We start from the raw sequence: 115,343 nt of genomic DNA, 5'->3' as shown, positions 1-115,343 counted from the left end.
AGCGGTAGAGGCATGTGGAGATGTAGATACATTAATCCTAGATAAAACAGGAACGATCACGTATGGAAATCGCATGGCAGCTGAGTTTTTACCAGTAAAAGGGGTGGAAACTAAGGATTTAATTCGAGCTGCATGGCTAAGTTCTCTAACAGACGATACACCAGAGGGGAAATCTATTTTATCATTGGCCACCCAATTAGGGGTAAATACGGACAGTGAAGAAAACATGATTAAGTCAAGTGAGCATATTCCATTTACCGCACAGACACGAATGAGTGGTTTAGATACACTAGATGGCACTAAAGTTCGAAAGGGAGCCACTGATACGATAAAAAAAGAATGTATGAAAGCAGGTCATAGCATTCCTAGCAATTTGGATCAATTGGTTCAACAAGTGTCTTCTGTTGGTGGGACACCACTGTTAGTAGCGTTAAACGATAAAATTTTAGGGGTCATTTATTTAAAGGATGTCGTCAAGGCTGGACTGAAGGAACGCTTTGAACAACTTCGTGCAATGGGCATTAAAACGATTATGTGTACGGGTGATAATCCACTTACTGCAGCAGCAATCGCAAAGGAAGCGGGCGTAGATAGCTTTATTGCAGAAAGTAAGCCAGAAGATAAAATCCAAGTGATTAAAGACGAGCAGGCACAAGGTAAAGTTGTAGCGATGACGGGTGATGGTACGAATGATGCGCCAGCACTGGCACAGGCGAATGTAGGGCTTGCCATGAATTCAGGAACCAATGCAGCAAAGGAAGCTGCGAATATGGTTGATTTAGATTCAAATCCAACTAAAATTATTGAAGTTGTCGAAATTGGCAAGCAGTTGCTAATGACTCGCGGTGCTTTAACTACATTTAGTATTGCAAACGATATCGCAAAATATTTTGCTATTATTCCAGCTATGCTAATGGTTGCTGTACCTGAGATGAAAGCATTAAATATTATGAATCTCAATTCACCTACTAGTGCCATTATTTCTGCCTTAATTTTTAATGCGGTCATTATTCCATTGCTTATTCCAATCGCCATGAGAGGCGTTAAGTATAAGCCAATGAGTGCCGCGAAATTATTGAATAAAAATTTGCTTGTGTACGGTGTTGGCGGAATAATAGCACCGTTTATTGGCATTAAAATCATTGATCTACTAGTAGGACCATTATTTCGTATAGTTGGATTATAGGGAGGAAGCTATATGCGAAAAATTTTTGATAGTTCTAAGCAGGCATTACTTATAACAATCGCCATGTTCATTATATGTGGTTTAATATACCCGTTTGCCGTGACAGCTTTAGCCCAAGGGGTGTTTCATCAACAAGCAAATGGCAGTTTAATCGAAATGGACGGTCAAGCGGTTGGTTCTGAATTAATCGGTCAAAATTTTACTGCTCCAGAATATTTCTGGGGGCGTGTTTCATCTGTTAACTATAATATTTATACGAAAGAGGATATGCTACCAGATGACAATGGCGAAGTGAGCTACAGTGGTGTTAGCTCAGGTACATTTAACTATGCATCAACGAATCCAGAATTGAAGAAACGGATAGAGGCAGATATCGAGAAGTTTTTACTTGCAAATCCATCCGTACAACGACAAGATATACCTTCTGATTTAATGACTGCCTCAGGTTCAGGATTAGACCCACATATTAGTGTGAAGGCGGCACAAATACAAGTGGACCGAATTGCCCAAGCAAGTGGGCTTTCAAAGGAAGAAATTAATAAAATTATAGAGGCAAATATACAAAAACGTACATTAGGAGTATTTGGAGAAAATAAGGTGAACTTCCTTATGGCGAATCTGGAAATTAAGGGGAAAATGGATAAAGTTAAAGATTAAAAAACAGGTAGAGGAAGCCTCTCTACCTGTCTCTCTATATTAAGCTTGTGAATTTACAAGGATTTTAATATGATTTCGCTCTTTCATTAATGCCTCGAAACCCTCTGTCACCACTTCATCAAGTGCAATGCGTTTTGTGACAAGCTTGTCCGCAGGGAAGTAACCTTGTGTCATGAGCTCCATTACTGCTGGGAAAATATCACGGTACGCGATAATTCCTTTGACTGAACGCTCTGATAGAACAAGATTGTTTGGTTGAATAGATGCAGTAGACTCCCAAATAGATACGATGATTGTTTCGCCTTCAAAAGTTGTGGAATCAATGGCTTGTTGTAATACCACTGGAACACCTGTTACTTCAAAGGCAACGTCTACGCCGCCGTTTGTTAATTCATGTAGACGAGCTACTGCATCTTCGTCTTTAGGGTTAATTACGGCTGTTGCACCAAGTTCTAAAGCTTTTGCGGCACGCTCTGCTGAAAGCTCTACAGCATATATTTCTGCTGCGCCTGCTGCACGTAATGCTTCGATCACAAGAAGCCCGATTGGACCTGTTCCAAATACAGCCGCTTTGTCGCCAGCTTTCAATTTACTTTGACGTACTGCATGTAAGGCAACTGCTGCTGGCTCTACAAGTGCCCCTTGTTCATAAGAAAGACCTTCTGGCATTTTGTGAACCATTTTTTCATCTACCATTGTATATTCAGAGAATCCTCCGCCACCGCCTGATAAACCGTGGAAACCTAGGTGTTTACAAATATTGTATTTCCCTTTTTTACACGCTGCACATTCACCACATGCAAGGATCGGTTCAACAACGACAGGATCTCCCACTTTAACGGATGTTACACCATCGCCAGTTTCTACGACTTCTCCTGAGAATTCATGTCCCATAACAATTGGTGCGATATCTTTACTTACATAGTGAGGTTGCTCCACTGGAATAAAGATTGGCCCAGCTGCGTATTCATGTAAATCACTACCACAAATGCCTGTCCAATGTACTTTAATCTTTACTTTTCCAGGTGTGATGACTGGTTCTTCAATGTTTTCTACACGGATGTCTTTTGCTTTATACCATCTTGCTGCTTTCATAATCTCAACCTCCTATAATATCTTACAGCACCATCATAACATGTGGGAAATATGCTAATCATTAGTTCACTATAAATTGACATAAAAATTACATATTACTAGCGTTTTCGAACATTGTTACAGCGCTTTTTTGATTGCATATTCTGCGTATTTCAAGTACCTTTGATAAGGGCTTTGTTACGGTGATTATAAAACACTAAAATTATGTTTATGCTTGTAAGAAATAGGACGTAAATATACCTTAAAGTTCGAATCATGGTACAATGAGAAAGATGTTAGGAGGAACGAATGATGTCAAAATATACTGATTATAATTTTCAGCCATTTTTGCAGGACGCCATTGCAAAACTTGGCTTTACAGAACCGACACCAATTCAAAAAGAAATTATTCCACTTTTATTAAAAGGGAAGAGTGCCATTGGACAGGCACATACAGGAACAGGGAAAACACATAGTTTTTTAATTCCAATTGTTCAACGTATTGATGCAGAAAAACAGGAAGTACAGGCCGTTATTACTTCCCCTACACGAGAGCTGGCACAGCAAATTTTTGATGCTTTAAATCAATTAATAGAAGGAACTGCTATTCAAGCGAAACTATTTATTGGGGGTACGGACAAACAACGCTCCATTGATAAATTAAAAACACAACCTCAAATTGTTGTTGGAACACCTGGACGTATTCGTGATCTTGTTTCAGCACAAGCGTTATTTGTGCATACGGCACCAATGTTAGTTGTCGATGAAGCAGATTTAGCTTTCGATATGGGCTTCATAGAAGAGATTGATGGATTTGCTTCACAGATGCCAGAAAAGCTTGAAATGTATGTTTTTTCTGCAACGATTCCAGAAAAACTTCAGCCATTTTTAAAGAAATATATGGAAGCTCCAGTGCACATCCATATGAATGATAAACGACCAGTGGCAGAAGGTATCGATTTTGTACTTGTGCCAGTGCGCTCAAAATCTCGTAACAAACGTTTATTAGAAGTCATTGAAGGTATCAATCCGTTTTTAGCCGTTATTTTTACTAACACACGTAAAACGGCAGAGCATGTTGCTGGTTATTTAAATGAGCATGGCATCCGTTGTGGCCAAATTCATGGTGATTTAAGTCCACGTGATCGTAAAAAGATGATGAAGCAAATTCGTGAACTCGACTATCAATACATTGTTGCTACTGATTTAGCGGCACGTGGTATTGATATTCAAGGAATTTCTCATGTTATTAACTATGAAATTCCAGAGGACTTGGAATTCTTCATTCACCGAGTTGGACGTACAGCACGTGCAGGCAATAAAGGAACAGCCATTACTTTATTTGAACCGTCTGATGAGGATGCAGTAGTTCGTGTCGAAAAAATGGGCATTCCATTTGTGCAAAAAGACGTAAAAGATGGCGAATGGTCTGAGTTAAAAGAACGTCACGCACGTAAAAATCGCGTGAAGCAAGAGAATGAAATCGATGTGAAAGCGAAAGCGTTAGTGCGTAAGCCTAAAAAAGTTAAACCTGGCTATAAACGTAATATGAAATGGGAAATGGAAAAAATTAAAAAACGTGAACGTCGCTTAAAAGCACGAGGTAAAAAATAAGGGGGCTTTTACATGTTACTTGGCTCACATGTTTCGATGAGTGGGAAAGAAATGCTGCTTGGCTCTAGTAAAGAGGCACTATCTTACGGTGCTAATACATTTATGATTTATACAGGAGCTCCGCAAAATACGCGTCGTAAAGCCATTGCGGATTTAAACATTATGAATGGTCTCCTGCATATGAAAGAGCACGGCATGACGAATATTGTTGTGCATGCACCTTATATTATTAATATCGGCAACACAGAAAAACCAGAAACATTCCGCCTTGGGGTTGATTTTCTACAATCTGAAATTGAACGTACAGCAGCACTGGAAGCAACGCAAATTGTTTTGCATCCTGGTGCTCACGTCGGTGCTGGTGCTGACGCTGGGATTGCGAAAATTATTGAAGGCTTAAATGAGGTATTAACACAAGACTATCCCGTTCAAATTGCTTTAGAAACAATGGCAGGGAAAGGGACAGAATGTGGACGCTCCTTTGAAGAGCTCGCGAAAATTATAGATGGCGTCACTCATAACGAACGTCTTTCTGTCTGCTTTGATACTTGTCATACACATGATGCTGGCTATAATATTGTGGAAGATTTTGATGGTGTATTAAACGAATTTGATAAAATTATCGGTGTGGATCGCATTAAAGTCTTGCATATTAATGATTCAAAAAATGTGCGAGGTGCTGGTAAAGACCGTCACGAAAATATTGGCTTTGGTCATATTGGCTTTGATGCCCTAAACTATGTGGTGCACCATCCGCAATTGATGAATGTTCCTAAAATTTTAGAAACACCATTTGTGCCGCTAAATAGTGATGCAAAATCTAAGGTAGCTCCGTATAAAGTTGAAATTGAAATGCTACGAAGTGGTACATTTAAGCCTGAGCATATTGAAGCGTTAAAAGGCTAATACCCGATATGGAGCAAGATAAAGAAGCCCGAAATCAGTATAGTACACTGATTTCGGGCTTCTTTTTACTTTGTAAACAATGCGATGAGTTGACGAGAGCGCTTTCTTCCTAAAACCGCCTCAACTTCTACTAGAATGTCCTTTGGAATGCCTAAAAAAAGCCAAGAAAATGAGAATTGCTCCAAATAAGGTCGAAGTTTTTTGACTTCCGAAGTCGTAATGTTAAAGCCTTCTTCACGAGCAATCGCGACAATTTCCTTATCTGTGCTTTGTGACAATTGCTGTAAAAATTGAATACTCAAAGTCAATCCTCCTTTATCGCGTTTTATTTTCATGACATCATGTACACACGCGCAATCAGCCCATTCGAAAAAGCATCTGTCTTCTTTTCTTTACAAAAACTGCACTTTCCTTTATACTTACAATTTGTAAATCGTAATGATTTTGAATTAGAAAGAAGCGATCATGCATGAAAACAACACTTATTGATATTGAAAATGTGTCATTTCAATATGACTATACACACGTTTTAAAAAACATCTCTTTTCGTGTAGAAGAGGGTGATTTTTTAGCACTTCTCGGTCCGAATGGTTCTGGGAAATCAACGCTATTAAAAATCATTTTAGGTTTATTAAAGCCTTTGTCTGGAGAAATAAAATTATTTGGTGAACCAAGTGCAACCTTCAAGCATCGTGAATGGATTGGCTATGTTTCTCAAAAATCTAATGCCTTTAATTCTGGATTCCCAGCAACTGTGCAAGAGGTCGTGAAAAGTGGATTAACGAAAAAAATAGGGCTCTTTAAAAGACCAGGGCGAGATGCTAAAGGGAAAGTTCAAGCAGCTTTAAAAGCAGTTGGCATGGATGCTTTTATGCATCGTAACATTGGCGAGCTATCTGGTGGACAACAACAACGCGTCTTTATTGCAAGAGCTTTAGTTAGTGATCCAAAACTACTCATTTTAGATGAGCCAACTGTCGGCATTGATCATGAGAATGTGCAGTCATTTTATGATATGCTGGCGAAATTGAATCGGGAACAAGGAATTACCATGATTCTTGTCACACACGATGTCGATACGGTATCGAATCGCATTAGCCATGTGGCATGTTTAAATCAAACCATTCACTTCCACGGCTATAAAAATGACTTTGATAATATCTCCCAGGATGCGCTAGACGCTTGGTATGGTCATTCCGTGAGAAAGATTCATTAGAAGGAGTAGGCACCATGATTGAAGCAATTTTAAACTATGAATTTTTACAAAATGCCTTTTTCTCTGGATTATTAATTGGCATTCTTGCTCCATTATTAGGTGTGTTTATTGTTGTACGAAGGTTATCCTTAATTGCGGACGCTTTGTCACATGTAACACTTGCAGGAATTGCGGGGAGCTTATATATCAGTCAGTCTGTAACAGCCTTAGCCATGCTCAATCCTATTTATCTAGGAATACTAGCCTCTGTTAGTGGCTCTATTTTAATTGAGCGTCTAAGACGTTTGTATAAACACTATGAGGAGCTTGCCATTCCTATCATTATGTCAGGTGGTATCGGTATAAGTGCCATCTTTATCTCACTGGCTAGTGGCTTTAGCACAGATTTAATGAGCTATTTATTTGGCTCGGTATCTGCAGTGTCACGCCAAGACTTATGGGTTGTAATCGGAATTGCAGCTGTTGTCATTGTCTTTTTGTTTTTATTTTTTAAAGAATTATTTGTTTTATCTTTCGATGAGGAATATGCAAAAGCTAGTGGACTGCCGGCACGTTGGGTTCATCTTTTATTTATGATTGTGACAGCACTTGTCATTGCAGCAAGTATGCGCATAGTAGGGATTTTACTTGTGTCATCATTAATGACGTTACCTGTTGCAGCTGCAATGCGCTTGGCAAAAGGCTTTAAGCAAACGATCATCTATGCTATCCTCTTTGGAGAAACGGCTGTCTTAATTGGCCTAATTAGTGCCTTTTATATGGATTTAGCGCCGGGTGGTACGATTGTTGTCACTTCGATTTTGATTTTGTTACTAGTAATCCTAGGAAAGAAAGTAGCATTTAAAATGGCTGCAAAGCAGGGGGAGGTAGCACAATGAATGTTTCAAGAGCGTGGGAAATATTAAAAGAAAATGGCTATAAAAAAACAGATAAACGGGAGTTACTATTAGATATGTTTGCTGCAACAGATAAATATCTGACGGCCCGCGATTTATTGGACGTTTTAAAAAAGGATTTTCCAGGAATGAGTTTTGATACTATTTATCGCAACCTTGCTACTTTTGTGAAGCTGGGGATTTTAGAAGAAACGGAGCTATCAGGAGAACGTAACTTCCGTATGCACTGTGAATCTGCCCATCATCACCATCATTTCATCTGTATGGACTGTGGCAACGTCAAAGAGCTGAATCTTTGCCCAATGGAAATGCTAGGAGAAAAATTGCCTGACTATGAAATTGAAAATCATAAGTTCGAAATATATGGCAAATGTCCAGATTGTAAGCATGAAACGCTGTCAAATTAAAAGACGACAGCGTTTTTTCTATGTAGAAAGAGGGTAGCACCTATATAGGGCTACCCTCTTAACTTATTAAGCTACTGCTACTCTACGGATCGCAACAATTTTATTACAATCTACAATTAAAGGAGAAGCAGGTGCTGCACCTGGCTCAAGGAAGTATGCACAGCAAGTTCGTGGATCGAAGGAAATGAAAGTCACACCTAAGAAGCTAATACCTCCAGATAAGAAGATATCTAGTGTAGTAGCAAGCTCTAATTTTCTTAATTGTTGACAAATACAACTTCTACAGTTGCTGCTCATTCTTGGTGTACATTTTTCCTCTTTTTGACAAGGACATTTCTCAACTTTACGTTGACAGCATTTTTCCACCTTTTTAGGACATTTACAGCCTTGCCAGTTCATCTGTGTCGTATATCGTTTATCTTCCATCGTCTAGACCTCCCTTCCTCTAGTTTCGTAAGGGTAACCCTTACACTAATAATCTATGTTTGGTGCATAACTAGAGGTTGGCGATATGTCCGATAGGCAGCTTAAAAATCTATATTTCTCTCAAAATCTTTTGCATTGTGTAAAGCCCTAAGCTGAAAAATTGCTATAAATATCTAATTCAAATGATTTGTATGAGGATAGATTTGCATGATTTTTTTAAACAAAAAACGACGAGTCATTACAGAAACGTAATTCGTCGTCGTTTAGTATAAGTCTATTGATGTTTTTGTTGGAACGCTACCATGAAATCTCGTAAAGCCTCACAAGCCTCAAGAGGCACTGCATTGTAAGTGGAAGCACGACAGCCACCTACAGATCGATGCCCGTTTAGCCCTACAAAGCCTGCTGCCTTCGCCTCTGCAAGGAATTGCTTTTCAAGCTCCTCATCTGCAACACGGAATGTAATGTTCATTAAAGAACGGCTATCTGAAGCCGCATGACCTTTGTAGAAGCCATTACTATTGTCAATGGCATCATAAATCACTTTGGCCTTTAATTCATTGTGTTTTTCAATTGCAGCTACGCCACCTTTAGCTTCTACCCACTTTAACACCTCTCCTAGCATATAGATACCAAATGTCGGTGGTGTATTATACAGTGAATTACTATCAGCGTGTGTTGTGTATTTCAGCATTGTTGGGATATTTTTATTGGCTTTCTCAAGCAGATCTTTGCGAATAATGACGACCGTTACCCCTGATGGACCAAGGTTTTTTTGAGCGCCTGCATAGATGATTCCGAATTTTTCAATATCCACTGGTTTTGACAGAATATCACTAGACATATCGGCAATTAATGGAACATTTCCTGTGTCAGGATAATTTCTCCATTGTGTACCGTAGATCGTATTATTTGATGTGATGTGTACATAGGCATCATCTTCATTGAATTGAATGTCTGCTAAAGCAGGAATATTGCGGTATTGGTTTTCTTTTGTGCTTGCAGCTTCAACAGGTGTACCAAACAATTTCGCTTCCTTAAAAGCTTTTTCAGACCATGAGCCTGATAATACATAGCTAGCTTTTTGCTCAGTTGTTAAGAAGTTCATAGGAATCATTGTAAATTGAAGACTTGCGCCACCTTGTAAAAATAGCACCTCATAGTTTTCTGGAATGGCATAAAGTTTTTTTAATAAAGCAATGGCTTCGTTATGTACTTCGTCGAAAATAGCACTACGGTGACTCATTTCCATAATGGACATACCTGAATCACGGAAGTTTACTAATTGCTCTTGAGCTTTTTCTAATACTTCTTGTGGTAGTGCAGATGGACCTGCGTTGAAATTGTATGCACGTTGTGTCAAAGTGGTACACTCCTTGTTTGGTTAATAACAGAACTTTACTGGATTATACCCCAATTTTCAAGAGAAAAAATAAAATTCTTAATATTTGAGCAGAATAGCGACAGACTCGCAACAAAATGGTCACATTTAAGTCTGTTTTGAAGGTTAAATACGAATGAAAAGAAGTTTTGGTCAAATAAATAAGTTGTATATTTCGTGATTTATACATATTGCTGTGATTTAATTCGTGCAATGTTCGTTTTTGAAGATATGGGAATTATTCTACCATTATAGATAAAATGTATAAGAAGCACCAAAACAAGCAAAATCGATTGCAGTACTCTCTATTTTTGAAGAAAGGGACTTCTTACTTTACGACAGGTAAAGCAAGATTTTGTATAATCATAAGAGAGAATAGGAAAAAGAGGTGTTCAAAATGTTTACAGTAGAGAAAGCTTGTTTAGTGGTTGTGGACGTACAAGGAAAGTTAGCGACAATTGTGGATGACAGTGAAGCGATGATTGACAATGTAGCAAAGTTGGTACAAGCCATGCAAGCACTTGAAGTACCTATTTTATGGCTCGAACAAAATCCAAGTCGTTTAGGTGGAACAGCACTGGATATAGCCCAGCATTTACAAGGGCAACCCATTGCTAAAATGGCTTTTAGTGCTTGCCAGGAAGAGGCATTTGTGGAGGCGATGAAGGAAAGCGGACGTTCACAATTTATTGTCACGGGTATCGAAACACATATATGTGTGTACCAAACGGCGAGACAATTGAAGGAACAAGGATTTGAAGTGGAAGTTGTGGTAGATGCTGTGTCTTCTCGAACAAAGGCAAATAAAGAAATCGGGCTAACTAAGATGAATGCACTTGGTATTTATCCAACGAGCACAGAGATGATTTTATACGAGCTGTTACAACGTGCAGACCATGAACATTTTAAAACAATTTTACAGTTAGTGAAGTAAAAGGAAGTTAAAATTGAAACAATTGGTCTGGAACATGCAATCTTTGTAATAATAATTTTTGCTTTTAATAATAATGTACAAAAATATAATGATTTTATATAAATATGGTAGGTGTTCGATGGGTCTATAGACCTTTTTCGGACATCTTTTTTTATGGAAACAGATACGCGTAGGACACTACTCTTATAAAAGCTTCGCCATTCTAATTATTGTATACTATAATAAAAAGGCGGGATTTCATTATAGGGAAATAACGATTAATGAGGATGATGACAATGCGTAAAAATAATAAATGGTTGCTGTTTATAGGTAGTGTTGTTCTTTTTTTGATTAGTTGTACGGTGAAAGAAGTGACTGTTCAAAAAGAACCTCTTTCACCAACGGAACAGTTTGTTATTCAAGATTTACTGAATGATAAAGGGTTGTTAAGCACAGATTTAACAAACCAAAAGGATTTATTTTTATCAGAATCAGTAGGGTTATGGCTTGCGTACCTATTAGAAAAAGACGATCAAGCTCGTTTCAATGACCAGGTGAATGTCATGAAATCCTATTTTTTAACAAATGATATGATTGTCTGGAGAATAGAGGGCTCAAAAAAAGCTACGGTAAACGCCCTGATTGATGATTTACGAATCATTCGTGTTTTACTGGAAGCAGGTGAAAAATGGCATGATTCGTCTTACATACAATTGGGTAAAAACATGGGAGATCAGTTAGTTCAATATGGGATGAATCAAAATCTATTTGTCGATTATGTGGATGTTTATACTCATGATAAAGCCCAGACACTAACAATTAGCTATATTATGCCTTCTGCTTTCAAAGAAATGGAAAAATATGATGTGTTATCACAACAACAAGTTCAGCATCAGTTAGCAATTTTGCAAAATGCGCCACTCACTGAGGCAGGGTTTTTTCCAAAATATTATGATATTCCTTCTAAGAGCTATGTGTTTGATGAGGAACTACACATGATTGATCAATTGTATACGGCTTATCATCTGGCTTCAATGAATGGAGATACAGCCGCATTTAAAAACTGGCTGTTAAACCTTCTAAAAAGAGACGATAAATTGTATGGTCGATACAATGCACAAACAAACGAATCAACAGTTAGCTATGAATCACCAGCCGTTTATGCAATGGCAGCTCGTTATATGATTGCCTTAAATGAGCAGCAATTAGCACAACAGTTCATCGAAAAAATGTCAGCTTTGAAAGACCCTACAACAGGCTATGTTGATAAAAAAACGCAGTCAACGCATAGTTTTGATAATTTACTACCACTATTAGCAGAAAGGGAGGTAGAAAATGCGTACAACAATGACTAAAAATAGAGCGATTTTGGTATATGGGACCATTCTTATTTTACTCTTGCAAATACCTGCTTATTTTTTATTGCGACAGGATGTTGAAGGCTTATTACTATACATGTTTTTAATGCTCTTACTTGTTCTCACCCTTTGGAGAGGGACGGTATTTGGGCTTATCAGTAGCCTTGTCTTTATTTTTATTACAGGATCAACACTTCTCTATACAGGAATATCTGGATCCATGACATTTTTAAATTCTACCTTCTCTATGCAGATATTTTTCATATATGGCATCATATTGCTGCTACTCATTCTTTGTGCTGGTAAGATGCATGAATTAATGAAAGAACAGGAAAACTATTTAAAAAAGTTGCAAGAAGATGTTAGAAAATATGTAGCGATTGATGTTGAAACTGGATTTGATAATGAGGCACGTATGTATATTAGTGTCAATGAGGAAATGCGACGAGCGGATCGACATAAGCATACCTTTGTTTTTATGGTGTTGAAGATTGAAAATTATCGCAAGTTCCAACAACTTTATGGAGCGAAAGAAGTCCAACATTTATGGCAACAGCTCTCTCAAAGGATTCAACAAACTGTTAGGCAGACAGATAAAAAATTTCGATTTCGTGAAGACCATATCGGCTTACTGCTAATTGATACGACGGATGAGCATATGGAAGTTATTTATGACAAATTGGACCAGGCTTTAAAAAATCACCAATTGTTAAATGAAAAATGGGTGACGCTCCGTTATAAAACAAGCTTTTTTACCTATCATCCACTGAAGGAATCAACATTTGATGAATTATTAGAAGAACTGGAAAGAGAGATGAAAACAAGTGCGCTCTAACTATCGTTTATGGTTCGCCATTGGAATGCTTTGTTTTTATACTTTCATCAACCAAGAGTTGGTCTTTGCAGCCGATTCTGATAAGGACGTAGCTTTGATCTATGTCACAAGTAACCAACAGCCAAATGAGGATGTAATCGCATTGCAAGCCATATTGCAGAGTTACACATCAGTAAATGTTGTTTCGATAGAAGATATCAACAAACAAAAGCTGCAACCATACAAACGCGTCGTTGTAATGAACGCCTACCCAACAAAACTTCCTCCTCAAGCACTGTCTGCACTGAATCAATTCAAAGGGTTCGTACTGTTGATAGGTGACAATGCGCTTCAATTTTCACCCTTTTCCAAATGGCAGGAAGGTCCAGTAGTGGAACTTAGAGCGATAGGAGAAGAAAGTTTACATAGCCCTGTGCGGTGGAACAGTTTACTACCAACCGATGATTCAAAAATAATCCAGAGGGCTTTATCAGTAAACCAATCCTATCCTTTTATCATCAGCAAGGACAAATGGTCATTTATTGGAGAATTCATCAATAAAGATACATGGTCCTATCAATGGCCTGCTATTATAGGCGAGCTTTTACAATTACCCAAGCCACAGATACATCCTGGCTATATTGTGTTAACAGATATTAATATGAAAACAGATGTGCAAAAGTTAAAAGAGGTAGTGATGGGATTTTCTGAAAAAAAAATACCCATTGCTCTTGAAGTCACACCCATTTTCATGGATGAGCATGAAAAAAAATCCTATCACTTGCACGACAATAAAAAATTATTAAGTTATTTGCAACAATTGCAAAAGGAAAATTATCCATTTATTCTTTCATCATCCACTACTATTCCAACTGAAAGAAGTCTTGATTATTTAGTACTTCGTAAAATTTATCCTACAGTCATCAATGGTGATAGCCCCTTATTTAAAGGGAGTATACAACAAGGAAATCAACAATTATATCTATCGAAAATTGACAATCGCATCATTTACCCGATGACGGTTGGGTCTATTGACAGTACGGACAATCTTCCTCTATATCCTGTCCAACAGGAAATAGAGCGATTATTAAAAGTGCCTAGCTCCATCATTGGTATTCAATATCCAGCCTATTTAAATGCTTCCTATGTAGAGGATCTTGTAGCTTATTTAAGGGAACATCCACAAATCGAATTTTTCGATTTCCGTCATACGAAACAGCAAGTAACATCAGAGAACGTTTCGATTGTGCAGGATGAAAAGGGTAAACAAACTATTCACTTATCGTTTTCGAACTTAGAACGATTAAAAATTTCATTTGATGAACGACCATTTGAGTTAATATTATGGGCGCTCGTTTTCATTGTTTCCCTATTTGTTACATTATTTTTTATAAGTACCTTACGTTTACGTATCACATTACGTAAGAGATTATTTGAGGAGAGGAAAACAAATGGCTAATACATTATTTTTTATTTCACTTTTCCTCATTTGGATCATGTTACTTTATCATATGTTTTTAATGGAGGGTGGTTATTTACACTTTCGTACATTTGAAAAACCGATTGATGAATGGGCTAAAAAAATGGACAAAGTTCCTTCTGTTAGTATCTTTATCCCTGCTCACAATGAAGCGCTCGTGATCGACCAGACACTAAGGGCCATGTCTCGTTTATATTATCCTAAAGATCAACTAGAGGTGATTGTCATTAATGATAATTCCTCTGATGAAACAGGTGCGATTGCAGAGCAATACGCTAAGAAATTTCCATTTATTCGTGTGATTGAAACAGTAGAGCCGAACAAGGGGAAAGGGAAATCCTCTGCGTTAAATTCGGCACTTGCTGATTCAACAGGCGATATCGTAGTGGTCTATGATGCTGATAATACTCCTGAACGGATGGCAGTTTGGTATTTAGTGATGGGATTAATAAATGATCCGAAAGCAGCTGCTACGGTAGGGAAGTTTCGTGTTATCAACGCAGCGGAAACGTGGTTGACACGCTTTATTAATATTGAAACGATATGTTTCCAATGGATGGCTCAGGGAGGGCGTTGGAAATGGTTTAAGGTGGCTACCATACCTGGCACTAATTTTGCTATCCGGCGCACTGTTTTAGAGCAATTAGGTGGTTGGGATGTAAAAGCATTAGCAGAAGATACAGAGCTGACCATTCGTGTTTATAATTTAGGCTACCACATCCGCTTTTTCCCAAAGGCAATTACATGGGAGCAAGAGCCAGAAACATTAAAAGTATGGTGGAAGCAACGCACAAGGTGGGCAAGGGGCAATCAATATGTAGTGCTAAAGTTCTTGAGTCAATTTTTTACCTTAAAAAGAAAAAGTATTATGTTTGATTTATTTTACTTCTTCTTTACGTATTTCTTATTTTTCTTTGGCGTTATACTATCCAATACTTTGTTTATCATTAATTTATTTTATGATATTGGTTTGACCGTTGGCGATATTGCCCTTGTTTTATGGGTATTAGCCTTTTTACTTTTCCTAGGCGAAGTTATGATTACTTTAAGTATTGAAAAAACAGAAATGAATCGAAAAAATTTCTTCTATGTCATACTTATGTATTTTACCTATTCGCAAATGTGGATCGTGCTAGTCGTTTGGTCATTACTATTAGAAATAAAACGCATGTTTACAGGGCAGGAAGTTCAATGGTATAAAACAGAGCGTTTTTCCAAGCAATCAGATAAAGGAGCAGAATAATGAGAACCAAATTCTTCTATTCATTGTTATTTTGTATTGGTTTTTTATGTTTTGCTAACGATGCAGTTGCGGCAACCATTACCGTGGATGACAACATAATTGCAATAGAAGGCAATCAACAGCAGAAAAAGCCGTTATTAGCACAGCCAATCGAATTACAGGGGCCTTCTTCGTCCAGAGATTTTTACTACAATTTAACTGAGGATGTTCCCTCAAATAATCAACAAGTGACATTTCAAATTCAGCATTCAGAACTACTGATAGCACCGTCCTCCTTCACGGTGAAAGTGGATGATGTAGCACTTAAAACAGTGCCATTGAGAGCCGATTTATTAAAACAAACTGTTACGGTCAATCTTCCAAAAGAAGCACTGTTACAAGGCTCACATAAAATAACAGCTAGTTTTTATGGCATTCTGAAAGAAGGAATTTGCGTCGCTCCAGGCAATGCAGGGAATTGGTTACGCATCGAAATATTATCATCTATTTCAGCATTCAGCGAGGAAAGTCAGGCAGGGTCCTTAACAAGTTATCCTGCTGCATTTTTAGGTTATGAGGGCTATGTCACGACGGTTGTTTTACCGAAGCAGGCCTCTGAAGCCACATTAAACAGTGGCTATCAGCTTGCTGCTTTTTTATCCGAACATGGTGATATAGATGTACAGATTAAACGAGAAGATGCTGTTAGTAAAGCGTCAGGTCCAATCATTATCGTCGGGGCGAAAACCGAATTTAGTACAAGCCTATTGAAAAAAATAGTAAACAACATAAGTGTTACGGATGATGCAATGACACTGACAATGCAGGAACTTTTGAATACAGACTCTAATCGAAAAGTTCAACTTTTAGTGGTAACCTCTTCGAATGCTCAAGCGATACAGGATCGACTATCATTTTTAACCGAAGCAAGACTATTCGAGCAATTAATCGGTAATACAGTAGCGATTAAAGATGTACCGACAGTGGAACAGACATCCGACACAACGATTCCATTCCAGCAATTTGGCTTTGAGGACCGACTTTTATCTAGTCAAGTCACAATGACACCTCATTATTATGTTTCCTTGCCGCAACTAGAGGCAAATAAAGAAGCGACGATGCGATTGATCTTAAAAAAATCTGCTACTATACCGAGCAGTAAAGAGGACGAGGATCGAAAATTAGAATTGATTGCTTATATTAATAATGTGCCACATGCTGTAGATTTACGAAAATTAGAACAAACAACATCAGATATGTACGAGGCGATCATACCGATCCAAACTAACGTGCTTAACAAGCAATCAATGACAGATCTTCAATTTGAGGTAACGGGCTTCCAACTTGAAGATCCGTGTGAAACAACTAATGAACGATATTGGCTGTATATTGATAGTGACAGCACATTATCCATAGTAAAAGATACAGCAGAGCCAACCTTTACATTACGTGATTTCCCCAATGCCTTTCATGAAAATACGTTAATGGTCATCCCTAGTAACGAAAATATGGATGATACAAAAATGGTGTCGCTTTATAAAGCATTAATGATGAATGGAAAAATGGCGCAAATCACACTGATGAAGGACAAAAATGTCACAAAGGAAAAGTTACAAAAGCATGCAGTTATTTTTACGGGAGATATGGAGCATCTGACATGGCTGTCACAACATGCTACCACGATTCCGCATACAACTGAGCAGTTCATCAAACAAGGGTTTTTACCTGAGGCTATTGGTCAATATGCATTTATAACAAAAAATTTCTGGCAGGTTAATGAGCCTTTACTATGGATTCATTCATTTGGAGATACTCCCATAACGGGAGACTTTTATAGCCATTTAAAAGAGACGGATTCACAGATAGCTGCTGCGATTGAAACAAAAGAAGGACAATTTGTAGTGGCAGTGAATCAGCATGCTAATAACGGCGTTATAAACGTAGATAAAAAAGGTGAGATCTCCTATGTCTTAATTGCGGAATTTGTGGGGCTGATTATTGTCATCGCAGTAATTCTATATATCATTCTTCGCAAAAGGAAGAAAAATCAATTGAAAAAATAAAAGCAAAGTCGCGTGCGACTTTGCTTTTTTATGCAGGCATATCAGTTGGTGTTGGCTTTGCATAGCCTTCTTTATAAGTATCATCAATGACCTGACGAATTTCTTTTAGGCTTTTTCCTTCTTTATGCATTTGTGCGGACTGTACAGCAATCTCTAAGCATACTAAACAACGTGTTCCATGATCATCCCAGACGATGGATCCGTCTTCTCGTTTGTCCTGAATAAAGCAGTTTAAATTACTTTTATGGCCTACTGATTCGCCACAACCGCAATAGCATGGCATCCATTCTAGAACCTCTGTCGATTGTCCTGCAAGCTGATAGACTAAACGAATATTTTCCTGTTTATCGTCTAAAAAGGATGGCAGGACATCAGCCGAAGCGGTTTCTTCCTGTATATCACCTGAAGCTTGTGTATGTCCTTCATGTGAAGCGTCATTAGCTTCATGGTTCGATTCAACACTGTTTTTATCTTTACCACATGCACTTAATAATAATAACGCCAATACAACAAAAATAGAAATCGTTTTCTTCAAAAATAGCGCCTCCTACATGTTTACAATACTTCCATTATAACATCGTTTCCGTAAACATTTACAGGCAGTCTATTTGAAAATCAATGAAATATATCTAATCCACGTGTTTTGTTCATGAAATGTTCCATTTTCTCGCTCAATAATTTCTTTAAGAAAAAGCCGAACAGGATAAAAATGAACCAGAAACCTGCTAAGAAGAGGAGATCCACCCAAACTGTGGACCAAATTATCCCTCCTACAGCTTCACGCATTAATTCTATAGCATACGTAAAAGGTAAAAATGGATTGATTATTTGGAAAAACCTTGGTAATAATTCGACAGGATATGTCCCACCAGACCCTGCAATTTGTAGCACAAGCATCACGATAGCTAATGCTTTCCCTACATTTCCAAAGACGGATACGAGTGTATACACAACGGTTATAAATACGAGACTAATGAAAAGACCAAATAAGATAAAGTAAACGGGTGCTTGAATAGAGCCGTCTACTAAAAATGTATCGCCGATGGTAATAATCAATGTTTGGATAAAAGAAAAAGTTCCAAATGTTAAAAGTCGACCAAAGTATATATCACGAATACTGTAAGATGAATTGCCATGAAGATTCACAGATAATAATGAAATTAACAGTAAACAACCTACCCAAATAGATAGCACAGTGTAAAACGGTGTCATAGCTGTTCCATAATTTGCAATAGGGAATAAGCGATGCTCCTGCAGTTTAATAGGTTCCTCAAAGAAATCGCGTTCAGCATTGACGTCATTTTTCAGTAATTGCACAATCTCTGCAATATCGGCTTCCTCTTCTAGTGTCCGCAGTTTAGTCGCTAATTCCTTAATTTTTGAGCTTAAAGTCGGAAATTCCGTTTGTATTTTTTGAATAGCATTATTAGCCGTTCCTAGTGTATTTTTAGCCTGTGACAATTTAGCTGTTGCTTGTGGAATGAATTGCTTTACATCCGTCAGCATAGCCGAAGCATTTGTTAATGTTTGTTTAGCACTAGCTAAGGTGGATCGAATTTGTGGCTCTAGACTATCATTATAATAGGATAAAAATTTCTGCAAATTAGTCGTTGCGTTTTGTGCCATGTTTTGAATAGCGACAATATCCTGCTTGATGACTTCCTTATCAATTGACTTTACTTGTGCCAGTTTATTTAGTACATCGTCATGTAAAGCATGTAACTGTTGTAATGCGCTAAGAGCGTTTGTCGTGGAATCAATGAAGCTTGGTTGATGCTGTAAGGCTTCACGGATCGTTGTAAGCTGTTCAATGAGTGACTGATTCTCTTCGGCATTATTTTCCTGTAAAGAATTGATAATAGTTGTCAAAGACTTCTCTAATTGCTGTCGTGTTAAGGCATCAGCTTGAATTAATTTTTGCAAAGCTTCAAGCGTTTGAATACTATTAGTGATGTTATCTTTGGCGGTTGTCAATTGCTGTTGCAATGCTTCCTTCGTTTGAGCAAAGGAGGATGGATCTAAGTCGATATTATTGAGCTTATTTATGATATCTGAAAAGTGTTGTGCGATAGTTTGGACAGTGGCTACATCTTGTTTGATAACAGGTGACAGCTCATTAAACAGAACATCCGCTTCATTCACTAAATGTAAACCCTTCTGAATGGTCGTTAAACCATCTGTTGTAAGTTGTTCTACTTGAGGTATTTGTGTAAGTGCTTGATTCAGTAATTGATTTGCATCCTGCCCTTGCGTAGAGGCTTGAGTCAAAAATGAATTGATATCAGGTAAATGCTGTTCGATTGTAAAGACATAGTTTTCAAATTTGCGAAAATCAGGAATGTCACGCTCCATTTCAACGCCAATTGTATTAAAAATGGAAAAAAGAGTGCCATTGACAGTCGACACAAATTCATTCGAAACTTGCTGTGTAAGGACACTTGCACCTTTACTTGTAATTTTAGGGGCAATAGGATTCTTTTTTTCATTTACATAATAATCGATATGAGCTTTCGTTGGTTGATCGGTTAGAATGGAAGTTAGCTTTTCGGAAAAATCATGGGGGATGACAATGGCAGCGAAGTATTCGCCATTTTTTAATTGTGCCAGCGCTTGTTTCTCCGTCTCTAGCTCCCATGTAAAGCTATTATTAGTACGTAAATTCTCTATGACCTCTTTTCCAACATTGATGGCATCATCTCTAACAGTAGTTCCCTTATCTTCATTGACTATTGCGATCTTCATATTAGCTGTGTGGGCGTACGGGTCCATGGAAGCATAAATATTCAACCATGCGTAAAGAGAAGGCAGGAAAATAAGTCCACCTATAATGACAGCTACGACCCAATTGGTAACAATATTTCGGATATCCTTTGTATAAATTTGAAAAACATGCTGGAACGAGTTTTTCATCTAAATCACCCCACATTTCAAAATTTGCATGATCTCTCATTATGTATGTTCCCAAATATACTTAAAATTATGTTATAAATGTGAAATATCTTCATTTAAAGGCAAATTAGTTTACTAGGTTTTCAAAACACTTTATAATCAAACGCGAATACACTAAAATTAGGCTTTTAGTGTAAAAAAGGAGGTCACTATTTTAGTGAAAAAATTATTAATTATTGGCTCAGTGATTGTTGTATTATTTGCAGCAATTATTGTGCTTACCAATGTCTCAAACAAGAGTAAATTAGAAAGCGCAAACAACCCTTACGGCGATAAAAAGCTAAAACAAGAAACAATCGATCAATTAGACGATAAAAACTATCAAAACATTATGTTACCAGATGAACTAGAAGCTAAAATTGAAGCTGGTGAAGCAGTTAATGCTTACTTCTTCAGTCCAATTTGTGTTCACTGCCAAGCATTTACACCAGTATTAATGCCAGTTGCCGATGAGCTAGGTGTTGATGTTGCACAATTGAATGTCTATGAATATGAAGATTTATGGAATAAGTATAATATTGAAGCAACACCGACATTTATTCATTTCGAAGGTGGTAAAGAAGTAAATCGCTTTGTAGGAGCTCTTAAAGAAGAGGATTTACGTACTTTTTTAAATACCGTCGTGTTAAAGAAATAGAGAAGTAGAGACTGTATCAAAATAACTTTTGATACAGTCTCTTTTGATTTTTGTAGTGTATACTAAAAATACTGAAAAGTTGTACACTGGAGGAATCGACAATGTCAATGGATGATTATTTTTATAACGGTGAACTGATGAAATGCTATGAATTGGCGAAGCAGGTGACAAGCGAAGAAGAAAAAGCACGGGCACAAAAATACATGGCTTTATTCGAACAATATGATCTTGATCGCTACCCAAAGCCTACAGCACATGGGGAAGTACAGCATGCAGAAAGAGCTGATGAAAGCTACCCTGAATCGGATTTGGTGGTGGAAATACGTGCAATAGAAGAGGAAGGGGCATTTGCCAAGCGTATTCAGCAATTAGAGGAAGCTGCGAAAACAGGCACACCATCCGATAGGGCTCAATCCTTTTTTACACAAGGGGAGCTGTTTTTATTTGCTCATCACTACAATGAGAGTGTTCACTGCTTTCAACAAGCAGTAAAGGAAAACCCAAATAAGGCTGTCTACTGGGGGATCACGGGGCAGACAATGCATCGCTTTGGTTGGATGCCTTTTGATGCACTTGGTTATTTAGAGCAAGCGATTCAACTAGATCCTATAAATCCTCGTTGGAAATGGAATAAAGCACTAGTCCTTATTCAATTGGCGAAGGATTTACAAATGGCTCCATTTATGGCGAATGCCGCACTCGCTTTGGAGGATGCACTAGCCTCTTGCGGAGAACAGCAGCGATCATTGAAAGATGCCATTCAAAATACAATGGATACTATGGATAGCTATGTGTTCTCTTAATTTATGTAGGATGTCTCCAACTGTAAATGGAGGCATCTTTTTTCGGCTGAGAGGGGTTCGTTGCCATATTCCACAATCATGGTATGATAAGAAAGAAAATGATTTGTAGATATAAAGGACGGATTTTTCTATGGCACAAGAAGTGGCAAATAAATTTATTGAAAACGTATGTAATCATTTAGTTCGCAATATGAATATAACGAAGGTGGAAGAGCATTTTAAAGAAACTATTGCCGTGCAGCGACAATCAGCCGCATCCACTAAGGACTTTTGGGATATGCTGATGGTCAATATGCTCTTTTTTACTGAGAATGAACAGGCTTGGGAGCAACAATTTTTAAAAATGCTTCATGCAAAAAATTGGCTAAAGCCTGCAGCGCTGGAGGAAGAGTTATTAATGCACCAGATGCGAATTCGTCAGCAAGTAGCAGAGCAAATGGAGGCAGCGAAGGAATTATTCCATAAGCAGTATGAGACGGAAAACATGACAGAGGAAGCCATCATTTATGACTATGCATATAGCTCAGCCGGTCATTCAATGCGGATGGATTTATTAACTGTTTTTGTATCAACGCCAGAGCAATCAAAAGTACTTTTTGATGCAGACCCAGAAGAAACAATTCGTATTGTAAATGGGTATATTGCTTATTATACAGATGGTTTGATTAATAAAACAAAATTATGCTAACTTTGTTACGAAGTTTTACGTGAAAGGAATTTAATTGAATGAATACACCATTTACTTTTAAACATACACAACCAACTGAAATGGATTCTACGAAAAAATATCCTGCTATTTTTTTATTGCATGGTATGGGTAGTCATGAAGAGGACTTACCACAATTAGTGCAAGATTTTCAAGAGCAATGTCATATATTTAGCTTACGAGGGCCGATTACACAGAATCCTGGCTATGCTTTTTTCACGATTCAAGAGGTGGGACAACCAGATCGCGCCATTTTTGATAAAGTATTAATGGCGCTTCAACGTTTTATATTAGAAGCGATCGATGAATATCAAATCGATCCTCATAAAGTATTCGTCTTAGGCTTTAGCCAAGGCGCCGTATTAGCACAATCACTTGCCTTTGTCATGGGGAATTTAGTGACAGGAATCGTTGCTTTAAGTGGCTATACCCCTAAATTTGTAACGGAGGAATATGCCATTCGCTCAGTAGAGCATTTACATGCTTTTATTTCTCATGGTGATTATGATTATGTCATTCCTTCTCAATGGGGCATGGAGAGTAAGGAGATTTTTGAACAATTTGGTGCAAAGGTAACCTTTAAGCAATATCCAGATGGACATGGTGTCACACCTGATAATCTTCGTGACCTTGTAGCATTTTTAGCACAGCAATTACAAGAAGATCTTCAATAAAATGACAACCGAGGCAAATAAATGTCTCGGTTTTTTTGGCTATGGAAAAAAGATCACTTATCAAATTATTTTTCTCCAATAGTGATTAGAAGAATCGAGGCAAGAAGGTTCAAATTCATGTCAGTCGGTGGTATCATAGAAGATGTTGTGAATGAGCGTGGTTGGTTAGATGAAAACATGTACTTTATGTGAACATAGAGACAGAACCAATCTAAAAGGGGTAAAATAATAATTTGATGTGCTAGATGCAAATTTTGTCGCTTTCTATCGATGGAAGCGGGTAGAAATTATGGAGAAAAGGAATTAAGATGAATGGAACAAAATCTGAAAACGGAGCATAAACCGCAATCCTCCGAAAAATCACGAGGGAAGTCATCACGCTCTGCTATTTTAGCGCAAACGGTCAAAACTGGCATTATCAAATCCAATTTAATACCGATGTGGGCTGGTTTAACGCTAGGCATGTACAAAAATAAAATGACGTTAATGGACAATATACCAGAAATTATTTTTTCAACAATCGGTTCTGCCCTTGTAATTGGAGCAGCAGGGGCATTTAATAATGTCTATGATCGTGATATTGATGCGATTATGCCTCGTACACAAAGCCGACCAACTGTAACAGGGGAAATGTCAGCAAAAACGACGCTATCTTTAGCCGTTGCGATGTTGATCATCGGGGTAGCTGTGTTGGCACTGGCTTCACCATTAGCAGCTGCGTTTGGTCTATTAGGTGTGTTTTTATATGTAGTCCCTTATACAATGTGGACAAAACGTCGTACGATTTATAATACGGAAATTGGTAGTATTAGTGGGGCAGTGCCGCCATTAATTGGTTGGTCTGCGGTATCAACAGATATTACACATCCTGCGATACTTGGTTTATTTTTTGTCATGGTGATTTGGCAAATGCCTCATTTTTATGCCATTGCGATCCGCAAACGTGTAGACTATGAAGCAGCCAGTGTACCTATGCTGCCCGTTGTCAAAGGAATGCGCCGTACGTATTATCAAACCAATTTTTATTTAGTTTTATTGATTCTATCAAGCTTTTTATTTGGCTCGTTAAGTGTTGGAATTATGCTTGTGGCATTGATTTTAAGTGTTGCTTGGTTAGTGATGAGTATTTACGGCTATCATAGTAATACGGATCAAGTGAAATGGGCTACTAAAATGTTTGTCTTTTCACTTTTCCATATGACAATACTATTTTCAACTGTCATTGTATACTCATTAGTAGGGGTTATCTTTAAGTTATATTGATTCAATCAATGATGACTAGACGTCATGGCGTCCAGATTTATAGAGCTCGCTTGAAAAAACAATCTTCAAAATAAAAACCAACAAGTTATTCGTTACTTGTTGGTTTTTTATTAGCCACTGAAATAATTTGGCGACTTGGCCACTCTAATGCATGTAGCTGTCCGCCAAAAACTGCGCCACCATCAATGCCTATGATGTTATTTTCTCCGAAATAGACACGATAGTCCGTTGGATTTTGGTGAAGATTATACGTAGGGGTATGTCCAAAGATCACCGTTTTATCCCCATTATAACCTGCATGAAATTCCTCACGAATCCACAGTAAACGCATGGGGTCAGTGTCTGCGATAGCGACACCAGGAACAACGCCCCCGTGGACAAAAATAGCATCCTCTAACTCAATATATATTTCAAATGTTTCAATTAGTTGTAAATGTTCTTCAAGCTTCGGTAATGTTTGAATAAAGCTAGGCAATGTATTGTTTTCAATAGCTTCCTCAAAATCTTCCAACTGGTAGCCATAGCTTGCCAGTGTGGCCTCTCCACCACATAGTCCGACCCAATGGTTCCATGGCTTAGCAAGGCCAGAACGACAGGCATTGAGCATGATTGCCTCGTGGTTACCTAGCAAAACACGTGCACCCTTTGCTTGTAATTCATTAACCAAATTTAATACACCACTAGAAGCGGGACCTCTGTCTACGTAATCACCAAGTAAAAAAAGTTGGTCATTCGGTGGATCGTAGTTTGCTTTTAAAAGTAATTCTTCTAACAGCCCTAATTCTCCATGTATATCACTAATTGCTAGTATTCGATTCATTTCCGAGCATCCTTTCTAATAGTAAAGCATTACTATTCAGTATAGAGAATTCTTCTACAAATTTCGACTTTTCCAGCTTTTACTGGCTTTTTACATAGAATGGTCGAAGAAATAATTCACTTCCTACTATTTTTCTTTATCATATGAAAGGAGATTTTATTTCCTTATTCATTTGTCAGGGGTGGGGGTTTTGCGAGAGGGGAGGGGCTGAAGGTTAACAGCAGAAGCAGGTTAGAATACTTATACTGTTAACCTATTAGATTAAATCATTAATTCGTCCCAAGCTTGTTTAACGATTTGTTCATCAAATGTTGAAATAAGGCGAAAGTTATTATTGTCTAAAATGCGGAAATGCTGACTGATAACGTTTTGCTGTAGTTTATAACCATCGTGCTCATGAATATTTTTCCACCATATGTATCCACCCATTGTTTTTTCCTTTGGCTGCAATGTTCCATTATTCGCGATTAAATCTACTACCTCCAATGGATCACCGCCAAGCTCATGCTGTAAAATCGAGCTGTCACGACACAAAGTGCAAATGGCAACAGTAGTTGTCCAACCAGCTAGGATACGGCCTTTTTCAATTTGTACAAGTGTTTTCTTAGATAGTCCTAATAAATCACTCATTTGATCCTGTGTAAAAGCTTTTTCTGTACGGATTAATTTCAGTTTTTCTGAAATGAGTGTGATTAATTGTTCACGATTCATCCTAACACCCCTTTTTTCAGATTGTTATGTTCCATTATACATGAAAGTAAAGATACGTGTTTTTCTTTCAATAGTGGAATTAAAAATGAAACAGACTGCCCATAATGGAACAGTCTGTTGGATGATTAAATCTCATATTTTTTCGTATCAGAGATTACACGGAAATGGATGCCTTTAATCTGTGCACTTACTTTATGGCGGAGCGTATCAATATCCACCAGTTCTTCTTTATTTTTGACACATAAGGCAATCTCATGTAATAGGTTTGTAAAGGCCTCCTTAAATAAGGCACGCATATTATCGAAATCTAAACTGCGGAAACTACCATCAATATCGAAGGCTTCCACAGAATTTAATTGCTTAGAAGCTCCTGCAAAACGATCGTCATAGACTGTGTAATTTTCGTCTGTTACAACGATAATATATAAAATTTCTCCTGTAACCGTTTTTAATTCAATATTTGTTTTGTGTTTTTTTACGTCGGTAATAATGTGAATACCATCTGAATGATATAGCTTAAACAATGTCATGTGTATTGCCCCCTGAAACTAGAATCTTATTACGTTATCCATTATATAGTGGAATGGCTAATAATGGAATAATAAATACCAGTTTCATTCCCTTATGTTGATTGTACTTCTGTGATAACTGGTGCACTTTTTCGTAGAGGTCGAACCTCAATATAATGAATTTGATGCCCTTGTTGCTCATAGATGCTAAAGAGATAGGTGTCTAATTCAATATTTCTTGAAGCTTTAATGCCATTATTCACTGTTAAGAACCAACCACCTAATGTTTCTACTTCCTCTGCATCCAGCGTAATGTTTAATAGATTTTCAACATCTTCCACAAGCATTTTGGCATTTAAAATATAGTGATGATCTGTGATTTTTCGAATATCAGCAATTTCATCACCGTCAAATTCATCCCGAATTTCACCAACAATTTCCTCTAAAATGTCTTCAACCGTTACTAGTCCAGATGTACCACCATATTCGTCCATTAAAATGGCCATATGGATTCGTTCTTTTTGCATGCGTACAAGTAATTCCTGAATAGGAATTGTTTCAATAACACGAATGACAGGATTAATGAAATCCTCTAAAACTAATGTGTCGTCTGTAAGTTGTTCAAGTAACCCATGCGTAAATAGCTCCTTGGCATTGATAAAGCCTAGAATATTATCGCGGTCACCATCGTATACAGGGTAGCGCGTATATTTTTCCTCGGCAATGGTATGAATGATATGGGTAAACGATTCATTTTGTTCAATACCGACTATTTCTGTTCGGGGAACCATGATTTCACGAGCAATACGTTCATCAAATTCAAAGACATTGTTCACATATTTAAGCTCAGATTTATTGATTTCACCACTTTTAAAGCTTTCAGACATTAATAATCGCAATTCTTCCTCTGTATGAGAAAGCTCATGTTCACTAGCGGGCTTCATGCCGAATAGTCCAATTAAAACACGTGCGGAACCGTTCAAAAACCAAATAAATGGGTACATGATTTTGTAGAAAAACATAATTGGCTTTGCGAAAAGAAGTGTAATAGCTTCAGCCTTTTGAATAGCTGCCGTTTTTGGAGCTAGTTCGCCAACTACTACATGTAAAAACGTTGCGATAGCGAAGGCTGTACCAATTGTAAAGATCGTCATATATTTATCAGAAATGCCGACCATTTCAAAAAGTGGGTGAAGCATAAATTCAAAGGTTTTTTCACCAACCATCCCGATACCAAGTGCGGTTACTGTAATACCTAATTGGCAGGCAGATAAGTATTCATCTAAATGATGGACAACATGCTTAGCAGCAATTGCTTTTTTATTGCCCTCTGCAACCAGCTGATCGAGTCTTGAGGAGCGCACCTTGACAATGGCAAATTCTGTTGCTACGAAAAAGCCTGTTAAAGCTAATAAAATGGTAAAAATCGATAGGTTTATAATGGTCTCCAAATAGTCGTTCTGTAAAAACAGAACGTCACCTCCTAATTATGAATAAGTAATAGTAAGGATTGCATTAATGCAATACTTTCGGGTGAAACGTTTTTCTTAATGGTTTCAATTTTTTTATCATCTTGTTTGTTCATTTGCTCTAGCAATGAAGCTACATCATGCTCTAAATCTTGCATTTTTAAACGAAGCATTTGTACATCGATTTCTTCATAGGGTGTGATGTTCAATTCATGTTGGATTGCTACGAGTGAGAGCCCCTGTTGTTTGCGTTGTTCAATAAATTGAAGTCGTTCAATCATGATTGGATCATAGAAGCGATAATTTGTTGCAGAACGTTCTGCATCCAACAAACCAATATTGGTATAATAATCGATTGTTCGTTTAGTAATGCCTGTTTTTTCTGCAAGTTCGCCAATTTTTAATTTCTCTGTCCCAATGCAAACACCTCCAAACCATCACGTGATACTTTGATTATAACGTGATGGTCTAAATATATTCAAATGATAGGCGTCAATATTTCAAAATTGTAAGATTTTTTTAATAAAAAAATAACGTTTCTGCCATTGTTAACTGGTAGAAACGTTACTAAGATTAGGGAAGTAAATAGGTATCGTATAGGTGATGGAGTGCTTCTTCACCATTTTCTTGTAAGAGAATTTCCTCATTATATGTAAGTATGACGTTTGTGTGCTTACTATCGATTTTATCATCAATGAATTTACACGTTACCGTGACAAAGCCCGCTTCCGCTAGCTTTTCTTTCATATCTCCATCCCAGGGCTGGTCAGAAAATAGTGGGGGCTGCCAAGTGCCTCTCACATGTAGCTCATTTTTTTCAAGGTCATAATCCCAGCGGATGTCACGTAAAATAGTTTTAAATAGGTCATTAACTGTAAAAGATGTATCTTGATAGTTAATGTCTATAGCGCGCATGGCATGGACATCTCGACTAACTGCACTAGCTGCGGAATTGGCCGCTGAATTGATGCCTGAAGCAGCATCTCTAATTTCTGCTAATCGATCACCACAGCCTGTTAGTAAAGCACAGATGCATGTTATACAAGCTACCTTCGTCATCCATTTCACAAGTAGTCCCTCCAGTCTAGTAAGTTGTTATTACTATCTTAACGAAAAGAAAAATACGAAGAAAGGGCATGAAGGCGGCAGTTTGTGACGGTTTTGCAACGATGCGATCTCCACTTGATTGTTCGGCATTTGGAAAGTATATAAGTCTGAAGATTTAGTAAAATGATGAGAGAAAGGGAGCGGTTTGGATGAAAATTAATGATGAAATGCTTGATCGATTAGGAACTTATTTTGTCTATCATGCTGTTTATGATAATTATGGTATTACCTTTGAAAACTTTGTGGATCGTTGGCTACGAGGAATTCTTGAGGTATAGCAATCATCAATGCCGCCTTGATAATGATGTCCGAATTTTTTGAGCATGCTCTGAAAAATTGAAAAAACGGTAACACTCGATTTAGTAGACAAGTTAAACAAAAGAGTCGTGTCCAAGTTTGAACACGACTCTGCTTTATTTGAAATAATCTGTAATAAACTGATTGGCTTCCTGCCAATTATATACTCGTATAACATTATCAGGAACAGTGAGGCGGTTATATGGTGTGTCAAATAACACAACAGGGATTTTTAGTTCCTCCGCCAGCATTACCGCATTATCGTGCTTATCCTCAAAGAAAGCTTCTACATGATGCTTTTTCGCGGCAGCTAGTTTATCGTGGCTACCTAGAAGTTCGATATGATCGTATGGTATAGCTTGCGTTTTAAACCAATTGACAGTGATGTTTGCTACATTTTCACCTCGTGCAGAAATATAATACAGCTCGAAATTATTTTTCCAAGCGGTTAGAATATTTTTTGCATCTTTTGCCACTTCAGAGACTTCATACATATAAGGCTCATTTTCCTTAAACCATGTATTAAATGCACTGCGGTCAACAGGGTGTGGAAAGGCGGATAAAAAATCATATTCACAAACATCATCAAGTGTAATATTTACATTGTATTGCTTATTAATATGTGGAATGAGTGTACTTGGACATGTCACAGTCCCATCGATATCAATACCAAAACGAGGCTTTTTCATGCTAGCACCTCCTTAAGCATTCGCTTTTTGTGCCGCTTCTGCTGCTTGCTTTTCTTCCATTTCTGCTGCTAATTTATCAATTTCTTTTTTCAGTTCTTCCACCATCGTTTCTTCAGGTACTTTACGAACTGTTTTTCCCTTCATGAAAAGTAAGCCTTCACCACGAGCACCAGCAATTCCGATATCCGCTTCTCGTGCTTCACCTGGACCGTTTACGGCACAGCCCAACACAGCTACTTTTAAAGGAACCTTTAATTTTGAAATATATTCTTCCACTTCATTTGCGATCGAAATTAAATCAATTTCAATGCGCCCACATGTAGGACAAGAAATAAGTGTGGCCATATTAGAGGCTAGACCAAATGATTTTAATAATTCTCTTGCTACTTTTATTTCTTCTACAGGGTCAGCTGAAAGGGAGATACGCAATGTGTTCCCAATGCCTTTTGAAAGGATGGCTCCAAGACCAGCTGCTGATTTTACTGTACCAGCAAACAGTGTCCCTGATTCTGTAATCCCTAAATGAAGCGGGTAATTAAAGGCTTTCGCCGCCTTTTCATAAGCTTCAATAGCAAGATTAACATCAGATGCCTTCATTGACACGATAATATCGTGGAAGTCCAAGTCTTCCAAAATTTTAATATGGTGTAGAGCTGATTCAACCATACCATCAGCTGTAGGATAGCCGTATTTTTCTAAAATATGACGCTCTAATGAGCCGGCATTAACACCAATACGAATGGGGATACCTTTCGCTTTGGCAGCATTAACAACAGCTTCCACTTTTTCTTTACGGCCAATATTACCTGGGTTAATACGTACTTTATCAATACCATTTTCAATGGCTTTTAATGCTAATCTATAGTCAAAATGAATATCAGCTACTAATGGAATATGAATACGTTTTTTAATTTCGGCAATCGCATCCGCTGCACGCTCATCTGGTACAGCAACACGAACAACCTGACAGCCCGCTTCCTCAAGACGAAGAATTTCCGCAACTGTTGCTTCTACATCATGTGTTTTGGTTGTACACATGCTTTGAATGAATAATTCATTACTACCACCAATTGTTAAGTTACCGACACGTACGGGACGCGTATTTGAACGGTGACAAATTTCACTCATTAACTTTCTCTCCTTTTCGGGCCACTATTTTCAGCCGTCACTGTCATTTATTTTAGCAGTGTAGGAAAATAAGGACAAGGAAGAAACGCTAACTTTTCATTTTCCACATTTGTTTTCAAGCTCAAACGACAGTGGAAGCTTGATATTTTCACCTGGAATGAGAGCTTGTAATTGTAAGTGTGGGTTTAAGTTGTAAAAAAGTTGTAAGCGCTCTGGAAAGGTCATAGGAACTTTTGCAGGATGTAGGGCAAATAAACTATGGATAGTGTCACCTTCAATCGTTTGTACTGTAATATAATTTGGCTCACGCTGTTTTTCACAAAGACTATTTTCTGTATTTTTGGTAGATAAAGCTGCCAGTGGGATAGATCCTTCGGTTAAATCTACTTTGACGACAAAGGCGATCACAATGATGATGGCTGTTAAGATGAATGCGCGCAAAAAATCCCCTCCTTTTCTACACTATATTGAGAAGAGAGGGGATTCATGCACATTATTTTGTAATTGGTTGTTTTGGATATTTTGTAAAGGCCACAATTAATAGAGTAATGGTTAACAATAAAGAGAATACAGTGATAATGGTACTGTTAATTGGTAAATAGTCTGCTAGCATTGACAGCAAAGTTGCCCAAGTGATGGCAAAGGTAGCTGTTCGCCAGATGTGACGATATTCACCTCGACGCTTCATTGCCTTTAAGATAAATAAACCAGCTAAAGCATAGAGAGCAATTTGTGCAAATATGAGCATGGTTGTCACAACAAAAAGCATGAGGAAGGTGAATGGGTATAAGAGCCATTTAATGCCTTCTATATATTCCGTTAAACCAGTTAAACTATCCATATCAAATGTATCAACAGACATACCTGCTGCAAAGCGACCTAAAGAAAATACGGACACAATGGTAATGAGTAGAAAAGTATATTGAATAACCTTTCCAATAGGTAATAAACGATAGGCTGCTAGTTTTTTAGGATGAATGAGACTATCGATAAAAAGCTGTGAGTGTTTCATACTATATCTCCTCCAATCGATATTTTAACATGTTCAAAGAGGACAGGATATGAAAGAAGTATAAATGAAGAGGAACTAGATGATAAAATGTTAACATTATGTAAAGAAGTTAAAGGATTTCTTTACTTTTTGTTGGTAATCATTTAATGATTACAAATAGAGTAGTAGAGATGTAGGAATTGGAGCGAAAACAATTGACAATAGATTGGCAAAGCATACTCTTTCAATTTTTAGGTGGGTTAGGGGTATTTTTATTTTCCATTAAATTTATGGGTGATGGACTTCAGAAATCAGCGGATGATCGATTACGTGAATGGTTAAATCGCTTTACTACAAACCCGATTATGGGTGTCTTAGTGGGTATATTTGTAACGATTTGTATTCAGTCAAGTTCTGCAACAACAGTCATAACTGTAGGTTTAGTGAGTGCTGGTTTTTTAACATTGCGTCAAGCCATTGGCGTCATCATGGGGGCAAATATCGGTACAACCATTACAGCATTTATTATTGGCATTAATATTGGTATCTATTTTTACCCTTTGTTGGCAATCGGTGCAGGTTGTTTGTTTTTCTTGAAAAAAGCAACGTATCAACATATTGGCCAGATTCTTTTTGGCTTTGGTGGTTTATTTTTAGGGCTAGAGCTAATGAGTGCAAGTATGCAGGCACTACATCAATTGGCAGACTTTGCATCATTAACGCTTCATTTAAGTAATCAACCGATTTTAGGCATATTTTTAGGAACCGTATTCACATTATTGGTGCAAAGTTCTACTGCGACGGTTGGTGTGCTGCAAGGGTTATATGCTGAACATTTAATTGGTTTAAATAGTGCATTACCTATTTTGTTTGGTGAAAATATTGGCACGACCATTACAGCGGTATTAGCTTCCCTTGGTGCTTCTATTTATGCAAAGCGTGCAGCTGCCGCACATGTCCTTTTTAATGTCATCGGCACGATCATTTTCATGCTATTCTTTACACCATTTATACAGTTTGTCCAGTGGGTAAGTGAGTTATTTCATTTAGAGCCTCGCATGCAAATTGCTCTTGCACATGGTTCATTCAACGTATTTAATATGATGATTCAACTTCCATTTATCGCTGGACTTGCAACATTAGTTACGAAGTTGCTGCCAGGAAATGACGGTCATATCAATGTGACAACTAAGCATCTGGACCCATCCTTTATTGATTCCTCTCCAGCCATTGCCCTTGGTCAAGCGAAAGAGGAAGTGTTACGAATGGGTGAACATGCATTGCGAGGGCTGGAAGAAACGTTTTTATATATGAAAACGGGGGAAGCAGAACATATTCCAACGGTTTTGCAATTAGAGGTCGGCCTCAATCATCTCGACAATGAAATTACGGATTATTTAGTCATGGTGTCTAAGCAGCCGCTATCTCGAGCAGACTCAGTAAGACACCATACCTTATTAACAAATGTGCGAGATTTTGAACGGATTGGAGACCATTTTGAAAATATATTAGAGCTTCTACAATACAAAGATCATCATGAAGTGAGTTTAAGTAAATCAGCACGACAAGATTTAATTGGTATGTTTAGTTTAGCCATTGAAGCAGTACGGAAAAGCATTGAAGCTTTAGATACGGCGAGCTTAAGTTTAGCTCAGGAGGTAACAGAGCTAGAAAGCTTAATAGATGATATGGAAGATAAACTCCGTCAAAAACATATCGCTCGCTTGAACACTAATGAATGCAGTGGAGCAGCGGGAATTGTTTATATGGATATTGTAAGCAATCTAGAACGTATAGGAGACCATGCAGTAAACATTGCTGACTCGATTTTAGGCATTCGTCATTAGCGAGATGAAACTTTTCACTTTGTTATTCCGTATGAAAGGCAATGCACGGTAAAAGGAGAGAAACTTTATGGAAGTTATTGGCTGGATCTTAGTGATTGCCTGCTTTATTATTTCGTTTATTGGTTTAGTGTATCCGATTATTCCGGGTGTACTATTTTTAGTTGGCGGATTTTTGCTTTATGGTGTATTTTTCTCATTCGCAGAGCTGAGCTGGTGGTTCTGGGTGATTGAAATCCTATTTGTAGTGCTATTATTTGGTGCTGATACAGTGGCAAATGCGTTCGGCATTAAAAAGTTTGGTGGTTCTAACGCAGGAATGTGGGGAAGTACTATCGGTTTATTAATTGGTCCATTTGTTATTCCCGTTGCAGGGATATTAATTGGTCCATTTTTAGGCGCGGTGATTGCAGAACTTATTGTTGAGAAACGTACCTTTAATGAGGCTGTGAAAAGTGGTGTGGGCTCTCTAATAGGCTTTTTAACATCTACCATTGCAAAGGCTGTCATTCAAATCGTGATGATTATTGTATTTTTTATCGCGATTTAATGCTTCACTTTTAAGGTTTAGTGTTTATGATGAAAGGGTAAGATAGTAAACGTATTGGTATTTCAGTCAAAAGGCTGAAATCTTCAATTTGAAGTATTTTTCATTGAATGGTTTGACCAATTTTGATAATCTAAGGATGTACTATTTATTTCTTATTTTAGGGAGGAACTTAACAATGGCTTACGAATTACCACAATTAACTTACGCTTATGACGCATTAGAACCACATATCGATGCAAAAACAATGGAAATTCACCATTCTAAACACCACAATACTTATGTAACAAACTTAAACGCAGCAGTAGAAGGTACTGAATTTGCAGAAAAGAACATTAACGACTTAATCGCAAACCTTGACGCTCTTCCAGCTGACAAACAAACTGCTGTACGCAACAACGGTGGCGGACATGCTAACCATACATTATTCTGGGAAGTTATTGCTCCAGGCGGTTCAAATACACCAGTTGGCGAAGTAGCAAAAGCAATCGATGCTAAATTCGGTTCTTTCGATGCTTTCAAAGAAGAATTTGCTAAAGCTGCTACAACTCGCTTCGGTTCTGGTTGGGCTTGGTTAATCGTTGATGGTGACTCAGTGGCTGTTACGTCTACTCCTAACCAAGACTCTCCAGTAATGGAAGGTAAAACTCCAATTCTAGGCTTAGATGTTTGGGAACATGCATATTACTTAAACTACCAAAACCGTCGTCCAGATTACATCGGTTCTTTCTGGAATGTAGTAAACTGGGACGTAGTAGAAGCTAAATTCCAAGCTGCAAAATAATGATGAATCTTCGGCTATGCCAAAGGTGAGTAATCACCAAGGCATAGCCTTTTTTATTGGATAGAAAAGTAAGCGTGAGGGAAAGTATAAAAAAAAGCAACCTTTCCTCAGAAAGTGCCGTCAAATAAATGATGTTTTACATAAGATTTCGTAAGTGCGTGCTTTTCTGTCATACCTTCGAATGGTATACTAAGTATCGTGTATTGAAATGATCAGAAGATGAGGAGGGGAATACATATGCGCAAAGCACCCGGAAAAAATCGCGCGGCGAGTGTTAAAGCAAAACATCATTCTAATTTAACATTTCGTATGAATATCCTTTTCTTTGCAATATTTATCGTATTTTCAATGTTAATTTTTAGACTGGGTTATATGCAAATCGTCAAAGGGGAAGAGTATGTACGACTTTTAGAGAGTAAAGAGGAAGTTCCTGTTAATACAAGTGTGCCAAGGGGCCGCATGTATGATCGTTACGGGCGTATTTTAGTCGATAATCACCCTGAAAATGCCATTACCTATACGAAAATGCAAACGACTACAACAGATGAAATGCTAAATATAGCTGAAAAGCTGGCGCAATTAATTGAACAACCAACAAAACGCGTCACATTGCGTGATAAACAAGATTTTTGGATTATCAAAAATCATGATGCGGCTTATGAAAAAGTGACAAAGGCAGAAGAAGCTGAAATTCGAGCGAAAGAAAATATTACGACAAGTCAAATCAATGCAGAGATTGATAAACTAGTACGTGAACGCATTACGAATGAAGAACTTTTGCAATTGTCAGAGAAAGATTTAGAAGTATTAGCAATCTTTAGAGAGATGACATCTGGTTATAATTTATCACCTCAAATTATAAAAAGTGAAAATGTCTCGGCAGAAGAATTTGCACGTGTCTCCGAGCGTTTAACGGAACTGCCAGGAGTTAACACAACGACAGATTGGAAACGCGTAAAATTATCTTCTCTATCGATTCTTGGTCGTACAACGGTCCCAACAAAAGGGATACCAAAAGAGAAGCTGAATTATTATTTAGCCCGTGATTATTCACGAAATGATCGAGTAGGGGAAAGTTATATCGAAGCTCAATATGAAGAGTTACTACAAGGTCAAAAAACAGTTGTCAAAAATATTACCAATAAAAAAGGGCAGGTCGTCGATACGGTGACAACCTATGAAGGTGAACCAGGTAAAGACTTAATCCTGTCAATGGATAGTGAGCTACAGGCGGAAACAGAGAAAATTTTGGAAGAAGAGCTGCTTAACCTAAAAGCACTCCCAGGCTCGTATTTATTAGATCGCGCCTTCTTAATCATGATGGACCCGAATACAGGGGATGTCCTATCCATGACTGGTAAGAAAATAGAAAAAAATCCTGAGACAGGGAAAAATGAAGTCATTGACTATGCATATGGATCATTTACAACAGCTTATGAGGCAGGTTCATCTGTAAAGGCAGCAACTGTTCTTACTGGATACAATCAAGGTGTTATATCGATGGGTACTTCTATGGGAGATGAGCCTATTGTATTAGCTGGTACAGACCCTAAAACGTCTATTTTTAACCGTAGTGGATATATTCCAATGGATGATTTAATGGCTTTAGAACGTTCTTCCAACTCCTATATGTTTAAGATTGCGTTGCTGCTTAATGGAACACCTTATAGCTATGGTATGCCATTACGCTTAAAGGACGATACGTTCCCCAGAATGCGTAATAATTATGCACAATTTGGTTTAGGTGTGAAAACAGGCATTGATTTACCAAATGAATTTAGTGGGGTGCGTGGTCCATCAGGTGCAACGATGGGAGGGAAAACGCTTGACTTGGCCATTGGTCAGTATGACACTTATACACCTCTGCAATTAGCACAATATATTTCAACAGTTGCCAATGGTGGCTATCGTATTCAGCCACATGTCGTGAAAGAGGTTCGTGATCCATCTCAAGATGGTAAACAATTAGGCCAGTTAGTAACAGAAGTAGGACCAACTATTTTGAATCAAATTGATAATTCCAAAGAAGAGATCGATTATGTAAAGCAAGGATTGCGTCGTGTATACACTGGTAAACACGGTACAGCACGAGCTCAATTTGCGGATATTCCATATACAGCTGCTGGGAAAACAGGGACAGCAGAGGTAGTTTATTATGGTCCATTACGAGAGTACTATGGTACAAACACGATTAACTTAACACATGTCGGTTTTGCACCATATGAAAACCCTGAAATTGCCTATGCAGTTGTTATCCCATGGGTTAATACAAACTTAGCTCCACACTACTATCAAAATAATGTCATTGCTAGACGTGCTTTAGACAAGTATTTTGAATTAAAAGCAAAATATCAAGCTGAAAAAGTGACAGATAGCAATGTAAAACAACCAATTTTACCTGCCGTTACACAAGAGAAAATTGGTGAGGATGAGCAACAATAAGAAAACCGCTAGGCATGAGAATGCCTAGCGGTTTCATGTTGTTGAAAAAAGGTAATGTCAACGGCATAATAAGCAATTTTGTAAGGCGAGGGGTTGATTTCCGTTCCGCCAGCGTCCTTTCCAGGGGGCGTCTGATGAGCCGCTTCACTCACTGCGTTCGCTCCAGGGTCTCCTCTGTGACGCTAAATCCCCTAGGAGTGACGCTGGCTCCACTCCAATCAACCATTCTGCAAAAGTGTCTTTTCCTGAACAAAATAGCCCATTATTTATAGTATAAGAGAGGATAGCCTCTTACTTTCAATGTGGAGAAGTGATGTGTGCCAACACCCCACCATAAAAGAGTAGTGAATACCTTCACTTTTTTGCTAAAAAGTGAACATTTTTATTTTATGGATTGGAGTGGAAGGCTACTTGACTCCCGTGGGAATAGCGAGACAGGCGAGCCCCTGCACGGAGGAAGCGGCTCGGCGCTCGCCCACAGGAAAGCAAGTAGCCTGCAACGGAAATCCTTTTTCACCTTTCACATAAATTCTATGGATGGTTTTGTTTTTCAACACTATGAAACCGCTAGGCATGAGAATGCCTAGCGGTTTTTTCTATTAAAGTAAGCAAGCTTTACACAGATAATTGCTGAATAGCCAATTCAAACTGCTCTCTTGGCTTTACCCCATAAAGCTCTATATTGTGATAGAAATAAGAAGCTATCATAAAATCGATCGCCTCCTGAAGTGAATATTCCCGATGTTCCATTACTAGTAATAGATAGGTTTTAAAATAATCGGCATTTTGTACTTTTGCATGTTTCATGACAAAGGTCAAACTCTCCTCATCCATTAGCCTCAACGTGATTGTCGCTGATTCTTCGTTTTTGCTCAGAAAACAATACGTCTAGATTTTTTCGTGCCTGCCATTTGTAACAATCGCCGGAAACTTTATTTCGATGCAGTGGACGTTTGAACACCTGCTAAAAAGCAAAACAAGTATTGATCTCCCGCGATTAAGGAGGGGGCCTTCAACACTGCATCAACATAAAATATTTCCTGACACAAGTGCTTATTATAGCATCTTTCCTATAGGAAGCAAGTAGAAGAAGACCCTCGCGCCTTAAGATAGTGAAATGAATGAGGGGGTGGTCTCTTTTCGTTAGGTGTCGAATCATCTACTCTCAGGACGCCATTTTACCGTGACGATTGTAAATGCGTCTTTACAATCGTTTACAAAGCATTACATTCATTTACATCTCTTTTACGAACCGTTTATACGATTTCAACAATCAGTCATTATAGTAAAGATTGTAAGACAAATAACTATAAAACAGTTCACGACGGAGGCAAATGAGATGAAAAAGTGGAAGTACTTAACGATGACAGCAGTAATGGGTTCTGCATTAATGCTAGGTGCATGTGGTAGCGATTCTGCACAAAATGGAAACAATGCAGAAACGAACGCACCAGCTAGTTCAGGACAAGAAGCTGCTGATGAAAAGCTACAAGGATCTGTAGCTGGAGATGGCTCATCAACAGTAGCACCAATCATTGAGGCAGTTGTTGAAGAGTATGCAGGCGCACAACCAGATGTCAAAGTATCAGTGGGGGTTTCTGGTACTGGTGGTGGTTTTGAAAAATTCATCGCAGGTGAAACAGACTTTTCAAATGCATCTCGTAATATAAAAGATGAAGAGAAATCGAAATTAGAAGAAGCGGGTATTGATTTTACAGAGCTAGCTTTAGCATATGACGGTTTATCTGTAGTGGTGAACCCAGAAAATGATTGGGCAAAGGATTTAACAGTAGAACAATTACAAAAAATTTGGGTTGAAGATGGAAAAGAGAAAAAATGGTCTGATATTGATCCATCATGGCCAGATGAAAAAATCGTTTACTATTCACCAGGTACTGATTCAGGCACATACGATTACTTCGATGAAGTCATTTTAGATGGTGCGGATCTAGTAAGCTCAGCAACATTATCAGAGGATGATAATATGCTAGTGCAAGGTGTAGCTGGTGACAAAAACGCAATCGGTTTCTTCGGCTATGCTTACTATCTTGAAAATAAAGATAAATTAAACATTGTCAAAGTAAATGGTGTTGAACCAACAAATGAAACAATAGAGGGTGGCGAATATACACCACTTTCACGCCCACTATTCACTTACGTGAAAAATAGTGCTATGAAAGATAATGAAGCAGCATATGACTTCATTCAATTTACACTTGAAAATGCAGGCGATATGGCTGAGGCAGTTGGCTATGTTCGTTTACCAGAAGAAAAATATACTGAAGGCTTAAAAACTTTAGAAGGCTTAAAATAAGTAGACATGCATAGAGGGAAAGAGATGTATGCTCTTTCCCTCACTTATTTGAAAGGAGCTCCCAATGGTTTCTCAAAAGGAAAATAAGACATCATCTGTGCAGCAATTAATTGCAAATTCTCGCAATCAAAAAACAAAGAAAATAGTGGAAAAAGCAATGCCAGCTCTATTATTTTCTGCCGCTATTATTTCGATTTTAACAACGTTTGGCATTGTTTTCACCCTTATTTTTGAAACGTTTGAGTTCTTTAAACGTGTGTCGATTACGGATTTCCTATTTGGGACAAAGTGGTTACCGTTTTCAGGGAATGAACCGTTATTTGGAATTTTGCCATTAATCGCAGGTACATTAAAAGTGACACTTATTGCAGTTGTAGTAGCCGTACCATTTGGAATTGCTTCAGCTATCTATTTAAGTGAATATGCAAGTGAGAAAACAAGACGTACAGTGAAACCGATTTTAGAGGTATTAGCCGGTGTACCAACAATCGTCTATGGTTTCTTTGCATTAACGTTTGTCACACCTGTTTTACAAGAAATTGTACCTGGACTCAAATTATTTAATGCATTAAGTCCTGGGATTGTTGTAGGTATCATGATTTTACCTATGATTACATCTCTATCAGAGGATGCGATGTCATCCGTACCAAATAGTATGCGTGAAGGAGCTTTAGCTCTAGGTGCGACGAAATTTGAGGTAGCTATTAAAGTAGTATTACCAGCTGCACTATCAGGAATTATTGCTTCAATCGTGTTAGCTATTTCCCGGGCAATTGGAGAAACAATGATTGTTTCACTTGCTGGAGGATCTACACCGAAATTTGATTTAAATGTAACGGATTCCATTCAAACAATGACGGCGTACATTGTACAAGTTTCAACAGGTGATGCAGGTTATGGTACAACAATCTACTACTCTATCTATTCAGTAGGATTTACATTATTTATCTTTACACTAATCATGAATTTACTTGCTCACTATATTTCGAAACGCTTCAGGGAGGTTTATTAGCATGCGCTATATGGATGACACGGTCGTCATGAAACGATTGACCAAGCGTATTACATTTAATAAAGTTTGGAAAACCTTATTTTTCTTAGCAACTATGTTTGCGCTTGTGACTTTAGCTATTTTGTTATATCGCATAGTGTCACAGGGAATTGGTTATTTAAATATCGATTTCTTAACTAATTTTGCATCACGATTTGCAGATAAGGCAGGGATTAAAGCTGCCTTAATTGGGTCACTGTGGTTAATGGCAGTTGTTGCGCCAGTATCTATTATTTTAGGTGTAGGTACTGCGATTTATTTAGAGGAGTATGCTAAGAAAAATAGAATTAACGACTTTATTCGAATGAACATATCGAATCTAGCAGGTGTACCTTCCATCGTTTTTGGATTACTTGGATTAACAATTTTTGTCCGTATGATGGGGCTAGGCAAAAGTATTTTAGCCGCAGGGTTTACGATGAGTTTATTAATATTGCCTGTTATCATTGTAGCTGCACAGGAGGCTATTCGTGCCGTACCAAATGAACAAAGAGAAGCATCATATGGTATGGGTGCAACGAAATGGCAAACCATTTTACGCGTGGTGCTACCAGCTGCCATTCCGGGTATTTTAACAGGAAGTATTTTAGCCATGTCTCGTGCCATTGGAGAAACAGCTCCACTTGTTGTCATCGGGATTCCAGTTATTCTACAGTTTTTACCGAATAGTTTATTGAGTCAATTCACTGCATTACCGATGCAAATTTATGATTGGGCAAAGCGACCACAAGAAGCCTTTCAGTATGTGGCGGCCGCAGGTATTTTAGTGCTTATGACGGTTCTGCTATTAATGAACTCTATTGCTATCTTTATACGAAATAAATTCCAAAAACGTTATTAATGAGGTGACCTTATGGTGCTAGATTTAAAAGAGGAAAAAACGATTGTCAAGTTGAATCAAATGGCAACTAAGTCTTCAGATGATAGAGCGAAGAATATTGTCTACGATACACGAAACTTAAATTTATGGTATGGTGATCACCATGGTTTAAAAGATATTAATTTAAGTATTTATGAAAATGAAGTAACGGCTATTATTGGGCCATCTGGCTGTGGTAAATCTACGTATCTAAAAACATTAAATAGAATGGTAGAACTTGTACCAAGCGTTCGAACATCAGGTGAAATCGTCTATCGTGAGCGAAATATTTTAGATAAAAGCTATACAGTAGAGGAATTAAGGACACGTGTAGGGATGGTGTTCCAAAAGCCGAACCCATTCCCAAAATCTATTTATGATAATATTGCCTATGGACCAAGAATCCATGGGATTAAAAATAAAAAGATTTTGGATGAGATTGTGGAGAAGTCACTAAGAGGGGCAGCGATTTGGGATGAGGTAAAAGATCGTTTAAATCAAAATGCCTATGGGTTATCGGGTGGTCAGCAACAGCGTATTTGTATTGCACGTTGCTTAGCGATTGAACCAGATGTCATCTTAATGGATGAGCCAACATCTGCTTTGGACCCAATTTCTACGTTGAAGGTGGAAGAGCTTGTGCAAGAGCTGAAAAAAGATTATTCCATCATCATCGTGACACATAATATGCAGCAAGCGGCTCGTATTTCTGATCGCACAGCATTCTTCCTAAGTGGAGAGGTTGTTGAATACGATAAAACAGATATTATTTTCCAAACACCAGCGGATCAACGCACAGAAGATTATATTTCAGGACGTTTCGGCTAAGGAGGAGCAATAGATGGTAGTTCGTGAGCGTTTTGAACAAGAGTTACAAGAGGTACAGGGTCAATTTATTGCCCTTGCCAACAGCAGTATTCTAGCGCTACAAACGGCTTTTGAAGCATTAGTAGAGCAGGACTTAGAAAAAGCCTTGAAAATTTTAGAAGATGATTTAGTCATTAATCGTCTTGAAGAGGAAATTAATGACCATGTGATTTTAATGATTGCTAAGCAACAACCAGTGGCAACAGATTTGCGTCGACTTATGGTCCTTGTAAAAGCAGCAGCAGATATGGAAAGAGTGGGCGACTATGCGGTTAATATTGCTAAGGAAGCGATTCGAATTGGCAAAGAACCAATAGTGTTTCCGATAACCAATCTACAAACGATGTGTAATAAAACAGTCGAAATGCTAGAGAGTATCATGAAGGCCTTTACAGAGGAAGATACGGTACGTGCCAAAGAAATCGCAGAATTAGATGATTATGTAGACGATTTATACGGGGCAACAATTACACTTTTACTTCGCGCGGGTGTAGAAAATCCTGCACATATTTCGCAGATAACCCATCTCACATTTATTTGCCGATATCTAGAACGCTCTGCCGATCATGCGACAAATATTGCAGAACATCTATTTTACTTAGTCAAAGGCAAGCATTATGAATTAAATAATTAATGAGGAAGAGCTACTTTTAGCTCTTCTTTTCTTTTGGATAAAAAAATTTTATGTAGCAGCAACATTGTCTTTTTCCCTAGCGTCTTTATAACGAGCACTATTGTATTGTCAAAAATTTTTTTTGGCTATACTATAGACATTATCCGAAAAATGTGATGCTTAGGAGGTGCTGCTACGTGAAAGATGCAATCGAAACATTCATTGAGCAATTTGACCAGCAGATGACAAACGAACAACTAGACTATTTACGTTTTCTCTATAAAAACTTACATTTAGAGGAGTTAAGTGAAGGAGAACAACATTATTTTATCGACTATTTTTTCAAGAGCGAGCCATTACGAAATATGGCAGCATTTGCACTAGAATTGGCAGATATTATGCATGAAATTCGAGAAAATATCCCTGCTATTGAAAAAGCTGAACGCTTAGCAAACGGCCATGAGCAATACCTATATTATGAACGAAAATGGTCAGAGCTGAGACGTCAAAAGCTCAAGCAACAGACAACAAAAAGTGGTAATATTTTTTATGTGCCATTTCATGAATATCAACAGGAACCTGGGCCTATGATTATTTGTTTAGAACAAACGACGGGGATGGCTGCTTACTCTGATCTTTGTAAAAGTATGATTTTACCGTTATTTATGAATGCTCATCGTGAAGGTCGCGATTTATATATTGTTCCATATGATCGTCAAATTCATGTTCACTATCGCTTTGAAAATGGTCATTTAAATTTAGCTGATTTTAAGAGTTTTATCGAATATAAGGCACAAGGAGAAGCCGCAATATTGCCTGTTTTACAGTTTGTTAAAGCATTACTACAGGAAAATCAACTCGATGCTGAAGCGGATGTCATTATTTTTACAGAAGGAACGCCTATTGATGGACAGCATCTCATAACTAAACAAGCAAGAACGATGCTAGAGGAAATGAAGCGGAAATACCATGCTGAATTTTCAGTAATCGCCATGCACGAACATAATTTTAATAAACAGCAGTTTTGGTTTGCCAATAAGGCTTTTTTTGCGGATGATGCTATACAATAAAAAAATAGGGGCTAACCGTTTCTGAAGGTTTGCTCCTTTTTGGTGGAGATACATAGGTTTTTTAAAGGAGAAATACATGGATTCATTACTTTGGTTATTACCTAAATTTACAGTCCCAACTTGGATGGATGTCTTGATTGCCGCCATTATTTGTTTAGTTGGTTGGCTTATTCAACGTTTCATCATAAAAAAAATCATTCATTGTGTAGTGACTTTTTTAAGAAATCGCCAGCGGAAATTCCAGGCGAATGTACTTGCCCAATTCAGTAAAGCAATTGGCTATGCATTTATGACGACAGTCATTGTCCTGAGTTTATCTTATTTAATAGAAGTTCCTTTATTTACGCATAGATCAACGAAAAATTTTGTATTGTCAATTCTGGTGTTTTTTGCGTTTAAAGGGATTTATGATGTGTTAAATTTTTATACGAAACAACCATTCGAATTAACGAGTGAAGAGGATCAGAATGTCTTATTACCGTTTTTTCTACGAATTGGTAAAGTAATCATTATGATTTTTGCTATGTTCACGATTGCTTCGTTTTGGGATTTTAACCTCAATGGCTTTTTAACAGGGATCGGTTTAACTGGTGTGGCGATTGCCTTTGGGATTCGTGATACTTTAGCACATGTATTTGGTGGTATGTCTGTCGCGTTGGATAATCCATTCCAAATAGGAGATTGGATCGCAACGGAAGATCAAAAAATTGAAGGCACAATTGAAGATATCAATCTGCGAAGTACCTTAATTCAAACAGGGGATAAGGGGCTTGTCTATGTGCCGAATTCCTATTTAGTCAACCGCCCTATTTATAATTTATCAAAACGAGAAAAACGGAAATGTGAGCAATTTATCTATGTAGCAGCCGAAAATGAGGAGGACCATTTACGTAGTGCTTTAACAGCCATTCATAAGGAAATTTATTTGCATGCCAAAACGGAGAAAGAGATGATCCATGTTTTTATTGATGAATTTCATCATGATTCATATCGTGTACTTGTTCGTTTCTTTATTGCTACAAATGATACAGCTGTTATGCTAGAAGTGCGTCAGGATATTTTATTTGCTATTCGTCAAATAATGGAGGAGTTATCCATTACGTTAGCTACCCCTTACGAGGATGACAGTCTACGAAATAAAAAATAAATTGAATTGTGAGATAGTTTGCATTACAATATAACTTACAAATCAGCGTTGATGAAGAGTAGTAGCTATTTAAATTTGTCATAGAGAGCTAGTGGTTGGTGGAAACTAGTACAAATGAATGGTGAATGGACTTCGGAGCTCTAATCCTGAACGACAGTAGGGATTAGCGTATGCCTACGTTATAAGGCTTCAAGAGGGTCTTCTAGATTGGAGACCAATGAAGGTGGCACCACGGCTTTTCCGTCCTTTTGTGATGGAAAGGCCTTTTTTTATCTTGATTCAGTCATGTTTTTGTCTGAAAGTGAAGCGTGAGGTGCAGAAATTTTCCTCTTGTGTAGGGGAGATAGATGCTTGTTTTACTTTTTTAGCAGATTCAAACACCCGCTGAAGCAAGAGAAAGCCCCTCCATCGGATGTCACAGATTTTGAAGAGATGCTATGTTAGTAACTTGAAAAAATCTGAACACACATACGCTGAGGAGGAGGCGATAGATAGGTGTAGAAGAGCAGAGAAGAGCTTAGAGAAGGAGAGAAGAGTATGACAGTTGAGCTTAGAAAGTATGCCATGAAAGTATTACAGGGGGATATGATGACCCCTATCTCTGTGTATCAATCACTGAGCGGGCAGCATAAAATGTTGTTCGAATCATCAGCCAAGCATGAGGAAAGTGGGCGATATTCCTTTATCGCCATCAATCCAGTGGCTGAATTGAAAGGGAACAAGGAAGAATTCATCTTTTCAAGAGGAATGGAAAAGGACACAATTAGTGGGAATGTGCTCGATCAATTAAAGCAAGTTATGCCATTTCATGAGGAGCACTATCCATTCGCCTTTTTTGGTGGGATCATAGGTTTCTTTGGCTATGAAACAGCTTTTTATACAGAAAAAATCGGAAACTATTTACAGGATGATTTAGCCATGCCTGATGTGCATGTTTTTTTCTATGATACCTTTATTGTTTTTGATCATGTAACACAGGAAATCACACTAGCCTCGATTGATCTATTTCAGGAGGGGCGTTCAATAGAGGAGATGGAGGCTGCTATTGCGACAATAGAGCAACAGCTTTGTGCAGGTACGACCTTTGAGGCATTGAAGGTAGATGAACTACATTTTACACCAATGATGACAAAGGGGCGATTTGTTTCTTTGGTGGAACGTGCTAAGCAGCATATTTTAAGAGGAGATATTTTTCAAATCGTATTATCACAACGCTTTTCAGCACCGTTCACAGGTTCACCATTCTCACTTTATCGTCAATTACGCACATCGAATCCGTCACCCTATATGTTCTATATGGATTTTGGATCCTATGTTATTTTAGGAACATCTCCGGAAAGTCTGGTAAAGGTAAAAAATCGTCAGGTGACAACCAATCCAATAGCTGGTACAAAGCCGCGTGGCGCGACAACAGAACAGGATGAAGCAATTGCAAATGCTCTATTAGCAGATGAAAAGGAAATAGCGGAGCATCGTATGTTAGTAGATTTAGGTCGCAATGATCTTGGACGCATTGCCAAAGTCGGTTCTGTAAAGCTAATGAAATACATGAATATTGAACGGTATAAATATGTGATGCATATGGTGTCAGAGGTAATGGCAGAATTACGAGACGACCTCCATGTTCTGGATGTACTGCGTGCTTGTCTACCAGCTGGGACTGTGTCAGGAGCACCTAAAATTCGAGCCATGCAACTGATTAATGAATTGGAACCAGTGAAGCGGGGCGTGTACGCGGGAGCGGTGGGCTATATTTCAACAACAGGTGATATGGACTTAGCACTCGCTATTCGGACAATGCTCATTAAGGATCAAAAAGCCCATGTACAGGCAGGGGCGGGAATTGTTTATGACTCCATCCCATTGTCGGAATACGAGGAAACGCTCAATAAAGCCCGTGCGCTATTGGAGGTCAAAAAATGATTTTATTAATCGATAATTATGATTCCTTTACTTATAACCTATTTCAACAAATCAGCGTGCTGGGAAAAAACGTTAAAGTCGTGCGAAATGATGCTATTACAATAGAAGAAATTCAAGAAATGTCGCCTGAAGCCATCATTTTATCTCCTGGACCAGGAACACCTGCTGAAGCAGGTATCACGGTAGCTGTCATCAAGGAACTGTATCAAAAGTTTCCCATTTTAGGCATATGCCTTGGCCATCAATCGATTGGGCAGGCTTTTGGCTCCAATATTGTGCAGGCCCAAAATATTATGCATGGAAAGCTGTCACCATTACAATACGAGCAAACAGGTTTATTTAAGCGAATAAAGGGTGATATTGAAGTAATGCGTTATCATTCTTTAATTATTGAAGCAAGGACATTGCATAAGGATTTTAACATAATTGCAACAGCCGGTGATGATGGGGAGATTATGGCCATTCAACATAAGAATTATCCTCTTTATGGTCTGCAGTTTCACCCAGAATCAATCGGCACAAAAGAAGGCAATATCATGATGCAAGCCTTTCTCGATAGTATAGCGTAATGGCCGCAAAAAAGCTGTCGTCTAATGTGACGACAGCTTTTTAGGTTACTGCTTTTTGCCTGTAATTAACTTAGCAATTTCTTCTAAAGACATGGAAGAATTGACTTCATAGGAGCCGATTTGTAAGCTGCGGGCATATTTTGCGTTAGCGAGTAGTAACTCCATTTCAACACTATTGGTAATAATGCCGCCGTCTTCAAGCTTTTGTGCCACAATATAGGGTGTGATTCCACTGTATAATTGCAATGTCATCTTTGTCACATCACCGTTTGTTTCTTCAACGGCTTGTTCATCAGAATCTGTCGTAGACGTTTCTTCTGTTGTATGTACTGGCTTTAATTGTCCCTTTAACGAGGCAATTTCTTGGTTGGCCTTGTTTAGCTTATCTTGCAGTTGTTCTACCTGTTGCAGATTGCCAGCTTCTTTAGTAGGGAGACCAATATTTACATCAAAGCGACTGGAGAGTGCTAGCAAAGCTCCGACAAGAAAAATGGCAATGCCAAATGCGCGGATGGCGGACTTGTTCATCACTTATCGACCTCCATTTGCAATGACTTGACGAACTTGCTCTTCTGTTAAATTAGAACGAATACTGATATCAGCTACAGAAAGACCTTGTTTATTTAATTCGAGCACCTGACTAACAATAATTTGATGAATCGGTTTGACTTGGGTTGTCGTTTGTGCAATTTTTGACGCTTGTGCAGCCTGTTGAACAGCTTGCATGACTTGTTGAACTTTAGGGTTTTGTCCTTTTTGACTCGGAGCTGATGTTGATTTCACTTGGAATTCAGGTTCTAATAAAAGTTCTTCCTCGACAATTTTTAGGCGACGCTTTAAATTATTTGTTTCTTGGAAGATCGAGATGGATAATTCTTCGACATCTTTTTCGATTTTTTTCGAGCTATTTTTGAAAAAGAACGATAGGATGATTAAAATTATGCCGATACTCATTAGTAAGATGGATAAATCCAATAGTTTCACCTCAATGTAGTATGTAATTATAAGATATTTTACCATATGCAAACTTAATATGAAATGAAGGTAGATTTTTTTTCAGTTTATGTTATAATAGGTTAGTCGTATAAATCATGCTCAAATTTTAATTCTTGATATAGAGTGGGAGGGTTAATGATGCGCGTAAACATTACTTTAGCTTGCACAGATTGCGGCGAACGTAACTACATTTCTAAAAAGAACAAGCGTAACAATCCAGAGCGTCTTGAACTTAAAAAATATTGCTCTCGCGAGAAGAAATACACTCTTCACCGTGAAACTAAGTAATCGCTCATTAAGCCAAAACCACAAGTGGTTTTGGCTTTCTACATTTTATGAAATCATTTCGGGTATAAGGATACGAAGTATGATGATATAGGAGGTAGCCTGGATGGATAAAACAACATTACGAAATAAGATGCGACAAGCTCTTGCGACAATGACTGATGAAGCTTATCAATATCAATCATTAGCTATCGTAAAAAAGGTGCTACAGGAATCATATATAATAGAAGCAAATATAATTGGCATGACCATTTCAAATAAGCCAGAAGTCGACACCATTCTTTTAATTGAAGAATTATGGCGACTTGGTAAAAAGGTCGCTGTTCCGAAATGTCATCCAAAAACAAGAGCAATGTCATTTTACATTATTGATTCATTTGCCCAGCTTGAAACTGTATATATGCATTTGCGTGAGCCTATTCCAGCAAGATGTGAGTTAGTTGACGCAAATGACATGGATGTCATCCTTGTGCCTGGCGTTGTTTTTGACCGTAATGGCTATCGAATCGGCTATGGCGGTGGTTATTATGACCGCTATGTATTAAACTATAAAAAAGGGAAGCTGATGTCGCTGCTCTTTGATGAGCAAATCATTGATTGTGTCCCAGCCGAGGAGCATGATTGCCCAGTAGACATCATTATGACACCGACAGAACGTATTGATTGTCTAGCACAACGAGGAGCGAGCGAAAATGGATAAAATGTTAGATATTTATGAACTTTTGAAAACATATGGTACTTTTATTTATACACGTGATCCCATTGGCGATTTGATGTTAATGGAGGATGAAATACGTGAGCTCTATAAAGCAAATGTACTAGACATAAAAGACTATCAAATGGCATTGTTACTCATTCGACAAGAAACAACAAAACTTCGTATGGAAGAAAATAAAAAGTAATGTTTAAAATATAATGTAATGGAGTATTGTGAAAATAATGTAACAAGTATGTAATATTCTTAAAAACAGTGGATTTCCGCTGTTTTTATGTTTTTAAGAAACTTTTTACATTCCAAAACGTATATATAGATGTCTGGTGCATAAAAAGAGCGCGGAGAAAAAAATTTCCAAAAGATATGTGTTGATTATCTGTTAAAAAAGGATTAAGATATATTTTGTTTCCGTAACAAAATGTAAAAAATTATTATTTTTTTGTAAGGAAGTAGGGAGGATGTTAGGAATGAAATCAATAAAGTGGCCTAAACATTCATTTATGATACTAGCAATTATAGCAACATGGATCAAAACGGTCATTGTTTACCACACAAGCTTTGAGATGAAAATTGAAAATGCAATGCAACAATTTATTTTGTTTATTAATCCATTAAGCTTCTTGCTATTTACGTATGGTTTATCACTATTCTTTAAATCAGCAAAAGCTAGAAATCGTTATCTGATTACGGTCAGCGTTATTTTATCCATTGTTTTATACGGAAATGTAGCGTTCTATCGATTCTACAATGACTTTATTACGCTACCAGTATTATTCCAAACAAGTAATTTCAGTGACTTAGGAACATCAGTAGCAGCCATTGTTGAGCCATGGGATGTATTATATTTCGTTGATGTCGTTATTTTAATCTTAGCGAATAAATTTTTACCGAAAATGAAAGAAGCATTTAAAGTGAATATTGAATTCCGACGTGCATTTTTTGTATTAGCAGTCGCAATTTCATTTTTAAACTTAGGATTAGCTGAAACAGAGCGTCCACAATTATTAACACGTAGTTTTGACCGCGAATTATTAGTAAAAAATATTGGTACGTACAATTACCATTTGTATGATATTTATATTCAAACTAAATCATCTGCTCAGCGTGCATTAGCGGATGGCAGTGAATTAGTTGAAGTAAACAACTATGTGCGTTCTAATCAGGCTGCCGTTAACCCAGAGATGTTTGGGAAATATAAAGGTCGCAACTTAATTGTTGTGTCGATGGAGTCTTTACAAAACTTTGTCATCAATAATGATATGAATGGTCATGAAATTACGCCATTCTTAAACTCTTTAACAAAAGATAAAGATACGTATTATTTCAGTAACTTCTATCACCAAACAGGCTTAGGAAAAACATCTGACTCAGAGTTTATTGTTGAAAACTCATTGTTTGGATTAGGTCGTGGTGCTGTATTCTTCACGCATGGTGGAAATACGTATAATTCAATGGCTGAACGCCTTGGAGAAAATGGCTACTTTACAAATGTCATGCACCCGAATAATAAATCATTCTGGAACCGTGATATCATGTATCAATCGTTAAAAATTAATAAATTCTACGATATAGATTCATATACGGTTGAAGAAGGGCAAGCTGTCAACTGGGGTATGAAAGATACACCATTCTTAGAGCAATCTGCTGCTTTAATGAAAGACATGCCACAGCCATTCTATTCAAGATTAATTACGTTAACGAACCACTATCCATTCACTTTGGATCCTGAAGATATTATGATTCCTGAATATGATTCAAATTCAGGTACATTAAATCGTTACTTCCAGACAGTACGTTATATGGATGAAGCTTTAAAAGACTTCTTCCAAGAGTTAAAAGATCAAGGTGTTTATGATAACTCTATTATCGTAATGTATGGAGACCATTATGGTATTTCTGAAAACCATAATAAAGCGATGGCACAATATTTAGGAAAAGAACAAATTACACCAATGGACAATGCATTGCTTCAAGAAGTGCCTTTATTCATCCATATCCCAGGATCTGACGATGGTAAAGAAATGACAGAGATTTCAGGACAAATGGATTTACGTCCAACAATCTTACATCTTCTTGGCGTTGAAACGTCAAAAGACATGCAAATGGGTGCAGATTTATTCTCTCCAGAGCATGAGGATTTTGTTGTCTTCCGTGATGGACGCTTTATAACAGATAAATATGTTTATGCTGGAGAAGCTTGCTATGACAAAGCAACTGGTGAAGAAATAGATGGTGAGCCATGCCAGTCATATGCTGATCGTGCGACAATGGAGCTGGAAAATTCCGATGCTATCATAAATGGAGACCTGCTACGTTTCTATGATGAAAAGACAGGTAATTTAAAACAGGATTCCGTCAAATAACAAAAGAGAGATCTCAAGTTGAGGTCTCTCTTTTCTTTTTTGATTGACAAATTACTATAAGCAATTATAATAAATTTAAATATCTGCATAACGAAGATTTGTTTTTGCATTTCGGAGTATAAGAGTGAAAGGCATGGAAAAGAACGAGTAGCTTTAATCGAACTGACAGAGAGTAGCCGGTTGCTGAGAGGCGCAAGGGATATTAAAGTGAATACATCTTGGAGCTGCGTACCGAAATTTTAGTAGGCTACGACGGGGTTGCATCCGTAATCATTGCAAAAGTATCGCTATGGCTGTACTTATTGAGGAGGGCTGTGTGAATAGCTCTCGAAAAAAGGTGGTAACACGTTCATGAACGTCCTTAGGATTAGTCCTAAGGGCTTTTTTTATGCCTTTACAGCCCAAGTGTTTATCTTGATTTGGCCGTCCTCTTACGCTGAGGCGTAGTTGATTAGTGAACTCTTATAGAGCTTGCAATATTAATATTTAATATTACAAGGAGATGTTTCATATGTTTTTAACACCAAAAGAGCAATTAGCGATAATTAAGAAGGGTGCTCATCAAATCGTTGATGAGCAGGAATTACTCGAAAAATTAGAGCGATCCTATAAGGAGCAGAAGCCTTTAATCATTAAGTTAGGGCTTGATCCGTCCGCCCCGGATATTCATTTAGGGCATGCAGTCGTTCTACGGAAAATAAAGCAAATGCAGGATTTAGGGCATCAGGCGGTCATTGTTATCGGTGATTTTACAGGGCGTATTGGTGATCCAACGGGTAAAGCAAAAGGCCGTGTCGCGTTAAGTGATGACATGGTCAAGCAAAACGCTAAAACATACTGTGAGCAAATTTTTAAAGTGATAGATATGAATAAGACAACTATTCGTTTCAATAGTGAATGGTTAGCAAAGCTGTCATTTGAAGAAGTCATTCAGCTGGCAGCCACGACATCCGTTGCTCGACTGTTAGAACGTGAGGACTTTCAAAAACGGTACCGTCAGCAAATACCAATTGGCATCCACGAATTTTTCTACCCGCTTATGCAAGCATATGATTCGGTAGAGCTACAGGCCGATATTGAATTAGGGGGAACAGATCAAACATTCAATATTTTAATGGGCCGCACCTTACAAAAGCAACGGCGGTTAGAAAAACAAATTGCCATTTTTATGCCATTACTCGAAGGTTTAGATGGCATTGAAAAAATGAGTAAGAGCCTTGGCAATTATATTGGTGTCAGTGAAGCGCCAGAGGTCATGTTTAAAAAGGTAATGGAAGTACCAGATGCCTTACTCATCAAATATTTTGAACTAGCAACAGATGAGCATCCACTACAAGTGCAAACCATTCAAGATAGACTGCAAATGGGAGAGAATCCCCGTGATGTAAAATTACAGTTAGCAGAAATTATAACGGCCTTATACCATGGGACTACAGCAATGGAGGAAGCTAAATCCTATTTCCAAGCTGCATTTCAAAGAAAGGAAATACCAAAAAATATTCCTATACTGCTCCTAGAAATTGATAAGGAAAGAATAGTGGATATTATCCCACAACTAGTGGCAATGGATTATATTCATAGTAAGAGTGAATTTCTGCGGTTAATCAAGCAAAATGGAGTATCCTTGAATGGAGAAAAAATAGTGATGGATGATTTATCACTTGTACTAATGAATGATGATGTCATTCAAATTGGTAAGAAACGATTTCTTAAATTAAATAAATAATAAATACAAAAAAAGAGCAATCTCCAGGGAGACTGCTCCTTTTTGTCTGAATTTTAGTGTAATTGTGGTGGATACCCACTGTGAACAATCGTCATGATGACGAACCATCCAAATACAGCGGCACTTAATAAGTTGAAAACAACGCTTAATAGGTTCTTTTCTTTAATTGCTTGGAATGTACCAACTACAGCTAAAATCGCTACTAGACCAAAAATAACCATTAATAAGTTCATTAAAAATAGACACTCCTTTCGACATCAGAAAATGAATGTCGCAAACAATATTCCTCCTTAATTGTAAACGTTCTGTTTGTTTTTGTCGAGAACTAAAATAGCGTAAACTATGAACATTTATCGTCAAATTGTGGCAAAGCCTGTATAATAGAAAGTTGAGGTGATCACTATGATGAACGTACGAAGTTATTCTCTTGGACCTGTTCAAACGAATTGCTATATCGTATCGAATAAAGAAAAAGAATGTATTATATTTGATCCAGGTGAGGAAGCAGAGCGTCTTATTAAAACAATTCGTAGCAATGGCTTAAAACCACTTGCTATCTTTTTAACACATGCCCATTTTGATCATATAGGGGCTGTAGATGCTGTACGCGAAGTGTTTGATATTCCTGTATGGATTCATGAAAAGGAAGTTAGCTGGCTAGGAGATCCAACGAAGAATGGCTCTAGTAAATATGCTGCATTACCAGATTATAGGGTAGCAGCACCAGCGCAAGACACAATTATTAAAGAAGAACAGCTATTTGAGATCAGTAATTTTGCTTTCCAAGCTGTTTTTACGCCTGGACATTCACCTGGTAGTATTTCTTATGTTTTTGATAATGACGGTTTTGCCATTGTTGGAGATACGTTATTTGAACAAGGTGTGGGACGTACAGATTTAGTAGGTGGCTCAACAAAAGTATTATTAGCATCCATTCATCACAAATTGTTGACATTACCCGAGGATACTATTATTTATCCTGGACACGGAAATTATACAACAGTAGGCGCAGAAATGGAGACAAATCCTTTCTTAAATGGATTTTAAAAAGGAATAACCAAAGCGCATAAAAAAGCGTATCTCAGCATTGTGAGATACGCGATTTTTTTTGTATTAATGACCGCCACCAGGTACGTGAATGAATGTTGTATAGTACGTGAAGCCAGCGAAGAATACAGTTAAATATGCTCCGAAAATGTACATGTACATACGTTCTGAAAGGTTTAAGAAGCCTAATAATAAGAATAAACCTGTATTACCTAAGAATAATAGCGATACCTCGTTCATACCACCAAGGTAGAACATAACGGCAAAAATACCTGTCCAGAATGCCATAACTTTATACATATTATCCATGAAGATTTCCCCTCCTTTTGCCCACGACACAATAATCTCTTACTCATTATAAATGATATGAAAGGTGTCTGTAAACTGGAACTTCTCCGTCTTTGTGACAAACAAATGGATTTTTAATCTAGCTTTCGATTTCTGTCACGTTTATTTCATATTTACATAAATCGCAATTATGTATCATACTTTCAATTTGCACAAATTCATTGTTCGTAAACAATGCATCTAATTGACCTTTTAAATAGGATTCATGTAATGAACAAACAATATCAGAATGCGAAGTAAGTTGCTCCTGGAAAGGACAATTGAAGATGGAGAAGGTCACTTTTTTGCCATGTTCGGTTTGTTGAATTTGTGGAATATAGCCAATTAAAGCGGCATTGTCCGTTAACAGCTGAAGCTTTTCATCGAAGGATAGAGAATTATTTAATGTTAATTCAGCGCTGATATAATTTTTCATTTGCTGGTATCCGTCTTGGTAGCTAATTTCTTGGCACTTCGTTAAGGCAGATGGTCCAATGTCTTCAATTAATTGGATCGTCCATTTTAATAAACGATCTTCATCGCGTCTTGGAAATGTTAGAGATACGCCTTTCTCTGAAGCTTTATAAACACGTCCAGGTCTACCACCTTTGCCTGTTTTGACATAGTCCGCAGAAATAATATTGATTTCTGAAAGCTTTGTTAAATGAAGCCGAGCAACGTTTGGATGGATGCCGAATTGATCAGCAATATGTTGTACTGTGACTGTTTTTTTCTCTTGCAATATGTACTCATAAATAGAGTACCTTGTTTCATCGGCTAATGTACTAGTAATTTTCAATGGATGGATCATGCGCTTCACCTCTTTAAATTTTTTTAAAAAATTATGTTCGCCTACCAAGTGTTAGGAAAATAATCATGTTCATTCTATTATATTGTATTATTGAAAAAGGTACAGTTCATTTCGGCATAAATATTAATTTTTTCATGCATTTATCTTCTTTTTTAGTGGGAAACTGCACTTTATCCACATTTTTATAGCAAAAAACATGATTGACAGGAAAATGTACAACAAATTTTTATTTTCAGAAAAGGGCTTTTCTCGTGGCATTTTCCTCTTTATACTAGGAAATAACGAATAGAGCGGTCATATTCGAATGAACTAGAAGTGAGGTGCATATATGCAGAATTTTGAAACAGTTGTCGAACAAAAATGTGAGCAACTTTTACTAAAGGCCTATCATTTTGGTGCATCCGATTTATTACTCGTTCCAGGTAATAAAAGATATCAGGTTTATTTTCGAAAATATGATAAGCTACTCCAAGCTGGTGAGCTCCCAAATGAACTTGCAGAAAGAATGATTTCCTACTATAAATTTCTTGCGGCATTAGATATCAGTGAACGACGAAAACCTCAAAGCGGCTCCTTTCAAAAAGCAATGGAACACAATCCATACGCCTTTCGAGTATCCACACTGCCTTCCGTCTTTTTAAAAGAAAGCCTGATTATCCGTTTACTTCTCCAAAATCATACATTCCCACTAACGTCATTAAGCTATTCCAAAAGTGCAGCACACAATTTAATGGAGCTTGTGCAACATCGTCAAGGTCTTCTGTTTTTTACAGGCGCAACAGGCTCTGGCAAATCTACATCACTCTATTCCTTAATCCACTATTGTTCCACAGAATTAAATCGGCATGTGATTTCTTTAGAAGATCCTGTAGAAAATAGCCAAGCAAATTTACTTCAAATTCAAGTGAACGAGCGAGCGGGCGTTACATATGCTATGGGACTAAAAGCCATTTTACGTCACTCTCCTGATGTTATCATGATTGGTGAAATTCGAGATAAAGAGACAGCAAAAATTGCTATCCAAGCTGCCTTAACAGGACACTTAGTTGTCTCAACCATTCATGCAAAAGATACCATTCGTTGCCTGTATCGTTTAATGGACTTAGATGTGTCGATAGAGGAGCTTCATCAAACGATTATCGGTATTGTGGCACAAATACTTGTTCAGACTTCAGCAGTACAAGATGAGCGCCGTGCGGTATATGAAATTTTACAGGATGTTCATTTAACAAGAGCCATTTCTGCGATTAAAGAAAAGGTCAACTATGAACTCCCTTATGAATTAACATTAATGGGACAAAAAGAATTAGTGGAGAGCTTTTATGCACCTACAAACATATATCCATAATGTTTTGCTTTATTATAGTAGGGCGACAAAATGGCGAGTAAGGGAGCAGGCACAATTTTTTAATCGATTATGTGTGTTAATGCAAGAAGGATATTTATTTCCTCAGGCCATTTCAATGCTATTGCCTCATCATATAAAGGCGCATGAAGATATGCAGCAGCAAATTGATGAAAAACTGAAGCAAGGGGAAGGGGTTGCAGGGATACTTGAAACTTTACAGCTGAGCAAGCATTATTTAATGGCCATCAAGGTAGCAGAAAATAATGGACATATGATAGAAGCTTTACAAGGTGTAGCTAAGCAAATAAAGGTAAGTGAAATGACCAAGAAAAAGCTCATAAAGCTGCTGATCTATCCTGTCACGCTGATCGTATTTTTGCTGTTATTATTTTTGGTGTTTCGTACCATCTTTTTACCAAACATCGAAAGACTGGTAGCCGGCCGAACCGCAGAAACAGAAACAAGTATTACGTTGTCCACTACGTTATTACATGTTCCTGATGTAGTCATCCTCACCATTTTCATCGCAACAGGCAGTTTATTTATTGTTCGTCTCTATCTCAATCGACAGCCTACTGCACATCAACTCACCATCCTATTCAAGATTCCTTTTATTCAACGCTATATGCGACTGATATTAACAAGACAGTTTGCTGCTTATTTAGGAAGCTTACTGCAAAGTGGATTTTCATTACAAGCCAGCCTCCAACTTTTAGAAGAGCAACAACTTCAACCTTTTCTGCAAATTCTTTCGCAGCGCATAAAAGAAAGAGTTATTTTTGGAGAGTCACTAACACTTGCCGTAATGAGACTAGCTGTTTTTCAAAAGGATTTTCCTGTTTTTGTAGAGCACGGTGAGCAAAGCGGCTATTTAGGAAAAGAATTAGTGTTGTATAGCGAATTATTACTGGAAAAACAGGAACAACTTCTGCAAAAAGTATTAGCATTTGTACAACCAACCTTCTTTATCCTCATAGCAGTCTGTATAGTAGCTGCCTATGTCAGTTTATTATTACCCATCTATCACATGATTGAATTAGTTTAGGAGGGAAAAGATGAAACGTATCAACGAACAAGCAGGGTTCACTTTAATCGAGATGCTAATTGTTTTATTAATCATTTCAATCCTTATTTTAATTACGATTCCAAATGTTACGAAGCATTTCGCTACCATTGATGAGAAGGGCTGTAAGGCTTATATATCTATGGTACAAGGGCAGGTCGAGGCCTATCGAGTAGATTTTATGACCTATCCAACATTAGATGATCTAGTGGTGAAAGGCTATTTAAAAGAACATGAAACGACTTGCCCAAATAAAGCCGAAATAGTCATCACGAATGAGGGAGAGGTACGACTAGTCAATGCAGATTTGGAAACAGGGTCAAATAGCTGATGAACATAATAAAAATGGTGGTTTTACAATTCTTGAAATACTGATTGTTTTGTTTCTTGTTATGAGTTTAACAGCGATTGTTAGTAAATTTTCATTCAAAATAGCAGAAGCAAAGGAATTGGAACGATTTTTTACGCAAATGCAACTAGATATTCAGTATATTCAAACCTATAGCATGAATGAACGGCAATATATAGCAATGAAAATAATAAGTCCCAGTAATCGTTATGTTATTCAAAAAGATTTTTATACCATTTTATATGAACGTCCTTTTCCAAAAGGAGTGGAGTTTTTGAACGCAGAAAGTTCTATTCATACACTTAGTTATAATACTAAAGGAAATGTTATGTCAGCTGGAACCATTGCCTTTAAAACCCCTCAAGGAAAGAAAAAGGTCGTTATTACATTAGGACGAGGGAGAGCTAGAGTTGAATGAGTCAGGCTATTCTTTTGTAGAAACCATTTTAGCTATGGGGATTTTAACAATATTGTGTATGTCGTTAATACCGCTTACCTATACGATGAAGACGAATCTTACAAATAAAAAACTAGAACTCATCGCAGCTGAAACTGCCTATGAAGGTTTAAAGCAATATCAGGCAGTACAGCAAACAGAAGGCTCTAGGACCATTGAACAAGTAGAGTATCATTGGGAATTTGATGGACAACAAATTTGTGTCCGTTTTCAAAACATGCGTGAACTGCGCCAAAAATGTATACAAGATACAGGTGAAGTCCGTGAATGACAAAGGCTATACATTAATAGAAGCCATATTTCAATTGGTTGTTTTTGTGCTTGTATCTCAACTTTTTGTTCTTATTATGCTGTGGTTTGCTGAAATGAAATCAACCATGCTAACAGATGAACAAACAAAGTGGGAGCTATTTGTTTATGATGTAAATCATTCTCTACAGAATGTCTCTGCGTTTGCTATTCGGGAAGATCGAAAAAGAGTGAGCTTTCAAACTGCAAATACAATCCATCATATTGATTGCTATCCTAATATTATTCGTGAGCAAATAAATGGTGGACATGTTCCCATGCTAATCGGAATTAATAAATGCCAATTTAATTATACAGAAAACATGCTGACGGTAGCTGTTGAAATGACTAGCGGTATTCAAAAGGAGCGAAGCTTCTATGTGCCAATTATTGAAAAATGACAGAGGGGCTATTTTTTTGATCGCAATTGCATTATTATTTTTTGTAACTACTTTTGTTCTTGCGTATTGTATGTCTTATGAAATGCAGTTTCGGACATATGATGGGCTAGAAAAATTAAATGTTCAAACTACGATAAATTTATTAGGACAAATTTTGTCAGACAGTGTAGAATCGTAGTTATAAGAAGGTGATCCGAATTGCGAAAAATATATTTAGTTGGCTTTATGGGCAGTGGGAAAAGTGCGTTAGGAAGACGTTTAAGTTATTTATTAAAGATGCCATATTATGATATGGATCGTGAGATTGTGCGCCAGCAGGGAATGACAATTCCACAGATTTTTGAAAAATACGGAGAGGCCCATTTTCGAGAAATAGAAACAGAATTTTTGAAAAATTTCAGAGATGAGGCTTGTATTATTTCTACAGGTGGTGGCGTTGCCATTAATGCTGAGAATCGAAAAATTATGAGACGTAGTGGATTAGTGTTTTTTTTAGATGCGTCTTTTGAAGATATTTATAAACGAATACAGCATGATCCAAACAGACCCATTGTACAGAGCTCTACAAAGGAAGAGCTAGAAAGCCTGTATCATTACAGAAGGAAGTTTTACCGTGAGGTAGGACATATCCAAGTATTGACAGAAGGTAGAACTATCCGTCATATTCTAGAGTATTTAGTATTTCAAGTGAAAAGATTAAAAAACGAACGATGATTGTGTTATTGATAAATTATGTTCGTGTTTTATTATCTTTTAAAAAATGATTGCCTTTTCAATGCATTTAATGTTAGGATATAGACAAATAAGTAACTAAATGTTCATTGACTACTAAATAGTACCAAGAACTATCTTGGGCGGATGATTGTGCGGGGAGAGCGCGTGTAGACGCCACCGAAGGAGCAAGTAGTAAATGGCTATGAATCTCTCAGGTAAAAGGACTCGTACAAGACGCAACTCTGGAGAGAGCTGTAGTATAACAATAACAGCCACCAAAGGGGAAAGCCGGCTGATTGGCAGTGTGAAAACTTGCGAGCCAGTCTGGTGTAACTTTCAGGTGCAAGGACAGAGAATCCCGAAAAGGGGTTCGTCTGTCTTTTTTTATGTCCACAGGTGCTTTAAAGATTGGAAACGATACGCACTGACTGTATTAATACAAAAGCAGACGAACTACTACCAGTAAAAATGTAACGAACAATAAGGGGGCAAAAAAGAATGACGAATGAATTAAAACGTACACCTCTATTTGAAGAATACGCGAAATACGGTGCAAAAACAGTAGACTTCGGTGGCTGGGAACTACCTGTTCAATTTACTTCCATTAAAGAAGAACATGATGCAGTGCGTCATCGTGCAGGCTTATTTGATGTATCACATATGGGAGAAATTTTAGTAACAGGTCCCGATGCATTAGGTTTTTTACAAAATCTTTTATCAAATGATGTATCTAAAATTGTTAATGGCCAAGCGCAATACACAGCCATGTGTTATGAAGATGGAGGCGTTGTTGACGATTTATTAACGTATAAATTAGCTGATAATCACTATTTATTATGTGTCAATGCAGCCAATATTGAAAAAGACTATGATTGGATGATGGAAAATCAACATCAATATGATGTGACGATTGATAACCAGTCCGATGCTTATGCACAAATTGCTCTTCAAGGACCATTAGCAGAGGAAGTTCTTCAATCCCTTACTTCGACTGATGTTCGTGCCATTAAATTTTTCCGCTTCCAAGAGGGCGTTGAAGTTGCGGGTCATCAAGTATTAGTTTCTCGTAGTGGCTATACAGGAGAAGATGGCTTTGAACTTTACGGTGCTCCAGAAGATATTAAAGCACTATGGGGTAAAATTTTAGATGCTGGTCATGATAAAGGCGTAGTACCGGCAGGTTTAGGATGCCGCGATACACTACGTTTTGAAGCAGGGCTACCATTATACGGTCAAGAGCTATCGGCAACAATTTCTCCACTTGAGGCTGGGATTGGCTTTGCTGTGAAATTAAATAAAGAAGACTTCATTGGTCATGAAGCATTAGTAGCGCAGAAGGAAAATGGTCTTACACGCAAATTGGTAGGCATTGAAATGATTGATAAAGGCATTCCACGTCATGGCTACAAAGTGTTCAAGGACGGTAAGGAAATCGGTGAAGTGACAACGGGTACACAGCTTCCTTCATCTAAACGTAATGTTGGTCACGCTTTAATTGACAGTCAATTCGCAACAATCGGAACTGAGCTAGAAATCGAAATTCGTGGGAAACACTTAAAGGTAGTAACAGTAGAAACACCGTTTTACAAGCGTTCAAAATAATAGTTGAAAAGAGGGACCTACATTTATGAAACATCGTTATTTACCAATGACGGAGCAAGATCAAAAAGAAATGTTAGACGTAATCGGTGTATCCTCAGTTGATGAATTATTCGGGGATATTCCTGAGAAAGTCCGTTTTAAAGGCCTTTATGATATTAAGGAAGCAAAATCAGAATCTGCTTTATTAAAAGAATTAACAGCACTCTCTGCAAAAAATAAGGACACAAATGCTAATGTATCGTTTTTAGGTGCAGGTGTTTACAATCACTATAAACCAGTAATCGTGGACCATGTCATTTCTCGTTCAGAGTTCTATACAGCGTACACACCTTATCAACCAGAGATTTCACAAGGTGAGCTACAAGCAATCTTTGAATTCCAAACGATGATTGCCGAGCTAACTGGCATGGATCTTGCAAACTCTTCTATGTATGACGGTGGTACAGCATTAGCAGAAGCAGGTATGCTAGCAGCAGGTCATACGCGTCGTAAGAAAATATTAGTGTCTGAAGCAGTGCACCCAGAATATCGCGATGTTGTTGCTACATATGCCTATGGTCAATCCATTGAAATCGTGACAATCCCACAAAAAGATGGTGTGACAGATGTCGAAGCATTAAAAGAGTTAATCGATGACAACACAGCAGCTGTTATTGCTCAATATCCAAACTTCTTCGGTCAAGTGGAGGATATTCAAGTTATTAGTGATATTGCACATGAAGCGAAAAGCTTATTTGTTGTTTCTTCTAACCCACTTTCATTAGGCATTTTAACGCCTCCTGGTAAGCTAGGTGCTGATATTTGTGTAGGGGATGCGCAAGTATTCGGTATCTCTGAAGCATTTGGTGGGCCACACTGTGGTTTCTTTGCAGTGACAACGAAATTAATGCGTAAAGTACCAGGTCGTCTTGTTGGTGAAACAGTGGATGGTGAAGGGCGCCGTGGTTATGTATTAACATTACAAGCACGTGAACAACATATCCGTCGTGATAAAGCAACATCTAATATTTGTTCGAACCAAGCACTTTTAGCACTTGCTGCATCTGTAGCGATGACAGCTTTAGGTAAACAAGGTATTCGTGAAATGGCTACGCAAAATATTGCCAAAACACGTTATGCAAAAAATGCCTTTGAAGCAGCTGGCTTTACAGTAGCATTCCAAGGTGCACACTTTAACGAGATCGTTGTGAAAACGAATAAATGTGTGAAGGAAATCAATAAAGGCTTAATCGAAAAGGGTATAATCGGTGGATATCCTCTAGGGCAAAATTATGACTCTCTGAAAAATCATGTGCTTATTGCAGTAACTGAATTACGCACAAAAGAAGAAATTGATGCACTTGTTGCAGAAATGGGGGCTCTTAATGCATAACGAAAATCAATCACTCATTTTTGAAATTTCAAAAGAAGGTCGCGTTGGCTATAGCTTAGAAGCACTTGATGTACCTGAAGTAGACCTAGCAGATTTACTGCCTGCAAGCTTAGTTCGTACGGAAGCTGCAGAGTTACCTGAAGTGTCTGAGCTTGATATTATGCGTCATTACACAGCACTTTCTCGTAGAAACCATGGGGTAGACTCTGGCTTCTATCCACTCGGCTCTTGTACGATGAAATATAATCCAAAAATTAATGAAGCAGTTGCACGTCTTTCAGGCTTCGCGAATGTTCACCCATTACAGGATGAATCGACAGTACAAGGTGCGATGGAGCTTCTCTATGATTTACAAACTTCTTTAGTAGAAATTACAGGAATGGATGAAGTAACATTACAACCAGCAGCAGGTGCCCATGGTGAATGGACAGCATTAATGATGATTCGCGCATTCCATGAGGCAAATGGTGAAGGTCACCGTAACAAAGTTATTGTTCCTGACTCAGCTCACGGTACAAATCCAGCCTCAGCAACAGTAGCAGGCTTTGAAACAATCACTGTGAAATCCGATGAAAATGGCTTAGTTGATATCGAAGACCTTCGTAAAGTCGTTGGTGCTGATACAGCTGCATTAATGCTAACAAACCCGAATACACTCGGTCTATTTGAAGAAAACATTATCGAAATGGCGGAGCTTATTCACTCTGTAGGCGGGAAAGTTTACTATGATGGCGCGAACTTAAATGCCGTTATGAGTAAAGCACGTCCTGGCGATATGGGCTTTGACTGCGTGCATTTAAACTTGCATAAAACATTTACAGGCCCACATGGTGGCGGTGGTCCAGGTTCTGGTCCAGTAGGCGTAAAAGCAGATTTAATTCCATTCCTACCAAAACCAGTACTAGTGAGAACAGAAGAAGGCACATACCACTTCGACTACGATCGTCCACAATCAATTGGACGTGTAAAACCTTACTATGGTAACTTTGGTATCAATGTTCGTGCTTATACGTACATTCGTACAATGGGTCCAGATGGCTTAAAAGCTGTTACAGAATACGCTGTATTAAACGCAAACTATATGATGCGTCGTTTAGAGCCATTCTTTGATTTACCATATAACCGTCACTGCAAACATGAATTTGTCTTATCAGGTCGTCGTCAAAAGAAATTGGGCGTTCGCACATTAGATATTGCAAAACGTCTGTTAGACTTTGGCTACCATCCACCAACAACCTACTTCCCATTAAACGTGGAAGAGGCATTAATGATCGAGCCAACAGAAACAGAATCAAAAGAAACATTAGATGCATTCTGTGATGTGATGATTCAAATTGCGAAAGAAGCAGAAGAAAATCCATCTATCGTGCAAGAAGCACCACATACAACTGTCGTATCTCGTCTTGATGAAACACGCGCTGCTCGTACACCAGTGCTGCGCTATCAAAAAGCATAATCCACAAAAAACCGTTCACTTCATATTGAACGGTTTTTTGTTTGCGCACTTTAGGCTAGTACAAACTATACATAAAAATATAGTAATTGATATAATTACATTAATTTGTATATTCGATTTTTGAAGGGAGATTAAAATGCAGGCAGCAATATTTGAATTGAGCTTACCAATAAACAGTCTATTACATAATACATATAAAATAACGCAAGTTCTTGCCACTAGTAAATTATCCTTTGTGTATATGTCTGAACATATAAATACTGGAGAGCAACTAATCATTAAGGAATTTTTCCCAATGGAAATAGCGTTACGAGATTTGGATAACAAATCAGTAATCAATCGTGTACCCTCAACAAAGGAAAAATTTCAGGAATTAAAGGAAAGATTTCTAAGTGAAGCATTCATGATCCAACAATTGAACCATCAAAATATTGTTAAGTATAGACATCATTTTACTGAAAACGGTTCTATATATATGATTACAGATTATTATGAAGGGATATTACTGGACCAATATATACATAAATATGCTATTCACGAAAGGCATCATCTATATGAAGAAGTATTCCTTCCCTTAATTGATGCCATCTCGTATTTACATAGTAAAGGCATTATTCATCGGGATATAAAGCCGAATAATATTATAATTGATACGCAAGGGAAACCTTGCTTATTAGATTTCGGTTCAGCAATTTATTATAAAACGGTGGAAAAATATCCAATATTTACTACACCGGGATACTCACCTATTGAGCAGTATTCCGTTAAAGGAGAGCAAGGCATTTATACAGATATTTATAGTTTGATGGCAACTTTATACTTCGCATTAACAAACGAAGTCCCACTAGATGTTTCACAAAGAGTAATCGAGGATAAACTTGCAAATGTGAGAAAATATAATAGAAAAGTGAGCATTCCTATGTCATTGACTATTTTATGGGGCTTGCAAGTGCAGCATAAAAAAAGATGTTCTTCCCTTTCTTTTATTAAATACATGATTATTTTGGAAAGAAAATTCAAATGTATAAAGAACTATTTTAAATAAATTAATTCTAAAAGACCAAAATTACTATATTTTTAATACTTTTTACTCATTTTAGTCTTAAAAGTATGATATTCAAAAGAACAACTTAGGGCCTAATAGCAATCGGACCTTTAGTTGTTTTTTTTATAAAAAAATAGGATTTATCCACTATTTCCCTAAAAAATATCATAATTATTACCATGTAATATTTTTAATAAACTGTCCTTAAAATGTTTTTGCTTACAATATATTCTATAGAAAATATTGACATTGATTTTAGGTATTGTATAGTTACTTTTGTGATACATAAAACCATTAGTGAATTTTGTATAAAAAATGCATAAAGTTGAATTAGAGCTTCTCGTACATAGTTCAGTACATTATTGTTTTTATTGTAAAATTTTATCTTAAATGTATATATCGACTTAATTTAAGTGTCTAAATGTTCTTTTAAGATGCTCGATTCAAGTAGTTATACAATTCTAATTCTGTATTTTTTACGCACTAATGTTTATGCTTACTCGAAATTCGTTATCTAAAGGAGGGATGGCTGTAGTAATATACAGCCAAATGAATGGAGATTATTAGTCAAACGAACAGAACAATGCTCTTTGAAGAAATAAACCCAGAGAAATTGGATTTAATTACGCTTGTTGGCGATGTAAAAGGAATCGACAGTCTAAGTGATGAAAAGATCAAAGAAATTAGTCAACATCTTCTTGTAAAAAGCTTCGACGAATTTTTAGATAAGTTTTCACCTACTGTGTATTCATTTTATAACGCGGCAAATCAAAAGGTTATGTATACCTTGAAAAAGCCTGAAGGAATTCAAGATGATTGTATATCTGAAATAGCAATCGACCAAAATAACGATTTTTTAAAGATGCTATTTACGCTCATTGATACAAAAAGAAGTCAGGGCATCACGAATGTAGATTTTAAATTTGAAAATTTACTAGACATGATTTCTCCTAAAAAAGTCATGGATGATATTCGCCAAGTTCGTAAGGAAATTCATTACCTATACAGTGAGTATGACAAGCTGGATGAGGGAGATCCGAAAAAATTAGATACTGGTGACAAGCTAAATCTTATGTTTGAAGTAGCTAGTAGAAACTACAACAATGTAATGGCGATGCTGCCTTTAGCAATTGAAGATATTAAAACAAGATTATTATTAGGTGCTAGTCAAGATGAGGATGAGTCCGAAAAATTACAAATAGGTACGCTTACTATTGGTGATAATGGTGAATTGAAAATTATTGAGGCACCTCAAACGAATAGTTCAGAACTGATGGTCATTGAAGAAAATAGTAATTACGGCTTGAGTACAGTTTTCGAAGAAGACTATGAGGCTATTACAGAATCGCCGTCTTCCTATGTAAAAGATTTAGTTGTGAGAACGTTCTCACCTCTACCAGCTGTAAAAGCCGAATTTGATGTTGAAACAGAAGTTCAAAATTACAATACATACCTGGAGTTCTATAAGGATGCAAAGGATGAATTTGTAAAAACGGTCAAGCCTTTAGTCGAAAAGCTATTAGGTGTCAAAATGTACTTCGATCAATATGCTACGAAAAATAAAGGTATGCAGCCGTCATTATTAGTGACAAACACGAAGCTCGATATGCTTGTGAAAAGTAATAATCTACCAAGATTACGCACGTATTTAAATACGGTTAACGCTAAAAATGATTTTACAGATACTGTATGGTATGGCATTGTACCTGCTCTAGAATTAGAATCTTCTGGAAAAATGAAAGTTAGCCGATCAAGATTCAAAGGGAATGAAAAGGTTACAAAGCAAGAGGGTAACACAATGGAATCTTTATCAATCCTCTTAGATACGGTAAAAGATTACAAGGTTCAAATTTTCTTTAACTTTATGGCTGAAGAAGAAACTACCTTCAACGGCATCGCAACTGCTGGGATTGATCGCCTGATCGATAAATGCTCAGTTCTTGTCAGAAAAGAATTTAGTGAGTTCGCGATACCATGCCTACCAAACTTTACGATTATTCCAAAAGATAAATCAGGCGTAGTTATTGATACGAGAATGCATACTACCGAAAATGGAGCTCGTCTATCGAAAGAAAAGGAAGATATTTTAAAGCTTTGGATAGAAGGCGTTTATGTAGGTGCTAGCTATGTAGCAGCAGGTATCGTTTCCGCCTACCAATGCCCAGAGTATTTAAAGGAATCATTTAAAAATGTAAAACGTAATTACCCTGGAGTTCGATTTGATATTGAAGCCGGAGACAACTCACTTAGAGCTGTAACTACGATGGCGAAGGAAATTTCAGGTTTTACGAATAATATTAAAGACGCTATTAACAGCAGAAGCTTCGGTTTTGTATTCTCTTCCGAAAATGCCCAACTACAGGATAAAGATATTAGACGTATTACTGTTTATAAAGCAAGAAGTCTAGCAATGGAAGAAGATGGATTCGATTCAATCTATAAAACGCAAGTTAGTACGTATATTGAAAGAATACTTCGATTCCAATCTGGTGACTTTAAGCACGAGAATATCGTTCGCTTCTTTAGTAATAATCCAAGTAGTCAAAAAAGTAAGTGGCTGAATGATAAAGGTCATGTAAACTCTATCATTCATGACGGAGATGATATTGGCTATATCATTGATGAGAAAACAAGCTTATGTCAGATCGATCTTGTATTTAACGGTAATGTTAAAAATCTTGAGGTCACGATTACTAAAGGGACAAGTGCTGTTAAAGCCTAACAATTTATTTATCACCATTTTCAATTATTTAAGTAGGGTGTTTAAGATTTATCATTCATAAATCTTTTAACATAAATATGAATCGAACGACTAATTGCTAAAATGAAAAATATTACATATTTCATCGTGTCGGTATGAAACATGGCACTGTGAAATGAATAGCTGTACTTAAATTTATTTCATTAGAACAGTCAGAAGTTACGATTCAACAAAATTTAGGAGGTACTAAAAATGGGTTTTGTATTAAAAGTAGAAGGATCAGAAGCAATTGAATTAGGGTTAGAAAGCATCATGACTGTCGAATACGAGACAGATACACCGAATGATTCTAACGCGCGCTCTACAGATGTTGGGGCAACTTTAAAAGTAAAAGGTAAAATTTTAACTGCCACTGATGGTGATAATTCTGATGATACGATGAAATTAGGATTATGGTCATTAGTACCAGCTGAAAAAGCTGATTGCTACCGCAAAGTGACACTTGAAGTGATCTCAGCTGATCAAGTAGTAAGAAAAATTCATTTCCCAAATGCTTTCGTTGTGGACTATACAGAAAGATATGGTGACACTGAAGGTATTGGTGAGTTCTTCTTATTTATTAAGCAAAAGAAAGACAAAACAGAATTGGCAAAAATCGAAGGCGGCTACGCTGTCTAAGATTGCAGCACGATAAAACACTACTATATCTAAGGAACTTTTATAGTTCCTTAGATTATTTTTAATAATCCTAAATTGGGGTTGAAAACATGAAAACGCATTATGAAACATTGGGTATAGACCGAAATGCAACACAAGAGCAAATAAAATTAGCTTATCGAAAGCTTTCCAAAAAGCATCACCCTGATGTGAGTGGTGGAAATCAAGAGTCAGAGAAAATTTTTTTAGAGGTTCAAGAGGCATATAAGGTGCTTAAAGATCCAGCGCTGAAAGAGACTTACGATGCCCGTCTCGATGGCAAAGGTACCAGCTGGCAAAATGAACAACAAAATGAAAAGCATTCAAACGGACATCAGTCTACAGAGAAAAAGCCAGATTTTAATATGAATAATATTGAAAAAAACTTTGAACATTTCTTTGGCTTCAATCCTAAAACAAAGGAGATGTCCTCAACGCTTCATAAAAAAACGAAGAAAAATCCATTGGATACAACGGATTTATTTGAACGTTTTTTTAATAAATAAGCTATGGCAAAAAGAGAGGAGTGTGATTATATGTATGAGCCATTTTCAGCTGATGCTTACAGTGGAAATACACGAAAAAAAATGTTTATAAAAATTATCGATATCATTATTGTCACAATCGCCTTCTTTTTCATTTTATATGTTTTTGTGATGAATCAGGATGTCCTTTTGAAATTCGTTATTGGGACGGTAATAGTCATACTCGCCATTATATACGTATCGCTTAAATACGAAGCCAAGGCAATCACTCAAGTGATGGCTAAGAAGGACATTTCAAAGCTTGTTCTTCTTAATGAACGTGGAGTAGAAATAGATGAATGGGAACTTGGCGATCAAATTTCATTGCTTATTGGAAAAAGTTCAGCTGAACACAAGGCGGATATTGATTTAAGTGGAACAGAGTATGAATCTCTTGTGAATTATGAGCATGCTGTACTAAATTGTGTAGCTGGAATTTGGTATTTAGAGGATATAGATTCGGTTAATGGTGTTGGCTTAAAAAAAGCGAATAAGCGGGTAAAAAATAGATTAAAACATGAGATTCCTTACCCATTAGGTAATGGAGACACAATATACATAGCGAATACGCGAATTTTGGTTAAATAGAGAAAAAAATTCGTAACAAAGATAGGGGATATCGAAATGAGTTTGATTAGATGTACAAATGGTCATATGTTTAGTTCAAGGAGACATCGCAATATTTGTCCTTACTGTAACGTGATGGTGGAACAGGAGCAAAGACAAAATAGTCCTTCCTCACCTGTCATTGAAGCAGATGATAAAACATTGCCTTACTTAGGAGAAATGGATGGGATAGATCCTGTAACAGGATGGTTAGTTTGTATTGAAGGGCCGCAAATGGGTAGAGATTATCGTATCTTATCTGAAAAGAATTTTATAGGTAGAGCAGAAGATATGCATATCCGCATTGCAGGGGACAATTCCATCTCTAAGCGAAATCATGCAGTCATTGTGTATGATCCTAAAAAACGTAATTTTTACTTACTGCCAGGAGATGCATCAGGATTAGCCTATCTAAATAATGAGGCCGTTTATACACCAACGGAATTAGCAGCCTATGATGTGATACAGCTAGGGAGAAGTATATTTTTATTTATTCCACTTTGTGGTGTTCACTTTGAATGGGAAAACAATCAAAGTGAGGAATGATGACATATGGACCAAAAGTTATTGCCGTACATAATTACCTTAATCTTTATCATTGTCCTTATCTTGTTACTGCTAATAAGAAGTATACTTGCTCAAAAAATGGATAAAGGGAAAATTTATATTGGAAATGGTCAAACAATCGGAAGACGTGATGAGCAGGATGATTATTTCTCAACTGCCGAAACGACATATGGCACAATCGCGGTGCTTGCAGATGGAATTAGCGGCTTAGCCAATGGGCGGATGGCTAGCACGATCGCAGTGACAACCTTCATAGAAGAATTTAAAAAGCTTAGTAGCTTAAAAAATCTACAAAACTTTTTTAAGGAAGCTGCTATAGCAAGCAATCATATGATTGTGGAAAACTTAAATGGCTCCAATGGAGGAACAACATTAGTCACAGCCGTTATTGATAGTGAAGGCTATCTTCATTGGGGGGCAGTAGGGGATAGTGTTCTCACGATCTTTAGAAATGGTGAATTTCTAAAGATTAACCAAAAACATATTTTTGAGTCAGTTTTAACCGAAAGATATATTTCAGGTGAAATTTCGCAACTTGAGGTTCAGGAAAATCCTCTAAAAAAGAGATTAATCAATTATTTAGGATATGCAGGCTTTAAAAATTTGGATACAGGAAATAATCCGATTCAGCTAAATAGAGGGGACAAGGTATGTCTTTTTAGTGATGGAATCTATGATGCTTTAACGGAGGTTGAAATGGAAAAAATTCTCTCTCAGCAAGCTCCACCCTATGATTTAGCACAAAGCATGATAAAAGCCGTTGAACAAAAACGCTTAAAAAATCAAGATAATGCTACCATCGTGATTTTAGAAAAAACTTGGTGACGATGAATAGGGAATAGAGAAGGAGGAGACGTATGAGAAAGGAAAATTGCGACTTTAAAACGGGCTTTTTATCTGAAGCAGGGTCCTTTCTGCAAAATAAAGACTATTTTGCCTATACAGAACTCGACGATGTAGCTTGTTGGGTAGCTGTCAAGGGCTTGGATGCAGATCAGGAAATTAGTAGTGCAGAGCTTGCCGTAAAGGCTATTTTGGAGAAGTTTATGGAAAAGCCTGCTATGTCAAGGAGAGCTATCAATAAATACCTTAGACATGCACAAAATATACTACAAGCGCAAAGCTTACGAGTAAGATTAAAGGCTAGTATTGTCATAGTTGTTTCCGACTACTCAAAAATGATTGTTGGAGTAGCGGGGAATTCGCGACTGTATCACTTCCGAAACGGTACATTAACCTACAAAAGTACAGACCAAAGTTTAGCACAGGAAATAGTAAACAGTCAGAACCGTTCATTAGATATTAGCCAGCATGAAGAAAGAGGGAATTTGTTGAATTATCTAGGTAAACCAAACAAATTTCAACCCTTTGTGTCTAAAAAAATGAAGCTTACTGATGGTGATGTCCTATTACTTTGTACAGCTGGCTTTTGGGGAGATGTCAGTGAGATTGAGATGGCTGACGCTTTGGAAGGTGTCAAGGATTCTGAACAATATACAGATTTGTTGGAAGAAATATTGTTGAGTAGACAAAGAAAAGTTGTAGAAAATTATACGGTTGCTGCCATATTTGTGAACAAGGTGTATCAAGAAACGAACAAAAACAAGATGAAGTATATAAAAATGATTGCTGCTGCATTAGTTTTAGCCTTGGTTGTAGGTGGCGGCACGATTTTTTATCAAGTAAAACAAGCAAAAAAATTAGCAGAGTTAACAGTCGAGATGAAGGACCATGAAAAGAGTGGAAATGTTTACTTTCAAGACGGAAATTATGATGAAGCGTTACTTGCATATAGTGAGGGAAGAAATGCAGCAAAAAAATTAAAAGATCCTATACATAGAAATTTACTAGCTAGAAAATTAAGAGTGACACAACTAATTATCAATGGTGATAAATCAGCGGAAACTGGAAAATTTACAGAGGCATTAGAACATTATGAAAAAGCTAAAAAAGAGGGCAAACTCATTAATGGATTTGGTAAGGAAGAAGTAGAGCAAAGAATTGCCAACATGGATTCCGTTGTGGAGATTGTTGATGCTATAAAAGATGCAGATTTTCGTTTTGAGGCAGAGGACTACAATGGGGCTTTAGCCATTTATGAGAAAGCTAGAAAAAAAGCACTCGCCATTTCATTTACTGGAGAGACACAAATTAAAACAAAAATTGAAGATACACAAGAAAAAATAAATGAATTGAAGAAGGCTCAAAAAGAATTAAAGGCAGAAGGGTTAGAAAAAAGTGGGGATCAGAGCTATGCCCGTCAGGAATACGTTCAAGCGATAGAGTCCTATACGCTTGCGCAGGAGATTTATCAAGAAACAGAATTACTGGCAAAAGTTCTTGGACTAGAGAGAAAGATTATGAATGCAAATGATAAATTAAACCCTGTTCCACAGGTTCAACCAGCAGATAATGCACTTCCTAATGAAGCAGAACCTCCAGTAGATGAAGTAACTGATGCCAGTTAGCATTCAAATCCTGAGTCATGAAAGAAGGAAAGTAAATTGTTAAAAGAGCTCATGTTTGAACGTTTACGAAAAATAGAAAATCTAGAGCAACGTCAATTACTAAAGGATATTGTAAGTGGCGTTTTTGTAAATCTAATTGATTATCAAGAAGATATGAACAAAAAGCTTGAAGAACGTATTTTTAATGAAATCGATGATTACGAGAATAGATATGACATTTACACAACGCTTAGTGCCCGAGAAGATGTCGACCCCATTCATGATTGTTTGTTTCCGATATGTCCAACAGATTTGGAAGAGACAAAAATAGACATGGAGAAGCTTCTTGAATCCATTAAAAATAATGAACCTGCAATACTCATGACATTATTTTTAGAGTGTGATTCTATCGAAATACAGCATTTACTTGCACAGCAACGAATTTTCAATGGTCATCTTGCTACATCGCAGGGATTGGTCGAAATAAAGCTGAGCCTTACTAAAAATAATCGCTATTTGCAAAAAATTAAAGACCTCTATTCAATCTTCCAAAGAAATGGCCTACCTTGGAAAACAATCAATCATCCTTTTGTGAGTAAGTTCATTGATGTCATACTGATAGGCTGTCCACCATTAAATGAGGATGTAGAAATTTTCGAGGTTACGATTGATTTAGAGGAATATGAGCAGCAAAAACGATTGAATATGGTTCCGCTTTGGAATGTTCAGCGTCACGAGGTTAAGAATAGCGGTTTTCCATTCCCTGCCATCGATCGAATAAATTATGAGCATGTCTTATCGTTACGAAAAACAGGTACTCAACATGGTTATCTCATTGATGCGGAAGAAGACAATATTAGATATATAAAACGTTCAGATAGCGAATTAACCATTGTTTCACCTCAGGATCAATCAGGAGTATGGCAGCTACTTAAAGTTGCTAAAGTAGAAAAAGAACAAGTAGGTAAATTGACTTATGAACTAGTCTCGAATCGGCGAAATGAACACTTTATGCACAAGCTTTCTAGTAAATATAATGTCAATGTTTCAACAAAAGGAGAAATAATTAGACTGATAAACTCCTTTCAGGCAGCAGACAATCTTGAACTTTTGAGAATAGATATTTTGGAAGGGCATTTAGAGAATCGTCACTTCGTGCATCCATTTTTAAAAGACGCAACAGAAGATGCCAGTCATAAAAAGACGATGCTATTACAATTCCTATCAAAACAAGAGCGAGATTTTATGACGAATGATGTCTTAAGCTTTCTCCTTGCTGAAGTCCAAAGGCATTTCACTGAATATAAATGTGTAGGTAAATGGTTATGAACTATATTTGGGATTTACTTATACAAGCTGAAGAAGAGGGCTTTTTAACAAAGGATATTTACTTTCATCTTGCCAAAATCTATTCACCTTATATGGAGCTTAGTCCACAACTATTAAATTCACAGGCAATAGAGCAACATGTGGAAGTAAACCCCTATTATCGGTACTTCGATATTTTTAAAGATCTCTTTCATCCTGATCATACGACTGATGAAGCATTTAGAGACGCTTTATTAGATATTACATTGCATTTTTTAGCTGAAATTGATCGAATGCAAGGCTTGAATAAAAAGGAATATTATATTCGCTTTATGCTGAGAGACATTGAAGCAAATGTATTTGGAAAACTGGTTCGCGATAAAATCAAATCTTTTTCAAAGAAAGAGCAAGAAATTATTGCGCTTAATATGCTCAGACTCTATCAAACAGGAGAAGCATTATATCTGATAAAGGACACGCTGAAAAATATATTTAGAAATTGTTTTATTTATGTGAAATCAGAGGAAAATGATGAATTACTGCTTTACATTCATCAAAAAAAGACAATAGAAAATATCAATAAAGTTCAGCTAATCCAAGAAATCTTTTTACCTATTGGCTTTCAGATGGAGGTTTACTGGCAATACCATTTTGGCATTATTGACGTAGAAGAGACGATGAAGCTAGATCGGATAGCTCTTTATTAAAAAGTGGGGAGGGGTATAAATTGACGACTAAATATTCATATAAGCTTTATGCGAATAAGCGTTATACAGAAAAGAAATATATGACCTATACACGTGTAGAGTTGATGGAGATGACCACTTTTCAGCTTAGAAATATTTGTTATAAAGAAAAGCTCATAACAGGGTTAATTAATACGCTAACTAGGGACGAACTAATCGAGAAAATTTTAAGATACCGTGGAGCGGAAGAACATCTATTGATTAAAGAAAATCAAGATGGGGGCTTTGAAAGAGTCGAGGAGGCACTGCAGAAGTATTTAAAAACACCACTTTCAGATAATGGTGATATTAAAATACCTGCCAAAATGAATCTCTATAAAGGCATGAAAATAGATAAGCCAGATCAATACCTCATTGAAACAGGTGGCTTTCTTGTAGAATCCAATGTGCTACTAGTAAATGAGCATTTTGAGTTATGTGGCATTCTAAATATCGTAAAAGACGATGAAAAAGCGAATTGCTACTACTTAGTGGCAGATCAAGCGCTAGGAATACGCGAGACAAAGAATAAGAACTATAGCTTTATTTTTTTGCGAAAGCAAGACTCAGAGTATATCTATAAAACATATTATCAGGAGACGCCACTCCCACCAACAAATCTACATTACTACAAAGTGCCAATACCAGATTTAGAGATGAAACAATTAGAGACAACCAATGCCATTCTTGCCATTGATTTTGGCACAACCAATACAACAGCTGGTGTATTTTTGGATAGCGATTATGTCTCATCACCTTGTAGCCATGATCTTTTAAATAAGAGAATTACACTCAATAGCATCAATTTTGTACAATTCCCAGACCCACTACACCAAAATGAATGGATTGAAGTTGTGCCTACAGTGGTTGCGGTTGCAGATTGCTCAAACGCTGATCACATAAACTATCATTTCGGCTATGAAGCCTTGAAGGTTATGAAAAAAAATAGCTATACATCATTAGCGACTAAATTTCAGGGCATCAAACGTTGGGTTAGTAATTATGCGAAATTGGAGGAAATAATGGATGCGAATGGGAATACAGCAGTTATCCCACGCAGTCAAATCCTAAGAGAATTTTTACTCTATATCGTTCAAATGGCTGAGCATCAATTTAAATGTCGCTTTCAACATTTGCATATTTCAAGCCCTGTTAAGCTGAAAACTCAATTTTTAGATATGTTTCACGCCATTTTACCTGAATATCAAATTGAAATTGAGCATGCTCTCGATGAAGGAATGGCAGTGCTCTATAATACGATAGCCAATCAAATAGAGAATCAGAGCTTTATGGATGGCAAGGAATACAAGGCTCTAGTAATCGATTGTGGAGGGGGAACAACAGACCTCTCATCCTGTAAGTTTCGAATAGAGGACGGACATATTTCCTACAAAATTGATATTCATACAACCTATGAAAATGGGGATACCAATTTTGGTGGTAATAATATTACCTATCGAATTTTTCAATTTATGAAAATTGTCTTTGCGAATTATTATAGTCGTGGGAAAAATGCCTATGACATCGATGCGTTAATTGATATTCCAGGGAAGGATATTTATCGGTATGTGGATGATTATGGCGTCGAGGCGGTTTACAAGCAATTTGAAAAGACATTTGAGGATGCTGAGTCTATTATCCCTACACGTTTTAAAGAATATGAAAATCATACGCGTGATGAGTATTTAAGGGTTCGTAATAATCATTATTTCTTATGGGAAATGGCCGAGGAAATGAAGAAAGAATTTTTCCGAAAAACCGGTATTCTTAGGAGTCGCTTTTACTCAGAAAGCGATATACAGCAAGATAGTGATTTGAATATCACAACGGTAGATCGCTGGTGTTTATCCCTATTAGAAAACCACCAATTTAAAGATGTTTATGACTATCCAAACGTTTATTTCAATATTAAAGAAATTAACCACCTAATCAAGGCGGATATTTATGATATTGTACGAGAGTTTTTAGAAGGTTTTTATGAAAGTGGCATGCTTGGGGAATATTCCATTATTAAGCTGACAGGGCAATCCTGTAGAATTGACGCTTTTCGAGAGGCTTTAAAGGAATTTGTGCCAGGTCGTAGCATTGAATTTAGACAAAAGGCTGAAAATGTTGGAAAAGTGCCAGAATTAAAGCTCGCTTGTTTAAGAGGCGCATTACGCTACTTAAATGCGAAAAAGATTGGCATGATCGAAACGGAAGTAACAAATGCTGCACCTATTGTACCGTATACGGTTAGTGCATTTACTCATAATCGTCAGGAAAAGCTTCTGATTAGTAGTCTAGAGAGACTGAATCAAATTCATGGAACTATCTCCCGTCCATGGGGCGTCACAGAGGTTGAATTTTTCCTAACTGGAAGCGATCCTCAAGCAGCACATAAGTATACTTATATTAATCGTCAAGAGGATTTTGTCCCTGTGCTATATGAAAGTATTGCATCGAATTATTTTGATAAAATTCCACAGGACGAAACAGATTCAATCGTCAATGGCGAGGTTAAATTCTTTGTCTTTGCAGGAGAGGATCATTGGGGCTTCCATGTCGTGCCAGTGGCTAGAAAAGAGGAGCAGCTAATGATCGGGAGCAAGGAATTCTTTGCCTTTGAAACAGATTTATCAGAGCTAGATTTCTTTGATGGATTAAAGTAAGTAGGCATCTGCCAAAAAATAAAAGAGGTGAGTGACAGATGTTTACCAATCAATATCCACATTTTCAAAAAGGCAGAATTTTAAAAAGAGAAATGCTGGAGAACTTGCGCGATTATCCAAGGGAATTTTTAGATTTATATTTCCAGGATTATTCAAATGGCATTATAGCAGGTGCCAATATTACGATTGCAGATACTATTATCCATATTACAAAAGGGATCGTTAAACATAATAATAGGCTTTATCTACTGCATAATAGCTATGAACTTCCATATGAGGCAACAGGGCAAGAAACCATTATAAAAATAAAGTTTGCTGAAGCAGTGAATAAATTAGACTTCACGGATTTTACAGCCACTATTTTTCTCGATGAGTCTCTGAATCTTGCCCTAAACGAATTAGAAATAGCCCGCTTTAAATTAAAGGCTGGAGCAAGGCTGCGATCCGAGCCAAATAATTTTTTAGATTTTGCCACGGAATACAATACAGTGAATTATCTGCACTGTCAGTATGCAGGTATACAAGAAAGCACATACCACCCTAAAGTTTTACAGTTTTACGCAAAGGAATTATTAAAAAATCGCCCAACCAATGTATATGATATTACCTTTGCTTTTGAGTGTTTGAATCAGGAGCGAGTACAGCGGGATGTCATTGAAATGTATATTTGCAATCGATTAGAGTTAGAATTTCAAGCGTTTTCCAATAGTCAAATTCATAAATATTTGTACCGTATATTATCTGAATCAAAGAACGGTGGTCGTCGAGGAGGACATAGTCCAGACCGACCAAAGCGTATGATAGTCGATTAACTAAAATCCAGTTGGTGAACAACGTTTAAGAAACGGAAGGTGAGTGGGATGAAATTTTTAGATGAAAAGATTATTGCACTTAGAAATGAAATGAGAGAGCAGGAGCAACATGAGTTAGCTCAGCAAGAAGCAGCATTAAAAAGAGAGCAGGAGCCAGAGCAAGCCTCTGAACAGGAGGAACAAGAACTACCAAAAGTAAATATCTATCAAGCTTACATATTAATTGATGATGAAAAGGTGGAGGTGATGGGGCAATCATTTTTGGATGGCAAAATGTCGATTCGTATGCCAAATCTATTTTCCGAGATGTCTACTGAATTAGCATCATTAAAGTACCCATCAGAGCGTAGACCTAATCTTATTTATACAGATGAGTCCTCCACGATTAATCTTGCCTTCAACTTAACTCCACATCGATTAACGGAGGAGGGAGTTGCTGCTTTTCAAGAAAATATGATTGACATCCTTGAACAAGCACAGCCTTCAGCAGATTGGCTAGACACGGATGTCCTAACGATTGACGAAAAGTCAGTTGGCTTTTTAGAGATCATTACACCAGCTATTGATGGCGATATTTTTAATTTAATGTTCTTTGTCTCTATCGAAGGACAAGCTCTTATTGGAACCTTTAATTGTATGGAGGATGACCTTGAAACTTGGCGTCCGATTGCGAGGGCCATGATGGAATCCTTACAATTTGCTTCAAATAGCAGGAATGGAGGTGCAGTGCTATGAGTGGGGTAGTGACAGCCTATCATAATATACAAATTAAACCTTTTGAGCTTATTAGTATCCAAGATCTTACCCTTGTAAAAAAAATGAACGAACATGCTACATTACATTTTACTGGTATTGTACCTGAAGAGGCTAGAGATACATATGTAGAAATGACTGAGGTACGATCTGCCATTGAGGTAAATCAGCTTAGTCATCTTGGTACACCTACTCCACTTTTTAAAGGTGTTATTTTAGATGTCAAGGTAAGTTCCGTTCGCGGCATTTATTATATTGAGGTAGAGGCTGCCTCTAACACCTATCAGCTAGACATTAAAAAGAAAAATCGCTCCTATCAGGATAAGGAAATGACCTACTCGTCTCTTTTTAAACTCATGAAACCCTCTTATCCTGGCCTAGATATTATAGATGAAGCTACAAAGGGAGGAAAATTAGGGAAATTTACCCTCCAATATTTTGAAACGGATTGGCAATTCTTAAAGAGGCTTGCTTCACGCTTTCATACTGGGCTGGTTCCTGCTGTAACCTTCGATAAGCCAAAGTTTTATTTTGGTGTGCCCACTGGTAGAGCTAAAGGCAAGCTAGAAGATTATCATTATACGACCCGAAAAAAACTAGCAGATTACCTAGTATATACAGAGAATGGTAATGAAGGCATGGGAGAGCATGATTTCCTCTACTATGAGGTTGAAACCGATAAAGTACTGGAGATAGGAGATCATGTCACATTTCATAAACAAACCCTATTTGTTTATGAAGCATTTACAACCATGAAGGATGGATTGCTGAAACATTGCTATACACTTTCAACGAAAAACGGCATGAATAAAAGTGAAATATTTAACAATGCAATCTCGGGATTGTCACTTGAAGGAAAAGTGTTAGAAGTCGCAAAAGATCATATTAAGGTGCATTTAGCTATTGATGATAAGCAGGATAAAGGAAAGGCGCATTGGTTTCTTTATGCTACAGGCTATACAGCTGAGGGACATAGTGGATGGTATTGTATGCCTGAAATTAATGACTTTGTTCACGTTTATTTCCCTTCACATCGTGAGGAAGAAGGAATATCTAGTAGCTCTATAAGAAAAAATATAGATACATCGGCAACTAACAAGCTCGATGATCCTTCAACGAAATATTATCGTACAGCCTTTGGTAAAGAAATTAAAATGAGCCCAACTGAAATTGTTATTACCGCACAAGATGGCGATATTTTTATTCGATTAAATGAAGCAAATGGTATTGAAATATTTAGTAAAAAAGAGATTAAACTCATCTCAGAGGCAGATATTACTGTTAACGCCAGTAAGAAAATCCTTTTGTCTGCAGAAGAAGAAATTTCTTTACAATGCAAAGAAAGTAAAATCGCAATGAATGGTAGTGTGCAAATTTTTGGGAAAGAAGTAAAGGCAAATTAGCATGTTTCTCTCGAAGGAAAAGGAAGGAGTCTTATATGCAGACACAGGGAGTTTTACAGCATTTTTATGAAGTAGAAGTAGAAAAAAGAAGGTTAAAATATCTCTTGATGCTTGAGGATTTTTTCCAAGCTTCCAAGGATAAGCTTGCCGAGGATTTTAAGACGTCTTTTCAAAAAATATGTCAGCAACTAGGAGAACAGCAATCGCTACAACAAAAAGGACCGATTGCACACATCACATTTTCGATGCTACGAACAGAGCTATTGGAGAAGAATCCCCATTATTTAGTAGAAGCTACGGATGAGGAATGGTTTTTTGATCTTCATCCACTTTTAACTACGTATGATGCTGGCTGGGCTCACCACTTTTTAGAGCAGTATATCCAAGAATTAAGTTTATATAGTAAAACTTTCATGGGTGCTATTACCCAAGCAGATATGGAGCGTATAAAGCTTCAGGATGCCCACCATTTTCATCAATATGTCTTGAGCCTTGCTAGATATGCGCTACCTGACATTATAAGATGTCCAGAATATTTAGCTTTGGAGCGGGATGTGGCTGTTGAAATACGTGTAGGTGAGTTTATGGATATAAATGAGGTAGTGTATAGCGAGGATTTCGCATCGAAGGATAATGAAGAGATAAAAGCATGGCTAGAAGAAAAAGTAGAGGGTGAATATCCATATGAGGTATTTAGCCATTTGAATTTAGCTGATGGCAATTATAGTGATTTAGATATTCGCTATGCCTTTTTCCAGAAAACGAATTTAACAAACTGTCGTCTGCGTGATTGTCTGCTGATTGGTGCTAATTTTCGGGAAAGTCGGCTGATTGGTACTGATTTGAGTTTTAGTTCAATCCATGAGGCAGATTTTAGTAATAGTCAATTGCAGGATGCAAATTTCCAACAGGTTCAAGGAGCGTGTGGCCTTCTAGATCCTCAAAAGTGGGAAGTACCCGGTTATTTGCCAGTCAGCTTTAAAAATGCGAATTTAGAAGGTGCTAATTTTGAACTAGCAAATTTACGAGGAGCCTGCTTTATTGGAGCAAATGTAAAAAATACGAATTTTGCAGGAGCCAATCTAGAAAAGACTATTTTCTCTATTGAGGCAAAGGAATATTTAAAGCTAGACCCATTTCAAACAGCAAGTATTATTTGGAAGTAGATGTGTGAAAAGGAGACTCAAAGATGAACTATTTTATTTTATCTCAGGATGAGCGAATTTCAAATGCTGTTGAACCAGTTGGTATAGCTCAAGTGATTAAAAAAGAGTTATTAACATTGGATAGAATGGAAGAATTAGAGGGACTAGAACGCCAATTTCCAGTACTGGAAAAGAACGATATGCTGTATATCGATTTTATAGAAAAGCCAATAGCGCTCTTTTCGGATGCTGTTAAACAGTTAGTGGAAAAATATGTGCCAAATATGTTATTTAAAGCTGTCGTGCTCACGGATATGCCTAAATCAATGCAAACGTTGTACTGGCTAGTGATTCCACCAAAAGTTCCTTGTCTTTCATCCCAGTCAGAATTTCATCTAGATGGAACGTTGAAGAAGCTTATTATAGACGAAGCAATGGCGGCCCCTTATTCCTGCTTTCAAATAGAGGGCATTAAAGAAAATTATATCGTGATCAATATTGAATTAGCAGAGAGCATTCTTCGCAGAGCCTTTCAGGGGATACGATTACACAAGGTACAAACCTCCGGAAGATGGCATGAGATACTTCCTATTAAATAAATAGAATCGGCGGGGACTTATTCATGACATTATTAGTGGTAGATTATGGGTCAGATAAAGGTGAACATAGTGAGAAAAGGATTTTTTAGATAGAGCTATTTGAAGAAGGTCAAGAAGTGCAAAAGAAAATGAGGATTTTCAAATAAGGCGTCGATTTTACATGCTTGTAGCTGACTCTGTTTATCTAAACATATCGCACAAATCTTATGTATGGAAAGGATGGTTTTTCTATGTCAGAAGAAATGCAGACAAAGGGCGGCGATCAACGCAGCTATGTTGTAGCTGGTGCTAAATTATCCTGCTCGCAGGGAGATCAAACGAGTATCTTAAAAATGCCCGTTAGTCATGGTGTTTATACGAAAAATAAAGCCCAAATGAATACAATGGATTATAAGCCTAATATCAATATTCAACCATTTGGCTTATGTCAAACATTAGCTAATCCTATCGTTGCAGCCGCCACAGCCGCCAATAACGGTGTCTTAAAGCCAATGCCCTGTACACCTGTCATCACGATGCCCTGGATTAATGGGAAGGATGATCAATTAATTGAAAATCACCCAGCGTTAATTAGTCAATCGATTAATATGTGTATGTATTGTGGAACGATAAAAGTAGAAGATGATGGGCAAGAATAAGCCATTGTCCCTTGAGGAAAGAAGGGAATTCATGTGAACACATACGAGGAAGTAATCGGATACGGCGAGCTTGAACTCGTATCCCCCTATGAAATCCAGACGTTGCATAATCTCACGTTGACCCAAACAGTGAATGATCATGCAAGGTTATCCATAACAGGATTTATCCCTGCTGAAAAGAAAGATAGTTGTATGCAGCTTGCCAGTACAACAGATAAGATAGAGCTCTATCAAAAACGTAAAGGACAACGACTGCATGCACTTTTTAAAGGACAGGTAACAGAAATGGCTGTTCGAATGGAAAGGGGAGTATATCAAATTGAACTAGAAGCTGTTTCATCTACATTCACCATGGATTGTAAACAAAAATATCGCTCCTTCCAACATAATCAGATGACTTATCAGGCTATGTTAAAAAAGGTACTGGAAGATTATTCTGGTGCAGATGTTATTGATACTGTGTCGAAGGCTACTCCTCTCAAGCAATTTATATTACAATATAAGGAGACGGATTGGCAATTTTTACAACGTATGGCTTCCCATTTTCGTACCGTGTTAGTTGCAGCAGTGGATGCTGATAAACCGAAGTTCTGGTTTGGACTACCTGAAGGGCGAATGGAAAAGCTGTCGGCGGCAAATTATACGATCTTAAAGGATCGCTCTAAGTTTTTACATAGTAAGCATAATGACATCGAGCGGCCAATTGAGGAACGAGATACAGTCGCCTATGTGATAGATTCTAGAAAAATATTGAAGCTCGGTGACCGTGTTCAGCTCCAAGGTAAGAAGCTTGTAGTAGCCAAGTCCATCGCCCAGATGAAGCAAGGTATCCTTACTTATGAATATCATTTGTTGTTTGAAAAAGGCATACGTCAAGACAGACGAAGTATTCCGTTCCTGCCTGGCACAGCAATTGAAGGTAAGGTTTTAGAGGTCAAAAAAGATCAAGTAAGAGTACATCTTACCATTGATGAGGTGCAAAAGAAGGAAGAAGCTACCTGGTTCACACTGGCTACGCCTTATACAGCAGAAGGCCATAGCGGATTTTACAGTCCGCCAGAGGTGGAGGACAGTGTCCACCTTGCCTTCCCAACACATCGAGAGGAAGCTGCGATTGTTCGCCACAGTGTACGAAAAGGCGGCGATGCCAACCCAAAAACGGCGGACCCAAAAACATCTTACTGGGGTACGCCAAAAGGGAAGGAAATGAAGCTAGACCCACAGTCCGTGACATTCACCGCCCAGGAGGGAGCCGTTTTTCTTCAGCTCCATCAGGACAGCGGCATTACCGTGCATAGTAAGCCATCCCTACTAGTCAAAGCGAATGGCACAATCACCTTTGCCGGAAAACGTGTGTCCATGAGTGCAGCTGAATCGATGCGTTTCACATGTGGCTCCAGTAGTCTTGTGTTTGATGGCAATACGGATATCCAGGGACAGGTTGTCACAATGGAAGGGTCCATCAAAGCCCCTGTATCAGTCGCTTCGCAGGAAGAAGCAGACCTTGAGTCAGCCCTAGACATGATGGGGATGATCCCTGTTGGTGGGGGTGATGCCTAATGGGTCTATTAGGACTAGCGGGGAGCTTACTGGGGATGATTCCGAAAGTAGGCTCTCCAGGTGGAAAGAAAAAAGGAAAGAGCGGAGGATCGAAAGGAAAAAGCTCCAAGAAATCCTCCAAAAAGAAGGGCTCGACAAAGAAGAAACAAAAGAAATCGAGTAAAAAGAAGAAAAAGAAGAAAAAAAAGAAGAAAAAGTGGGGGAAATTCTTTACCAAGGCCCGGAAGCTGAAAAATAGTCTATCCAAGAGTAAATTGGTCAAACGGGCGAAGAAGGCCATAAAAAAAGCGATCCTGACCACGAAAAAGGTTGTGAAAAAAACAAAGGCGGCTGTGTCGAAAGCCAAGCAACAGGTGAAGACCGCTGTCAAACAGACGAAGCAGGTAGTCAAAGAAAAAGTACTACCGGCTGTAAAAAAAGCCGCTCAAGCGACGACCAAAGCAGTGAAAAATGCTGTAAAACCTAAAAATCTGTTAGATACGCTACAAGTAGGATTAGATTTAATAGGGTTAATCCCAGGTGTCGGCGAAGTAGCGGATGGCGTGAATGGTCTTATTTATCTGGCCAGAGGTGATAAGGTCAATGCAGCCCTCTCCTTTGGCGCTATGATTCCGATTGTGGGCTGGGCGGCGACAGGTGGAAAATTGATAAAAAAAGGTGCCGGGGTAGTTAAGGGTGTCAGTAAAGGTGTTCAAAACGTGCTGAAAGGTCCAGTAGGAAGTGTAGTAGACCAAGTCAAAAAGCAAGTAGTGAACGTGAAAACCCAGATACAATCCAAAGTAGCCGAAGTCAAACAGCAACTGCGTCAGCTGGGATCACAACAGTGGGAGTTAGCAGGAGCAGGTGGAGACATCAGACGCGTGGAGGATACAGGAACAGTAGGAAGAAACACAACAACTCCAAGTCCGAAGCCGTCTAATTCCCAACCTACGCCTTCTCCCAAAGCGGTGAATTACGGTGAACATTTCACGAAGAATGGTAGAAAAAAAGTTTTAAAACCAAATGTAGAATACAAAACACCAGAAGGTTATACTTATCGTACAGATAGCAATGGACGTATTACCGATTGTGAAGGAACGCTTGTACTAGGTACAGCTGAACGAAATGCATACGCACAGAGAACAGTGGGGGGAAAAGATCGATTACCTGATGACGACGGTGGACACTTAATAGGAGCACAGTTTAAAGGGCCAAAGGATATCGATAACCTAGTTCCACAAAATAGCCAGATTAACCGTTCTGGTGGTGAATGGTTCAATATGGAGACAGAATGGGCAAATGCATTGAAAGAAACACCTCCGAAAAAAGTTACTGTTCAAATTAATCCGATATACTCGGGGAATTCAATGCGACCAGATTCTTTTGAAGTAACTTACCAAATAGGGAATAAAAGAGAAGTTACTAGAACAATACTAAATCAACCGGGAGGTTAGTAAAATGGAAGAACAGATGAATGTATTATATAGAAAAATAGCAGAAACAATAAATGAATTAATACCAGAAGACTGGGAAGAATTTTATTTTAATGGTGAGGTGGAAAATGGAGAAGGAGGAGTTTTCTTTTTTTACAAACCAACAAATAAGGAATATTATGTTTATTGCCGAGATATTTTAAAAAAGTACAATATCAATTCACAGATATATAATGGTTTAATGAGGAAATTATTAGAAACAACAAATAGTTTGAAGAATGTATTTTTAGATAATGGACAAGATCCTTGGTTTTCAATTACCATGAAACTTACATCTGAAGGAAAGTTAAAAATTGAATATGATTATACTAAATGGAAAGAATCAAGTTTTGGCCCTTCCGATAGGTTGGAATATTGGGAAAGTAAATATCTGAATAATATACCACAAGATGAAGGGGACAGAATTAAAATTGATAAAATGAAGGAATTTGAAAATAATAATTGAGGGGATATATGTGCAGTACATATTAAAAACCTAACAGCTTAATATTTCAGTAGATAATATAAAATGAGAGATTTTGTTTTATATGGTACTGTGAGAGTATAAAGCTCTTAGATAATACGATTTTGGAGATAAGCATTAAATTGTATTTTGGGAATGAAAATGTGTGACTTTTTGATTATATACCTATGGAATTTATTTTATTAAAAATAAATTATTTGAAAGTAGAAAATTTATAAAATAAAAAGAGTCAATAGCAACACTAGTGAACTGAACCCTATTTGGTAAAAAGTTTAATAAAAAGGGATGTAGTTTTAGTTTAAGCCGCAATGAGATGGCTTCGGTAAGTTGCCGGAGCCATCTTTTTTAATGTCCATTGCTTTCGTGTGTGATTATAATGGTTCATATAGTCCATCACTATTGTGTGTAATTCTGCCAAACTTTCTGCTTGTTTATAGTCTACTTCATCTTTGAAATGACCGAAAAACGATTCTATTGGCGCATTATCAAGACAATTTCCTCTGCGGGACATTGATTGAAAAAGTCCCATTTCTTTTACACGCTGCTGATATTCTGGGTGTGTATAATGAATACCTTGGTCCGAGTGAATCAGCGCTTCTGGATGAAGATGGCCCTCTAGATGTGTTTTTAACTTTTCAAGCGTCTTATAGACAAGGGACATCTTTAACGTAGTAGATAATTCGTATGCTACAATTTCTCGTGTTGCGACATCTTTCACGCATGATAAATACGCCCTTTGACCACCTCTATATTGCAGATACGTAATATCTGTTAAGAATACTTTTCCTGGCTCTTCTTGCTTAAATGCTCGGTTTAAATGGTTCGGTATACGGCGATGCGCCTCTGTTGCTTTTTCTAACAGACGATACGGATTCGCACGACGTACTTTCACATATAAATTGAACTTACGCATCAGACGAAGAATCTTTTTATGGTTCATCGGTGTGTCCAGCACATCTACCAGTGCCATATAAAATCCACGATAACCCATTTTGCCTTTCGCTTGATCATAAATTGATTTTAATAAGATGTAATCTTGATAATCAGCTTCTTCACGTAAAGCGTGTTTCTCCTTATTTTGAAGCCACTTATAATAGCCGCTTGGACTGACATTCGCTACCTGACAAAGGTGACGAGTCATCTTTTTTAATTGATAGAAACGAATTGTTTCATTGATGGCTTGGTATTTCTCTTTCGGTGTTAAAAACGATTCTTTTTCGCCTGCCTTTCCATTTCGTCGAGCTTTTTTAGCAGATGAAGCTCTGCCTCTAACAGTTGAATACGCGCTTCCGCTTTCTCAAGTTTCTTTTCTGCGGATAAGTTTTCAAGGCGTGGTCGACCAGTACTCTCTTTTCCACGACGTTCCTCTAAAAAGCCTTCCTTACCATGTGTTTGATATGTTTTCTTCCAACGGCTAATTGCACTTTTAGCTTTCTTAATCCCTATCAGCTCTAAGTCAAATCCCGCTTCTCTGAAGATTTGGACTGGACCTTTTCCTTGTAAATTTGCCTGAACAGCTTTTAATTTAAAGTCGGCTGTATATTGAATTGAGCGGTCGGATACTGAGGCGACATTTGGATTCGCTTCAATTTGTCTGCGTTGGTGTTCGTTAAAAATTATTTTACTCATGATGTTCTCCCGTTCATAAATGGTATGGTTAGTATAACGGGGTTTTCAAACGTTGAAAATAGAAAAACCCCGAATAAGGTCCACTTTTTTTAAAGTGTCCACTATTCGGGGTTCAGTTCAGGACAAGATAAAGGCTGTTTTATATTTGTGAAAATTTCACATTGATTTAAGTAAACCTTCTTTCGAAAATACATGAAAAGTGGTAGGTTTGCAAAGTGATAATAAGACTGTTCAATACAACGAACAAGTCAATTACTAAATGCTTCGAATATTTAATGAATTTTCAAAAGATCATTCTCTCTTGAACCACGAGTAGGAATGGTTTTTTTGCTTCGAACATAGAGGAGTGTCGAATAAAACGCTTGCTATACATAACGCTTGTAACCTTCCAGATAATATTTTTGTCCTGAAAAAGATGACATAACAGTTTTTATATCTATTTCTGCTGATGAATGAGCAGAAAAAGTTGAAAATTATTCGGCGAGGTTGCTGAACTCAGAGGATGTTAGGAATGAATTTATAAAAAGATGGGATTGAAATCTGATAAAATGACTCATTAATTTATTTACTTTTTTGATAGGGTTTAACTGTGGCTATGACAAATTCAGAAGCGGTTTATGGGTGATAGTGGAAAAATAGGAGAATTGGTGTAAAATTATAACTGGGCAAGCACGTGCAGTTTCGGAGGATCAAAAGTTTTGCTGTCCAGTGCATTTTGGATACACAGAGAAAAATAACAATATTAAGTTATTGTTTGATATGCTGGAAGTTATGCAAGGGAGAAGCTGAATAGGTTATATAATTTTATTAGTTAATAGCTAAACACGGTACGATTAGTTTTTACTATTACTTTCAAAACAAATATAATGAAGAACTCAAAAATCTCCTTTACATATGTTTTTTGTTAGGAATGGTGTCACTTTTATGAAATTAAAACCTCTAATTATATTGAAGTTAATAAATCACTCGGGGCTCGTTCGCCAGTCCAGAACAATTAGAATGTTTAATACCTCCTACCCCACTATATGGAAGGTGATATTTTGAATTATGAAAGTAAAACTATAAAACTTGCTATGAATGACGGAAAAATATTTGATGGTATTTTGAAACTGTATGAGGAATCTCCAGATGAAGAAGAAATGGTTTTAATAGAACTATTAATATTAGATGACACAATAAGTGTCGAACATGATAACTTTTTCCTGGCACTTCAAAGCCTGCGACAACATCTAGAGGATAAACATATACAAGTCATGTGTAATGGGGCTGCGTTAAATGTTTATCCATCTCAAATGCAACTATCGATGGGTACCGGACATTTAGCATATAAATTAAAAATAGGAAAGCCAGCTAGATTAAAAGATATAGTTAATATATTTGAATTTGACAATGGTTTGAGGTTTGTAAAAATTGAAGAACAGTTCAGCTACTATAATAAGTGGTTAAAAAGTTTAGAAGGTTAGGTTTATTAGTTAAAGAAGCGTTTTTTTGCTAGTGATTAATTTTGTAACTTCAGTCTTAGGGTATTATGGGATTTTATTAAAAAGTAAATGGGTAATATGGTTGTTTCTCCTTACTTGATAATGAACCTTTATATGGTGAGAGAGGTCATAGACAAAACGATACTAATGTAACTCTGGTCGACTAATTGATTGACAAGCAATGAGAAATATAACAGTGGAGGGAGCTATAAAAAGCAGTGAAGTACCTAGCTCATGCAATTTCTAAGTATGAAAATAGCAGTAAGGTTAGATGTTTAGGAACATCTACAGAAACGAAAGGGGAGTTAGAAAAGATTTTTAAACTCCCTCTTTTAAGCCAAGCCCTTTTGAAATGGTACAGTGGTTTACCAAAATCTAAAGACATATTGTTTTATTGGACGAACGACTTCTATATAGTCGGTATGGAAAATCTACTAGTCGCTTTAGAAGGTTATCGATTTATTAGAGATGAAAAAGGTTGGAAAGATATTTCAGAAAAAATGAAATGGAATGAAAATTGGATTATTATCTCCAATTGGAGTGGGAATCCAGTAATTGCAGATATTAGTAAAGTTGAAACTCCAATTTATTATGGTGATGTTGGAGAAGAGTTTTCTCCAAAACTCCTAGTAGATTCACTCGAAAAGTTCGACTTTTTTTTGTCTGTTTGGCTTGATAAACATGATGATAGATACTATAAAGTCGGAGAATATCAATCTAATTTCTATGAGCTAATGGAGAAAGAGTGGAAAATTAAATTAAGTGATGAAGAAATTAGAAATATATGTAGATTTCTTCCCATTATGAAATCAACAGAAAATTTTACTCCAATTGAGCAACGCATTAAAGAAAAAGTAAAAAAATATTATGTGTATCTTGATGATCCGGGTAAAAATAAATCAAAAGTGATCCTAGCATTAAAAAAAGAAACAGGACTATCACTCGATGAGATACGAAACCGATTAACTAGTAATGGGTTTCTAATAGGTGAGGGACATGGGGAAAATACACTAGTTTTAGCTAACTATTTTATGTCGTTAGGTGCAAAAGTTAGAATTGACCAGAAATGAATTATTGGGGTCTAAAATTTAAAGGAATTTATTTTATCGAGAAAGGAAGCTTGTTAAGTCTGGGGTTTTCAAGAGAACAACAAGTAAGGAAAATTTAAAAATACATAATAATGAGAGCAAGAAGGACAAAAAAATAAGGAAAAACGAATTAGATAGGGCTCGTAAGTTTATTAAAGATGCTGGGGGAAGTGTTGTGGAAAATAGTAATAGGCTTCATTACTTTGTTAATTACATGAATAAGGAAGATGTGTATACAGCTTTAGAAAAATATTGGATTGATATGTTTTTTATGTTGTTACATAGAGAGAATATTGATGGAAGTGATTGGATATGCCCCTACTATAATACTACCTTCAGTAATGGAAAAAAATGATGGATGGAAATCCGATATTTTCAGCAAAATCAAAAAAAGAGAATAAAATAATAAAAATTATCCAAGAGAGCTCTGAGCATGAGGATGTATTTTATTATTGGATGAATAGCTCTATGGACAATAGTAGCCAGAAAGAGTTAGTGATAGTTTGCACATTAAATAATAATAACTTGGAAAAAATAAAAGATATAATAATTAGTTGGATGAAAGGAGATTTGAAAGATACAAAATAAAAATTTAAGAGCGAGAGTATTAATGCAAATCAAGCAAAAAAGTATGTTGAATTTCTACAAAAAAGTCAAAGATAGAAAATCATTTCTGGAAAAATAAAAACTAAAACACTTTGTGGCAGACTATCTTAAAAGAAAGGGATTGTCATTATTATAGGGGAGATATTTTAAAAAGAAGGGGAATTTTGTCCGACTTTAATGTCTTTTCATGAAGACATTTGGTGTGAGTTTGAGAAACATCCTAAAGTTCTACAGCATGATGATAAAATATTTATTTGTGGTGAAGGTAGTATGGGGAATGAAGGGTTTGTTGCTAATGTTGACCTGAATAATAATTTGATATGGGCATTCTTTTCAACGGATTCTAATCCATTTAATAAACTTGAGCTAGAAGAAAACTTATTAAAAGTATATTCTACCTCTGATTTAATTTATCTGATAAATATTAACAAACCAGAGGAAATGACTATAAAAAATAATTAGTTGGTTAGGCATATTTTAACTTTATTCTAAATTAATATATAGAATAATTTTTGAAAAGTTTAATGTTGATTCTACCTTTTGGTAAAAAGTAAGGTGTTTAGTATGGAAAGACTGTCGATAAAAACAATAAAAATCTTAAAGCAATCAGGATGGATACCAGACCGAAAAAAAGATATTAGTTCACAAGTAAAATATCTAGCAGATAAAGGATATGTCGTTTTCGATTGTGTAAAAGAGGCACTGGAGCAATTTGGTGAATTAAAGTGTATCTATAAATATAATGAAAAATTGGATGATTTTGTGATAAATCCGGAGGAAGGGCTAGGGGATTTAGACAGAAGACATTATAAAAGATATGAAGTTATAATAGGTGAGGATTTGGTTGTCATTGGTACTGCTTTTAGAGATAATGCAGTATTGTATATGTCTAAAGCAGGGGAAGTTTACGCAGCACGAGATGATTACTATATTTGGAAAATTGGTTGCGGAATATATGAAGCTCTCAACAATTTATGTGAAGGGAGAGAGATTAAAGGAATACATGAAGAGTAATGAGAAAATCAAGGTGATAATAGTCAAGATTAGCGGAGGAGTTCCAACTGGTAAAAGGGGACAAGATTAAAAGGAACTTTTATCAAATAACAGGGAGTAATAATGACAAAAAAAGTTGTTTTTGAATGGAGTGTTGAACCAAATGGTGGAGTGAGCCACAAAGAATTCATTGAAAATGGTGTTATAACGGGTAACTAAATGAAATTCCAAAAAAGTAGGAGGTGAATAGTTTGAACTTAAAAGATTTAAAAAATAGTCACATTCAGTATGACTGGAAAACTATTTTTATAGGTGTCCGAGAAAATTATTTTACTAAAGACGTTATTTCGGATTATGCGGTAGAGTTGATGGAGATTGGTGTTGCAAGTGGGTTTGTAAGTGAACTTGCATGGGGCGTATCTAGTGAAAATTTAGATAAAGTGATGTCAGAAATAAAAACGAATTATTTTCCCAAATTAGATGAAGAAAGTAGCATATTAGTAGAGGAGAATAGAAAACTCAGATTTGTTTGTTTATCTGGAATAAAAGATAGCTGTAAAGAAGATAATGAATTATTAAATAAAATTGCAGCGTTTTATGGAAATCATCACTACCCAGAAGATATGGAGAGTCTTATTAATTATATGCCTCAAGAAGTTCCAACAACTAAAGAAGATATGGTAACTAGGTTTGATCAATTTCTAAAATTAGAGGGTGTGAGATTTAGTTAATATTATAAAATCACACCGCACTTCAAAACACTACTAGGAATGCACGCTTATGGAAGAACTAATAAAAATAGAGGGTAAATAGTAAAACTGTTGAGGTAACTAAGGGTAGCGATAAAAATGTTTGTGATGAAATGAAAGAACATTATAAAAAAAGTATATAGAATAAGAAGCAAATATATCACAAACTAGCGATTCATTACTTTGAAGTGTGTTAAAGAATAGGTAATTTGGAAAATATCCAAGTAAATCAAAAGGCGATATAGAGGGTTAACATATGCCTTCAAATACATATATGAAAGAAACGTTTGGAATTAAAACTAAAGAAAGTTATGTAATTCCTTAAAACATCCGTATCCAGGACAAAGGGAAGGCATAAGAGGACTTTATCAAAGCTGTTAAATATGGAAATATGTACCTAATCGAATGGGCTCGAAAAAAATAATCCGACATTGTATGGATATGTTGGAGATCCGAATTTTACGGTTGATCCGCTAGGTTAAGATAGTATTTAAGGTAAGGGGTGATCAGGTCAATGTGACCTTCTCCTCTGAGACTACGACTCCAGTGGTGGGTAATGCAGTGACAGCTGGAAAATGGGCAAATAAAGGTGCAAAGGCCCCATATTGCTGGAATTAGATAACTAAGTGATTAGGTGGAAGGTTTTGTTAATTCGGCTTAATCCAAGATTTTGTTTCATTTGTTATTTTAAAGAGGAGCATTAATAATGTTTGAAGAAAAAGTTAGAGCAATCTTAGGTGCACGAGCATTACTAGATGATAATGATCCAAGAATTAATCAAAAATGGGAAGAACTGGTTGTTTTGCTTAGTGAAGATGAAAACTTAACTCTGAAATTTTTACAGGTTTGTACAAAAATAGAACTTTCATTTTTAAGTGAAATTTTTGAAGAAGTGGCATATAATTTACAAAGTAAAGTGTATATTGAATTACTATACTCCCTAGATCAAAGATACCCAGATTTAAATCTAAAGAGAAGTATACAAATTGCTGAGGGGTACATGGATTAAATTGGAGGTATAAATCACACTCCTAAAAGAGGAAAAGTATATATTTTCCTTACCCGGTAAATAAACTTTCATTATTAGATGGCGTGCTCCTAACCTGTTGCTCTAAGTAATATTCTGGGCCAGCATCTCATTTACCATAAACTGCTCTACTAAAGATAGGTAATAAACAATCAGGCAGTACTTGGACAAAAAATCAAACTTTAAATGATATTCCTGTACCGATACAGGGGGAAATGATGATGAATTTAGAGGAATACCGAAAATTTCCAGAATTTTTATCAGTAAATGAACTAGCTTCATTATTTCGAGATGTTTTAAATGATTTTTCATCTAATAAGATTGATAAAAATGTATTTTTACAGATACTGAGTCAATTAATGGACAGGCAAGTGCTGACTTATGAGTTATTACATGCTGACATAAGAGCTAATGTTGATGGAGTTCTTTGTGACTTGTGGAATACTGAATCATATGATGATGTAGATATTATTTTGTCGATTGTTGTAAACTTGGGTTTAAAAAAATGCTTTCAAAAAATTAAAGATTCTATTAGCCAAAGACAAGACATTGATAAAGCAATACTTCAAGAAATACAAGAAACAATCAATGAAGTAGGAGAAAACATACTAAATCCATACCATGGTTTAGAGAATTTCAAATAAGGGGCATTTGTAAATCATACTGAAAACAAGTACTTGTAGACACTCCCTACTAAGAGAACGATGTCCAATAAGATAACAAAGCACTTGCTTAAGAGGAATTCTACTCGATTTAGACTGAAGGAAATGGCAATGAAAAAGTGGACAGTTTAAATACATCATAAAACTTTACGAGATGATTTTAATGAATTAAATAAAGGGGAAGATCATTAGTAGATGGTGCAAAAACTTACATATTTAAAAAAGTACAATGAAAATGTTCGTATATTAACAATGGATGAAATTGGTAAACTTGATGATAATGTAATACCAATTGAATGGAAAAAACTTTTTAATCATGATGATATTAAAGGAAGAATTGATTTACTTCTGAAAATATGGGCAAAGAATGTAGGGATTGAATTACGGAACACAATTGCTTATTTAAATGAACATCTTACGAATATTGAAATTATGGATGTGGAAGGTGAATATTCTATTTTATACACTATAAAAAATACCAAAGGAGATTTATTATATTACGAAGGGCGTAATCCTCAAAAGAGACAAAAAAACATAGAAATAGAATTAGAAGAGTCGTGGGATAAAACCCCTTTTTCTATTCAACGTTTTTATGAAAATGTTCACGATGGTTTTTATTACTACGCAAGTACATCAATGGGCTTAGTTCCACTCGATTCCGTAACATACCTTGGGGATGAGGATATTGAATGGAGTATTATTGATGATTTAGAAGAACCTATAAAAATTAACCTAGATTCATCTTTTGGCTTTTTCTCTAATGGTATGGGGAGCTACATAGCTATAGATTATACAAATTGTGATGATAACAATGCTACCTTTTGGTCTGCAAAATTAAAGCCCAAATATAATATTAATTTTTGGAGTTATGTAGATGAATGGATTGTAATTGGGTTTGACACGTAACTTTGTAAAGGTATTTTTTATCTAACAAAAAGTATAGGAGGATTTGTAATTTACTTAAAGCACTTGATTGTCTATAACAAGGCGACAAGTGCTTTTTTACAAGTTTAAAGACGTAAATGATAAGATTACAGTGTAGGAGAAAGTGAATGATGAATGAGTGGTATGAAGGAACAGAGTTAGAAAATAAAATTCCTTCTTTTAAAACAACAGATATCAAATGTATTGCTGATTTCCACTATTATATTGGATACAATTCTTATTATGACCAAGTTTCATTTTTAGAAGTTAGCTTTTTATTAGAGCTAGATAATAGAAAGTTTATTTTGAAAATGAAGTTTAATGATGTTACTACTTTAGATTTATTAGGATTTGGAAATAGTTCTAATCAAATAACAGGCTTTAGAATTAATAGTTTGAAAGATAAAGGTTTTGAATTACCAAAAAATTATTTAGTAGAAGATTATGAGAATAACATCATTAAGTTTTACTGTGCCAGCTTTGAAGTGTTGTCATTAGTTCAAATATAATAAAGGAGTACGTACAAACTAATGGAGAATAACAAATTACTGGCGATAAATAAAAATATAGTACATTAAAAAATATCCTTGAATTTGTATTAATAACTCATAAAGACAGTTCATCAGGAGATGTTATTTAAATACTAATAAGAGGGAGAATAGGTGAGATTTTGTTAATGAGGATTACTAAACGAAGAGTACAAGTGAAGGTCTCAAAATGCTCATAATGGTCTATAAGGCAGTGTGACAGAAAAGTAAACAAGCCAGTATAGAACATGAAAAAGCAGATCCAGTCAAGACATAATTCCCCATTTAAAAAAGGCATAGAGAAAGTTGGGGAAACGAATGGGGTTATTTGGTACCTATAAGGGAGGTTCGTATGGCAACAGATATCAAAGAAATTATCATTCAATTAGATTTGCATCATCTTTGGATTGAGACTATTGGCGAAAAAGGAGAAAAACTGGGCATAGATGAGATTGATTTGCGAGATGTGGATTTGTGTCAGTATCCACTAGACCAAGCGAATATAACAGCTTGCACCTTTGATGGCATGGATTTACATGACAAGGATATCTCTTCATCTTTACTATGTTCATCAACTTTTATATCTGCAAATCTAGAAGGAGCAGACTTTGGTAAATCTAACGTCTCGTATGTAAACTTCACAAATGCTGATATTAAAGGTGCTAGGCTTACTGATAGTGAATGTATTGAAACAGTGTTTGTTAAAGCTGATTTATCAGACGCTAATTTAGTAGCTGGTCTTTTTGACGGAACCGATTTTCGTGAAGCAATTTTATTAAATGCTGATATACGATTAGCAATGTTTGAAAGAGTTTTGTTAAACGGGGCTATATTAACAGGAATTTGTGGAATAGAAGAGGCCCTTATAAAAAGTATCAATATTGGAACCCCAGAAAAACCAATAATGCTAATGGGTAAAGAAGCAAGGATTTGGATACAAAACAACAGTTTGAACAAATTGAACGATGAGTAGAATTTAAGAAGATAAGCAAATACTTTTCAATCAAACAAACACTTTTAAACTGACAGCCATTTGATAAACTTTCAAAGGTTTATTCCAACTTGAATTATGAGTTTGGAATGAACCTTTTTTGCATACTAGAGAAGTCAAAGGAAGAAATTTTGATAAGAAATATCGATATATGACCATTTAAGTATAATGATGATAATAGTAAATTACCAAAATATCAGGAGGGTTCTTATGGTTTATAGTTATGAAGAATATATTTTAGGAGATTATAATGATTTATTAGGAGAAAAAATGAGTAAAGAGGAGGCGATTGCAAGAATATTGAATGAATATGACATGTTAGCCAAAAAAAGTGAAACAGATAAAGCGATGGCTTGTATAATAATTTCAGAAATTACATTAACCCATGAAAAGATTTCATATTCTTTCATGAATTATATTGAACAATCACTAAAGGAATTAGATTTCAAAGCAATCAAACAAGAAAATAGTTTAACCTTTGAACAATTAAACAATTGAACAATTTAATTTACCGGAAAGAAAATGTTTTGCAAGAATTGAAAAAAAGCCGGTAAATTATTACCAAAGGGTTTGTTGGTATTATAATGAACTAAACGAAGAAGCCAGAAAATTTATTGACGTTTATATAAAAAAAAGCGAAAGTTTTGAATCCATTATTTCAAGTGTTTTACACCGATTTAAGAGGGAATGTAAAAATACTAATAGTGAAAATTTTATTATTTATACAACACTAGCCGAGAGTTTATATAATCATGAATTAACAGATGTACTTGGTATTAAAGAGGTAAAACATGAACTGGAATCGTTTAGTATTGCAGATATAACGGATGAACAACTTACGAAAGAAGAACAAGAAAAGTTATCCGAACGAATTAAACATGTTTTAACCAAACTAAACATGATTACTAGTTAGTTTTAGCCCTAAAACTTAATACAAGGATGCAACAAATGATTATTGACAAATTATTGATAAGGTTTGGTTTTTAAATTGAGGGAATTTTAATGAGGTTAGCACTAGTAGCACCATTGTTGAAGAAGTTAATTGGAAGAAAGCTAGAGGCATTCTCAAAGCAGATATTGGGAAGAGATTACACTGGAAGTAAGAAGCTTATTCACATACAAGTTAAATAAAGCAAATGGCCAAAGAAACAAAAATGACCCTATACCTGGCAGTCCTTACAAACGAAACCTGTGTCAATAGTATAGCTACAAGTATATGGAGGCTAATCAAAAAACCCTACAATAAAATAGTATGAAAGCAATTAAGGGGTGAAAGTATGGATTTTGATATCCTAGAGCTACGAGAATATTATGATTCAGAAACACGAAACTATGATTTTGATGAACTGGTTAATTTTGGAGTAAGTATTAAAAATGCCGATTTTATGAAAGATATTGGAGTGCCAAAAGAATTTGGTGATTTTGAGTTCTATAAATTTAACAACTTCTTAAAAACTACGATTAGAGAAGTGCCATTTATCAAAGTGGGACATTGTGCGTCTAATGAATACGGACTTTATTTAAAAGAAGGGAGCGATGAGCTTTTTACTAGTTCTTCCTTACATCATCCTCTAATTTATACGCTTAATCAGAATGTAAGAACGTTCTTCTTTTTTCATTTGATTAGGCAGGAACTATCAATGCAAATGAAAAAAGAAGGTGTATACACTTCATATAACTATGCCATTGAGTTGAGGAAGGGGTATGAGCAAATTGATCCCATAGCAATGAAGGAAGCAGAAGGATATTGGTCACATTTGATAGAAGATTATGAAACAGGATTATGAATGGTTTAATAGAATAGTAGAGCCTGAGCGAGCCCTAGGCATCCATCTGAGGAGGAATAAAGATGGCATCATACGTTTTATTACTAAAAGAATGTGAAGATAATGAAACTGTGGTTTACAGATTCGGACCTAATGAAAATGTTATGGGGAAAATTGAGCTAAATAAATTTACTAGAAAGTTTTTCGAGTTAGAAGCTATCTCAGGTAATAATTTTCCATCTAAGTTTTATTATGATAGAGCTGCTCAAAGATTGGCAGTTTGCCTAGTAAAAGAGGGTGGTGTGTTCCCTGATAGAACAACTTTCGAATCATAGCAGCTAAAAAATTAACTTGATCAGCTATATGCCATCTAAGTTTTTTTGTTATGGGTAAAAACAAGACGGCTTTAGAATGAAAATTCAAAGTGGTTAATACAATGGGAGATTTATAGCGGTTTTTAGATTTGACGGTGAATGTAATAAGAACTGGCATTATTAAGAATAAGTCTAATGGAATTATGTTTAAATGTTATCCATACTATTTGTATTTATTAGATGGATGTGAAGTTAGATCGGAGGTATCTAAAGTTGAAAGAAGAAATATTAAACAAAGAATACGTTATGAAAAATGGAAAGAAATTTGGAAGGAACTTTGGGTATGGAGGAGATGAGTATGATTCTTTTATAGTGGAATATGATCAAAATAATAATGAACATCTTTTTACTGGTATAATCTATGACTGTTATGAAAATGGTAATTTAGCCGGCTATTATATGGTTAAGAGTGGGATTAAAGATGGGGAGATGGTTCATTTTTATCCGAATGGACAAGTTAAAGAAATTAAACATTTGGACAAAAATACTTTAGAAGGTAAACAAAAAGAGTTTTATGAAAATGGTGTTTTAAAATTAGTTGAAAATAGAGTATTAGGTAGATTAGTGAGTTTTAAAAAATATGATGTACAAGGCAATATATTAGAAGAAAAGGACGGATTAATGGAACTTTATCCAATGTATGTTGAAAAAATAGATGAAGAATTCTTTAAAAGTGAACAAGAAAAATGGATTTCTAAGATTTCATTAAAAAATGATTTTCTATTGGCAGATATCCATTTGGTAGCGGGAATTGATATTGCCTATTGGACAGAGGGAAAGAACGATTATGGCGTTTGTTGTATTGTCGTAATAGATTATATTACAAAACAAATTATAGAAGAAGTAGAATATTGGAGTCAAATAGATGTGCCGTATATTTCAGGATATCTAGCATTTAGGGAACTACCTATGGTATTGGAAGCAGTGAAAAAGCTGCAATGTGAACCAGATCTTTATATGTTTGATGGAAATGGTTATCTCCATTATAGGCATATGGGCATTGCAACACATGCTTCTTTTTATTTGAAGAAGCCCACAATAGGTGTTGCAAAAAGTTATTTGAAGATAAAAGATACCGATTTTCAAATGCCAAAAAATGAAATAGGAGATGTTACTTATATTGAGATTGATGGAGAAGTATATGGGGCAGTAATGAGAACGAGAAAGGATGTAAAGCCCATTTTTATTTCATGCGGTAACTGGATCGATTTGGAGACTTTCATCAAAATAACGCTACATTTTGTAGAAAAAAATAGCCGATTACCAATAACGACACGTTATGCAGATTTAGCTACTCATGAGAGTAGAAGAAAATATACTCAATAAAGAAGTAAAATTAAAGAAGGTATAATATATAATTTCGAAAGTTATGCAATGTTCTTAGAACATCTATATCCAGGAGGAATGTATAGGAGGACCTTTACATATGAATCGATAAGCGAAAATGGTAGAAGGAGTCACTTTGAAAAGGTTTATCTTACAAGCCACTTTTGTTATAAATGGTAACAAGTGCTTTTCGTATTTTTATAGCGAAGTGTATAAGTGAAGGTGGTCAAAACTAGATAGCAATATGGAAATCCTAATACAACAACACTAATCAATTTTATGAGAAGTACGGTGAAGTCATACTAGTACAAAAAGTAATCTACGTTAGATGTTCTTACTGGTTTCTATGACATCTAAGGAGGAAATTAATTTATGAAAGAGGAAAAAAGAAGTAGTAATACTGTATGGTTTAGTTATGAGGATTATGCATTTAAAGTAAATATGTTGGATAATGGAAATGCTGTAGTTTGGGTTAATTATAAAGGTTATAATGTTGCATTTTCAATGATTATAAGGGATTTTTTATATAATATGGAGGATTATAATTGTTTGAATGTGATAATTAATTGTGATTGGAAAGAACATAGAGGTTTTGAGGTTAAACAAGAGGAGATACATTTACTGATTGGTGAAATACTAAATTTTTGTATTGAAAATGAACCTAAAACTATGGACTTAATGGAAAAATATTCAGGTGATGAGTGGTATGAATAGGAATAATAATTTTATTATTTGTTTGATGGAATTTTAATCATAAATGGTATATCTGTAATGAATCTCTCAACTTTTAACCGATTATGAACAAAAAATTGAAACAGTCACTGTTTATATTCTGATTTCAAAACTCTCCTGATATTAAAGAGAATAATAATTTTATATTCAAACGATGAATACATAGTTACTGGAACCAACAAAATTAAAATGGACTAAAGGATTTATTTGTTATTCCTAGTGACGAATTACTTACATGGCTTCTATGTATATGGTCAGGCGCACTCGGAAATGTAATAATTCCTATGTATATTCTTGAAAAAAGTGAAAAAAGGGTAGAAAACATATAACCTATTATTAACTACGGTTTCTTTTAAATTATGAACATTTCTTTATAAAAGCTTTTCTAATTATGAAAAGCATGACTCTTCGATTGGGATTGACCACCTCTCTATTATAAAGATAAAGCGACTTTTCCTAAAAAATAGGTATTAGATATACCTTACATATAAAAAAACTTGTACAAAAAATGTAGGAGTTGAACAGATGTCAGTTGAAATTATTTTTAAAGATGTTGAAAATGAATCCCTTGTACCACGACTAGGCGGATATAGCTTCTTGCCTAAAAATATTGATTGGCCATTAAATCCAAATGGAGATAAATTAACTCTTATATTATGTTTACCAACAAATTTTCTTAACAAAGTTCTAAATTTAAACTTACCAAAAGAACACATCCTATCTGTTTTCACAACATATAAAAGGGATGATTACTTTTTAGATTTAATCACTTTTCATGGAGATAAAGAAGAATTTGAAAATATTAAACAAGGATTTACAAGAGTTTTATTACACAAAGCAAGTGATCTTCGAAATGAATCAAATTTCCTAATTCCGGCTCAAGAGTTCATTTTAGGAGATGAATTGAATTTGGATTTAGATGAAGAAGGTGAAGATTTTGATGACATAGAGTTTTACTGTGGATCGTTAATTGGGGGTAAGCCATCTCTGTTACAACTAGAAAGCTTAGGTTTAAATGATTATCATTTTTGTCTCCAAATATATGGCGGTGATTCTCCAAAAGAATTTCAAAATATTTTTAGCCTGAGTGACTCGATTGGATATTTATTTATAAAGAGAAACTGTAGTGAGAATGACGCAGGTCTTTTTTTTACTCAATGTACTTAATGGCCATTAAAGTACAAGAAGGTAGATCTTAAAGTTATCTTTTTGCGTTCGGGTCTATTTAGATGCATATATTTTAGAAGGTTCAATTAATTGAGAATCCCATAAAAAGTTATTGGCAATATTCTTAATTAAGATACAAAAAAATATGTAAAGAAGACGCCATAAGTTTCTTTTTTACATATGTTTTTCTTTTTATCAATCCCCATTTTGTACAAATTTATATATGAGGGAGTTTTATTGTGAATATACAAATTTTTAAAAAAATTTCGTTGAATGGTAGGGTTTCATTTAGCATTAGCTGTTTAGAAAATACCTTACAGTATTTAGATTATGATGTGAATGAATGGAGAATAATATTAGAATATTTGTGGGATTTCACAAGTATAAAGTATATTGATGATTGGAGTGGTGTTATATCTGAAATAATTCCAGAAAATTTACTGGAGTTTAAATTGTATGAAGAACATGACTTTGAATATTTAGATGAAGAAAACTTTGAATTTCTTTCTAAATTATATCAAAATCTTGATAAGAAAATAGAATTTGTGATGACATCAATTTATTATATTGGTACTAGTCATGCATATACCAAAATAGTTGACTATGGGCAAGATAGTTTGGATGAGTTAGAGATATTAATTAATTATTTGATTGAAAATCATATACCATTACCCGATGTAAATCCTTTTAAGCTATTCTCAATAGGTGAGAATAATGGTTGGGGGAATGCGTTTGTCGGTAGTAAACTATCGAAAATTTTATAATTTATTACAAGTAGTTTGTGACAAACAGTTAAATGCTCTTCTGTTTGTGTCCACACGAAGATAAAAGATATGTTTTTGCTAAAGTCAATTGAGGTATTAGTTTAAACATAAATATTTATGAAAAAATATCAATAGAGTCCACTTTATAGGACAGACGATGGGGGAAGATTCACATCTTCAATTATCGTCTTTTTTGTATTATGTTTGACATAGAAAGGGGAAGTGACATCCGATGGTAGATACAAATTTGAAGGAACGAGTGTTTGCAACATTATATGGTGGAATTATCGGTGATCTAATGGGAGTACCTGTTGAGTTTAAGCAAAGAGGGACTTTCCATGTGCAGGATGTGACCGGGTATGGTACTTACAATCAGCCACCAGGTACTTGGTCTGATGATACTTCTTTAACGTTATGTTTAGTCGAAAATATCATTGAAAAAGCCGATACGAAAACCTTAATGAATAAGTTTGTACGATACATGGAGCAGGGCTATCTTACACCATTTGGAGAAATGTTTGATATAGGCATCACGACTGCTGAAGCCGTTACGAACTATAAAAATGGTGTTTTACCTGAGCATTGTGGAAAAACGGGCGAGTTTGATAATGGCAATGGCACCCTTATGAGGATAGCGCCTATCGTATTTGTGGTGATGAATGAGTTAGATTTTGATAAAAGAAAAGCATGGGTACAACAATATACAGAAATTACGCATGCCCATCCACGTTCAATCGTTGGGTCCATCATTTATATTGAATTGCTATTAAGCTTATATCGAAATAATACGCTAGAAACAGCCTTAAAAGAGGTATATTCATTGCTCCAAAGTCATTTACAGGATGATCTGCGAGCGGAGCTAAATGCATATGCAAGGATTTTTAAGGAAAACTTTTTAAAGATTGCAGAGCGTGATATTAGCTCAAGTGGCTATATTGTCCATTCACTAGAGGCCGCAATCTGGTGTGTAGGTAATTCTACAACGTTTAAAGAGGCTATTCTAAGGGCTGTAAATCTGGGAGAAGATACAGATACCGTTGCAGCCATTACGGGCGCTATTGCGGGTATGTATAAGAATATGGATGAAATTCCACATGAATGGTTAGATAAAATGATTAAGAAAGAAGAGATTGACCACTTAATCATGGCATTTTACGAATTTTGTGCAGCTTAGGTGTAAGCTATTTCAAATGAAAGGATGGTGACGAAATGTACCCACTACATAATAGTGCGGCGGCCAATCCACCTGCTACAGAGCACGAAATTCTACATGTGGAGAAGGGCCTGACTTTCCATCTCCCTCAAGTTTATCGATATGTCTTAAAAGAGATGAATGGTTTATCGTTCACTAACGGCGTGTTAATTTACGGTACAGTAGAATTGCTAGAAAGAAACGAGACTTGGGAAGTAGCAGAATATGCGAAGGGCTATATAGCCATTGGTGATGATGGAGGTGGAATGGTTTTTCTAATGAATAGACAAGGAGAGGATGGTCACGTTTTTGCGGTGGATTGTGGTGTTATGAATCCCCAACTTGCTACGTTAATCACATCCGATTTAAACAAGTGGCTACAAGATGGCTGTCAGTTAGAAACAGTATAGCTATGCAAACTATTAGAAGCTTATTCCTGCTATTGGGAATAGGCTTTTTATTTGATTTTATGTCTATTTTTGGAGAATTTGATTTGAGAAATATAGCAAAATTATTACATATCCTATTAATTTTTTGTATTTTTTAGAAAATTATGTTGAATTATTGGAGGGAGATAGTATAATGAAAATATAGTTACATATATGGTTAATAATTACTTTAATAAAGAACTTATTGGCAAATACTTGTAACTATAATCTTAAAAAAACTAATGAAATGAGGAGATTTTAATGATTAACGTTATTCAATATTTAGAGCAAAATCCGTCGTTGGTAACATTGTTAAAAGAAAAAAAAGCTTCTCTTATTGGTATTTCAGCACTTGAACAAAAGGCAATCTTGGATTCGTTTGATGAAGATATATGTTTAGAAAGCACAATTTGGTATTAAATTTAAATAAAAAAAAATGGTTTTGGCTCACTATAAGTATTTATTTGGTATTAGGTCTATATTTACTAAATGTTACATATAGTGAGCCTGTTTTGAGTTTGAAGGTACAAAAAGCGGATGGACAATGGATTTTAACGGAGCCATATTACAAAGAGTGGGCTGAAAAACAGCAACTTACTACAGGGGATATAATTTTAGAAGTTAATGGTATAAAAATAGACAATATTCAAGATTTAGCGTATGAACCTGTAGTTCGATCTGCTAGAGAATTGACTGTAATGAAAAGTAATGGGACTGTTATAAACTTAAAAATAAAGTTATCTGATATACCTCAACAATTTTATTATGTTTTAATAGTCCCTTTTTGTTATTTTATACTAACTTTGCTTATCACTTTATATTTAAAATATAAACAAAAAAATACGATTCTTATTAATTTGTTAATTCTTTTTATTTTAACAGTTTCATTGGCTTATGTTAGTAGTGGAGCTTCTAGTAGATTAAATATTGTAGGTATTATAATCAACCGTAGCAGCATGTTACTATGTTTAGTGATATTAATGCACTTTTTGAAGATATATTTTGAATTCATAGATATAAAATGGTTGTTTATAAAGCGAATTAGTACTGTTTATGTCATTCCTATTTTTGGTGTATTACTTAGTATTTTCAGTGTTCTGTATCCTTCAACTCATTTTCAAAATTCATATATCATTTTGGGGTTATTTTTCTTCTTATTACTATTAATTCTTGGAATTATAATAGAAGGATATTTCAAATATAGAACTCCACAATTAAAAATACTATTAAGTAGTATCATCATCCCATTTTTGCCTTTTTTATTTCTTTACGCACTACCTGAAATCCTATTTCATAAACAACTATTATCTGCCGATGTATGTTCATTATTTTTAATGCTTATTCCATTTAGCTTCATATTCACACAACTAACTGAACGTATTTTCGATATGGAGTATTTTATTTCTCGATTACGTTATTATTTTAATTTTTCCTTTGGCTTTACAATTTGGTTATTAGCCGGTTTATATTTATTGACCGATCTATCCATTACGCGCATGACGGAGATTTTCTTTTTCGCCTTTCTATCGTTAATGGCTTTGTTTTATATAAAAGAGCGGATTGATTATCGTAAGCGGAAAATTTTATTTTCTACAAAAGGGGATTACATCCACCGTTTGTATACAACCGTCGATAGTATTGGGAGAGTTGTAAAGATTGAGGATTTATTGGAGAAATTTGTGCAGGAGGTTGTGCTCCAGCTTGAAATGGAAAGGGTATATGTTTTAACCTATGATTTTCAAACACATCAAGTGACATTGACGAACAAATCCAAGGAATACACGCAGCACCAGATTGATGAGGTTCTAGTCGAACGATTAGGTTTAGGGGATATTAAAAAAACAGATCATTTCTATATCGCCTTTATTCATCAAGATGCAAATTATAAACGCATTCTTGTTGTGGATCATAATAAATCGATTTATCTGAAGGATGAGGAATTGTTATGGCTCGAATTGCTGCTGCTCTATTTAAATAATTTTATCGAAAATACAAAAATGGTCGAGGAGCTACTAAATCAGTTAAAGCATATGAAAGAGGCTGATAATCGACAGCTGCCATGGCTCAACAAATTACTTTGGCTACGCTTCGAGGAAGAAAAATATCAGCTTGCTCAGGAACTTCATGATACGATTTTACAAGAACAGCTTCATATTGCGAGAGAAATGGGTGTTCTCATGCATACAAAGGAAAAAGAGGAGATCCCCACAAAACTTGTGAAGCTTCATGAACATATGCTTACCTCATTGAATGATTTAAGGGGCTATTGTGAAAATTTAAAGCCTCCACTCTTAGATACATTGGGTTTGAATGCAGCCCTTGAGAAGCTTATACAAAAAATCCATAAACGTGCTGATTTTGTTTTGATCTATACCATTGACCGTCTTTATTTAGAGGATGAGCGTTTGAATTTAATGATTTATCGACTGTTCCAAGAATTATTAAACAATGCTTTAAAGCATTCGTATGCCCATACAGTAGAAATTTATTTATTGGGTACCGAAGAGGGCTTTGAAATATTGTATACCGATGACGGGGTGGGTTGTCATATAGATGATATTTTACTTGCCGATTCTATGGGCATTCAAGGTATGCAAGAGCGAGTTCAGGCTTTTAATGGGAAATTCACCTTAGACAGCAAAGTAGGAGAAGGGATGACCATTCGAATTATCGTAAGTGAAACGAATCATACACACTCTTATACGTATAGTACCCTGAACCGTCCAACTTATATGATTCGTGGATAAGCAAATGAAGCAGAAGCACATAGGCATACTTTTTTCACCTTTTAATCTCTTCGTCGATGCTACGAATGTGGATTAGAAGGCTTTTGTTTTTTCATAACATTTTATACTAGTGAAACGCTCTGATTAGAGATTCTATTATTTGAAGTGTCATTGCTAGTAGGTGGAAAGTATTGCTATAATATGTGATATATACATAATGTAAGGAGCGGATTTTGAATGACTAAGGCAAAATTCTTACTAATGGCAGTAGCCCCAGCAGCTATTATTATGCCTATCGATGCACATGCTGCTTCAGAGCAGGTAACTATTGAAGGAAGTGGTATGGTAGGGACAGAATTAAAGGCTGATATCACCTCCTTACCAAAAGATGCTAATTATCAGTACGAATGGTATTTTGTGAAAGCAGGCGTAGAGGAGCTGCTTTCTTCACAAACTAGCAACGTCTATTTAATACCTTCAGATGCATTAGGAAAATCCATTATTGTTAAGGTTACAGATGACCGTGGGAAAATGTATGAAAGTAAAAAAATCGTTGTTAAAGGAACTCTTTTGACTGAAGGCAATGATTATGTGAATGGTAAGTTAGTCGCTAAAATTGAAGGTTTATCAAGTAACACAAATAAACCGACTGTATTTACAAATTTTCAATGGTATGTCCTAGAAGATAATAAGGCGAAACCCATTGCAAATGAAACGAAATTAGAGCTCGTTATACCACCTTTAGCTGCTGATAAACTGATCTTTATGGAGGCCAAAACAGAAGATGGATTGGTGTATGTAAGTCCGAATAAAAAGATTCAGAAGCTGAATTTAAGTATAGAAGCAATTGAATTTGAAGGCTTCACAGGTGGAGATTTTGTCGTGCCTGGAGATACGCTTAAAGTGAAAATCCCTGTCGTTACAACAGAAACGGATACTTCACAAAAAATCACGTTAGAGTCGAAACAAATTTCGTTTACCTATCAATGGCTATATAAGGTAGGAAGTAGTTATTCTATCATCCCCAATGCCTCCACTCCTTCCTATATGATTCCTAAAGATACACAGGATTCAGCAATGAAGGATATTGTGGTGAAGGTTACTGCAAAAGTGGGAGATCAAGTGATTTCTGGTATTGCCGTAACGCCAATCCGTATTTCAGACAATCACATAAAAGCTATTGAAAAACAAATTGCCACGTTGCTCACAATGGATACCCAAAAACGTGTTATCTATAGAGAAGATATAAAGTCAGTTCTATCTCAGATAGACAATCAATATCAAAAATTAACACCAGCAGCAAAGGCACAGGTGACAAACTACTCGATATTGCAGCGTGCTGTAGCTGATATTGCCAAAGTAGAGCGTCTTGCAGCGCAAATAAAAGCATTAGATGGAAAGAGTAGCCTCCAACAGCTTCAACAACTAAAGGCTGAATATGATCAACTGGATTATTTACAACGAAGCTTAGATGCTGGTAATATTTATCAGCAAATAGTAGATTTATTGCTGAAAAATCCAGATAGTCAAAAGGAGCTTGCAAAGCTTGGTGAAATCAATAGACTGATTACAGAGTTATTGGGAGACGGTATGGATCCGATCCCACAATACGCTTCAGAAACAACGAATGTCTTAGCGGAAAAAATAGCAGATATAGATGCTAAAATTAATGCCCTTTTACCGGAGTATAAAACGGTTGTGCAAAATCAAGCCATTTTAACAATGGCAAAAGCAGATTTAAAAAGTGCACAAAAATTTGAAAAGCTATTTGATAAATTGCAAGGACAGACGCCTAAACAAAAGGTAGCAACAGCTAAAAGCATTCGGTCAGCCTATTTGAAGCTGAACTTACGTCAGCAAGGATTGGTAGAATATAAGCTACCCCTTCTAGTGGAAGCTGAAAACGCAGAACGTACGACAATCGAAGAGCTGGAGCAATTGCTAGCCGAGGTGAAAGGGGCAGCAGGATTAGCGAATGAATGGGAAACACTTAAATCGAAAGTTAATACCATCATCTCACTGCAAAAAAGTTTAAAGTCCTATAATGATATGGCGACAAAAAACGAAATGCTTCAAATGCAAAAGGATTTAAAGGCAGCTGAAAAAGTCATTATCCAAATAGAAAAATATAAGGCGCTATTGAAACCTGAAACGAAATTTAACAAAATACAGTCGGCCTTTCATTCTGCATTAAAAGCGTATAATAAATTAACTATATCTCAGCAAAAATATGTTTATAATGCTACTCTTTTGAATGAAATTCCTACGAATAATGAGATTCCTGGTGAGACAAGTAACGATGCAACTGTAGGTAAGAAATTCAGTGATGACATTAAAAATGCTCTTAACGATTCATCTGACTTCGAAAGCTATGCTAGAGCTGTGGACGAATTAGTCAATAAATATAAAGAGTTGCCTAAAGGCGTAAAGAAATATGTGATAAATTATGCAGACTTAAAAGCTGCCGAAGCCAATGTGAGAGCGGTCCGATCCTTTGATAAGAAGGTCAATGAGGCATTATCTGTAGCAGATTCCACTAAACAATATTCGAAGCTACAGACTGTTCAAAAAGCATACAGCAAATTAAATGCCATTCAGCAAGAATTAGCTCAACCTCTTTATGTAAAAATCAGCAATAAAATCGAAGAATATACAGGGAGTTATAACGACTTAAATAAGGAACTTGTGGATGCAAATGGCTATATTTTTTCGCTTACTGAAGTAAAGGGTATGATTAACAAATACAACGCTCTTTCCTCTGCTGAGAAAAAACTGATTACCAATGCTCAAGAGATGAAACAAGCAATAAGTGATGTCAAAGCTGTAGAGTCCTTTATACAAAAATTCCAGACGAATCTAGAAAAAAATCCATCGACGATTATGAAAGATTTTCGAAAGCTCACAACGCTGCAGATTGGTTTATTAGAGGGCTATGAGATCGAGATGAATGGACAGTTAACGAGTTTATTGGAAGAGATTCTTAAGATGGAAACAAGTGAGCAAACAGCCAATGATGTCGTATTAAAGATCATTGATTCAATCAATGAATTGCAAGTAGATGGATATTATGTGTCCGACTTAGAAAATCGATTGATCGCTATAAAGGACAACTATAATAGCTTAACAGCTATGCAACAAAAACTTGTCAAAAATTATAGCAAGCTTACACAGGCTGAAAGTGATCTACAAAAAGTGAGAGAAGTAAAATTACTTGAGGGTGATGAGCAAGCATGGCAAAAGGCATATAATAAATTATCCAAGAAATTAGAACAGCTATATGAATCGATAACGCTATAATAAACCGAAATCTAGCAGAGCATCGCTGCTAGATTTTTTATTATTTAGTCAAAATATTATTATTGTTTTAATATTAATTCAGGAGAAAATACACTTTTTAGAATTCTTTCTGCAGAACAAAGGAAATTATGGCTTTATGGTCGATATAATTCATTAGATGGATAGAGGAGGTTAATCGATTTGAATAAGAAATTATTTTTAACAGCAGCAGCTATTCCTGTAGCACTTATTGTACCAACCGTAGCAGATGCAGCAGAAACGGTTATCATTACTGGACAAAATATTGTCAATGAAACATTAACAGTTGATAAATTGCCAGAAAATACAGTAGTTAATGCTTATCAATGGTATTATTTAGAGAAAATTGAAGGTGAAGATGGTTCAAAAAATACGACGAATAAGCCAATTTCAGGTGCTACATCGTCTACTTTAAAAGTACCGGTTGAAGCGGCTGGAAAATCAATTTTCGTGGAGGCTACTACAACTGATGGTAAAAAGTTTCAAAGTGAAACACGTAAGATTAATCAATTAGATCTTGAGATAACAGCTCCAACGCTGGAGGGCTATTCCGCTTCTGATTTTGTTGCACCTGGGGAAACCGTTAAAGTGGCAGGTGTTACTGTAACGGATAAAGCAGGCGCGAAATTACAGAGTGGCCAAATTACATATAGTTATCAATGGTTTTATAAACTTGGTGATAGTTCCTTTACCATTATTGAGGGAGCCGCTGGTGGCACATATACAATACCAAAGGATGCCATTGAAAAGGGCATCAAAGATATTATTGTCAAAGTAAAAGCACAGGTAGGTACTGCGTTTGTGGAGTCAGATTTCTCTACCGCTATTACTGTATCTAAAGAACCAACGGATACGTTAATGAATGATATTAAGGCCTTACTGGTGCATGATAATCAATACAATCTATCGAGCCTAGAATCATTTAAGGGACAGCTAACAGCATTAGAAAGTAAATATCAAGCCTTATCAGTACCAGCTAAAGCAAATGTGTCCAATTATGAAGTCCTAAAGAGAGCACTTGCTGATGTGGAACTAGTCAGTAAATTAGAAGAAAAAGTCGATAAAATAAAGGACGTTAATGAAAAAGACAGACCTAAATATATTCAAGAAATTGAAGAGGCATATAATAAGCTCGATCAGTTACAACGTAGCTTAGATGTGAATGATACCCTATATACAAACATTAAAGATCTTTTAAATGAGCCAAATGACCTTGAGGAAATAACAGAAGTACGAAGACTAAATCAAGCAATTGTTCATTTACTATCCTACGAGAATTCTCTCGCGCAATATGTACCTTCAGATAAGGATGCCCTACAAACGCTAGTTACTAGCATTGAAGCGGATATCGCAAAGCTATCCCAAAATTACCGAGGCGCTATTCAAAATCAGACTATTTTAACGGAAGCTAAAGCGGATATTAAAAAGGTTGAGCAATTTATTAAGTCATTTGATAAATTATCACCAAACAATACGCCGAATAAGCAAGTTACGGCTGCCAAGTCCATTCGTTCTGCCTATGAAAAATTAACATATAAGCAATTAAAATTAGTATCAGATACGTATTTGCAGCGTTTAACGGTTGCAGAAAGTGCTGAAGAAAGTCAAATTGCTGCACTAAATCATGATATAGACAGCTATATTGGAGATGATATCTATCCAATCAATCCATCGGCTAGTTCATGGCAAAGTCATGTCAATAATGTTAATCGAATGATTAAAGAATATAAGAGCTTAACGAAAGCGTCAGCAGCACAAATTATTGGATATGATGATCTTGTCACGCTACAAAAGGATTTGAAAACGGCTGAAAAAGTAATAAAAGATATGGACGCTTATCAGAAGTTGATGGGCATAACAGGTGTTAAGGAAAGTAAATTGACTTCAAGTTATTCCAGTGCGTTAAAAGCTTATAATAAGCTGACGACATTACAACAGTCTCTTGTATATAATGCAGATGATTTTTTACTGAATACGCCAAAAGTTTCGATTGATGACAATGGTAAAGTGCCTGCTGATAAGGCAGCAGCTGAGGCTTTAAAGGCGAATATCGCGAAATTGGCAAATGTTACTACATTTACATTTAAACAATTAGAATCTGCTGTTGATACAGCATCAGAATCCTATAAAGCACTATCTTCTGGTGGAAGAAAATACGTGACGAATTATTACTTATTAACAGCGGCGAAGAAGGATATTTCAGGTGTAAAATCATTCCATAAAAAAGTACAGACAGCTAGAGAAGAAACAGATGCTGCGAAACAAGCTAAAAAAATTGAAACGGTGCAAAAGGCTTATGCAAAATTACCTGCAAATCAGCAGCATTTAGCAAAAGAACAGTATGAAGCTTTATTAAATAATCAAATTATCGATGAAAATGCACCGAATATCACACAGCTAAATAATGAAATTGCAACAATCGTTTCAAATGATCTCTATACCGTTTCAATGGAAAAAATTCAAAATCTTTCTACACAATATAGTAGCCTTAGCTCAAGTGATAAAAAGCTGATTACGAATTATGATATTTTAAAAGCTGCAATAGCTGATGTGAAAAAAGTAGAATCCTTTATGAAGACCTATGAAAAATCGTTTAGTAGTAATCCGAGCACAGTCATTAAGGCATTTGAAAAGCTAACGTCTAAACAAGTGAGTCTTATTGATGCGGCGACTAGACAATTAATTATGGAGAAGCAACAAGGTCAGCAACAAACGAATGAAAATGCTTTAATGTTAATTGAATCCATAAATTCTCTACTTGTAAAAGGCGAGTATGTGGATGGTTTAGAGGACAAAGTGAAAGAAATTCGTGCCAAGTATGATGAATTAAGTGCTACTGATAAGAAAATTGTTAAAAATTATTCGAAGCTAACTCAGGCTGAAAATGATTTGAAAAAGGTAGCAGAAGTCCATGCTTTATACAAAGCAGATGGCGATGATGCGGCTCGGAAGGCATGGCAAACTGCCTATGGTAAGCTTTCCAAAAAATTAGAATTACTTTATACAAAAATGTATCCAACTGAAAAATAATTTTTATTCAAAGAT

General features: G+C 36.3%; 116 protein-coding genes, 1 pseudogene, 1 riboswitch and 2 other annotated features (1 of these 120 running past the window's edge). Of the genes and pseudogenes, 94 read left to right on the top strand and 23 right to left on the bottom strand.

Annotated features, from left to right (window positions below; all coding sequences use genetic code 11):
* Together kdpB and kdpC are read left to right on the top strand one after the other, a co-directional pair.
* Positions 1-1,186, top strand: the 3' portion of a protein-coding gene (gene kdpB / locus NV349_RS14570; protein ID WP_271910339.1) for a potassium-transporting ATPase subunit KdpB. Its footprint begins 878 nt before the window's first position; the window shows 1,186 of its 2,064 coding nt (coding positions 879-2,064); its start codon lies beyond the left edge, outside the window; its stop codon occupies positions 1,184-1,186.
* Between the two features lie 12 nt (positions 1,187-1,198).
* A complete protein-coding gene (gene kdpC, locus NV349_RS14565) occupies positions 1,199-1,843 on the top strand; it encodes a K(+)-transporting ATPase subunit C (RefSeq protein ID WP_058844120.1) in 645 nt (214 codons plus the stop codon).
* 39 nt (positions 1,844-1,882) lie between these two features.
* Here the strand turns inward: kdpC and NV349_RS14560 are convergent, their stop codons facing one another.
* Positions 1,883-2,938 (bottom strand): 2,3-butanediol dehydrogenase, encoded by a 1,056-nt coding sequence (locus NV349_RS14560; protein WP_271910338.1) that lies wholly within the window; start codon positions 2,936-2,938, stop codon positions 1,883-1,885.
* Positions 2,939-3,229: 291 nt separating this feature from the next.
* Here NV349_RS14560 and NV349_RS14555 point away from each other — a divergent pair, with 291 nt between their 5' ends.
* Positions 3,230-4,531, top strand: coding sequence for a DEAD/DEAH box helicase (locus NV349_RS14555; protein WP_036120423.1), 1,302 nt, complete (start codon positions 3,230-3,232; stop codon positions 4,529-4,531).
* Positions 4,532-4,543: 12 nt separating this feature from the next.
* Complete coding sequence (locus NV349_RS14550) at positions 4,544-5,437, top strand: deoxyribonuclease IV (RefSeq protein ID WP_141905082.1); 894 nt, start codon at positions 4,544-4,546, stop codon at positions 5,435-5,437.
* A 65-nt stretch (positions 5,438-5,502) separates the two neighbouring features.
* On the opposite strand, the gene NV349_RS14545 is transcribed toward NV349_RS14550, so the two are convergent.
* Positions 5,503-5,739 carry an endonuclease IV gene (locus NV349_RS14545; RefSeq protein ID WP_036120418.1) on the bottom strand — a complete coding sequence of 79 codons (237 nt, stop codon included), beginning with the start codon at positions 5,737-5,739 and terminating at the stop codon, positions 5,503-5,505.
* Positions 5,740-5,906: 167 nt separating this feature from the next.
* Between NV349_RS14545 and NV349_RS14540 the strand changes: the two genes are divergently transcribed.
* The 3 genes from NV349_RS14540 to NV349_RS14530 are packed head-to-tail and all read left to right on the top strand — an operon-like array spanning position 5,907 to position 7,956.
* Positions 5,907-6,653, top strand: a complete 747-nt coding sequence (locus NV349_RS14540; RefSeq protein ID WP_036120413.1) for a metal ABC transporter ATP-binding protein — start codon at positions 5,907-5,909, stop codon at positions 6,651-6,653.
* A 14-nt stretch (positions 6,654-6,667) separates the two neighbouring features.
* Complete coding sequence (locus NV349_RS14535) at positions 6,668-7,531, top strand: metal ABC transporter permease (RefSeq protein WP_036120412.1); 864 nt, start codon at positions 6,668-6,670, stop codon at positions 7,529-7,531.
* Entirely contained in the window at positions 7,528-7,956 is a 429-nt protein-coding gene (locus NV349_RS14530; RefSeq protein ID WP_036120410.1) for a Fur family transcriptional regulator, read from the top strand. The genes NV349_RS14535 and NV349_RS14530 overlap by 4 nt, the downstream gene beginning before the upstream one ends.
* 66 nt (positions 7,957-8,022) lie before the next feature.
* On the opposite strand, the gene NV349_RS14525 is transcribed toward NV349_RS14530, so the two are convergent.
* Positions 8,023-8,382, bottom strand: a complete 360-nt coding sequence (locus tag NV349_RS14525) for a hypothetical protein (RefSeq protein WP_036120408.1) — start codon at positions 8,380-8,382, stop codon at positions 8,023-8,025.
* 274 nt (positions 8,383-8,656) lie between these two features.
* Positions 8,657-9,745, bottom strand: coding sequence for a 3-phosphoserine/phosphohydroxythreonine transaminase (gene serC / locus NV349_RS14520; RefSeq protein WP_271910337.1), 1,089 nt, complete (start codon positions 9,743-9,745; stop codon positions 8,657-8,659).
* A 415-nt stretch (positions 9,746-10,160) separates the two neighbouring features.
* On the opposite strand from serC, the gene NV349_RS14515 reads away from it, so the two are divergent.
* From NV349_RS14515 to NV349_RS14490, 6 genes are all read left to right on the top strand, one after another.
* On the top strand, positions 10,161-10,697 hold the full coding sequence (locus NV349_RS14515) for a hydrolase (protein WP_036120402.1): 537 nt from the start codon (positions 10,161-10,163) through the stop codon (positions 10,695-10,697).
* 275 nt (positions 10,698-10,972) lie between these two features.
* Complete coding sequence (locus NV349_RS14510) at positions 10,973-12,031, top strand: glycosyl hydrolase family 8 (RefSeq protein WP_271910336.1); 1,059 nt, start codon at positions 10,973-10,975, stop codon at positions 12,029-12,031.
* Positions 12,012-12,869, top strand: a complete 858-nt coding sequence (locus tag NV349_RS14505; RefSeq protein ID WP_271910335.1) for a diguanylate cyclase domain-containing protein — start codon at positions 12,012-12,014, stop codon at positions 12,867-12,869. Before NV349_RS14510 ends, NV349_RS14505 begins: the two co-directional genes overlap by 20 nt.
* The gene (locus NV349_RS14500; protein WP_271910334.1) at positions 12,859-14,307 is read left to right on the top strand and encodes a DUF2334 domain-containing protein; all 1,449 of its coding nucleotides are present in this window, start codon (positions 12,859-12,861) and stop codon (positions 14,305-14,307) included. The genes NV349_RS14505 and NV349_RS14500 overlap by 11 nt, the downstream gene beginning before the upstream one ends.
* On the top strand, positions 14,300-15,571 hold the full coding sequence (locus NV349_RS14495; protein ID WP_058844123.1) for a glycosyltransferase family 2 protein: 1,272 nt from the start codon (positions 14,300-14,302) through the stop codon (positions 15,569-15,571). The genes NV349_RS14500 and NV349_RS14495 overlap by 8 nt, the downstream gene beginning before the upstream one ends.
* A complete protein-coding gene (locus NV349_RS14490; protein ID WP_058844124.1) occupies positions 15,571-17,613 on the top strand; it encodes a cellulose biosynthesis cyclic di-GMP-binding regulatory protein BcsB in 2,043 nt (680 codons plus the stop codon). The genes NV349_RS14495 and NV349_RS14490 overlap by 1 nt, the downstream gene beginning before the upstream one ends.
* A gap of 28 nt (positions 17,614-17,641) precedes the next feature.
* Here NV349_RS14490 and NV349_RS14485 read toward each other — a convergent pair whose 3' ends face one another.
* Both NV349_RS14485 and NV349_RS14480 read right to left on the bottom strand, forming a co-directional pair.
* Positions 17,642-18,148, bottom strand: a complete 507-nt coding sequence (locus tag NV349_RS14485; RefSeq protein ID WP_036120389.1) for a PCYCGC motif-containing (lipo)protein — start codon at positions 18,146-18,148, stop codon at positions 17,642-17,644.
* An 80-nt stretch (positions 18,149-18,228) separates the two neighbouring features.
* Positions 18,229-20,523 (bottom strand): YhgE/Pip domain-containing protein, encoded by a 2,295-nt coding sequence (locus NV349_RS14480; RefSeq protein ID WP_271910333.1) that lies wholly within the window; start codon positions 20,521-20,523, stop codon positions 18,229-18,231.
* 196 nt (positions 20,524-20,719) lie between these two features.
* On the opposite strand from NV349_RS14480, the gene NV349_RS14475 reads away from it, so the two are divergent.
* From NV349_RS14475 to cyoE, 5 genes are all read left to right on the top strand, one after another.
* On the top strand, positions 20,720-21,199 hold the full coding sequence (locus tag NV349_RS14475; RefSeq protein WP_036120381.1) for a thioredoxin family protein: 480 nt from the start codon (positions 20,720-20,722) through the stop codon (positions 21,197-21,199).
* Between the two features lie 101 nt (positions 21,200-21,300).
* On the top strand, positions 21,301-22,002 hold the full coding sequence (locus tag NV349_RS14470; protein WP_271910332.1) for a tetratricopeptide repeat protein: 702 nt from the start codon (positions 21,301-21,303) through the stop codon (positions 22,000-22,002).
* A gap of 130 nt (positions 22,003-22,132) precedes the next feature.
* On the top strand, positions 22,133-22,690 hold the full coding sequence (locus NV349_RS14465) for a hypothetical protein (protein ID WP_036120367.1): 558 nt from the start codon (positions 22,133-22,135) through the stop codon (positions 22,688-22,690).
* 38 nt (positions 22,691-22,728) lie between these two features.
* Positions 22,729-23,382, top strand: coding sequence for an alpha/beta hydrolase (locus NV349_RS14460; protein ID WP_058844801.1), 654 nt, complete (start codon positions 22,729-22,731; stop codon positions 23,380-23,382).
* A 312-nt stretch (positions 23,383-23,694) separates the two neighbouring features.
* The gene (cyoE, locus tag NV349_RS14455) at positions 23,695-24,645 is read left to right on the top strand and encodes a heme o synthase (RefSeq protein ID WP_036120361.1); all 951 of its coding nucleotides are present in this window, start codon (positions 23,695-23,697) and stop codon (positions 24,643-24,645) included.
* A gap of 85 nt (positions 24,646-24,730) precedes the next feature.
* Here the strand turns inward: cyoE and NV349_RS14450 are convergent, their stop codons facing one another.
* From NV349_RS14450 to NV349_RS14425, 6 genes are all read right to left on the bottom strand, one after another.
* Positions 24,731-25,465, bottom strand: a complete 735-nt coding sequence (locus NV349_RS14450) for a metallophosphoesterase (protein WP_036120358.1) — start codon at positions 25,463-25,465, stop codon at positions 24,731-24,733.
* Between the two features lie 261 nt (positions 25,466-25,726).
* Positions 25,727-26,176: a helix-turn-helix transcriptional regulator gene (locus NV349_RS14445; RefSeq protein ID WP_036120355.1), complete on the bottom strand. Its 450-nt coding sequence runs from the start codon at positions 26,174-26,176 to the stop codon at positions 25,727-25,729.
* Positions 26,177-26,301: 125 nt separating this feature from the next.
* On the bottom strand, positions 26,302-26,706 hold the full coding sequence (locus tag NV349_RS14440; protein WP_036120352.1) for a hypothetical protein: 405 nt from the start codon (positions 26,704-26,706) through the stop codon (positions 26,302-26,304).
* A gap of 92 nt (positions 26,707-26,798) precedes the next feature.
* On the bottom strand, positions 26,799-28,136 hold the full coding sequence (locus NV349_RS14435; RefSeq protein ID WP_036120348.1) for a hemolysin family protein: 1,338 nt from the start codon (positions 28,134-28,136) through the stop codon (positions 26,799-26,801).
* Positions 28,137-28,168: 32 nt separating this feature from the next.
* Complete coding sequence (locus NV349_RS14430) at positions 28,169-28,510, bottom strand: MerR family transcriptional regulator (RefSeq protein WP_036120344.1); 342 nt, start codon at positions 28,508-28,510, stop codon at positions 28,169-28,171.
* Positions 28,511-28,727: 217 nt separating this feature from the next.
* Positions 28,728-29,213, bottom strand: a complete 486-nt coding sequence (locus NV349_RS14425) for a hypothetical protein (protein WP_230593778.1) — start codon at positions 29,211-29,213, stop codon at positions 28,728-28,730.
* Positions 29,214-29,410: 197 nt separating this feature from the next.
* On the opposite strand from NV349_RS14425, the gene NV349_RS14420 reads away from it, so the two are divergent.
* On the top strand, positions 29,411-29,539 hold the full coding sequence (locus tag NV349_RS14420) for a hypothetical protein (protein WP_255358828.1): 129 nt from the start codon (positions 29,411-29,413) through the stop codon (positions 29,537-29,539).
* 135 nt (positions 29,540-29,674) lie between these two features.
* Here NV349_RS14420 and NV349_RS14415 read toward each other — a convergent pair whose 3' ends face one another.
* The 4 genes from NV349_RS14415 to NV349_RS14400 all read right to left on the bottom strand — a co-directional run bounded on the left by NV349_RS14415 (position 29,675) and on the right by NV349_RS14400 (position 32,387).
* Positions 29,675-30,247 (bottom strand): 5' nucleotidase, NT5C type, encoded by a 573-nt coding sequence (locus NV349_RS14415; RefSeq protein WP_036120338.1) that lies wholly within the window; start codon positions 30,245-30,247, stop codon positions 29,675-29,677.
* Between the two features lie 12 nt (positions 30,248-30,259).
* On the bottom strand, positions 30,260-31,366 hold the full coding sequence (gene ispG, locus NV349_RS14410) for a flavodoxin-dependent (E)-4-hydroxy-3-methylbut-2-enyl-diphosphate synthase (protein WP_170829863.1): 1,107 nt from the start codon (positions 31,364-31,366) through the stop codon (positions 30,260-30,262).
* A gap of 105 nt (positions 31,367-31,471) precedes the next feature.
* Positions 31,472-31,816 carry a hypothetical protein gene (locus NV349_RS14405; protein ID WP_036120330.1) on the bottom strand — a complete coding sequence of 115 codons (345 nt, stop codon included), beginning with the start codon at positions 31,814-31,816 and terminating at the stop codon, positions 31,472-31,474.
* Between the two features lie 52 nt (positions 31,817-31,868).
* A complete protein-coding gene (locus NV349_RS14400; RefSeq protein WP_036120327.1) occupies positions 31,869-32,387 on the bottom strand; it encodes a DUF1189 family protein in 519 nt (172 codons plus the stop codon).
* 194 nt (positions 32,388-32,581) lie between these two features.
* Between NV349_RS14400 and NV349_RS14395 the strand changes: the two genes are divergently transcribed.
* The 4 genes from NV349_RS14395 to NV349_RS14380 all read left to right on the top strand — a co-directional run bounded on the left by NV349_RS14395 (position 32,582) and on the right by NV349_RS14380 (position 37,983).
* Positions 32,582-34,213 (top strand): Na/Pi cotransporter family protein, encoded by a 1,632-nt coding sequence (locus NV349_RS14395; RefSeq protein ID WP_036120325.1) that lies wholly within the window; start codon positions 32,582-32,584, stop codon positions 34,211-34,213.
* A gap of 67 nt (positions 34,214-34,280) precedes the next feature.
* Positions 34,281-34,760, top strand: a complete 480-nt coding sequence (locus NV349_RS14390) for a DUF456 domain-containing protein (RefSeq protein WP_058844800.1) — start codon at positions 34,281-34,283, stop codon at positions 34,758-34,760.
* A 175-nt stretch (positions 34,761-34,935) separates the two neighbouring features.
* Positions 34,936-35,541 (top strand): superoxide dismutase, encoded by a 606-nt coding sequence (locus NV349_RS14385; protein ID WP_036120319.1) that lies wholly within the window; start codon positions 34,936-34,938, stop codon positions 35,539-35,541.
* A gap of 237 nt (positions 35,542-35,778) precedes the next feature.
* On the top strand, positions 35,779-37,983 hold the full coding sequence (locus tag NV349_RS14380) for a peptidoglycan D,D-transpeptidase FtsI family protein (RefSeq protein WP_058844799.1): 2,205 nt from the start codon (positions 35,779-35,781) through the stop codon (positions 37,981-37,983).
* Between the two features lie 615 nt (positions 37,984-38,598).
* Here NV349_RS14380 and NV349_RS14375 read toward each other — a convergent pair.
* Positions 38,599-38,790 (bottom strand): hypothetical protein, encoded by a 192-nt coding sequence (locus NV349_RS14375; RefSeq protein ID WP_058844127.1) that lies wholly within the window; start codon positions 38,788-38,790, stop codon positions 38,599-38,601.
* Between the two features lie 532 nt (positions 38,791-39,322).
* Between NV349_RS14375 and NV349_RS14370 the strand changes: the two genes are divergently transcribed.
* The 9 genes from NV349_RS14370 to NV349_RS14330 all read left to right on the top strand — a co-directional run bounded on the left by NV349_RS14370 (position 39,323) and on the right by NV349_RS14330 (position 48,396).
* On the top strand, positions 39,323-40,297 hold the full coding sequence (locus NV349_RS14370) for a PstS family phosphate ABC transporter substrate-binding protein (RefSeq protein ID WP_036120305.1): 975 nt from the start codon (positions 39,323-39,325) through the stop codon (positions 40,295-40,297).
* A 64-nt stretch (positions 40,298-40,361) separates the two neighbouring features.
* Entirely contained in the window at positions 40,362-41,309 is a 948-nt protein-coding gene (gene pstC, locus NV349_RS14365; protein WP_036120302.1) for a phosphate ABC transporter permease subunit PstC, read from the top strand.
* A 1-nt stretch (position 41,310) separates the two neighbouring features.
* On the top strand, positions 41,311-42,189 hold the full coding sequence (gene pstA / locus NV349_RS14360; RefSeq protein ID WP_036120300.1) for a phosphate ABC transporter permease PstA: 879 nt from the start codon (positions 41,311-41,313) through the stop codon (positions 42,187-42,189).
* A 60-nt stretch (positions 42,190-42,249) separates the two neighbouring features.
* Entirely contained in the window at positions 42,250-43,035 is a 786-nt protein-coding gene (gene pstB / locus NV349_RS14355) for a phosphate ABC transporter ATP-binding protein PstB (protein ID WP_231745038.1), read from the top strand.
* Positions 43,036-43,048: 13 nt separating this feature from the next.
* Complete coding sequence (phoU, locus tag NV349_RS14350) at positions 43,049-43,708, top strand: phosphate signaling complex protein PhoU (protein WP_036120292.1); 660 nt, start codon at positions 43,049-43,051, stop codon at positions 43,706-43,708.
* Positions 43,709-43,884: 176 nt separating this feature from the next.
* Positions 43,885-44,757 (top strand): vWA domain-containing protein, encoded by an 873-nt coding sequence (locus NV349_RS14345; protein ID WP_271910328.1) that lies wholly within the window; start codon positions 43,885-43,887, stop codon positions 44,755-44,757.
* Between the two features lie 76 nt (positions 44,758-44,833).
* On the top strand, positions 44,834-45,904 hold the full coding sequence (locus NV349_RS14340; protein WP_271910326.1) for a mechanosensitive ion channel family protein: 1,071 nt from the start codon (positions 44,834-44,836) through the stop codon (positions 45,902-45,904).
* Between the two features lie 39 nt (positions 45,905-45,943).
* Positions 45,944-46,155, top strand: a binding site (T-box leader).
* A 286-nt stretch (positions 46,156-46,441) separates the two neighbouring features.
* The gene (gene trpE, locus NV349_RS14335; RefSeq protein ID WP_271910324.1) at positions 46,442-47,827 is read left to right on the top strand and encodes an anthranilate synthase component I; all 1,386 of its coding nucleotides are present in this window, start codon (positions 46,442-46,444) and stop codon (positions 47,825-47,827) included.
* Positions 47,824-48,396: an anthranilate synthase component II gene (locus NV349_RS14330; RefSeq protein ID WP_271910322.1), complete on the top strand. Its 573-nt coding sequence runs from the start codon at positions 47,824-47,826 to the stop codon at positions 48,394-48,396. The genes trpE and NV349_RS14330 overlap by 4 nt, the downstream gene beginning before the upstream one ends.
* Positions 48,397-48,441: 45 nt before the next feature.
* Here the strand turns inward: NV349_RS14330 and NV349_RS14325 are convergent, their stop codons facing one another.
* Together NV349_RS14325 and NV349_RS14320 are read right to left on the bottom strand one after the other, a co-directional pair.
* The gene (locus NV349_RS14325) at positions 48,442-48,924 is read right to left on the bottom strand and encodes a hypothetical protein (RefSeq protein ID WP_036120279.1); all 483 of its coding nucleotides are present in this window, start codon (positions 48,922-48,924) and stop codon (positions 48,442-48,444) included.
* 3 nt (positions 48,925-48,927) lie between these two features.
* Positions 48,928-49,380 carry a hypothetical protein gene (locus NV349_RS14320; protein WP_308221987.1) on the bottom strand — a complete coding sequence of 151 codons (453 nt, stop codon included), beginning with the start codon at positions 49,378-49,380 and terminating at the stop codon, positions 48,928-48,930.
* 150 nt (positions 49,381-49,530) lie between these two features.
* On the opposite strand from NV349_RS14320, the gene rpmG reads away from it, so the two are divergent.
* From rpmG to tyrS, 5 genes are all read left to right on the top strand, one after another.
* Positions 49,531-49,680 (top strand): 50S ribosomal protein L33, encoded by a 150-nt coding sequence (gene rpmG, locus NV349_RS14315; protein ID WP_008408521.1) that lies wholly within the window; start codon positions 49,531-49,533, stop codon positions 49,678-49,680.
* 103 nt (positions 49,681-49,783) lie between these two features.
* The gene (locus tag NV349_RS14310) at positions 49,784-50,377 is read left to right on the top strand and encodes a 5-formyltetrahydrofolate cyclo-ligase (protein ID WP_036120249.1); all 594 of its coding nucleotides are present in this window, start codon (positions 49,784-49,786) and stop codon (positions 50,375-50,377) included.
* Positions 50,370-50,579, top strand: a complete 210-nt coding sequence (locus NV349_RS14305; RefSeq protein WP_036120247.1) for a YqgQ family protein — start codon at positions 50,370-50,372, stop codon at positions 50,577-50,579. Before NV349_RS14310 ends, NV349_RS14305 begins: the two co-directional genes overlap by 8 nt.
* 280 nt (positions 50,580-50,859) lie before the next feature.
* The gene (locus tag NV349_RS14300; protein ID WP_271910317.1) at positions 50,860-52,755 is read left to right on the top strand and encodes an LTA synthase family protein; all 1,896 of its coding nucleotides are present in this window, start codon (positions 50,860-50,862) and stop codon (positions 52,753-52,755) included.
* Between the two features lie 125 nt (positions 52,756-52,880).
* Positions 52,881-53,121: a binding site (T-box leader), on the top strand.
* A gap of 145 nt (positions 53,122-53,266) precedes the next feature.
* On the top strand, positions 53,267-54,481 hold the full coding sequence (gene tyrS / locus NV349_RS14295; RefSeq protein ID WP_058844131.1) for a tyrosine--tRNA ligase: 1,215 nt from the start codon (positions 53,267-53,269) through the stop codon (positions 54,479-54,481).
* A gap of 53 nt (positions 54,482-54,534) precedes the next feature.
* Here the strand turns inward: tyrS and NV349_RS14290 are convergent, their stop codons facing one another.
* Positions 54,535-54,714 (bottom strand): DUF2759 domain-containing protein, encoded by a 180-nt coding sequence (locus tag NV349_RS14290; RefSeq protein ID WP_036120238.1) that lies wholly within the window; start codon positions 54,712-54,714, stop codon positions 54,535-54,537.
* Positions 54,715-54,883: 169 nt separating this feature from the next.
* Between NV349_RS14290 and NV349_RS14285 the strand changes: the two genes are divergently transcribed.
* Positions 54,884-55,528, top strand: coding sequence for an MBL fold metallo-hydrolase (locus tag NV349_RS14285; protein ID WP_058844132.1), 645 nt, complete (start codon positions 54,884-54,886; stop codon positions 55,526-55,528).
* Between the two features lie 66 nt (positions 55,529-55,594).
* Here NV349_RS14285 and NV349_RS14280 read toward each other — a convergent pair whose 3' ends face one another.
* Together NV349_RS14280 and NV349_RS14275 are read right to left on the bottom strand one after the other, a co-directional pair.
* A complete protein-coding gene (locus NV349_RS14280; protein ID WP_004231035.1) occupies positions 55,595-55,837 on the bottom strand; it encodes a DUF2626 family protein in 243 nt (80 codons plus the stop codon).
* A 118-nt stretch (positions 55,838-55,955) separates the two neighbouring features.
* Positions 55,956-56,666, bottom strand: a complete 711-nt coding sequence (locus NV349_RS14275) for a helix-turn-helix transcriptional regulator (protein ID WP_036120229.1) — start codon at positions 56,664-56,666, stop codon at positions 55,956-55,958.
* Between the two features lie 328 nt (positions 56,667-56,994).
* Between NV349_RS14275 and comGA the strand changes: the two genes are divergently transcribed.
* The 30 genes from comGA to NV349_RS14125 all read left to right on the top strand — a co-directional run bounded on the left by comGA (position 56,995) and on the right by NV349_RS14125 (position 87,813).
* Positions 56,995-58,014, top strand: coding sequence for a competence type IV pilus ATPase ComGA (gene comGA, locus NV349_RS14270; RefSeq protein ID WP_036120226.1), 1,020 nt, complete (start codon positions 56,995-56,997; stop codon positions 58,012-58,014).
* Positions 57,989-59,059: a competence type IV pilus assembly protein ComGB gene (comGB, locus tag NV349_RS14265; RefSeq protein ID WP_036120223.1), complete on the top strand. Its 1,071-nt coding sequence runs from the start codon at positions 57,989-57,991 to the stop codon at positions 59,057-59,059. Before comGA ends, comGB begins: the two co-directional genes overlap by 26 nt.
* A gap of 10 nt (positions 59,060-59,069) precedes the next feature.
* A complete protein-coding gene (gene comGC / locus NV349_RS14260) occupies positions 59,070-59,408 on the top strand; it encodes a competence type IV pilus major pilin ComGC (RefSeq protein ID WP_271910316.1) in 339 nt (112 codons plus the stop codon).
* Positions 59,377-59,844, top strand: coding sequence for a competence type IV pilus minor pilin ComGD (gene comGD / locus NV349_RS14255; protein ID WP_051891606.1), 468 nt, complete (start codon positions 59,377-59,379; stop codon positions 59,842-59,844). The genes comGC and comGD overlap by 32 nt, the downstream gene beginning before the upstream one ends.
* A complete protein-coding gene (locus NV349_RS14250; protein ID WP_036120217.1) occupies positions 59,837-60,154 on the top strand; it encodes a type II secretion system protein in 318 nt (105 codons plus the stop codon). The genes comGD and NV349_RS14250 overlap by 8 nt, the downstream gene beginning before the upstream one ends.
* Complete coding sequence (comGF, locus tag NV349_RS14245) at positions 60,147-60,572, top strand: competence type IV pilus minor pilin ComGF (RefSeq protein ID WP_036120216.1); 426 nt, start codon at positions 60,147-60,149, stop codon at positions 60,570-60,572. Before NV349_RS14250 ends, comGF begins: the two co-directional genes overlap by 8 nt.
* Positions 60,573-60,770: 198 nt before the next feature.
* Positions 60,771-61,286 carry a shikimate kinase gene (locus NV349_RS14240; protein ID WP_036120210.1) on the top strand — a complete coding sequence of 172 codons (516 nt, stop codon included), beginning with the start codon at positions 60,771-60,773 and terminating at the stop codon, positions 61,284-61,286.
* Positions 61,287-61,430: 144 nt separating this feature from the next.
* Positions 61,431-61,523: riboswitch (glycine riboswitch) on the top strand.
* A 261-nt stretch (positions 61,524-61,784) separates the two neighbouring features.
* Positions 61,785-62,888 (top strand): glycine cleavage system aminomethyltransferase GcvT, encoded by a 1,104-nt coding sequence (gene gcvT / locus NV349_RS14235; RefSeq protein ID WP_089934847.1) that lies wholly within the window; start codon positions 61,785-61,787, stop codon positions 62,886-62,888.
* Positions 62,889-62,913: 25 nt separating this feature from the next.
* Positions 62,914-64,260: an aminomethyl-transferring glycine dehydrogenase subunit GcvPA gene (gcvPA, locus tag NV349_RS14230; RefSeq protein ID WP_036120201.1), complete on the top strand. Its 1,347-nt coding sequence runs from the start codon at positions 62,914-62,916 to the stop codon at positions 64,258-64,260.
* The gene (gene gcvPB, locus NV349_RS14225; protein ID WP_089934849.1) at positions 64,253-65,716 is read left to right on the top strand and encodes an aminomethyl-transferring glycine dehydrogenase subunit GcvPB; all 1,464 of its coding nucleotides are present in this window, start codon (positions 64,253-64,255) and stop codon (positions 65,714-65,716) included. Before gcvPA ends, gcvPB begins: the two co-directional genes overlap by 8 nt.
* Before the next feature lie 136 nt (positions 65,717-65,852).
* Positions 65,853-66,761 (top strand): serine/threonine protein kinase, encoded by a 909-nt coding sequence (locus NV349_RS14220; RefSeq protein WP_271910314.1) that lies wholly within the window; start codon positions 65,853-65,855, stop codon positions 66,759-66,761.
* 553 nt (positions 66,762-67,314) lie between these two features.
* Positions 67,315-69,483, top strand: a complete 2,169-nt coding sequence (locus NV349_RS14215) for a hypothetical protein (RefSeq protein WP_036120196.1) — start codon at positions 67,315-67,317, stop codon at positions 69,481-69,483.
* A 231-nt stretch (positions 69,484-69,714) separates the two neighbouring features.
* Positions 69,715-70,140 carry a hypothetical protein gene (locus tag NV349_RS14210; protein ID WP_036120193.1) on the top strand — a complete coding sequence of 142 codons (426 nt, stop codon included), beginning with the start codon at positions 69,715-69,717 and terminating at the stop codon, positions 70,138-70,140.
* A gap of 89 nt (positions 70,141-70,229) precedes the next feature.
* Entirely contained in the window at positions 70,230-70,664 is a 435-nt protein-coding gene (locus NV349_RS14205; protein WP_036120190.1) for a J domain-containing protein, read from the top strand.
* 30 nt (positions 70,665-70,694) lie between these two features.
* Entirely contained in the window at positions 70,695-71,270 is a 576-nt protein-coding gene (locus NV349_RS14200) for an FHA domain-containing protein (protein WP_058844136.1), read from the top strand.
* 36 nt (positions 71,271-71,306) lie between these two features.
* Positions 71,307-71,834, top strand: a complete 528-nt coding sequence (locus tag NV349_RS14195; protein ID WP_036120184.1) for an FHA domain-containing protein — start codon at positions 71,307-71,309, stop codon at positions 71,832-71,834.
* Positions 71,835-71,840: 6 nt separating this feature from the next.
* Positions 71,841-72,680: a PP2C family protein-serine/threonine phosphatase gene (locus tag NV349_RS14190; RefSeq protein ID WP_271910313.1), complete on the top strand. Its 840-nt coding sequence runs from the start codon at positions 71,841-71,843 to the stop codon at positions 72,678-72,680.
* 32 nt (positions 72,681-72,712) lie between these two features.
* A complete protein-coding gene (locus tag NV349_RS14185; RefSeq protein WP_271910312.1) occupies positions 72,713-74,323 on the top strand; it encodes a PP2C family protein-serine/threonine phosphatase in 1,611 nt (536 codons plus the stop codon).
* Positions 74,324-74,359: 36 nt separating this feature from the next.
* On the top strand, positions 74,360-75,631 hold the full coding sequence (locus NV349_RS14180; RefSeq protein WP_230593775.1) for a normocyte-binding protein: 1,272 nt from the start codon (positions 74,360-74,362) through the stop codon (positions 75,629-75,631).
* Positions 75,622-76,317, top strand: a complete 696-nt coding sequence (locus NV349_RS14175) for a hypothetical protein (protein WP_058844137.1) — start codon at positions 75,622-75,624, stop codon at positions 76,315-76,317. Before NV349_RS14180 ends, NV349_RS14175 begins: the two co-directional genes overlap by 10 nt.
* Before the next feature lie 80 nt (positions 76,318-76,397).
* A complete protein-coding gene (locus NV349_RS14170) occupies positions 76,398-78,986 on the top strand; it encodes an acetate and sugar kinases/Hsc70/actin family protein (RefSeq protein ID WP_271913593.1) in 2,589 nt (862 codons plus the stop codon).
* Positions 78,987-79,024: 38 nt separating this feature from the next.
* Positions 79,025-79,798 carry a hypothetical protein gene (locus NV349_RS14165; RefSeq protein ID WP_036120174.1) on the top strand — a complete coding sequence of 258 codons (774 nt, stop codon included), beginning with the start codon at positions 79,025-79,027 and terminating at the stop codon, positions 79,796-79,798.
* A gap of 48 nt (positions 79,799-79,846) precedes the next feature.
* On the top strand, positions 79,847-80,533 hold the full coding sequence (locus tag NV349_RS14160) for a hypothetical protein (protein ID WP_244504894.1): 687 nt from the start codon (positions 79,847-79,849) through the stop codon (positions 80,531-80,533).
* Entirely contained in the window at positions 80,530-81,954 is a 1,425-nt protein-coding gene (locus NV349_RS14155) for a hypothetical protein (protein ID WP_271910311.1), read from the top strand. The genes NV349_RS14160 and NV349_RS14155 overlap by 4 nt, the downstream gene beginning before the upstream one ends.
* Before the next feature lie 35 nt (positions 81,955-81,989).
* Positions 81,990-83,120 (top strand): pentapeptide repeat-containing protein, encoded by a 1,131-nt coding sequence (locus NV349_RS14150; RefSeq protein ID WP_271910310.1) that lies wholly within the window; start codon positions 81,990-81,992, stop codon positions 83,118-83,120.
* A 23-nt stretch (positions 83,121-83,143) separates the two neighbouring features.
* A complete protein-coding gene (locus NV349_RS14145) occupies positions 83,144-83,698 on the top strand; it encodes a serine protease (protein WP_271910309.1) in 555 nt (184 codons plus the stop codon).
* 230 nt (positions 83,699-83,928) lie between these two features.
* Positions 83,929-84,336, top strand: coding sequence for a DUF4280 domain-containing protein (locus tag NV349_RS14140; RefSeq protein ID WP_155591526.1), 408 nt, complete (start codon positions 83,929-83,931; stop codon positions 84,334-84,336).
* A gap of 33 nt (positions 84,337-84,369) precedes the next feature.
* Positions 84,370-85,896 carry a contractile injection system protein, VgrG/Pvc8 family gene (locus NV349_RS14135; protein ID WP_271910308.1) on the top strand — a complete coding sequence of 509 codons (1,527 nt, stop codon included), beginning with the start codon at positions 84,370-84,372 and terminating at the stop codon, positions 85,894-85,896.
* Positions 85,897-85,931: 35 nt separating this feature from the next.
* Positions 85,932-87,329: a DNA/RNA non-specific endonuclease gene (locus NV349_RS23250; protein WP_442916356.1), complete on the top strand. Its 1,398-nt coding sequence runs from the start codon at positions 85,932-85,934 to the stop codon at positions 87,327-87,329.
* 4 nt (positions 87,330-87,333) lie between these two features.
* Positions 87,334-87,813, top strand: coding sequence for an immunity protein YezG family protein (locus NV349_RS14125; protein WP_036149023.1), 480 nt, complete (start codon positions 87,334-87,336; stop codon positions 87,811-87,813).
* Between the two features lie 316 nt (positions 87,814-88,129).
* On the opposite strand, the gene NV349_RS14120 is transcribed toward NV349_RS14125, so the two are convergent.
* Positions 88,130-89,460, bottom strand: a protein-coding gene (locus NV349_RS14120) for an IS3 family transposase (protein ID WP_271910307.1) whose coding sequence is annotated in 2 segments (ribosomal slippage) — positions 88,130-89,082 and positions 89,082-89,460 — 1,332 coding nt in all. Because the reading frame shifts where the segments join, the coding sequence is not laid out codon by codon here.
* Positions 89,461-90,500: 1,040 nt separating this feature from the next.
* Between NV349_RS14120 and NV349_RS14115 the strand changes: the two genes are divergently transcribed.
* The 26 genes and pseudogenes from NV349_RS14115 (at position 90,501) to NV349_RS13995 (ending at position 115,328) form a co-directional block, all read left to right on the top strand.
* Positions 90,501-90,923: a hypothetical protein gene (locus tag NV349_RS14115; protein WP_271910306.1), complete on the top strand. Its 423-nt coding sequence runs from the start codon at positions 90,501-90,503 to the stop codon at positions 90,921-90,923.
* 236 nt (positions 90,924-91,159) lie between these two features.
* Positions 91,160-92,011: a hypothetical protein gene (locus tag NV349_RS14110; RefSeq protein ID WP_271910305.1), complete on the top strand. Its 852-nt coding sequence runs from the start codon at positions 91,160-91,162 to the stop codon at positions 92,009-92,011.
* Positions 92,012-92,380: 369 nt separating this feature from the next.
* On the top strand, positions 92,381-92,617 hold the full coding sequence (locus NV349_RS14105; RefSeq protein WP_271910304.1) for a hypothetical protein: 237 nt from the start codon (positions 92,381-92,383) through the stop codon (positions 92,615-92,617).
* A gap of 195 nt (positions 92,618-92,812) precedes the next feature.
* The gene (locus NV349_RS14100) at positions 92,813-93,097 is read left to right on the top strand and encodes a hypothetical protein (RefSeq protein ID WP_271910303.1); all 285 of its coding nucleotides are present in this window, start codon (positions 92,813-92,815) and stop codon (positions 93,095-93,097) included.
* 102 nt (positions 93,098-93,199) lie between these two features.
* Complete coding sequence (locus tag NV349_RS14095; RefSeq protein WP_271910302.1) at positions 93,200-93,649, top strand: SUKH-3 domain-containing protein; 450 nt, start codon at positions 93,200-93,202, stop codon at positions 93,647-93,649.
* A 230-nt stretch (positions 93,650-93,879) separates the two neighbouring features.
* Positions 93,880-94,359, top strand: coding sequence for a DUF2247 family protein (locus tag NV349_RS14090; RefSeq protein WP_271910301.1), 480 nt, complete (start codon positions 93,880-93,882; stop codon positions 94,357-94,359).
* Positions 94,360-95,083: 724 nt separating this feature from the next.
* The gene (locus NV349_RS14085; RefSeq protein WP_271910299.1) at positions 95,084-95,386 is read left to right on the top strand and encodes a hypothetical protein; all 303 of its coding nucleotides are present in this window, start codon (positions 95,084-95,086) and stop codon (positions 95,384-95,386) included.
* Between the two features lie 233 nt (positions 95,387-95,619).
* A complete protein-coding gene (locus NV349_RS14080) occupies positions 95,620-96,048 on the top strand; it encodes a hypothetical protein (protein WP_271910298.1) in 429 nt (142 codons plus the stop codon).
* Positions 96,049-96,261: 213 nt separating this feature from the next.
* Positions 96,262-96,972 carry an SMI1/KNR4 family protein gene (locus NV349_RS14075; protein WP_271910297.1) on the top strand — a complete coding sequence of 237 codons (711 nt, stop codon included), beginning with the start codon at positions 96,262-96,264 and terminating at the stop codon, positions 96,970-96,972.
* A gap of 146 nt (positions 96,973-97,118) precedes the next feature.
* On the top strand, positions 97,119-97,499 hold the full coding sequence (locus NV349_RS14070; protein WP_271910295.1) for a hypothetical protein: 381 nt from the start codon (positions 97,119-97,121) through the stop codon (positions 97,497-97,499).
* A gap of 370 nt (positions 97,500-97,869) precedes the next feature.
* On the top strand, positions 97,870-98,490 hold the full coding sequence (locus NV349_RS14065; protein ID WP_271910293.1) for a pentapeptide repeat-containing protein: 621 nt from the start codon (positions 97,870-97,872) through the stop codon (positions 98,488-98,490).
* A gap of 228 nt (positions 98,491-98,718) precedes the next feature.
* Positions 98,719-99,006, top strand: a complete 288-nt coding sequence (locus NV349_RS14060; protein ID WP_271910291.1) for an Imm3 family immunity protein — start codon at positions 98,719-98,721, stop codon at positions 99,004-99,006.
* Positions 99,002-99,421 (top strand): Imm3 family immunity protein, encoded by a 420-nt coding sequence (locus NV349_RS23245; protein ID WP_442916453.1) that lies wholly within the window; start codon positions 99,002-99,004, stop codon positions 99,419-99,421. The genes NV349_RS14060 and NV349_RS23245 overlap by 5 nt, the downstream gene beginning before the upstream one ends.
* Positions 99,422-99,785: 364 nt before the next feature.
* Positions 99,786-100,295, top strand: coding sequence for a hypothetical protein (locus tag NV349_RS14055; protein ID WP_271910289.1), 510 nt, complete (start codon positions 99,786-99,788; stop codon positions 100,293-100,295).
* Between the two features lie 62 nt (positions 100,296-100,357).
* Entirely contained in the window at positions 100,358-100,609 is a 252-nt protein-coding gene (locus NV349_RS14050; RefSeq protein WP_271910288.1) for a hypothetical protein, read from the top strand.
* 219 nt (positions 100,610-100,828) lie between these two features.
* Positions 100,829-101,182, top strand: a pseudogene (locus tag NV349_RS23170) (toxin-antitoxin system YwqK family antitoxin); the annotation flags it as partial.
* Positions 101,183-101,284: 102 nt separating this feature from the next.
* Positions 101,285-101,974 (top strand): endonuclease V, encoded by a 690-nt coding sequence (locus tag NV349_RS14040; protein WP_271913591.1) that lies wholly within the window; start codon positions 101,285-101,287, stop codon positions 101,972-101,974.
* A 372-nt stretch (positions 101,975-102,346) separates the two neighbouring features.
* Positions 102,347-102,688: a hypothetical protein gene (locus NV349_RS14035; RefSeq protein ID WP_271910287.1), complete on the top strand. Its 342-nt coding sequence runs from the start codon at positions 102,347-102,349 to the stop codon at positions 102,686-102,688.
* A gap of 543 nt (positions 102,689-103,231) precedes the next feature.
* Entirely contained in the window at positions 103,232-103,873 is a 642-nt protein-coding gene (locus NV349_RS14030; protein WP_271910286.1) for a DUF1963 domain-containing protein, read from the top strand.
* 239 nt (positions 103,874-104,112) lie between these two features.
* Positions 104,113-104,637: a hypothetical protein gene (locus NV349_RS14025; protein WP_271910285.1), complete on the top strand. Its 525-nt coding sequence runs from the start codon at positions 104,113-104,115 to the stop codon at positions 104,635-104,637.
* 232 nt (positions 104,638-104,869) lie between these two features.
* Positions 104,870-105,811, top strand: coding sequence for an ADP-ribosylglycohydrolase family protein (locus NV349_RS14020; RefSeq protein WP_271910284.1), 942 nt, complete (start codon positions 104,870-104,872; stop codon positions 105,809-105,811).
* Positions 105,812-105,846: 35 nt separating this feature from the next.
* The gene (locus NV349_RS14015) at positions 105,847-106,239 is read left to right on the top strand and encodes an SMI1/KNR4 family protein (RefSeq protein ID WP_089934573.1); all 393 of its coding nucleotides are present in this window, start codon (positions 105,847-105,849) and stop codon (positions 106,237-106,239) included.
* Between the two features lie 279 nt (positions 106,240-106,518).
* Positions 106,519-106,677 (top strand): competence pheromone ComX, encoded by a 159-nt coding sequence (gene comX, locus NV349_RS14010; protein WP_036125665.1) that lies wholly within the window; start codon positions 106,519-106,521, stop codon positions 106,675-106,677.
* Entirely contained in the window at positions 106,650-109,004 is a 2,355-nt protein-coding gene (locus NV349_RS14005) for an ATP-binding protein (RefSeq protein WP_271910281.1), read from the top strand. Before comX ends, NV349_RS14005 begins: the two co-directional genes overlap by 28 nt.
* 216 nt (positions 109,005-109,220) lie before the next feature.
* Positions 109,221-112,280, top strand: coding sequence for a coiled-coil domain-containing protein (locus tag NV349_RS14000; RefSeq protein ID WP_271910279.1), 3,060 nt, complete (start codon positions 109,221-109,223; stop codon positions 112,278-112,280).
* A gap of 180 nt (positions 112,281-112,460) precedes the next feature.
* Positions 112,461-115,328, top strand: coding sequence for a hypothetical protein (locus NV349_RS13995; protein ID WP_271910277.1), 2,868 nt, complete (start codon positions 112,461-112,463; stop codon positions 115,326-115,328).
* Positions 115,329-115,343: the final 15 nt, after the last annotated feature.

The organism is Lysinibacillus sp. OF-1 (assembly GCF_028356935.1).
Lineage (GTDB): Bacteria > Bacillota > Bacilli > Bacillales_A > Planococcaceae > Lysinibacillus > Lysinibacillus fusiformis_D.
The sequence above is the reverse complement of the archived record's forward strand: the minus strand, read 5'-3'. Positions and strand labels throughout refer to the sequence as shown.

What these genes read in the sequence shown, in the direction of transcription:
- kdpC (WP_058844120.1), top strand. Translation starts at nt 1,199, where the DNA reads ATGCGAAAAATTTTTGATAGTTCTAAGCAGGCATTACTTATAACAATC.
- NV349_RS14560 (WP_271910338.1), bottom strand. Translation starts at nt 2,938, where the DNA reads ATGAAAGCAGCAAGATGGTATAAAGCAAAAGACATCCGTGTAGAAAAC.
- NV349_RS14555 (WP_036120423.1), top strand. Translation starts at nt 3,230, where the DNA reads ATGTCAAAATATACTGATTATAATTTTCAGCCATTTTTGCAGGACGCC.
- NV349_RS14550 (WP_141905082.1), top strand. Translation starts at nt 4,544, where the DNA reads ATGTTACTTGGCTCACATGTTTCGATGAGTGGGAAAGAAATGCTGCTT.
- NV349_RS14540 (WP_036120413.1), top strand. Translation starts at nt 5,907, where the DNA reads ATGAAAACAACACTTATTGATATTGAAAATGTGTCATTTCAATATGAC.
- NV349_RS14535 (WP_036120412.1), top strand. Translation starts at nt 6,668, where the DNA reads ATGATTGAAGCAATTTTAAACTATGAATTTTTACAAAATGCCTTTTTC.
- NV349_RS14530 (WP_036120410.1), top strand. Translation starts at nt 7,528, where the DNA reads ATGAATGTTTCAAGAGCGTGGGAAATATTAAAAGAAAATGGCTATAAA.
- NV349_RS14525 (WP_036120408.1), bottom strand. Translation starts at nt 8,382, where the DNA reads ATGGAAGATAAACGATATACGACACAGATGAACTGGCAAGGCTGTAAA.
- NV349_RS14515 (WP_036120402.1), top strand. Translation starts at nt 10,161, where the DNA reads ATGTTTACAGTAGAGAAAGCTTGTTTAGTGGTTGTGGACGTACAAGGA.
- NV349_RS14510 (WP_271910336.1), top strand. Translation starts at nt 10,973, where the DNA reads ATGCGTAAAAATAATAAATGGTTGCTGTTTATAGGTAGTGTTGTTCTT.
- NV349_RS14505 (WP_271910335.1), top strand. Translation starts at nt 12,012, where the DNA reads ATGCGTACAACAATGACTAAAAATAGAGCGATTTTGGTATATGGGACC.
- NV349_RS14495 (WP_058844123.1), top strand. Translation starts at nt 14,300, where the DNA reads ATGGCTAATACATTATTTTTTATTTCACTTTTCCTCATTTGGATCATG.
- NV349_RS14490 (WP_058844124.1), top strand. Translation starts at nt 15,571, where the DNA reads ATGAGAACCAAATTCTTCTATTCATTGTTATTTTGTATTGGTTTTTTA.
- NV349_RS14480 (WP_271910333.1), bottom strand. Translation starts at nt 20,523, where the DNA reads ATGAAAAACTCGTTCCAGCATGTTTTTCAAATTTATACAAAGGATATC.
- NV349_RS14470 (WP_271910332.1), top strand. Translation starts at nt 21,301, where the DNA reads ATGTCAATGGATGATTATTTTTATAACGGTGAACTGATGAAATGCTAT.
- NV349_RS14465 (WP_036120367.1), top strand. Translation starts at nt 22,133, where the DNA reads ATGGCACAAGAAGTGGCAAATAAATTTATTGAAAACGTATGTAATCAT.
- NV349_RS14460 (WP_058844801.1), top strand. Translation starts at nt 22,729, where the DNA reads ATGAATACACCATTTACTTTTAAACATACACAACCAACTGAAATGGAT.
- cyoE (WP_036120361.1), top strand. Translation starts at nt 23,695, where the DNA reads ATGGAACAAAATCTGAAAACGGAGCATAAACCGCAATCCTCCGAAAAA.
- NV349_RS14450 (WP_036120358.1), bottom strand. Translation starts at nt 25,465, where the DNA reads ATGAATCGAATACTAGCAATTAGTGATATACATGGAGAATTAGGGCTG.
- NV349_RS14445 (WP_036120355.1), bottom strand. Translation starts at nt 26,176, where the DNA reads ATGAATCGTGAACAATTAATCACACTCATTTCAGAAAAACTGAAATTA.
- NV349_RS14440 (WP_036120352.1), bottom strand. Translation starts at nt 26,706, where the DNA reads ATGACATTGTTTAAGCTATATCATTCAGATGGTATTCACATTATTACC.
- NV349_RS14425 (WP_230593778.1), bottom strand. Translation starts at nt 29,213, where the DNA reads ATGACGAAGGTAGCTTGTATAACATGCATCTGTGCTTTACTAACAGGC.
- NV349_RS14420 (WP_255358828.1), top strand. Translation starts at nt 29,411, where the DNA reads ATGAAAATTAATGATGAAATGCTTGATCGATTAGGAACTTATTTTGTC.
- NV349_RS14415 (WP_036120338.1), bottom strand. Translation starts at nt 30,247, where the DNA reads ATGAAAAAGCCTCGTTTTGGTATTGATATCGATGGGACTGTGACATGT.
- NV349_RS14400 (WP_036120327.1), bottom strand. Translation starts at nt 32,387, where the DNA reads ATGAAACACTCACAGCTTTTTATCGATAGTCTCATTCATCCTAAAAAA.
- NV349_RS14390 (WP_058844800.1), top strand. Translation starts at nt 34,281, where the DNA reads ATGGAAGTTATTGGCTGGATCTTAGTGATTGCCTGCTTTATTATTTCG.
- NV349_RS14385 (WP_036120319.1), top strand. Translation starts at nt 34,936, where the DNA reads ATGGCTTACGAATTACCACAATTAACTTACGCTTATGACGCATTAGAA.
- NV349_RS14380 (WP_058844799.1), top strand. Translation starts at nt 35,779, where the DNA reads ATGCGCAAAGCACCCGGAAAAAATCGCGCGGCGAGTGTTAAAGCAAAA.
- NV349_RS14375 (WP_058844127.1), bottom strand. Translation starts at nt 38,790, where the DNA reads ATGAAACATGCAAAAGTACAAAATGCCGATTATTTTAAAACCTATCTA.
- NV349_RS14370 (WP_036120305.1), top strand. Translation starts at nt 39,323, where the DNA reads ATGAAAAAGTGGAAGTACTTAACGATGACAGCAGTAATGGGTTCTGCA.
- pstC (WP_036120302.1), top strand. Translation starts at nt 40,362, where the DNA reads ATGGTTTCTCAAAAGGAAAATAAGACATCATCTGTGCAGCAATTAATT.
- pstA (WP_036120300.1), top strand. Translation starts at nt 41,311, where the DNA reads ATGCGCTATATGGATGACACGGTCGTCATGAAACGATTGACCAAGCGT.
- pstB (WP_231745038.1), top strand. Translation starts at nt 42,250, where the DNA reads ATGGCAACTAAGTCTTCAGATGATAGAGCGAAGAATATTGTCTACGAT.
- phoU (WP_036120292.1), top strand. Translation starts at nt 43,049, where the DNA reads ATGGTAGTTCGTGAGCGTTTTGAACAAGAGTTACAAGAGGTACAGGGT.
- NV349_RS14340 (WP_271910326.1), top strand. Translation starts at nt 44,834, where the DNA reads ATGGATTCATTACTTTGGTTATTACCTAAATTTACAGTCCCAACTTGG.
- trpE (WP_271910324.1), top strand. Translation starts at nt 46,442, where the DNA reads ATGACAGTTGAGCTTAGAAAGTATGCCATGAAAGTATTACAGGGGGAT.
- NV349_RS14330 (WP_271910322.1), top strand. Translation starts at nt 47,824, where the DNA reads ATGATTTTATTAATCGATAATTATGATTCCTTTACTTATAACCTATTT.
- NV349_RS14325 (WP_036120279.1), bottom strand. Translation starts at nt 48,924, where the DNA reads ATGAACAAGTCCGCCATCCGCGCATTTGGCATTGCCATTTTTCTTGTC.
- rpmG (WP_008408521.1), top strand. Translation starts at nt 49,531, where the DNA reads ATGCGCGTAAACATTACTTTAGCTTGCACAGATTGCGGCGAACGTAAC.
- NV349_RS14310 (WP_036120249.1), top strand. Translation starts at nt 49,784, where the DNA reads ATGGATAAAACAACATTACGAAATAAGATGCGACAAGCTCTTGCGACA.
- NV349_RS14305 (WP_036120247.1), top strand. Translation starts at nt 50,370, where the DNA reads ATGGATAAAATGTTAGATATTTATGAACTTTTGAAAACATATGGTACT.
- NV349_RS14300 (WP_271910317.1), top strand. Translation starts at nt 50,860, where the DNA reads ATGAAATCAATAAAGTGGCCTAAACATTCATTTATGATACTAGCAATT.
- tyrS (WP_058844131.1), top strand. Translation starts at nt 53,267, where the DNA reads ATGTTTTTAACACCAAAAGAGCAATTAGCGATAATTAAGAAGGGTGCT.
- NV349_RS14290 (WP_036120238.1), bottom strand. Translation starts at nt 54,714, where the DNA reads ATGAACTTATTAATGGTTATTTTTGGTCTAGTAGCGATTTTAGCTGTA.
- NV349_RS14285 (WP_058844132.1), top strand. Translation starts at nt 54,884, where the DNA reads ATGATGAACGTACGAAGTTATTCTCTTGGACCTGTTCAAACGAATTGC.
- NV349_RS14280 (WP_004231035.1), bottom strand. Translation starts at nt 55,837, where the DNA reads ATGGATAATATGTATAAAGTTATGGCATTCTGGACAGGTATTTTTGCC.
- NV349_RS14275 (WP_036120229.1), bottom strand. Translation starts at nt 56,666, where the DNA reads ATGATCCATCCATTGAAAATTACTAGTACATTAGCCGATGAAACAAGG.
- comGA (WP_036120226.1), top strand. Translation starts at nt 56,995, where the DNA reads ATGCAGAATTTTGAAACAGTTGTCGAACAAAAATGTGAGCAACTTTTA.
- comGB (WP_036120223.1), top strand. Translation starts at nt 57,989, where the DNA reads ATGCACCTACAAACATATATCCATAATGTTTTGCTTTATTATAGTAGG.
- comGC (WP_271910316.1), top strand. Translation starts at nt 59,070, where the DNA reads ATGAAACGTATCAACGAACAAGCAGGGTTCACTTTAATCGAGATGCTA.
- comGD (WP_051891606.1), top strand. Translation starts at nt 59,377, where the DNA reads ATGCAGATTTGGAAACAGGGTCAAATAGCTGATGAACATAATAAAAAT.
- gcvT (WP_089934847.1), top strand. Translation starts at nt 61,785, where the DNA reads ATGACGAATGAATTAAAACGTACACCTCTATTTGAAGAATACGCGAAA.
- gcvPA (WP_036120201.1), top strand. Translation starts at nt 62,914, where the DNA reads ATGAAACATCGTTATTTACCAATGACGGAGCAAGATCAAAAAGAAATG.
- gcvPB (WP_089934849.1), top strand. Translation starts at nt 64,253, where the DNA reads ATGCATAACGAAAATCAATCACTCATTTTTGAAATTTCAAAAGAAGGT.
- NV349_RS14220 (WP_271910314.1), top strand. Translation starts at nt 65,853, where the DNA reads ATGCAGGCAGCAATATTTGAATTGAGCTTACCAATAAACAGTCTATTA.
- NV349_RS14215 (WP_036120196.1), top strand. Translation starts at nt 67,315, where the DNA reads ATGGAGATTATTAGTCAAACGAACAGAACAATGCTCTTTGAAGAAATA.
- NV349_RS14210 (WP_036120193.1), top strand. Translation starts at nt 69,715, where the DNA reads ATGGGTTTTGTATTAAAAGTAGAAGGATCAGAAGCAATTGAATTAGGG.
- NV349_RS14205 (WP_036120190.1), top strand. Translation starts at nt 70,230, where the DNA reads ATGAAAACGCATTATGAAACATTGGGTATAGACCGAAATGCAACACAA.
- NV349_RS14200 (WP_058844136.1), top strand. Translation starts at nt 70,695, where the DNA reads ATGTATGAGCCATTTTCAGCTGATGCTTACAGTGGAAATACACGAAAA.
- NV349_RS14195 (WP_036120184.1), top strand. Translation starts at nt 71,307, where the DNA reads ATGAGTTTGATTAGATGTACAAATGGTCATATGTTTAGTTCAAGGAGA.
- NV349_RS14190 (WP_271910313.1), top strand. Translation starts at nt 71,841, where the DNA reads ATGGACCAAAAGTTATTGCCGTACATAATTACCTTAATCTTTATCATT.
- NV349_RS14185 (WP_271910312.1), top strand. Translation starts at nt 72,713, where the DNA reads ATGAGAAAGGAAAATTGCGACTTTAAAACGGGCTTTTTATCTGAAGCA.
- NV349_RS14175 (WP_058844137.1), top strand. Translation starts at nt 75,622, where the DNA reads ATGGTTATGAACTATATTTGGGATTTACTTATACAAGCTGAAGAAGAG.
- NV349_RS14170 (WP_271913593.1), top strand. Translation starts at nt 76,398, where the DNA reads ATGACCTATACACGTGTAGAGTTGATGGAGATGACCACTTTTCAGCTT.
- NV349_RS14165 (WP_036120174.1), top strand. Translation starts at nt 79,025, where the DNA reads ATGTTTACCAATCAATATCCACATTTTCAAAAAGGCAGAATTTTAAAA.
- NV349_RS14160 (WP_244504894.1), top strand. Translation starts at nt 79,847, where the DNA reads ATGAAATTTTTAGATGAAAAGATTATTGCACTTAGAAATGAAATGAGA.
- NV349_RS14155 (WP_271910311.1), top strand. Translation starts at nt 80,530, where the DNA reads ATGAGTGGGGTAGTGACAGCCTATCATAATATACAAATTAAACCTTTT.
- NV349_RS14150 (WP_271910310.1), top strand. Translation starts at nt 81,990, where the DNA reads ATGCAGACACAGGGAGTTTTACAGCATTTTTATGAAGTAGAAGTAGAA.
- NV349_RS14145 (WP_271910309.1), top strand. Translation starts at nt 83,144, where the DNA reads ATGAACTATTTTATTTTATCTCAGGATGAGCGAATTTCAAATGCTGTT.
- NV349_RS14140 (WP_155591526.1), top strand. Translation starts at nt 83,929, where the DNA reads ATGTCAGAAGAAATGCAGACAAAGGGCGGCGATCAACGCAGCTATGTT.
- NV349_RS23250 (WP_442916356.1), top strand. Translation starts at nt 85,932, where the DNA reads ATGATTCCGAAAGTAGGCTCTCCAGGTGGAAAGAAAAAAGGAAAGAGC.
- NV349_RS14125 (WP_036149023.1), top strand. Translation starts at nt 87,334, where the DNA reads ATGGAAGAACAGATGAATGTATTATATAGAAAAATAGCAGAAACAATA.
- NV349_RS14105 (WP_271910304.1), top strand. Translation starts at nt 92,381, where the DNA reads ATGATGGATGGAAATCCGATATTTTCAGCAAAATCAAAAAAAGAGAAT.
- NV349_RS14100 (WP_271910303.1), top strand. Translation starts at nt 92,813, where the DNA reads ATGTCTTTTCATGAAGACATTTGGTGTGAGTTTGAGAAACATCCTAAA.
- NV349_RS14095 (WP_271910302.1), top strand. Translation starts at nt 93,200, where the DNA reads ATGGAAAGACTGTCGATAAAAACAATAAAAATCTTAAAGCAATCAGGA.
- NV349_RS14085 (WP_271910299.1), top strand. Translation starts at nt 95,084, where the DNA reads ATGTTTGAAGAAAAAGTTAGAGCAATCTTAGGTGCACGAGCATTACTA.
- NV349_RS14080 (WP_271910298.1), top strand. Translation starts at nt 95,620, where the DNA reads ATGATGATGAATTTAGAGGAATACCGAAAATTTCCAGAATTTTTATCA.
- NV349_RS14075 (WP_271910297.1), top strand. Translation starts at nt 96,262, where the DNA reads ATGGTGCAAAAACTTACATATTTAAAAAAGTACAATGAAAATGTTCGT.
- NV349_RS14070 (WP_271910295.1), top strand. Translation starts at nt 97,119, where the DNA reads ATGATGAATGAGTGGTATGAAGGAACAGAGTTAGAAAATAAAATTCCT.
- NV349_RS14065 (WP_271910293.1), top strand. Translation starts at nt 97,870, where the DNA reads ATGGCAACAGATATCAAAGAAATTATCATTCAATTAGATTTGCATCAT.
- NV349_RS14060 (WP_271910291.1), top strand. Translation starts at nt 98,719, where the DNA reads ATGGTTTATAGTTATGAAGAATATATTTTAGGAGATTATAATGATTTA.
- NV349_RS14055 (WP_271910289.1), top strand. Translation starts at nt 99,786, where the DNA reads ATGGATTTTGATATCCTAGAGCTACGAGAATATTATGATTCAGAAACA.
- NV349_RS14050 (WP_271910288.1), top strand. Translation starts at nt 100,358, where the DNA reads ATGGCATCATACGTTTTATTACTAAAAGAATGTGAAGATAATGAAACT.
- NV349_RS14040 (WP_271913591.1), top strand. Translation starts at nt 101,285, where the DNA reads ATGTATGTTGAAAAAATAGATGAAGAATTCTTTAAAAGTGAACAAGAA.
- NV349_RS14035 (WP_271910287.1), top strand. Translation starts at nt 102,347, where the DNA reads ATGAAAGAGGAAAAAAGAAGTAGTAATACTGTATGGTTTAGTTATGAG.
- NV349_RS14030 (WP_271910286.1), top strand. Translation starts at nt 103,232, where the DNA reads ATGTCAGTTGAAATTATTTTTAAAGATGTTGAAAATGAATCCCTTGTA.
- NV349_RS14020 (WP_271910284.1), top strand. Translation starts at nt 104,870, where the DNA reads ATGGTAGATACAAATTTGAAGGAACGAGTGTTTGCAACATTATATGGT.
- NV349_RS14015 (WP_089934573.1), top strand. Translation starts at nt 105,847, where the DNA reads ATGTACCCACTACATAATAGTGCGGCGGCCAATCCACCTGCTACAGAG.
- comX (WP_036125665.1), top strand. Translation starts at nt 106,519, where the DNA reads ATGATTAACGTTATTCAATATTTAGAGCAAAATCCGTCGTTGGTAACA.
- NV349_RS14005 (WP_271910281.1), top strand. Translation starts at nt 106,650, where the DNA reads ATGTTTAGAAAGCACAATTTGGTATTAAATTTAAATAAAAAAAAATGG.
- NV349_RS14000 (WP_271910279.1), top strand. Translation starts at nt 109,221, where the DNA reads ATGACTAAGGCAAAATTCTTACTAATGGCAGTAGCCCCAGCAGCTATT.